Genomic DNA, 113,426 nt, shown 5'->3' on the forward strand with positions numbered 1-113,426 from the left:
TTCCTTGTTTAATGCTCTTAGTTTTTGTGTACCACAACTTTAGCCGGAACTCCCACTAACGAAATTTCATTTTGTTCGAAACTTTTAGTTACTACTGCCCCTGCTCCAATATAAACATTGTCTCCGATTCGAACATTTCCAATGACTACTGAGTTCATCCCCAATTCGCAATGATTCCCTATTGAAGGGCCGTTTCCACCATTTTTACTGCCTAAACATGTTGTTCCAATTATAGTGCAGTATTCTCCTACCGATGAATTTTCATTGACAATAATATTTCCTGTGTGAAATATGTGTAGCCCTTTTCCAAAAACATTCAGTGGAATCTCAAACCCTAGTTGTAGACCTATTTTATTTCTATAATGATTATGGAGTTTAAATAGTAGTTTCGTTATGCCCCCCCCGCACAATTATTATAATATTCACAAATTCTTAATTCGCGCAAATATCGTCGAATTAAACTTTTTCTTGAATATCCTTTTTTTTCAAGCTCAATTACATTTTTCAATTCTTCTCTTGTTGATATCATTCTACCCTTTCTCCCCTATGTAACATCGTTCTTATCTTTTACATTATTTTTCTTTACTCTTAATAATGACTAAAATCCTCGATTTTTCATCACGTGAAAATACAAAAACCAAATGTATTATACACCCTATAACGCCACATAAGATTGCGGTTAAAACAAATGACACCCATGTGTTTGGATTCAATGTTTTTGCAATTAAAGTAAAACTTATTGTCATACAAGTGCAAGAAATTATCGTTCTTAAAAGCGTCGGATAAAATGTAAACCATTCTATTTTTAAGCAGTGTGTCATATAAATCGGGTTCGTCACAAGATTGATAAATAGCATAATGACCGTTGTTGTTAATACAATAGAATATATACCCAACGAACTATATTTTACTAGTATTGCCATTCCTGCCACATTAAGTATTCCACCTACAACTGTAACCAGACAAGGAATTTTATTTTTAACAGTCAATGTGTATATATAATATAGAGGATATACCGGTCCCTCGATAACGGAAGAAAGCATCGTGATAACTGTCAGCACATATATCAAATCAATATCCTGTCCTGGTATCCAAAGGGCATAAAAAACTTTTCCCAAAGAAAAAAAAGCGGCGAAAACGATACTTGAAAACAGGCTCGTTAATTTCATTGAAAGCTTTAATTCCGAAACAAGTTTATTCTTATTTCCATCCGAATAACTCTTCAGAAGTAGCGGTTGAAAAGGTTGTGCTAACAACTGATTAAAACTCATAAAAATACTTGAAATTGTTTTTGTTATTGCAATTTGTCCCATTGCTAAATCAGACAACCACAGGTTTGTCACTATCAAATCCAACCCTGAATTCAGTGTGTTCCCAAGACTATTAATGGAATTCCAAATACCATTCACCACTAACTTTTTTATTGCCTTAAACGAAACGTTTTTCCGTTTTATCTTTAATTCCGGTGTATATTTTTTATAGATGTAGTAATCACCTCCGAATATCACCAACTGAGCTACGCAGATGGCCACTCCCACTTGCCAAACTTTTGGGGTGAAAAAAGTAAATACAATAACGTAAAACAAGACCTCAAAAATATAAGAGAGGCTTCGAAAAATTCCTACAATATCTAATCTGTTTTTTATATAAGCCGCTGCCGTGTAAGATGTACCAACAGTTGTCAAAACGAAACCAAGAAAAACATAAAGAAAAAGCATTTTTACAGAAGTAACTAGTTCTAACGAGATGTTAAGTATTCTATCTAAAAATAAAATAAATCCGCCGGCAACGATCATAATGACTGCTGAAATTGCCACGTCTCCATAATATACAGAAGAAATATATTCTTGAGCCTTTTCCATATCATTATTATGATATGAAACCGTAATATACCTAGCTGCATACGAGTTCAAAGCAATTGTAATAATAGTAGCATACTGAGTGAAGTTCTTTGCTAATGTAACAAATCCGTATGCCTCAACGCCAAGTTTATTTGTAATATACGGAGTTAAGATAAAGCTAATCAAAAAACTCAATATTGTTGCTATCCCTGATGTCAAAATTGTCATTAACAGTCTCTTTACTTTATTCATCTTATCTCCTTACACTCTATGAAACCTCTCGTTCATATACAAATTCATACAAATGATTAATTAATAACAACCAAATCCATGTTGCCCCCGTACCAAGCAACACTTCAAAAATCATATCTATTAGCAATCCTATCCAAACAAATTGAATTCCTGTTCTTTTAGATCTATTCGGAATTTTAGTGATATTAGAAGCTATCGTAATCATTATTAAACTTAAAATAAATACAAGTATAATACCACCTTGCCAAAGACAATCCAGTAACTGATTATGCGGATTTACAAAAGCAATACTTTTCAAAAGTCCCGTTGCCGTTTCACCATCAACTACTCCCCAACCAAATACGGGTTTACTAGCAATTAACAACAATACTCTCTCCCAGGCTATACTACGACCTGTAAATGTCATATCCTTATGTAATACGCCTTCAACAAATGGTTTCAGTAACGAAGTGGACCCCAATAAAATCAAAACCGTTATGCATCCATAAATTACTAGAATACCGTATGAATTCATATTTATATTTGTTTGCTTTTTATATGTTAAATAAAAAAAACCCACGCTAACAAGAATAGCAACAATTGTCGCAGTACTTGATTTGACCAACATCATAGCAACAATAGAAATTCCAGATGTTATCAAAACCATCACTTTACTTTTATTATTAAAGACGTATCTTAGCCATGTGATTATAGATAATACCGCATACCAATAGACCCGATTATTTTTATTTCCGTATATCCATTGTGCTTCTTGTGAAGATGACCACTCATTCCAAATCTGTTCTGTTTGATATAACCCATTCGGAAATAAAACTATTGAAGCAAAGTCAATTATAACAAATGTTATCAATATAAAAAACATTATATTGATTGTGCTATTCGGTGTTCTTTTAAGTAAATACTCAATAACACAAAGCATAAATACAATTTTTAAATTCGAAATAATCAAATGGATATCTGCTGCCTTATTATGATATATAAATGTTATTACGATTAAATATGCAAAATAGCATATTGTTAGTATCATAAAGCGCGACGGCTTGTATTTTACTGAAAAAAGATAAATTGCTACTCCAACCATCATTATATTTGATACCATTTGCATAATTGGGCTTGAAAAATATCCAGGCAAAAACATTGAAAACAAGTACACAGCCAAGAGAATCGATGATTTTTTAACCTTTAAATCTAGCAACAATCTCACCTCGCATTCCACAAATTATAAATGTCAAAAAAATCTATCCTCAAGCATCAGACACAAGCAATGATATATTGGCAAATGTAATTCTTGGATCATATAAGTCTCTGTCTGAGGAGCTTTAATACATACATCACTCAAAGTCTCAAGTTTACTATCTTTAGCACCTGTCAACCCAATTACTTTCATGCCCTTTGCATGTGCAGTAACCGCTGCATACAAGATGTTCTTGCTATTTCCACTTGTGGATATGCCTAAAAACACATCTCCTTCTGTCCCGTAGCCATTAATCTGCTGCGCAAAACAAAGTAATGGTTCACAATCATTCATATATGCTGTTGATAGCGCCGGATGACCATCTAATGCAATAGCTGGAAGTGCACCTTGAAGATTTTCCGCCAAAACACGTCCCAGTTCTTCATCTTTTTCAATTAACTTACTGGCAAACCCCATATCAGGTTTTCTGGGAAGTTTAAATCCCTTCATCAATTCCCCGACAATATGCTCCGCATCTGCTGCCGACCCACCATTTCCGGCTATTAGAACTTTTTTCTTTTCCCTGTAACACTCTTCAAGAACTAAATATGCCTTTTCAATATCTTGCCTTGATTCCTCTAAAACTGGATATCTACTAATTAGTATATCTAGATGCTTCATTAAATCCTTCATGCTTTTACCTCACAGCATCATTTCCGTATGCCTTCGTTCTCGCCAAAATACAATTTATGTTCCACATTTTCACCAATGGTTTTTGCCGGAACACCACCAACTACTTCGTTTTCTCTGACATCTTTTACTACTGCTGCGTTTGCAGCAATAATTGCATTATCGCCAATTGTGATATTTCCAACCACCTTTGCTCCAGCAGAAACACGAACTCCATTCCCAATGATCGGGGGATCTGGTGCAAAGGTATACCCTATGGTAACCTGCTGGTTAATCCAGCAATCACTCCCAATTTGTTTTGCACTAATGTTTGTTGCAAATCCATGCTGAATAAACAATCTGGGGCCAATCTTTGGTGTATTAATATAAAGCGTTTCCATCCCAGGAAACAAAATCTTCAGCAAAAGTTTTGCCCCCCCCCCGATTGAATCGGTATTGCAGCAACGACCGATACTCTTTCCGTTCCAACATCAATCCAGAAAAAATATCAAATCTGGAAACTTCTTTTCTCTTATCACATTTTTTCCAATGATACAGTTCCTCTATCACTACATGCTTCACTTCTACTGGCGCCATACAAATACACATATAGGCTGGTATTAAGCGCCAGAAATTCAATATCTGTAAAATTCTTACTCCTTCGGAATGTATGTCTCCGGCGTATAATGAATCACCCTTGTACCACCGTCTTCAAACGCAAACGGAATATGCATCAAATCACGCATTGCCCAACGCACCGAATCCTGTCGTTCTGGCTGTACATAAAATACCAAGAATCCACCACCACCGGCACCCAGTAACTTTCCACCTAACGCACCAGCCGCCACGCCTTTTGCATAAAGTTCATCAATACTATTTGTAGAAACAGCCGATCCAGTTTGACGTTTAAGTTTCCAAGTGTGATCCAGCATTCTGCCAAAATCATCAAGATCTGCATTCTTATCTGTCAGAACACGTTCAGCATCATCAACTAGAGCAAGCATCTCTTTCAACTGAGCAGTCTTATCTTGTTTTCCTGCTGCATTTGCTTTCTGCACATCAGAAGAAAAACGGGTAAACCCAGTAAAGAACATCATTAAATTCTGATTAAGCTGCTTCTTTCTTTCTGGTGAAATAATAACCGGCAGGACTTCATATCCGTCTGCATTAAAGTTGATACGATTGAACCCACCGAAAGATGCAGCAATTTGATCCTGCCAACCACCAGCTTCCTGGCAAAGATTCCGTTCCAAATAAATTGCTTCATCTGCCAGTTTCTTCTTGTCTGCGTACTTGCCCTTCAAAGCATAAAAAGCATTTAACATTCCAACTGCAAAGGAACTTGAAGTACCTAAACCAGAGCGTGCCGGAAGATCCGCCTCATAGGTAAGACGAATCTCATGCATATCCAACATTTTCATTGCATTGCGAATTGCAGGATGCTGAATGTCATCAATGTTTGTCACACGCTCCGTCTTTGAATATGACAATTCCGTAGAATAGTCAAAAAACCTCGGTAAATGGCGTACGTTTACATAGCAATATTTGTCAAATGTGGTAGATAAAACAGCTCCACCGTTTTCTCTAAAAAAACTTTCCATATCTGTTCCGCCGCCAAAAAAAGACATACGGAATGGTGTTTTTGTGATAATCATAGTTTTACTCCTGTTGTTTTTTCGACAATATCTTTCATGATATTATAAGCTGCATTTTCAGAATAAAGTCGATCATAAAGCGTGATCAGTTCCTCATTTTTCTTACAGATTGGCTTCTCATCTATCTTGTTGAAAGCATTCAGATATTCTTCCGCTGTATCACATTTAAACACAACTTTACCTTTCAAATCATCGGGAATTTCCTCCCAGTATCCATATAGGCTTTCTGAAGACCCTAAAAACATCTTTCCATAGGAGATTGCCTCTGCAGTTTTTATTTTCATACCTCCACCATCTGTTAAGGGTGCTATTACCATATCTGCGTAACTATAGTATTCTGATAAACTGTCAACAAACCCAATCACATGGATATCATCGTCATCAAACTCATCTCGTACTTTTTCTAATCCTTTTCCGATTACCCATATATCATAATTCTCTTTGACATTATCAAATACCGTATCACAAAACCAATGCAGGCCCTGAATGTTTGGCAAATAATATGTGCCAACAAATAGAATGTGTTTTTTATTTCCACAATATGGATTCAAGCCCATTTGTTGCGTGTGATTTTTCGATACGCATACAGGAAAATAAAAGTCCGCATCCACATTATAATATCTTTTTAGTAACTTATTTTCATTTTTGTTTAAGACGATATTGGCGTCTGTATGTGTCGTGCTGATCTTTTCCTGGGTCAATCCAATTCTGAAATCAATTTTGTCGTACCATGGTGCGTTTTTTATCCAAATTCTAAACAACTCTGCCTTGACGTCATGAAAAAAGGTGACAACTGCCACTGCATCGCATTTTTCTTTTATCGTTTTTACTAAATTTCCATAGTAAGAATCATCAACAAAAACAAAAGAAATACTCTCATTTTTTATCAATTGACATATATCACCTATAATCTTATTACTGAATAAATATGTGTTTCCCTCTAAACACCTATTCAGTCGATCTAAAACACCGTGATATTTTCCATATGCAATATACTTTTCTTCTCTGCAGGCAGTCTCAGATACCCCAACATCCACTACATATACATTTTCTTCTCCAACTAATTTTTTCAATACATTCAAATGCATTCTTGAGCCTACTCCTGCCCCTGATACATCATGAATGCTTTTTGATATAAACAAAACCCTCATACGATTGTTCCTCTTTTTTATATTTTCATATCCACACTAGTTACCTTGTTTTTCTAGCAATTCATAATATTGTAGAATCTCTTTTTCATTACCATACTCATGTTTATCCAAGTAACACTGAATGGAGTTATACAATTGAGGATTCTCTCTAAGTTCAATTATTCCTTCTGCTATTGCATTAGGACTTATATCAGTAATCAGTCCCTCTTTCTTATCCTTCAACTGATCCTTAATTGTAGAATAATTAGTTGCCAGTATTGGTTTTGCCAGTATTTTTGCTTCATCCAAAACAACTGATTTTCCTTCCCATCTGGAAGGCTGTACTAACAAATCGCAACTCCTAATATACGGGTATGGATTTGCTCTCAATCCCAGAAATGTAATATACTCCTCTAGTTCATTGTCTTTTACTTGTTTTTTTAGCTGCTCTTCAAGCTCACCTGCTCCTATAATCCACCAATGAATATCTGAATACTTTTCTTTCAAGATTTTCACTGCATCGATTGCAAAATCATAGCCCTTTTGTCTTGTTAAACGGCCTATTGACAAAACATTAAACTGATTTTTTTCAAACTCTGATACTTCGAACTCTTCCGACATTTTTTTCAATAAAGAGCCTGATGTTAAATTGGGCAAACAATAAAATTTATTTACCAGGGCAGGATAATTCTGTTTTAATATCTGCACACATTTATCAGAGATACTTACAACGCTGTCTGCTTTTTGAAAATACTTCTCGTAAATCTTTGCATCTTCATATTTCTTTATTTCGTTGAAATCGTTATGAATCCAAAGTATTTTTTTCTTTGCATTAACCTTGTCAATCACATAATATGATGCATCGCCCTCTAAGAATCCAATAGCAATATCATATTCTTCTTCCAAATTGGACAAGTACCGTTTATAGAATTTTATCCATCTCTGTTGTCTTGCATTTTCCTTGTAAAGACATTTACATATAAATGTACTTGTCCCTCTTAGAATTCCAGCTTTAACACCTGAAACTGAGCTAAACATCCCTCTATCAATTTTATAAGCATATTGCAGTGAATCTGTAGGCTGTAATAATCGTACTTCCTTAGGAATTTGAGACAAAAACAGTCCTTCTCGTTTGAACAGCAGCAAATCCACTGCATACTTTTCATAATCTATAAGATTTAATAAATTCACAAGACTTTTTTCTGCTCCGCCACTACCTAACGATGGCATCACAAACAATATGTTTTTCATAATATTCCTCTTCTACTCTTCGAATCACTATTCCAAATATCTGTTTTGAATATATCTACCCGGATTATTAAAATTCAGCACTTTTGCATAGTTTCCCGCCGCCGTTGCATTTGATGGAATATCCTTGGTAACAACGCTTCCTGCACCAATCGTAGCATTATCTCCAATACATACATCCTCAACTATACAAGTATTAGGGCCAATATAAACATTATCTCCTATTACTGCTGCTTTTCCTTCATTTGAGCCAATCGTTACAAATTGAGAAAGATTGCAATTATTTCCAATAACTGTTGAAGGGTTAACAACAACAGGTCCTCCATGGCTAATATATAGTCCATATCCAATTTTCGTTTTTCGAAGTATCTGAATCTGCTGGTGATTTCTCAGTTTCCATAGGATTGCTCCCAGCAGTTTTCCCCCCCCCAGCATTTACCAACCGAAATGCCACGGAGAAGCGAAAACCAGCTTCTTTAACATATGTCTTAATAAATGCCTTAGATGATGTTGTTCCAGCATAACGAAACAAATCGCTTTTTATTAATTCAATTGCTCCCATACTTCTTCCAACCCACTTTGCAATATTTATTCTATACTGTTTTTAATCAGCGCCTTATAAAATGTGCCTTCTGCTTCAATGTCCGGTGATAATTTATATGTCAGCTTATGAATACCTGTAAGCTTTTTAATCCAATTCCATTTCTCTTCTGAATAATCATCAGCTAAAACCTTAACAAGATACTCACTATAATCACTGTTCATATAGGGAATTGCTTTCTCAACTTCCGGATTACTCTTCACCACCAATGTTATAATCAAATTTGGCAGCAGATACTCAATTACATGTTCGTTTTTGAGCCAATATGCGAAAGCAACATTTCTTATTTCTCGAATTGTTTTGTTTCCCTTTTTTGCATGAAGAAACCATGCAGGATATAGCACAGGGTTATCTATCAGCAGCAGTGAATTTCGTACTGCAAAAAAATCGCTATTTAAAATCATATCTGGAATTGGATCTGTAAGATATACCGTTGAATCAATCCATGTTCCACCATAATGCTCCAGTAATGCAAATCTCATCAAATCCGCATATCCAGCCATCGGAATCTGTCCAGCATCCTTTTTCTTTTCAATGTAATCTGGCAATCGAATGTAATCTGCAAGATTTTGGTCATTCAGCAAAATGATTTTTTGATTGGAATATTCACATACAGATTCATAGCACTTCTGAACAATGATTGGTGCCTGTTCAATTCCCTTGTTCCAATATATCCAGATCGGATTCTCTACATCATTTTCGGGAAAGCTAAGCCCCTCAACATCTGTGTCTTTATACTTTAAATATGGTTTTATCTTGGTAGAAGCTCGTTCCTGCCACAATACCTTCCGCACCTCATAATCCTTGACAAGATGCAATTTGATAAACATAAATGCCCCTCGTTTGACGGCATTCACAATTCCATATCTTTGAATAAAGCCCTTCATGCCAATATTTTGATAGTAGTCATTCAGCATAATAATTTAATTGTCTCCCTTTATCTTGCAGAAACTACTATTCAAAAGGCTCATAGATTCCGCACCAGATAATGGTAAACTGTTTCCTCCTTATCAATAGATGGTTCTAATTTATAGGTTAATTTATGTATCCCAGTAAGCCGCTTAATCCAATTAAACTTTTCCCCTGTAAATTTATCTCCCAATACTCTAACCAGATATTCGCTGTAGTCACTATTCAAATAAGGCATCTTTCTCTCAACCTCTGGTGATGACCTCATTATTTGTGTGATTACAATATTTGAAAACAGATATTCTGGTACATGATTATTTCGTTTCCAGTAGGCAAATAGAACATTACGAATCTCATAAATCGTTCTATTATGTCGCTTAGCGTGGATAAACCAGACCGGATACAATACGGGATTATCAATTTCGCCGAGTGAATTATGAAACACAAAAAAATCACTATTTAATATTTCTTGTGGGATTTCATCTGTTAGCAGTATTGTTGCATCCATCCATGTCCCGCCATAATGCTCCAATAATGCTACACGCATCAAATCTGTATAAATCGCTAATGGAAGGACTCCGCTTTTTAATTTCTCATTCAGATAATCCGGCATATTTATATAGTTCTGCACATTGTTTTCTGTAAGCAAAACAACTTGTCTGCCAGCATATTTTTTTATAGATTGATAGCAAGTCTTCACTATCTCAGGTGCCTGCTCCAACCCTGTATTCCAAAATAACCAAATAGGCTCATCCACTTGGGTTTCTGGAAATGTCAGCTTTTCAGGAATGGTATCTCTGAACTTCAAATATTTTTTGCAGACCTCTGTGCCCCCCCCCGATTGCCAAAGCAGTTTTCTCAGCTCATAATCCTTGACAATATGAAGTGGGTTACGAAGAAATTTGTTCCACATTCTTTTCTCCTCGATAAATTTTCATCAGTTTTATATAGTAGCTCTCTGTCGTTTCATATTTCACCTGACTACAATTCTTTGTATATCTTTCCAATACGTCTTGTGTTTGAAGAACTTTCTTTATCGCCTTCATAAGTTCTTCCACATTACCCGCTTCAAACAACTCTCCGGTTTTACCCGGCTCAATCAATTCGGGGATGCCTCCCATTTTAGATCCAACAACAGGCGTACCCAAAAGTACAGACTCCATAACGGAGTACGGGCAGTTCTCATACCACTCAGACGGGCAAACGCTGATTGCAGCCTCAGCAATAATGCGATAAAGTTCTTCTCCTGTCTTAAATCCCAGATACTTCACATTTGGAATATCCTTCATTTTATCAGTCGACGGACCATAGCCAATAAACACAAATTCGGTATTGGGCATCTTCTTGGCTACTTCAAGCAAAGTATCCGTTCCTTTGTCTCGTGAAAGATGTCCAAACTCTAACACATAACCCCTTTTTTGAATGTTATCCAATCGTGGCATTTCTTTTTTGAAATTATGCAAACCGATAGTTTTATCACGGAATCTTTTCTGCGTGTCCAACTTTGATTTAAGGAAATAACTACAGCAAATATAGGCATCCACATACGAGTATGCCTTACTATATTTCCACATATATCCATCCAACGTTCCGAGTAAACTCTTTGCTCTGGAATTTTTTAGACATTTAGTTTGAAAGCAATGAATATAATGACCATCCAAACATAGTTCACAAGGCTTCATGTTTACATCAAACATCCCATGGCTGGGGCAAACAAGCTGATAGTCATGTGTCGTGTAAACAATCTTACATTCTTTCTTTGTTTCTTTACGCCATTTGTTAATTTCCAGAATAATAGAAGGGGTCAGATGATACTGTATATTATTGAGATGCACTACATCTGGCTGAAAATCATCTAAAACTGCACGAATTTTTTTGCGTGCTTCTCTTGAATAGATAATGCGAAAAGGTGCATTTAAATTTGCCTTTATTCCTTGAGAAAAATCCATATTCGTTACATATGAACCGATTCGATTTCCTACTGTATTTTTTTCATTTTCAAGACCAAAGTACTGGACTTCGTGCCCATGTTCTTCTAACATTTTTCCTACATCGAATGTGTACGTTTCCGCTCCACCCTTGGGAAATATAAATTTATTTACAAGTAAAATCCGCATATTCCAACTTCCTTACTTTCTTTTTCGTACTGTGATTTTATTTGTTTCACTACCTCTGTTCAGATGAAGCACTTCCAATGTATTGTTCATAAACCAGTGTGCTCCATACAAACGCAGGTAGTGATACTGAAAGTTCTTATGATAATTTCATCTGCTGTTGCTGAACCTAGGTAGCGAGATTAAAACTGCTCTTACAGCTCCTAGCATCTCTTGAAAATTACCGTAAATACGCTGTTTTTCAAGCACTTTCATTATGTACATCTCACTACCTGCGTTCACTTAGAGGAGATTATTTATCATTAAAACCTTCATCTTCTACTTTCTCCCATACAATTTCATCGTCTCTTCAACGACCTTATCCCAGTTATATTTCGCGCAGATAAAATCTGATGCCTGTTTTTTCAGTTCCAGCACTTTTTCTGGGTGATCACAGGCATCTTGCAGTTTTTCTCTGAGATCTTTCACATCTGACTTTTTAAAGATCATTGCTTTATCTTCCACAACTTCCACGCACTCCGGGATATCTGAAACCAGGCAGCAGTTGCCGTAACTCATTGCTTCCAGAAGGCTTAATGGCATACCTTCCAGGTCGGAGGGTAACGTATAAATGTACGCGTTGCTGTACAATTCGTCCAGCATCTCTCCCTGCACAAATCCGGTAAAGATAATCCTGTTATCGTCTTTTGACATAGTTTTCAGTTCCTGCATAAAGGAATCTGTATCACTGGAGCCTCCGGCAATGACCAGCTTCTTATCGGTATCGATTTTTTTAAATACTTCCACCAGATACCGGATTCCCTTCTCAGGTACCAGACGTCCAAGGAACAGAATATAGGAATCTTTTGTTAATCCAAATTTCTCTGTGATCAGTTTCGCCTGCCGGATTTCCGGCCTGTTCACTCCATTGGGAATGAAATGTGTTTTTCTGCCGTAAGTGTCTTCGAAATAATCCTGAACTCCTTTGCTCAAAACAATAATCTCATCTGCATATTTCACAGCATTCTTTTCTCCCTGGCGGATAAATTTGGATCCAAATCCGGATTTCCATTTTTCACGCTGCCAGTCGATGCCATGTACTGTAACCACAACTTTTTTACCAAACAGTTTGGGAAGCCATGAGAAAAAAGCTGGTCCTTCGGCGTGGATATGTACTACATCATATTTTCCAAACGCACTGTACAGTGCTGCAAAAGCGGAAGAACTCACAGCAGCCAGACCTTTCTTTTCAATGGTCGGGACATACTTCTGACGGATTCCTTCATATTCGGTTTTCTGATCATACTCTGCACCGCTTACATGGTGACCGGATCTGTTGTAACAGGTAACTGCGCAACCGTCTCTGACCATTCTGGTACAAAGTTCTTTTACAACAATTTCAATTCCGCCTTCTCTGCTCAGTCGCTTTTGGCCAAACATAGAAATTGCTAACTTATTTTTCATACGGTTTCTGTTTTTTCCTTTATTTTTATATCTATCTGCACGTCCACAATTCATGGGCTGTATCATTCTATTTTATATTTATAACTTATCTAATTATATTTCATGTAGCTTATTTTTTGCAAAACAAGCTACATGTCAGGATTATATAGAGCTTTTATAAACACTACTCATCCGTTCCAAATGTCATCAACAACTTCCATCTCTCTTCAAAACCGCCAAAACAGTCTTAAACAAAATCTTTATATCCAGTCCGATATTCCACTGGGAAATATATTCTGTGTCCAGCCGGACAATCTCTTCAAAATCTGTAATATCACTTCGGCCACTAACCTGCCACATACCGGTAATGCCTGGTTTGATGGCTATTCTGGCTCTGTGGTGAAGTTCATACTGTTCCAACTCATCAGGCAAAATCGGTCGGGTTCCAACCAGGCTCATGGATCCGTTAAGTACATTCCAGAACTGTGGAAACTCATCCAGAGATGTTTTTCGGATAAATTCTCCAATGCCGGTTTTCTTTCGTCCATCTGGCAGGATCTTGTTTCCGATCACACGTGGGTCAAAATCCAGTTTGAACATACGGCCATCGCTCATTTTGTTCTGGGACATCAGTTCTGCTTTACGGGCTTCCGCATCCATGTACATGCTTCGGAACTTATACATCTTAAATGGCTTTCCATTTTTTCCGATTCTGGTCTGTGAAAAGAAGATCGGGCCGGGAGAACTGATGTAAATGGCCGGTGCAATGAAAATAAAAATAATACCGGTCAGTACGCAGCCTACAAGTCCGCCGGCTATATCCAGCAATCTTTTCAACATGGCCTGTCTGTCTGTGGAATAATTCATACTTGTGGTGATCACAGTGTAATCTCCAATTCTTTCCACAAACTGTTTCTGTCCTGGAGTTTTATGTATTTTTGAAAGATTTACGTGGACAACGATTCCCATCTCTATCAGTTCTTCGTAAAGTTTCTGTGGATAAAGATGCTCATCTCCAACGTTGATCAGTACCTCGTCAACCCAATGCTGGCAAATGTATCCTGCAGCATCTTCAATCGTTGCCACTACCGGTATTCCTGCAATCTCTTTCCCTACCATGGTACAGTCTGTTATGATAATGCCATTGATATCATAGCGGTTATAATTATGCTGGCGAATAGACTGTATTACAGATTCTGCCACATCTGATGAAGTTACAATATAAAGGGAATGCTCTCCTCTTTCCGCCATCATACGTATAAGATGTTTTTTCCAAAGGAGTCTGACTGCATAAGATAAGATGACGTAAATAACACCTGTAAAATACAGAACCGCTCTTGAAAAGCCTCTGCCGTCATCTACAGTGAACAGATACAGACCTGCCGCAAGTTCTATAATGATGATCTGCTTGATAAGCATATTTAATTCCCGGTAATAGCCTCTTCGAAGGACACCTGTATAGCTTTCAAACAGTATGATCACGATCAAATCTGCAAATAATAGAAAAATTAATGTGTTACAATAGATCTGATTGCTGAAAAAATCAATGTAATTATGATTTCGTATTATGTATGCTAAAATAAACGCACCGAACATGCATATTAAATCAAGCAAAATAAAGTCTTTATGTTTATACCAACCATGTGATTTCTTTTGATACATCTTTTCCTTCTTCACTCCCTGTGGACTTTATGCCGTTTTAGCATTTTATCTGTTGTTTTTGTTGGGATTTACCATTTTTTATCAAAATATAAAATTTCCCATATGTAATATAATATTACCAGTCGTATTTTGTCTTGTCAAGGATATAACTTACCGCTTTTGTGTTGTTTATGCCTGGTAGTTGTCATAGTTCGTTGTTCGGCTGCATTTCCACCATAAAAAACGTCCCAGGTTGATATGTACTCTGAGACGTTTTTCATATTCGCTTTTATTTCGCTATATCCTGTTTCTTACAGGATCGCCCGCACAACTCTGGGTTTGCATCCTGCTTTCTCCAGTGCTGCAACGATCTGATTCTTGTGGTCTGTTCCAAATGCCTCCATGGTGATCCGAAGTTCCACGGCTGCATTTCGGTTGGTGCTTACAAACTGGTTGTGATCCAGTTTGATGACATTTCCCTGGTTCTCGGCGATGACGCTTGCAACACGTACCAGTTCGCCCGGCTTGTCCGGGATGAGGACGGATACTGTGAAGATTCGGTCACGCTGGATGAGGCCGTGCTGTACAACGGAGGACATGGTGATCACGTCCATGTTTCCGCCACTTAAGATAGAAACGATCTTCTTGTTCTTTACGTCAAGGTGACGGAGAGCTGCTACGGTAAGAAGACCGGAGTTCTCCACGATCATCTTGTGGTTCTCTACCATATCCAGGAAAGCTACGATCAGTTCGTCATCATCGATGGTGATGATATCGTCCAGGTTCTCCTGGATATACGGGAAGATATTTTTTCCAGGGGTCTGCACTGCGGTACCGTCTGCGATGGTGTTTACATGAGGAAGGGTTACAACCTCACCTTTCTCCAGAGATGCTTTCATGCAGGCTGCTCCTGCTGGCTCCACGCCGATGACTTTGATATGCGGGTTGAGGAGTTTTGCAAGGGTAGAAACACCGGTTGCAAGTCCGCCGCCGCCGATTGGGACGAGAATGTAATCTACCAGCGGAAGCTCCTGTACGATTTCCATGGCAATGGTTCCCTGGCCGGTTGCTACTGCAGGGTCATCGAATGGATGAATAAATGTATATCCGTTCTCATCTGCAAGCTGAAGTGCATATGCACATGCTTCATCGTAAACATCTCCGTGAAGGATAACCTCTGCGCCATAACTCTTGGTACGTTCTACCTTGATCAGTGGTGTGGTGGTCGGCATAACGATGACTGCTTTTACTTCATATTTATGTGCAGCATAGGCAACACCCTGTGCATGGTTTCCGGCAGATGCGGTAATCAGTCCTTTGTTTCTCTCTTCGTCAGAAAGTGTGCTGATCTTGTAATATGCACCACGTACTTTATATGCACCGGTACGCTGCATGTTCTCCGGTTTCAGGTAAACCTTGTTTCCTGTCATATCAGAGAAATAACTGCTGTATATCAGCTTTGTTTCCTGTGTCACTTCTTTTACTTTTGCTGCCGCTTCTTCAAAGCTTTCTAATGTAAGCATAATTAGCTCCTTTCTTCTACGTCAAAGAGGGCGTTTACAAATGCGTCTGCGTCGAATTTCTGCAAGTCATCGATGCTCTCGCCTACTCCGATGTATTTTACTGGTATATCAAGCTCGGACTGGATCGCTACGGCGATTCCACCCTTGGCTGTACCATCAAGTTTGGTAAGGATAATTCCGGTAACGTTGGCTACCTCGGCAAACTGTCTTGCCTGAGAAAGCGCGTTCTGGCCGGTGGTTCCGTCAAGGACTACCAGAGTTTCCAGATATGCTTCCGGGTACTCACGTTCCAGAATACGGTAAATTTTGCGAAGCTCCTCCATAAGGTTCTTCTTATTGTGAAGTCTTCCTGCTGTGTCGCAGATCAGAACATCCGCATTTCTGGCCTTGGCTGCTGCCACCGCATCATAGACAACCGATGCCGGGTCTGCACCGTCCTGTCCGCCGATGATCTCAACACCTGCACGGTTAGCCCACTGTGTCAGCTGTTCTCCTGCTGCCGCACGGAACGTATCTGCCGCACCAAGGATTACTTTCTTTCCCTGATCCTTCAGTTTACCGGCAAGTTTACCAACGGAGGTAGTCTTACCGACTCCGTTGACACCGATCACCAGGATCACGGATTTCCGGTTCTCGAATTCATATTCTGTGCTCTCCACCTGCATCTGCTTCTTGATACTGTCGATCAGAAGCTGCTTGCACTGGGACGGCTCTTTGATATGCTGTTCAGCCACCTGTTCCTTCAGGTGCTCCAGAATGGAGGTGGTTGCGTTAATGCCGATGTCTCCCATGATCAGGATTTCTTCCAGCTCTTCGTAAAAATCATCATCAATACTGGAAAAACCGCTGAAAATGGAATCAAATCCGGCAACGATATTGTCTCGCGTTTTGGTAAGTCCGCTTACCAGACGTTTAAAAAATCCTTTTTTTTCTTCTGCCATACTGTTTCATCCCCTCTGCTACCGGGTAAGCTGGTTCTCTACCAGGTCTACTGATACCAGCGTTGATACCCCTTTTTCCTGCATGGTAATTCCATAAAGGCGGTCTGCCGCATTCATGGTACCACGTCTATGTGTTATTATAATAAATTGTGTGTTCTTCGTCAACTTCTGTAAATATCCTGCAAAACGGCCTACGTTGGAGTCATCCAGGGCTGCCTCGATCTCATCCAGAAGACAGAACGGTGATGGTTTCAGGTTCTGGATGGCAAAAAGAAGGGCAATGGCTGTCAGAGCCTTCTCTCCACCGGAAAGCTGCATCATGTTCTGAAGTTTTTTTCCGGGCGGCTGGGAAATAATTTTGATTCCGGCCTCCAGAATATCCTCATCTTCCGCAAGCTCCAGAGTTCCCCGGCCTCCGCCGAACAGCTCCTTAAATGCCTTGTCAAATTCTTTCTGGATCTCTCCGAATTTTTCGGTGAACTGTTTCCGCATTCCCTCATCCAGCTCCTGAATGATCTGTTCCAGCGTTTTTTCCGCTTCCAGAAGATCGTTGTACTGGCCGCTTAAGAAGGTATGGCGTTCCAGAAGTTCCTTGTAATCCTCAATGGCATTGACATTGACAGAACCAAGGGCCCGGATCTCATCCTTTAATTTGTGGATCTGCTGTTTCATCACATGGCGATCACCAAGTTCTTCTTTTCGGTACTGCAGCGCATTATTCGGGGTAATCTCGTATTCTTCCCACATATAGGAAATACGGGCTTCCCGGTTTTCCTCGATCTTTTCCGCCTGGGTTTTCAGACGGAAACATTCTTTATCCAGAAGACTGATCTGATTGGACAGCTCATCCCGTTTTTCAAAGAACTCTTTATGACTCTTTGTACTTTCTTCTTTTTCCTGCTGCAGCTTTTCAAGCTGTTTTTCGGATGCTTCTTCTTTTGCGGCAAAGCTCTCGATCTCTACACGGACATTCTCGATGGTTTTTCTTTTCTGTGCCGTTTCCTGGCTGCCTTTTTCCAGGGAATCCAGGATTTCTTCTTTTTCTTTTAAAAGAACATCGATCTCTTCTTTCAGTCGTTTCAGGTTTTCTTTTATGAAGCTTTCTTTCTGCTGGGATGCGGATGCGTCCAGACGGATCTTTTCCAGAGTTTCCAGGGTTTGTGCCTCATCTTTTTTCCAGTCTTCCAGTTCTTTCTGGCGGGTTTCGATGAAGGTTTCCAGCTCTTCCTCGTCCTTTTTGGAAGTTTCCAGTTCCTGTGTGATCTGAGCGTTATCTGCCTGCATTTCTCTTGTCTGACGGCGGATTTCTTCCTGTTCCCGCTCGATCCTTGCATAACCGCCCCGGATTTCTTCTGCTTTTTTCTCCAGCTGCTCGATGTTCATCCTGGCTGTATTCTGCCCGATGGACTGTTCCTGGAATTTCTGCTGCAGGGAATTTACGGTATCCCGCATTTCGTTTCGTTTACTGCGGTTATCCTCCATAGACTGACGGATTTCGTTGTACCTGGCCGCCAGTTCTTTCACTTTCTTTTCCAGTTCTTCGATCTCACGGCGGCGGCCGAGAAGATTGCTGTTGTTCTTAAAAGCTCCACCTGTCATGGAACCACCCGGGCTTAAGGACTCGCCCTCCAGAGTTACCATCCGGATACTGTGGCGGTATTTCCTGGCAATGGCAATGGCGTGGTCAATATTGTCCACAACCAGTACTTTTCCAAGAAGATAGCCGATCAGTCCTGTGTACTCTTTGTCTGCACTTACCAGACCACTTGCAAGACCGATGGCTCCCGGTTCGTTTAAAGCTCCCCGCTGAGTGAACTCGCCTCTCTGGGAAATGCTGTTTAAGGGAAGAAACGTAGCACGTCCGTACCGGTTTTTCTTCAGGAATTCGATCATCTCCTTGGCAGTCTGTTCATTGTCTGTGACAATATTCTGGATGCTTCCGCCAAGTGCCGTCTCAATGGCGATCTCGTAGTTTTTCTCCACATGGATGATATCTGCCACAACGCCACGGATGCCCGGTACATGGTCTTTCTGCTCCATGACGCGGCGGATGCTGTTTCCATAGCCATCGTAGCGTTCCGTAATATTCCTTAAGGATTCCAGACGGGAAGCCTCTCTGTGGTAGGCTCTCTGGCTTTCTTCCAGCTCTGTATTCTGCTGTTTCAGGGTTTCCTGGATGGCTTTGATCTCTTTTGTGAGGTTACTTCCTTCTTCCCTGATGGCCTGAATGGATTCGGTGATTGTATCGTACTCTTTTTTTGCCTGAGTGATGGCCGACTGCTGCTCTTCTTCCTGAGTTTTCAGAGAAAGCATTCTCTGGCTGATTCCGGCCTTCCGGATATCCAGCTGCTCCATCATGGCATCAAAACGCTGCGCTTTACCTTTGGTGTTGGCACGGGAGTTGAGGATTTCGATAATCTCGTTTTTTCCATCTTCTACTGCCTGGGTACATTCTTCGATGTTGCTCTGGATGTTATCCAGTTTTTCCTGTTCATCGGAAAGCTCTCTGCTGACTTCGCGAAGCTTTGCCTGCAGATCTGCCCTCTGCTCTTCCAGTTCCTCTCTGTCTGCGGATTTTTTCTCCGTGTCTTCCTGAATGGCCAAAAGGCGGCTGCGATAATGGCTGTCATTCTGCTCACCTGCAAGGATCTGTTCATGAAGGACATTGATCTCACCGGAAAGCTGCTGCTTGCGGATGGCACGGTCCCGGCTTTCCTCCCTGAGAGCATCCATACGCTGGTTCAGCTCTTCCAGAGATTTTTCCAGGCGTTCATACTCGTCTTTGGTGCGGCTGTGGGCGTCTTTTGCCTCCTGTAACTGATTTTCCGCGATTCTGGTCTTTTCTTCCAGCTCTCTGATCAGCTTGCCGGTGTGTTCATATTCCAGAAGGAACATGTTTACATCCAGTTCTTTTAAGCTTTCTCTTTTTGCCAGATAGATCTTCGCGGTTTCAGACTGGCGTTCCAGAGGTTCCAGCTGTTTGGTCAGCTCGCTTAAAATATCAGTGACACGGACCAGGTTCTGCTGTTCTTCTTCCAGTTTTTTCAAGGTAGTGTTCTTTCGTCTTTTGAACTTGACGATTCCTGCTGCCTCATCAAAAAGCTCACGGCGGTCTTCCGGTTTACCACTTAAGATCTTGTCAATCTGGCCCTGGCCGATGATGGAATAGCCTTCTTTTCCGATACCGGTATCATAAAACATCTCGTTGATGTCTTTCAGACGGCAGGAGCTTCCGTTGATGCGGTACTCACTTTCCCCGGAGCGGTACAGTCTTCTGGTTACGGTCACTTCCTCAAAATCCACCGGAAGCTTATGGTCGCTGTTATCCAGAGTAATGGCTACGGATGCAAAGCTTAAGGGCTTCCTGAGTTCTGTTCCGGAAAAAATAACGTCCTGCATGTTTCCGCCTCGCAGCTGCTTGGCACTCTGCTCGCCCAGAACCCAGCGGACTGCATCGCCGACGTTGCTTTTTCCACTGCCGTTAGGCCCTACAATACCGGTGATCCCGTTATGAAATTCAAAATTGATTTTCTGTGCAAAAGATTTGAATCCCTGCACCTCTATATTTTTCAGATACATTGGACACCTGCTGTTTATTTGATCCTGCGGATCGCCTCAAGGGCTGCGGCCTGCTCTGCCGCTTTCTTGGTATGGCCGGTTCCGGTTCCCATACTCTCTCCGTTGATCAGGGCTTCTACGGTAAAGCTCTTGCTGTGATCCGGTCCTTCTTCTTTCAGAAGACGGTATTCCACCGGATGGTTTCCACCTTCCTGCACCATCTCCTGCAGTACGGTCTTGCTGTCATAAAAAATTCTCTTATCTTCCAGATCATTGAGGATAAATTTCAGAACAAATGTCTGGGCCGGTTCAAAACCACCATCCAGATACATGGCTCCAATAAGGGATTCCAGCGCATCGGATACGATGGAGTCACGTTTCCGGCCACCCATCATTTCCTCGCCTCTTCCAAGAAGAATAAACTCCGGAAGGCCGAATTCTCTTGCGCAGTAGGCAAGGCTCTTTTCGCATACCATGCTGGCACGCTTTTTAGTAAGTTCTCCCTCCTGGTTGTTGCGGAATTTTTTGTACAGAAAGTCACTGCTGATCAGTTCCAGCACTGCGTCACCCAGGAATTCCAGACGCTCGTTGCAGCCAAGTTTTCCAAGATGTTTCTCATTGGCGTAGGAACTGTGCGTCATTGCCTGTTCCAGCAAAGATTTTGCGGTAAACTGATATCCGATGGTCTGTTCCAGTTTTTTTAAATTATTTTCCATTTCTTTTTCCCTTCGTTGCGCGGCGAAGAGTCTCCACTGCATCTCCTATGGTAACGATCTCTTCTGCTTCCTGCTGATCAATATGGATATCATAAGTTTCTTCCAGATCAATGAGGATCTGAAAGAAATCCAGAGAATCAATTCCCAGATCATCTACAAACGTAGTTTTCTCGGTAATGGTACCCATGGTCTTTCCCAGAGTTTTCTCGATGATTATTTTCAGTATTTCCAGTTCCAAGACTGCTCGCCTCCTGTTCTGTCTGTAATACTTTCGGGACTTATCTGTCTGTACCCCGTATTTTGATTTCTGTTTTTTATTTTTCTTCGGTTTTTGCTTCTGCCTGTGCTTTCTGTTCAGCTGCAATAAATTCTTCGATCTTTTCGTTGATCTTTTCTTCCTTAAACTGCTCGCACTGGAAGATAGCATGGCGGATCTCCACACTCTTCGCGCTTCCGTGACTCTTTACTACCAGACCTTTCAGTCCAAGAAGCGGGGCTCCGCCATATTCACTGGCGTCAAAAGCTTTCAGGGTTTCCTTGAGGGCCGGTTTCACCATCAGGGCTCCTACTTTACTTCGGAGGCTTGTCATCATGCCTTTTTTGATCATGGATACCATGGTAGCTCCCACGCCTTCATAAAGCTTGAGGATCACATTTCCCACAAATGCTTCGCAGACAACTACATCTGCGTATCCTGCCGGGATGTCCCTTGCCTCAATGCTTCCGATGAAATTGATATCTTTGCATGCTTTTAAAAGAGGGAATGTGGCTTTAACCAGGGCATTTCCTTTTTCTTCCTCCGCACCGTTATTTACGATGGCTACTCTTGGTTTCTTAACACCAACCACGTTCTCCATATAGATGGAACCCATCTGTGCAAACTGTACCAGATGATTCGGTCTAGCGTCTACGTTGGCTCCGCAGTCGATCAGAAGGGAAACGCCTTTGGCTGTCGGGATCAGCGGGGCAAGAGGCGGTCTCTGGATACCTTTGATCCTGCCTACGATCACCTGGCCGCCTACCAGAACAGCTCCGGTGCTTCCGGAAGATACGAAGGCATCTGCTTCCTGTTTTTTTACAAGATTTAAACCTACTACAATAGAGGAGTCTTTCTTTTTCTGGATCGCCATTACCGGAGGCTCCGCGGTCTCGATCACCTGGGAAGTGTGTACCACACGGATTCTGTCTTTCGGATAATCCGGGTATTTCTGAAGTTCTGCCTTTATCACATCTTCCTGTCCTGTGAGGATGACCTGGATATTCTGTTTCTCTTTTACGGCTTCTACTGCTGCTTTTACCGGCTCTACAGGGGCATTGTCACCGCCCATTGCGTCTACAACGACTTTTACCATTTCTGACATATGTTGTCCTTTCTCTGTCCGAAAACCTTTTCGGAATGCATATGGTACACTGTAGTGAAAATCCTCAGACCCAGCGGTACAAGGATTTTCACTGCAGAGTACCAAAACAAATGTACCGTTACTTATGATACTAAAATTCTGCCCGGGAAGTCAATACGTTTCGCGTAAACCCTGAAAATAAAACAGTTGAAAACAGAGAGCTTATAGCGGTATTCCCCGAAATGCTATAAGCTCTCTGCTGATATATCTTATTCTTTCTGCGCCTCGATCTGTTCCGCAAGGTCGTTTAAGTACACCCAGCGGTCCATTTTTTCATCCAGCTTCTGCTGGGTTTCCTGCTGTTCTTCGGAAAGCTCCCTGAGTTTTCCGGCATTGGTGGCATTGGCTGCCATTTCTTTATCGATCTGTTCCAGACGGTCTTCCAGAGCCGCAATGTCATCATCGATGGTTTCGAATTCTTTCTGTTCTTTATACGTAAATTTCAGCTTCTGTTTCCGGTTCTGTTTCCAGGTATCTGCAGAGGATTTCTTTTTTTCCGGTTCCGGCGTTTCGTTCTGGCTGCTGCCTGCCATATCCGAACGTGTTTCCAGAGTCTGTCCTTTTCTGGCTTTCGCCTCCAGGTAATCGGTGTATCCGCCTTCATACTGTACCAGCTGTCCATCCCCTTCAAATGCCATAATGCGGTTCACTACATTATCAAGGAAATAACGGTCATGAGATACGGTAATCACAATACCGGAAAAAGAATCCAGATAATCTTCCAGGATAGTCATAGTAGGGATATCCAGATCATTTCCTGACTCATCCAGGAGCAGGACGTTCGGTGCCTCCATCAAGACTTTCAGAAGGTACAGTCTTCTCTTCTCTCCTCCGGAAAGTTTTTCTACAGGTGTGTACTGCATGGCCGGGTCAAAAAGAAATCTCTCCAGCATCTGGGAGGCGGTGATTCTTCCTTCTTTCGTCGGAACATATTCTGCCACTTCGCGAATATAATCGATCACTCGCTGTCTTCCATCCATATCCGGAACGTTCTGGGCGAGATATCCGATGCGGATGGTTTCGCCGATCTGAATTTCTCCGGAATCCGGAGCAACCAGTCCTTCTACCATCTTAAGGAGGGTGGATTTTCCACAGCCGTTGGGGCCGATGATTCCAAGGCGCTGATCTCTTAGAACAATATAATCAAAATCATTGATCAGAAGGCGGCCTTCTATGGCTTTACTCACGTGATGGAACTCTACGGTCTTTTTGCCCATACGGGTTTCCACGGAGTCCATCTCTACATTCTGATCTTTTACCGGAGTTTTTCCTGCTTTCAGTGCTTCCAGACGGTCAAGCCTTGCCCTCTGCTTGGTACTTCTGGCCCGGCAGCCTCTCGCCGCCCATTCCAGTTCCATCCGAAGGACACTGCGGCGTTTACGGTCGCTGGCAAGCTCCATCTCTTCTCTCTGGGCTTTCAATTCCAGAAACCTGGAGTAATCTCCTGCGTAGGAATATAATTTCCCGTGACTGATCTCCAGGATACGGTTGGCTACACGATCCAGAAAGTATCGGTCATGTGTAACCATGATCACGGTTCCACGGAAATTCCTGAGGAAATCTTCCAGCCAGGTAACCATCTCCCCGTCCAGGTGGTTGGTGGGCTCATCCAGGATCAGGATGTCTGCCGGGTTTAAAAGCATTCTGGCCAGCGCCACTCTCTTCTTCTCACCGCCGGATAGATTGTCCATATTGCTGTTCTGATCTGTAATTCCGAGAGTGTTCAGCATACGGCGTGCCTCGCTCTCTGTACTCCAGTCTTTCTGCCACTTACCCTCTGCCACATAGTCCAGAATGGTCATATGCTGTGGAAATTCCGGAGTCTGGGGAAGCCAGCTGATACGGATCCCGTTCTGGGTGATCACCTGGCCCTCATCCGGTTCTTCTTCTCCTGCTATTACCCGGAGCAGGGTAGTTTTTCCCGTTCCGTTGACACCGATGATCCCGATCTTTTCTCCCTGGTCAATGCCACAGGAAATATCGTCAAAAATCACCTTGTCTCCAAAAATCTTGTGGATATGTTCTATATTAAGAATGTTCATGTGTGTTTCTCCATTTTCTTTTTTCGTAAGTTCCTGCAGATAAAGATATCCGCATTGGCTTTTTCACTCTACAACGAATAATAACGAATTTCCTGCTTTCCGTCAAGAAGCATGTATTTTGGGAACGGGGAAAACGGCTGCGTTTCATGCTCTGAAATACAGCCGTTGTTGTAAGGTTTTTTTTAAGGATTTTGTCTGGATTTTTGTTGACAGTTTCTCATGTCGCCAGGTTTCTTTTTTACTTTCCGTATATCTACCGCCTTTCTTTTTGGATGACATCATTGTAAAAAATTTCCCGGCAAATGACAACCAACCTGTGACGAAATGACGTTTTCCATGATATCTTACACTCTTTTTCCAGAATTTACTAATGATTTTGAGAGAATATGAGATCTTACGACATTTCTCTACAAAATCTCCCCCGTAAAACTTATGTAAAATCGTAAACTGCCTCTGGACATTCCTAAAAGTTATGCTATACTACCTTTACACTTATTTCTCCGGAGGTTACAGATTTTGAATATTGCTATTATTGATGACATTGCATCGGACGCAGAACAGCTGAAACGTATTATTACTTCTTATTTTGAAAACAGACAGATTCCCACGGAAATCCGGTACTTTTCCAGTGCGGAGGCTTTCTTTGACGATTACCGGCCCGGAAATTTCCAGATCCTGTTTCTGGATATCTATATGGATGGCATTACCGGCATGGAAGCAGCCAGAAGAATCCGAAATCAGTCTGATGACTGCATTCTTGTTTTTGTGACTACCAGCAGTGAATTTGCGGTGGAAAGCTACGACGTAAATGCCGCCTACTATCTTCTGAAACCTTTTCAGCCGGAAAAGCTGTGTCAGATTCTGGATTCTTTTCGTCTGAAAGAGGCTCTTCATGCACGATATATCGAAATTATTTCTGACCGTGTTCCTGTGCGTGTGCCGCTGCACAGCATTCTGTATGCAGATACATTCCGCAATGCCGTCTGCCTGCATACAGATGCCGGCCCGCTGCGTTCTTACCTTACATTCCATAAATTTGAGGAGCAGATCCGTGACTGCCACAATTTTCTCTCCTGTTACCGTGGATGTATGGTAAATATGGACCGCATCCAGGAAGCCACCGACGACGGATTCCTTCTGGATAACGGAGAAACTGTCCAGATCCGGAAACGTGGTTCTGCCGCTATCCGAAAAGCTTATCTTCAGTATCTTTTTTCGTCAGGCGAAGGAAAATCTCTGCCTTAAAAATCCCATTATGGTCCTGAAAGTCTGCAAGACCACCATAACGTGCCGCAATCTCCGAGATGGATGCGGTTCCGATTCCCTGTCCGGAATGTTTTCCGGAGAAAATTCCGTCCCTGCCTCTTCGAAGAGAACCTGTACAACTATTTTCTTCTTCGATCAGCAGTTTATTATTTCTGGCCCGGATCTGTACCCGGATAAATCTCGGGCTGCCATCCGGGCACCTTTCGGCTGCCTCAACTGCGTTTTCCAGCAGATTTCCAAAAAGCCGGCAGAAGTCGGTATCTTCGATTCCTGTATTCTCCGGTGCCTCCACCTGGCACTGAAAAGAGATTCTTTTTTCCCGGCAGATCTCCTCATAATAATGAAGAATTGCATCGGTTACCTGATTTTTACAGTAGGTCTGATATGTAAGCCTCTCCTGAAACTCCCTTGTATACCGGCAAAGATACGTCTGCATTTCCTCATACTGTTTCTGTTCCAGAAGGGCAGCCAGCACCCGGAGATGTTGCCGCATATCATGACGGACACGGCTGGTTTCATCCATCTGCGCTTTCAGTTTTTCGTAATGTTTTTTCTGAGCAAGCAGACGCAGTTCTGTCTGTTTGCTGTATATCTCATAGGTGAGACGGATTTTGTACGCTTCTGAAAGATCTCTCCACAGCACGCAGGCAAACGCAATGGCCAGTACCATCCCTCCAGTCTCCGGAAACCGGCCTCCGATAATAGGTTCGTAAAGAGGCCAGATCCGATCTGCTACAAGGGAACAGGCGTAAACCGTTGTTCCCACCAGAACAATTTTCCCATATCCGCAGTCAGTTTCCCCGAAAGTATTTACCAACATATAAAACGCCGCAACCCATTTGACAGCTTCGCTGATCCAGGATGCTTCATAGAAAATTCCTGCTGAGGGAAGAATATCCACAAAAATTTCCAGAAGAAAAGCTGCCACAATCCAGACATCAATCATAAGAGACAGATATGTCCTGGTGCGGATATGTACTGTAAGCACTCCAAACATGACGCAAATACAAAATGCCATGGCAAATCCGCTCCCAAGTACCCGCAATCCTCTCTGCATATTGATCTGAACCGGGGACCCGAACACCGGAATATACTGAATTCCGGATTTGACATGGTTTTTGTCTGCCACTGCTATGACAATTTCCGCCATTTCAGATCCCTGAAATGTAAAAACACGGTTCATAATCTGCTCTTTATAAGTTTTTTCATCCGGATCTCCCACTTCTCCTGCCAGTTCTCCGTTGATATAAATCCGGTATGCGGAAAAGACCTTCTTAAGAGAAAGGGCCCATGTCTGTTCTTTTTTCGGCAGAATCAGAATCATCCGATAGGTTCCGCAGCCATAGGGAGAGGCATTTTTGTCACCCAGTTCCATTCCTCCGTATTCTCCAATGGAAATATACCGGCTGTAATATCCGGTGTTTTCTTTCAGCATATCTGGAGTAAGAAGTTTCCCCGGAAAATACTGCCATTCTCTGGCCAGATAATGCAGTTTCCCCGCTGCTTTTTCCTCATCCAGACAGAGAATTCCCTGAATGGGCTGCTCTCCTCTGGCCGTATATTCATTGTTCATGCGGTACATCAGAAAAAATGCCGTCATGGATAAAATCACTGTAATTCCGAAAATAAGAGTCCACAGCTTATTTTTCTTCTCTATGGCTGCCACCCCGCTTTCCGGATCGGTTTCGGATTCCCACCGTCAGGGCTGTGATTGCTGCCATTGCCGTTTTTATGGCGTACCTCATGCAGATCCCCATAACAATCACTCCAAGTATTGATAAAATCCCATATCTTATTGTTTTTCGCAGATTGTGCATGTGATTCATCCCCTTTTGTGCTGTTTTAAATATCCATCTATATGCGTCCAGAATACCGCTTTTTCTCTTTTCAGGCAATGAAATCAATTCGTAATAAATCGACATTTTCCGAGAAAAACAAAGGTGCCAATCACTGCTATCACGCAGAATCAGCACCCTTTTTATATGGTTATTTCTTTTTTTGTATACCGGGAAAACGCCGGAAATAGTAAATGACAAACAGCACCGCAGTAATTACCCAGGACACCGGATAGCTGAGCATAATGCTGTTAATTCCGGGATGGGATTTTACAAAGGCAAACAGCCAGATAATCCGGATCATGCAGACGCCTCCGCATGTCAGAATCATGGGGATCAGAACTCTTCCGGCACCACGCAGGGCGCCGGACAGAATTCCGATCACAACATAAAGCGCATACGATGGGATCAGGAACCGGATCATATGGACTCCAATTTTCACCACTGTCTGATCTGTGGTAAATAGGCGGTAAATTGATCCCGCAAACAGAACAATTGCACCACTTACAATAAATGCGGTAATATATGCCATTGCCATACAGACACGGACGCTTTTTCGCATGCGGTGGTATTTTCCGGCACCGTAGTTCTGTCCCACAAAGGTGGTAATTGAGATAGCAAAGGCATTGCAGACCATCCAGAATACCGCGTCAATTTTTCCCAGGGTTCCCCAGGCTGCCACGGTATCCGTTCCCAGCTCATTGACAAAAATCTGAATAGTAAGATTGGCAATGTTGTACATCACAGATTCCAGTCCTGCTGGAAGTCCAATCCTTAAAACTGCTCCAAGAGACCGGAGATCAAAACGGATCTCATGGAATTCCAGACGGTAAATATCTTCTGCCCGCATCAAAAACCAGGTTACAAGAATGGCACTGACTGCCTGGCAGCTGACTGTTGCAAGTGCAACGCCAAGAACTCCCATATGGAAGATTACAACAAACACAACATCCAGAAGAATATTCAAAAGGCAGGTGATGATCAGCACATAAAGGGGTCTTTTGGAGTCTCCTACTGCTCTTAAGATACTGGATACCATGTTGTAAACCAGATTGAAAAAAGTTCCCGCAAAATAGATATGCAGGTACAGTACAGAATCCGGAATTACTTCTGCCGGTGTTTTCATCAGGTGAAGGATCGGCTCTGCCAGGATAAATCCTGCTGTTCCCACAATTATGCTGGCTGCCAGACAAAAAATCATGGATGTGTGAAGCGCTTTTTTGAGATTTTTGTGGTCTTTTGCGCCGTAGAACTGTGAAATCACCACAGCCGCACCAGAACATAGGCCCACAAAAAATCCTACAATCAGATTCACGATCATGCTGGACGAACCACCGACTGCAGCCAGCGCTTCTTTTCCCACAAAACGGCCTACCACAACCGTATCGGCGGTATTATAAATCTGCTGGAACAGAGTTCCAAACAAGATCGGAAAAAAGAAAAACAGAAGCTGTTTCCAGATCACGCCCTCTGTGATCTGGTTTACGGCGGTATTTTTCTGATTTTTGTTCTCTTTCATATTTTTATTTCCCCTCAGAGTATAAAAAAAGCCGGTATACTTATCTCAGCATACCAGACTCTTTTCTGCATCATATATTGACTGACCAATCAAAATTAGTCCTCAACTTTGATGATTTCCTTCTTATTGTAGCTTCCGCAAGCTTTGCAAACTCTGTGTGGCATCATAAGTGCTCCACATTTGCTACATTTAACAAGGTTCATAGCGCTCATTTTCCAGTTCGCTCTTCTCTTGTCACGTCTAGCTTTGGAAGATTTGTTCTTAGGACAAATGGACATAGGTTACACCTCCTTAAATTTACTGAATATATCACTGATAGCTGCCATGCGGGGATCCTTAGGCTCCTCCTTGCATCCGCAGGGACCTTCGTTCAGGTTCTTCCCGCAGCGGCTGCAGATACCTTTACAGTCTTCTTTACATAAGACCTTCAAAGGCCAGCATATCAATACCTCAAGATAGACCAACCGGTCCACATCCAGGTTCATACCTGTGAGATAGCTGCTTTCATCCAGATCATTGACACGTTCTTCATCAGAAAGCTTCATATCAAGCTTCTTCTTAAATTCCAGTGATATCTCTACGGCTACTGTCTCAAGACAGCGATCACATGGAATTCCAACTGTAATCTTACCGGTTCCTGTAAGTTCAAGAACCTTGTCACCGGTATTGGTGATCGTAAGCTCTACCGGTTCTTTCGCAAGTACCGGGAAACTTCCCATCTGAAAATCAATCTTCTCCAGTTCAGGAACAACTGATTCCTGGATCGTCTTGCCATCACAGGAAGAAATGTCTAATAAATGAATCTGCATAAGTCTCTCCTATCCACACTCAATCCATTATACATATGGTCTTGTGATTTGTCAACGCTATTTTCGGGAAAATATTACATTTTTTTAATTTTTTGTTACTGTTGGCTTAATCAGAAATTCTGGGGCAAATTTCGGGGGTGGACTGTTACCTGTCCGCCCCCGAATGTATACTGCTGGTTCGCAGTAATATTCTGCCTGATTTCCGACTATGCCCGAACGGTTTTATACCATCTGTGTCAGTACTGAAGCGGCTGATTATACCAGTGCTACAGTCTCACGGCAGATTGCAAGCTCCTCATTTGTCGGGATAACTGCAACTTTCACTTTGGAATCTGGTGTGGAGATTACGATCTCCTCGCCACGATGTCCGTTTGCATCTTTGTCAAGTGTTACACCAAGGTATCCAAGATAGCTTACAACTTTCTCACGTACCGGGATTGCGTTCTCGCCGATACCTGCTGTGAAGACGATCGCGTCAACACCGTTCATTGCTGCAACATATCCGCCTACGAATTTAGCGATACCGTAGCAGAGAACGTCGATTGCGTTTGCTGCATCTTCGTTTCCACCCTCAGCTGCCTCGTTAAGGTCACGGAAGTCGCTGGAAAGTCCGCCGGAAAGTCCGAGAAGACCGGATTTCTTGTTGAGTACGTTCATAACGCCCTCGATATCAAGGTTCTCTTTCTTGGCGATGAACTCCATGATAGCCGGATCGATGTTACCGGAACGTGTTCCCATAACAACACCTTCAAGTGGTGTAAGACCCATTGTGGTATCTACACATTTACCGTTTACAACAGCGCTGATAGAGGATCCGTTTCCAAGGTGGCAAACGATAACTTTGGAGTTATCTTTGTCAAGGCCAAGGAACTCAACAGCTCTCTTGGATACAAAGCTGTGGGATGTTCCGTGGAAACCGTATCTTCTTACTTTATATTTCTTGTAGAAGTCAAGCGGAAGTCCGTAGAGATAAGCCTTAGCCGGCATTGTCTGATGGAAAGCGGTATCAAATACTGCTACCTGTGGTACACCTGGCATAAGGTCTGCACATACGCGGATACCGATCAGGTTTGCCGGGTTGTGAAGCGGTGCAAGATCGTTGCACTCTTCTACGGCTTTGATCATCTCATCTGTGATCACTGCGGAGGAAGCGAATTTCTCACCGCCGTGTACGACACGGTGTCCGATCGCGTTAACTTCTTTCAGGCTTCCGATTGCGCCTGTCTTGTCATTGGTAAGTGCATCCAGTACCATCTGGATTGCCTCTTTATGTGTTGGCATAGCTGCCTCTGTGATCTCCTTGTCACAGCCGGCTTTCTGGTATACCAGTCTTCCGTCGATACCGATTCTCTCGCAGAGACCTTTTGCAAGGACTGCCTCTGTATCGGAGTTGATTAACTGATATTTTAATGAAGAACTTCCACAGTTGATAACCAATACGTTCATGATATTTACTCTCCTGATTTTTTATAATATAAGGTTAGGGGCAAAAGGTGTTTTGCCCCTAACATGATATGTAAGGATGATAACCGGATTATTTATCCTCTGCCTGGCACTGTACTGCTGTGATCGCTACAACACCTACGATATCATCTGCAGAGCATCCACGGGACAGGTCGTTTACAGGTTTCGCGATACCCTGTGTAACAGGTCCGTATGCTTCTGCTTTACCAAGACGCTGAGCAAGCTTGTATCCGATGTTACCTGCATCAAGGTCTGGGAAGATAAGGACATTTGCTTTACCTGCTACTTCGCTTCCAGGTGCTTTGGATGCGCCTACGCTTGGAACGATAGCAGCGTCAAGCTGGAACTCTCCGTCAAGTTTAAGCTCCGGATGCTCTTCTTTGGCGATTCTGGTAGCCTCTACCATCTTATCTACGTCAGGATGTTTTGCACTTCCCTTGGTGGAGTGGGAAAGCATAGCTACCATCGGCTCCTCCTGAACAAGAAGCTTGAAGGACTCAGCGGAAGATGCTGCGATTGCGGAAAGTTCATCCGGAGTCGGGTTCTGGTTCAGACCGGAATCCGCAAATACGAATGCACCGTTTGCACCATACTCGCAATCCGGAACTACGATCAGGAAGAATGCGGATACAAGCTTGGTTCCCGGTTTTGTCTTCAGGATCTGAAGACATGGACGAAGTGTATCTGCTGTAGAGTGGCATGCACCGGATACCATACCGTCTGCATCACCCATTTTAACCATCATTACGCCATAGTATGGGTACTGAGTATGAAGGATCTCTTTTGCTTTCTCAGGTGTCATTCCTTTCTTGGCTCTCAGCTCTACGAATTTATCAATGTATGCCTGAGTTCTGTCAGATGTCTCCGGATCTACGATCTGTGCGCCGGAAATATCAAAGCCGCCTTCTGCTGCTTTCTTGTTGATCTCTTCCTCGTTACCGATAAGGATGATCTTGGCAACTCCCTCTTTCAGAATCTTGTCAGTTGCCTCAAGAGTTCTCATATCCTCTGTCTCTGGCAGTACAATTGTTTTTACGCTTTCTTTTGCTCTTTTTTTAAGCAGTTCAACAAATCCCATGATTAAATGGCTCCTTTCTTGATGTAACAAAAACGCTAGTGTCTGTTCGGGCACTACACTGTGTTTATTATACCTCCTTACACTTTGTATTTCAAGCTTTTCATTGTCAGAAAATGGATGTGCGGCGTATTTTTTGAGGTGCAATTTACGGGCTGACTGCGAAGTGGATTATGTATGACTTAACTTTTTGCAGTGCTTATGTTAGAATAGCTTCATTACGGAAAAACGCAGTGCCAGGCAGGTATATGCAGTCTGTCTCGTGGTAAGGCTCTGAGTAAAATTTAACTTTTCAGAAATGGCAGGTTTTTTATATGAAAGTTGTTGGAATTATTGCAGAATACAATCCTTTTCACAGGGGGCATGAATATCAGATCCGTTATGTCAGAGAAACTCTTGGTGCTGATTATGTGATCGTCGCCATGAGCGGAGATTTTGTGCAGAGAGGCGCACCTGCGCTTATGGAAAAATATCTCCGGGCGGAGATGGCTCTTCTTGGCGGTGCCGATCTTGTCCTGGAGCTTCCCATCCAGGTTTCCACTGCCAGTGCGGAGGGCTTTGCCGCAGGCGGCGTAAGTCTTCTGGATGGACTTGGGTGCGTAGATGAACTTTGTTTTGGAAGCGAATGCGGCGATACGGAGATCCTTATGGAAACAGCTCGTATTCTTGTTGCGGAACCGCCTGTATACAGAGATTTTCTTCAGAAAAACCTGCGTGACGGAATGAGTTTTCCTCTGGCAAGAAGCCGTGCGCTGACAAGTTATGTTGCAAAATCTGCCATCTCTGATGTGTCTTCCGGTGACGGACATTTTATTTTTCCGGAGCAGATGGATTCTATCCTTTCTTCGCCCAACAATATTCTTGGTATTGAATACTGCAAAGCCCTGCTGCGCCAGAACAGCTCCATCCGTCCCCATGCGCTTCTCCGAAAAGGAAGTGGGTATCACGATGCGGATCTCTCGGATGTTTCCGGAGATTTTTTCCCGTCTGCTTCCGGTATCCGGGAACTTCTTTCCGCCAAAAAGGACGCCATGGATTTTTCCCGTTTTATTCCGGCTGCGGCATTTCCGGTTTTTTCCTCTGCGCTTAAAAAGGGCTGCTGGCTTTCGGAAACAACTCTGGATCTTCCTCTGCACTATAAGCTTCTTCTGGAAACGGAAGAAACGCTACGTCAGTATCCGGATCTTTCCGATGCATTGATCCGCCGGATCTTAAAATACCGGAACCAGTATGAAAGTTTTTCCCAGTTTGCGGATCTTCTGAAAACCAGAGATATCACCCGCTCCGCCATCTGCCGTGGTCTTGTCCGGATCTTTCTTGATCTGAAAGAAAAAGCACCCGGACATATCCCCTATGCCCAGGTACTTGGTTTTTGCAAAAACAGTACGCCACTCCTTGGGCAGATCAAACGAAATGCTTCCATTCCTCTCCTGACCAAATCTGCCGATGCTTCTTCTGTTCTTGATAAAGACGGATTGGATATTTTCCAAAAAACCTGCAAAGCTTCCGGTCTTTATGAGATGCTTCTCTGCCGGAAAACAGGCCAGCCGTTTATCCATGAATTTCAGAAGTCACCGCGGATCATTTTGTAACGGTAATTCCGCTGTTCCCAATCGCTTCCACTGCTTCCCGGATCTTCTCCGGCGGAAGTACCAGAGCGAAACGTACGTAGCCTTCTCCGTGAGGACCGAAGCTTGCTCCCGGTGTTACGATGACGCCGGCTTTTTCCATCAGTTCCATACAAAATGCCATGCTGTCCGTGCGGCCACCCGGGATCTTTGCCCAGACGAACATGGTACCTTTTCCATTTGGAAGTTCCCAGCCAATGTCGCGAAGTCCCTGGCAGAGGGCATCTCTTCTCTCCTCGTACATCTGACACTGTTCTTTTACGCTGTCCAGCGGTCCCTCAAGTGCTGCAACAGCGGCTTTCTGAAGTGGCAGGAACATGCCGAAATCAATCTGGCTTCTCAGCTTGCGAAGTGCTGCGATCACGTCCGGCCGACCTACCAGAAAGCTGAGCCTTGCACCGGTAACATTGAAGGATTTGGAAAGGCTGAAGAACTCCACTCCGATCTCTTTTGCCCCTGGTGTTGCAAGGAAGCTTCCTCCAAATGCTCCGTCAAAGATAATATCGCTGTATGCATTATCATGAATAATGAGAATATCATATTTTTTCGCAAATTCCACGATTTCTTCGTAAAGTCCTGGTGTGGCTATACTTCCTACCGGATTGGACGGAAGGGATACCACCATGTATTTGGCCTTTTTTGCCACTTCTTCCGGGATTCCCTTTACATAGGGGAGAAAGTCATGTTCCGCAACCAGTGGATAGTAGTAAGGAACCGCTCCGGCCATCAGGCTTCCTGCTGCAAATACCGGATAGCACGGGTCCGGAAGAAGGACGGTATCTCCTTCGTCACAGAGGGCCATGCCGAGATGTCCCATTCCTTCCTGGCTTCCATAAACGGTCATTACCATATCCGGTGTCAGTTCCACATCAAAACGTTTTTTATAATAAGTACAGACTGCTTCCAGAAGCTCCGGCAGATCCCGGAGGCTGTACTTCCAGTTGTTGTCATCCATGGCCGCTTCCGCTACGGCTTTTTTGATGTATTCCGGAGTTTTAAAATCCGGGGTTCCCACACTCATGTTATAGATCTTCATGCCCTGGGCTTCCAGCTCCATGCGCCGGTTGTTCAGAGCAGCAAAAATTTCATCCCCAAATCGGTCCAGTCTTTTTGAAAACTGCATATCATTCGTCCCTCTTCCATAATAAAGTTAATCGGATATTCGCAATCCGCTTCGCTACTTGCTCATAAATAAAATCACAAAGCGATTTCATTTATTTTACCACGGTAACGTGATATACTCAAGAATTTTCCACAAAAAAAGAACCACCACCTGTTTCAGATAGTGATGGCTCTTCTACTTATCATTCATTATTCCGACAAAAGAATACGGTCATTATCCAAGGCCTTGCCGGCTCCTGTCTTAAACTTCTCAAGAAGACCGTCCACAGTCATGTTCTTTTTCTCTTCTCCTCCGATATCCAGTACGATATTACCGGAATCCATCATCAAAATACGGTTTCCAAGATCAATTGCTGACTGCATATTGTGTGTGATCATCAGACAGGTCAGCTGATGTTCTTCCACGATCCGTTTTGTGAGATTCAGGACTTTCTCTGCAGTTCCCGGGTCAAGTGCTGCAGTATGCTCATCCAGAAGAAGCAGTTTCGGCGGGTTCATGGTCGCCATCAGAAGTGTCAAGGCCTGTCTCTGCCCACCGGAAAGAAGTCCTACCGGATGACTCATCCGCTCTTCCAGGCCGATGTCCAGTTTCTTCAGTTCCTCACGAAAACGTTCTTTTTCCTGCCGGGTTGTGTGGGAAAGCCATCCGCCCTTCCCGGCTGCAAGCGCAAGATTCTCTTCGATCGTCATACCCGGAGCAGTTCCGCGCATCGGGTCCTGATAAAGACGGCCGATTTCTTTTGCACGTGCGTGCTGCGGCATAAATGTGATATCCCTGCCGTCCAGCTCGATAGAGCCTGCATCTGTAAGGAAATCACCGCAGATTGCGTTGAAAAGTGTTGATTTTCCCGCACCATTGGAACCGATGATCGTAGCAAAGTCGCCTTTTTTCAGTTCCAGGGAAAGATCTTCGATTGCCTTTTTTTCGTTTACGGTTCCCGGATTAAATGTTTTTGAAATATGGCTGATTTTTAACATGGATCATCTGCCTCCTTTTGTATGAGTCATTCTTCTTCGGATCTGCGGCCACTGTTTCTTAAGATATGGACCGGAAATTGCAAGAACAACGATCACAGAAGATACCAGTTTCAGCATAAACGCCGGCATATTGAAACGAAGTGCAATGGTGTACACAAGGCGGAAGATAAAGGAACCAAGCACCATTCCTACCGCCCTTACAAAAATTCCTCCATGACCAAGAAGAGTACCTCCGATCAGCAGAGATGCCAGTGCGATGGTGACCATACCCTGTCCGATGTTGATATCTACGGATTTCTGTGACTGGGACAGAAGGCATCCGGAAAGTGCGGTAAATGCATTTGCCACACAAAGGCCGATCACAGTTGTAAAGACCGGATTGATGGAGGAAGATTTTACCATATCGGAATTATTTCCGGTTGCCCGGATTGCAAGACCAAGTCTTGTTCTCAGGAAAAATACCAGAAATACGATCACAAGGATCACTGCGATGGCTGCAATGATAATATCTTCTCTGCCTTTTAAAGGTGTACCTGCAAGTGCATCCTTCATCATGGTAAATACCGTGGTTGTCCGGTTCATATTAATGAGAGAAGAGCCTCCCATGACCGCAATATTTACGGAATATAAGGCCGTATTTACAATGATACCTGCAAGCAGGCTGTCTACTCCCAGCTTTGTCTGCAAGATGGCAGTTACAAATCCCGACGTAACACCTGCTGCCATAGCTGCCACTATGGACAGAAACGGATGTCCGCTTACAGCTACTACGGCTCCTACAGCGGCTCCAAAAGTAAAGCAGCCATCTGTAGAAAGGTCGCAGACATTCAGCATAGAATAACTAAGAAACAGAGCAAGAACTGTCAGGGAACAGATCAGTCCAAGCTTCAGAGCAGTCTCCCCGAGGGAGAACATAGTTGCAATCGTCACAGTGATTTCCTCCAATTGGATTTATTTCATAACTGTTCTACAAGGTGAACGGTTATTTATTTTGCGTCTACTTCATCGAAGCTCTCTGCGGTTGTGATCTCATTTACCTGTGTGCAGAGCGGCTCAAATGCTTTCTTTACGGTATCAAAATCAAGACCAAGTTCTTTGCAGGTTTCTGTATTAACTGTTGCAGTACCATTATCAAATGTTTCCACAGCGGTTTTGGCCGGATCTGCGTTATCTACCAGGATATCTGCGATCATATCGGCTGTTTTCTGTCCAAGATTTGCATAATCAACACCATATCCTACAAAAGCACCATTTAATGCAAAGGAGTCAGCACCTGTGTAGTGAGGGATTCCTGCGTCAATAAATTTCTCATAAATAGAAAGCTCTGCTGTCATGATGGTATTGTCTGTAGGTGTAAATACGGCATCCACACCATCTGCGATCAGTGCATCTGCCGCAAGCTGGACTTCATCGGTAGTCGTTCCGGTACGTTCTACATATTCGATTCCCTGCTCATCCAGGTAATCTTTTGCTTCCTGGATCGCTGTTGTGGAGGAGTCCTGTCCTACATCATAAAGAAGACCGATTTTCTTTACATCCGGATTCTGTGCCTGGATCAGTTTCATGATAGAAGAAGTATCCAGATAATCACTGGTTCCTGTAATATTTGCTCCAGGAGCATCCAGAGAATCTACAAGGCCGGAGCCAACCGGATCGGATACTGCGGAGAAAACAACCGGTGTATCACTTCCCTCTGTAGCAGACTGCATACGCATTGCCACCGGTGTAGCCACACCTACCATCAGGTCAACGTTATCTGCCTGGAAATCGGAAATGATCTGTTCCATAACACTGGCATCTGCATTGCAGTTATCATAGGATACATCAAATGTGATACCTTTTTCTTTGCCGATCTCTTCCAGACGGGACTGGATATTATCTACAATCTGGTTCAGAGAAGCATCGTCTACATAATTGCAGATACCTACTTTAAAATCCTCTGCCATAACCGGGCTGGCCATCATCATACTTGTTGCTGCTACTGCTGCTGCGATTACTAACATTCTTTTTTTCATAATTTTGTTCTCCCTTCTTATTTCCGCTTATGATTACTTTTTGTACACCCTGCGGTCTGCTTTTCCGGAACAACTTTTATGCAACAGAATTTCTTTTTCCTGTAACACAAAAACCGTCTCAAGCTTATATTATGCTTGAGACGGTAATAAAAGTTCTTTATTATCGCGGTACCACTCAAATTGACGAATCGTCCACTTTCCGGTGTACTAACATACACTCCTCATTGATAACGGGTTCGGTTCCCGTCGGCGCCTACTGTACAGATAAATAGTTCGGGCCGCCCTCGAAAGTCCATTCAACATCTGGTTCCCTGCGGATTCCCACCATCACCGCTCTCTGCGAAGCTTCCTGAAATGTTTACTTCTCTTTCTCACTGGTTTGTTTTTTAAGTTGTGTTTACTTTAGCACATCAACGTGAGTCTGTCAACCCCGAAATGAAATTAATTTCAGAAATTCTGTGCATCGCGAAACGTGTTGCCGGTCATAAAGTAAACAGTACCTTAGTTCTTAAAGCTGTGGATCGGTGCCGGGATTCTTCCACCTCTCTGTACAAACGCATCGCAGGAGAAGGAATTTACCGGCATGATCGGTGCATAGCCAAGAAGTCCGCCAAACTCAACAGTTTCGCCTACGCCTTTGCCAATTACCGGGATCAGACGTACTGCAGTTGTCTTCTGGTTTACCATACCGATGGCAGACTCATCTGCAATGATACCTGCCAGTGTGGTAGCTTTGGTATCTCCCGGAACTGCGATCATATCCAGGCCGACCGAGCATACGCAGGTCATGGCTTCCAGTTTTTCAAGAGTAAGAGCTCCTTCGTTTACCGCATCGATCATTCCCTGATCCTCACTGACCGGAATAAAGGCACCGCTTAAGCCTCCTACAGCTGCTGCTGCCATAACACCGCCTTTTTTCACCTGGTCATTAAGAAGGGCAAGTGCTGCAGTTGTTCCCGGTGCGCCGGCTCTCTCAAGACCGATCTCCTCCAGGATCTCCGCTACGGAATCACCGATGGCCGGTGTCGGTGCAAGAGAAAGATCCACAATACCAAACGGCACATCCAGACGTCTGGATGCCTCACGTGCAACCAGCTGTCCAACTCGTGTTACCTTAAATGCGGTACGTTTGATCATCTCGCAAAGTGTTCCGAAATCCTCTCCACGAACCTGCTCCAGGGCTTTTTTTACAACGCCAGGGCCGCTGACACCTACATTGATGATGCAGTCTGCCTCTGTAACACCGTGGAAAGCGCCTGCCATAAACGGGTTGTCATCCGGTGCGTTGCAGAACACTACAAGTTTGGCACAGCCAAGGGAATCCTGCTCTTTGGTTGCCTCTGCGGTTGCAAGGACGATCTCGCCCATCAGTTTTACGGCATCCATGTTAATACCGGTCTTGGTGGAACCAACGTTTACAGAACTGCAGACACGCTCTGTCTCTGCCATTGCCTGCGGGATGGAGCGGATGAGAAGTTCCTCTGCCGGAGTCATTCCCTTGCTTACCAGTGCGGAATATCCGCCGATAAAGTTCACTCCAACTTCCTTGGCACATTTATCCAGTGTTCTTGCGATGGTCACAAAATCTTCCGGTTTCTTACATGCGGCTCCACCAACCAGAGCGATCGGTGTTACGGAAATTCGTTTATTTACAACCGGGATCCCGTACTCGGTTGCAATCTCATCACCGGTAGCTACCAGGTTTCTGGCTTTTGTGGTGATCTTCTCATATATTTTCTGATTCAGTGCATCCAGGTCAGGATCGATACAGTCTAAAAGGCTGATACCCATGGTAATGGTACGCACATCCAGATTCTCCTGTTCGATCATTTTATTTGTCTCGTTTACCTCAAAAATATTGATCATTTTATTTTCTCCCTGATGATTGATGGTCAAGCGGATATTCGCAATCCGCTTCGCTACTTGCTCATAGCCCATAAACTGCTTCACAGTTTATAGGTTAAATAACGGTATACCGTTATTTTATTATACTCGATGCATCATGTTAAAAATATCTTCATGCTGGCAGTGGATCACAACGCCGATCTCTTTGCCAAGATTTTCCAGCTCTTTTGCAAGTGTGCCGCCATCTTTTTCACATTTTGCTGTGTCTGCGATCATCATCATGTTGAAGTACCCCTGAACGATGGTCTGAGAAATATCCAGAATGTTAACCTGATTCTCTGCAAGGTATGTACAAACCTTTGCGATAATTCCTACTGTGTCATTTCCTACTACTGTGATAATTGTCTTCTTCATCGTTTTTTCCTTTCTACACTGTGATTATTTCTGATATGTGATCCCTCTTCGCTACCTGGATCTTAAAATCCCTGGAACGATACGGGTTGTCACCAAGCGTTACCTCCGAGCAAACAGTCTCATAGGCAAGTTCTTCGTAGTTGTTTTCCCGGCTTAAATGGCCGAGAAAAACAGCTTTCAGATTATCATGGAGAATCCGGCAAAGCAGGCGGCCTGCATTCTCGTTGGAAAGATGGCCTCTGTCTCCCAGGATTCTCTGTTTCAGATAATAAGGGTATTTTCCAACCTGGAGCATACGGATATCATGGTTGGCTTCCAGAAGCACCGCATCCAGATTCTCCAGATTTTTTACAATGTAATCATTATATTTTCCAAGATCTGTGGCAATTCCCACCGAATGTTCTCCGCATTCCAGGCGGTAACCTACCGGCTGTGCCGCATCATGGGAAATGGTAAAAGGATTTACTGTCAGGTCTTTGATCTCAAAAGGTTCGTCTTCCCGGATCTCGTGGATCAGTCCCTCCGGCATTTTTCCAAGGGATTTCATCCGAAGCATGGCATCTGCAGTCCCGCCTGTGGCGTAAATGGGAATTCCGTATTTTCTGGAGATCACTCCCAGGCCCTTGATATGGTCGGAATGTTCATGGGTGATCAGGATTCCGTCCACATCTTTTCCGGTAAGGTCAAGGGTATTCAGGCCTTTCTCGATATTTTTCCCGCTGATTCCCACATCTACCAGGACATGTGCCTCCTCAGAGCCCACATAGATACAGTTGCCACTGCTTCCGCTGGCAATACTACAAAGTCTCATTTCTCTCTATCCCTTCTCTGATCTGTCTCCGGGTATCTGAAAGATCTCCGTTGTTTTCGATCACATAATCCGTGTGTTCTCTGAAAACCTGATCAGATACCTGGTTTCGGATAATGCCAAGAGATTTCTCTCTGGAATAGCCGCGGCTTTCCATCAGGCGCTGGATCCGGATCTCTTCTTCTGTATACACATACCAGACTTCATCACAGAATTCTTGATAATTTTCTTCCAGAAAAAGAGCAGCCTCCACAACGCAGATTCCTCTTCCCGCTTCCTTCTGTTCTCCAAGAAGACGGAGGATTCTCTGTTTTACGGCCGGATGAATGATCCCGTTTAATTTCAAAAGCATATCCTTATCTGTGAATACTACATCAGAAATCCTTCTCCGGTCAATAGTTTTATCTTTTTTTATGATTTCTTTTCCAAACAATGCGATCACCGCATCGTAACATTCTTCTCCCGGTTCCATCAAAATATGGCCAAGCTGGTCTGCCTGAATCACATATGCCTGAAACTCTTCTTCCAGGATTCCAAGTACTGTACTTTTTCCGGCGCCTACTCCGCCGGTTACTCCGATCACTCTCATTTATTTCGCCTCATACCAGCTGTCGCCCTGGTGCATATCCACTTCAAGTTCCACTGCAAGATCTGCGGCTCCCTTCATCTCTTCTTCCAGAATGCGGGAAACGATCTCGATTTCTTCCTTCTTTGTCTCGATCAAAAGCTCATCGTGTACCTGAAGCACCAGTCTTGAGTGCAGGCCTTCTTTTTTCATCCGTTCATAAACATGGTTCATGGCGATTTTGATGATGTCCGCCGCAGTACCCTGGATCGGGGAATTCATGGCCACACGTTCTCCGAAAGAACGCTGCATGAAATTGCTGGATTTCAGTTCCGGCACAGGTCTTCGTCTGCCAAACATGGTAGTCACATAACCATGTTCCCTGCCTTCTTTTACCAGGCCATCCAGAAATCCCTTGATCTTCGGATAGGTTTCAAAATATTTTTCGATGTAGGCAGCTGCCTCTTTTCTGGTAATACTTAAATCCTGGCTCAATCCAAAGGAACTGATGCCGTAAACAATTCCAAAGTTTACCGCCTTGGCATTTCGTCTCTGAAGAGGTGTCACCTCGTCCAGCGGTACATGGAACACCTGGGATGCGGTAAGGCGGTGGATATCCTCTGCCTCACGGTAAGCCTGGATCAGTTTTTCATCGCCGGACATATGGGCCAGTACACGAAGTTCAATCTGAGAATAATCCGCATCCAGAAATACAAATCCTTCCTCCGGCACAAAAACCTTGCGGATCAGCCTTCCCAGTTCCATACGTACCGGAATGTTCTGAAGATTTGGGTCCGTGCTGCTGATACGTCCGGTTGCCGTGATTGTCTGATTGAAAGTGGAGTGAATTCGTCCGTCTTTTCCGATCACATTTCCAAGACCATCTGCATAAGTGGATTTCAGCTTGGTCAGCTGACGGTACTCCAGAATATCTTTTACAATAGCATGATCCGCTGCCAGTTTATCCAGGATATCCGCTGCGGTGGAGTAACCCGTCTTGGTTTTCTTTCCACCGGGAAGTCCCAGTTTTTCAAAAAGAATCACACCCAGCTGTTTCGGGGAATTGATGTTAAATTCCTCCCCTGCTTCCTGCCAGATGGTTTTTTCCAGCTCCTGGATGCGGACTTTCAGCTTTTCGCCATAACTTTTAAGTTCTTCACCTTTAACGGAAATTCCCCATTTTTCCATGGAATCCAGAGTAAAGACAAGAGGAAGCTCGATCTCATCGTAAACTTTACGCATGCCTGTTTCGTCCAGTTTTTCAAGAAGAACGCCACGGGCCATACATGGAACAAAGGCCTGATAACAGGCATAATTTCCAAGGCATTCCATTTCTTCTTCCCAGGCTTTTTTCAGGGAAGTTTTTCCAAGAAGATCTTCTTTTGCCGGGAGCATCATGCCATCCAGATATTCTCTGGCAATATCGTCATAGGTATAGGAAGATTTCAGCGGATTCAGAAGGTACGCCGCAACCCCTGTGTCAAAAACTTTTTCCGGTTCTTCCAGCGGAACATGTTTGAGAACTGCCTTGATGTCCATGGCACAGAGCACTGTACTATCCGCCAGGGCTTTCAGCTTTCCACAAAGGTAATCCCCGGTAAGAAGTCCTCCCACCGGAATCTGATAGATTTCTTTTTCATCCAGGACCAGTCCTACGGCATACACCTGATCCGGGTCTGCAAGAACGGAAATACCCACCTGCTCTTTCCTCGCTGCTTTTTCAAACAGGGCCTCCACCCCGGAAAGATCATTACAGGTAAAAAATTCCAGTTCCATGGAGGAATCTGCTGCCGTAACCGGATCAAAACGGTTCAGCATGTTTTTAAATTCCAGTCGTTTGCACAGTTCATAGGCTTCCGGAGTATAGGGATTCTCCACTTTCGCCTTTTCGTAGGAAAATTCCAGCGGACTGTCTGTATTGATGGTCGCAAGTTCTTTGGAAAGCTGTGCCATATCGTAATGTTCACGGAGAGATTCTTTCGCCTTGTTGGGCTTCACTTCTTCCAGATGCTCATGGGCATTCTCAATGGAACCGAACTGCACGATCATCTTGGTTGCGGTTTTTTCTCCAACGCCTGGAATTCCCGGAATATTATCGGAACTGTCACCCATCAGAGCTTTCAGTTCTATGATCTGCGGCGGCGTTACCTGATATTTTTCGAGCACTTCCGCAGTATGATAATTCTCAATGGTAGTCTTGCCCCGGACGGTCTTCGGAAGTCGAATCAGAACCTTATCCGTGGCAAGCTGAAGAAGATCCCGGTCTCCGGAAAGAATGGTGACATCCATGCCTTTCGCTTCACTTCTTCTTGCAACTGTGCCAAGAAGGTCATCTGCCTCATATCCTTCCAACGACATGATGTTGATCCCCATGGCAGCAAGCATCTCTTTGATCAGCGGAACCTGTTCCCGAAGTTCCTCCGGCATGGGTTTTCGGGTTCCTTTATAAGCTTCGTAACGCTTATGCCGGAACGTAGGTGCACTCAGGTCAAAGGCAACGGTAAGGTACTCCGGCTTCTCTTCTTCCATAATTCTGAACATAATATTCAGAAATCCATATACTGCTCCTGTATGGCGTCCCTCTGCATTGGTAAGATCCGGCAGGCCATAAAATGCCCTGTTTAAAATACTATGTCCATCGATCAGTAATATTTTTTCACTCAAAATTAAATTCCCTCCTTCAGTTCCAGGATCACAAAAAAGAGAAAAACCACCAGTACAGCAATCAATGCACAAAACGCAATCGCCACAACTGCTCTGTGGAATTTCTTTCTGCGGATATATCTTCTTGACTTCCGGATATCTTCTTCCAGAAGTTCTTTAAAATCCAAAACCGTATCCTCCTGTTTCTCATCCAGCTGCTGCATGGCTTTATGCACAATAAAATACGTAGCAAGCTCGTCGTAACAGGAAGAACAATTCTCAATATGCTCCAGAAAATCCTCCAGATCATTCAATGGCAACGTATGATTGATGTATTTATTCACCATTCCCTCTGCAATACGACAATTCATAAATTCCTCTCTTTCAGAACAACGGACATCGATCTTCCGTTTCTCTCAATTACGTAAAGCAGATATTCCTATTCCACTTTACTGCATGTTCATGAACGCAATATTCAGCACTTTGCGTTCAAACGTTTCCCAGAATGTTATCATTATAGCTAATTAAACAGTGAATGACAAGGGCAGTTTCCTGTGATATACTTGAGATATCCCGGTCAGAAAACAAGAACACCGACCGAATATGCAAATCCAGCAAGGAGGACCATCACTATGAAATCTATTGCAATCGTTACAGACAGCAACTGCGGTATATCTCCATCCCAGGCAAAAGACCTTGGCATCTACATGCTTCCAATGCCATTTTTTATAGATGAAAAAGAATATCTTGAAGATATCGACATGAACCAGGCCGAGTTCTTCCAGTATCTTGAGCAGCACCCCGAATGTCACGTATCCACCTCGCAGCCCACTCCTGAATCCGTAACTACACTGTGGGACAGCCTGCTCAAAGACTATGACGAGATCGTACATATTCCCATGTCCAGCGGTCTCTCCAGTTCCATGCAGACCGCCCGCATGCTGGCGGAGGACTATGATGGCCATGTACGCGTTGTAAACAACCAGAGAATCTCCGGAACCTTACGCTATTCCGCCATAGAAGCCATCCAGCAGGCCAAAAACGGCCTCTCTGCCGATGAAATCGGAACCTGGCTGGAAGAAACCCGCTTCGATTCCAGCATCTACATCACCGTGGCAACTCTGAAATACCTGAAACAGGGCGGACGCATCACCCCTGCTGCTGCAGCTATCGGAACCCTGCTCCGCCTGAAACCGGTTCTTCAGATCCAGGGCGAAAAACTGGACGCCTTCTCCAAAGCCCGCACCATGAACCAGGCCAAAAGCACCATGACCAAAGCCATCAAAGATGATATCGCAAACCGCTTCGGAGAAAAGATCAACCTGGATGTCATCCACTCCCACAACCTGGAAGCAGCCCAGGAATTCCGAAAAGAAGTTCTCGCCACCTTCCCGGACATCGGTGAGATCAATATCTTCCCTCTGTCATTAAGCGTCTCCTGCCACATCGGCCCGGGAAGCCTGGCTCTCACCTGTTCTAAGGTACATCCGGAAATCTGGTAAACAATCTGAACAATTTATATTTTTACAGCAAAAGCGGAGCCCCAGGGCCCCGCTTTCTTCTTACTGTCTTGTTTCATTTTCCTGAATTTCTTCAATCTCATCCGGTTTTTCATTCAGAATCTTCATAAACTCCTCACCGGTAATTGTCTCATGCTCATACAGATACTTGGCAATCTCATGAAGCTTTCCTATATTATCCGTCAGGATCTTCGTAGCCTTCTCATGCTCCCGTCTTACAAGCTCCACAACCTTCTTATCCAGAAGTGTCTGCGTCTCAAAAGAACAGGTAAGACTTGCATCTCCGCCAAGATACTGATTGCTCACATTCTCCATGGCAACCATATCAAAATCATCGCTCATACCATATCGGCTGATCATCGCTCTGGCAATCTTGGTCGCCTGCTCAATATCATTGGATGCACCAGTGGTAATGGAATGGAAAATCAACTCCTCTGCTGCACGGCCACCTGTAAAAGTAGCGATCTTATTCTCAAGTTCTTCCTTGGACATCAGGAAATGTTCCTGCTCATCTACCTGCATGGTATAACCCAGCGCACCGGAAGTACGCGGAATGATCGTAATCTTATGGACCGGTGCAGAATCTGTCTGCTTGGCAGCAACCAGTGCATGTCCAACCTCATGATAGGAAACGATCAGTTTCTCCTTGTTGGAAAGCACACGGTTCTTCTTCTGATATCCGGCAATAACAACTTCAATACTTTCTTCAAAATCCGCCTGTGTGGCAAATTTCCGTCCGTCACGGACTGCACGGAGAGCCGCCTCATTGACAATGTTGGCAAGCTCCGCACCGGAAGCACCAACTGCAGCCTTGGCGATCTCGTCAAAACGAACACTGTCTGCAATCTTGATCTTCTTGGCATGAACTTTCAGGATTTCCTCACGTCCCTGCAGATCCGGAAGCTCAACCGGGATTCTTCTGTCAAAACGTCCCGGTCGAAGAAGTGCCGGGTCAAGGGAATCCGGTCTGTTGGTAGCCGCCAGGATCACAACACCCTTGGAGCCGTCAAAACCGTCCATCTCTGTCAGAAGCTGGTTCAGTGTCTGCTCACGCTCATCGTTTCCGCCGCCCATTCCGGAGCCGTCACGTTTCTTACCGATGGTATCAATCTCATCAATAAATACAATACATGGTGCTTTCTCATTGGCCTGTTTAAAAAGATCACGAACCTTGGCAGCACCCATACCAACAAACATCTCCACAAATTCCGAACCGGAAATGGAGAAAAACGGAACCTCTGCCTCACCGGCAACTGCCTTGGCAAGAAGAGTTTTACCGGTTCCAGGAGGGCCTACAAGCAGGGCACCTTTTGGCATGGAAGCACCGATCTCTTTGTATTTCGCCGGGTTATGGAGGAAATCCACAATCTCCGTCAGAAGCTCCTTGGCTTCATCCTCGCCTGCCACGTCTGTAAATTTAATTCCTGTGGAGGACTTTACATAAACCTTGGCATTACTTTTACCAAAGGACATCATGCCTCCAGGGCCACCATTGCCCATGGAACTCATCATCTTCTTGCTGAGCCAGCGTCCCAGCAGAACAAAAATGGCAATCGGAAATACATATCCCAGGATCAGGGACAAAAGCAGGGACTGTCTCTGAGGTGCAGTACCCTCAATGCTTACACCTGCATCATAAAGATGGGATACAAGATCCTGATCATCTACCGATACGGTCTTACAGTAGACATCATTCCCGTCTACTTTCATTGTGTAATAAATATAATCAGAATCAATGGTTGCCTCATATACTTTTCCTCTGTCTACGGCTTTCAGGAAGGTGGTGTAATCGGTTTCCTTTACACTTCTCTCAGAAAGGGCAGGAAGAGCAAAAACATTCAGCAGAATAATAATTACGACCGCGATGATGTAATATACATACAACGGCCGCTTCTCTGGTTTTTTGGAATTCAGATTCATGCAGTCTCCTCCGTTATCTTATAGTATATTGCTATATCCACAGTGCTATATCAGGTGGTACAGCCTTGTAGCACACTCTACCACTTTTTTCAGTCAATTTCAAGGAGCCAGCATCCGATTTCATAAACTTTTTAGAATTGAAAATATTTCCAAATAATCCCTTTATTCTGAAAAAATCCTTGCAAACCAACTGGTGCTGTGCTATTATAATAAACGGTTATGCCGCTGTGGCGGAATTGGCAGACGCACTTGACTCAAAATCAAGCGGAGCAATCCGTGCCGGTTCGAGTCCGGCCAGCGGCATTCGCATAAAAGACCTGACGGAGAGATCTGTCAGGTCTTTATTATATGATACAAAAAAATCACGAAAGGAACAAAAAATGGAAAAAGACAAAAGCTTTTTAGGAACCAAGCCTGTCGGAAAGCTGCTTCTGCAGCTTGCACTTCCCACAGTTGCTGCACAGCTCATCAATATGCTCTACAATATCGTCGATCGTATCTATATTGGTCATATTCCCGGAGAGGGTGCTCTTGCCCTTACCGGTGTAGGTGTCTGTATGCCGCTTATTATGGTCGTATCTGCCTTTGCTGCTCTTGTCGGAAACGGAGGTGCTCCCAGAGCCAGCATCTTTATGGGTAAAAATGACACCTCAAAAGCCGAACAGACTCTCGGAAACTGCTTCACCATGCAGATCATCATCTCCCTGATCTTGACTGTTATCCTGTTTCTCGGAAACCGCAGCTTTCTCCTTGCATTCGGCGCCAGCGCAAACACCATCGACTATGCAGTGGGTTACATGAATATCTATGCAGTAGGAACTATCTTTGTACAGCTGACTCTTGGCATGAATAATTTCATCACAGCCCAGGGATTCGCAAAAACAGGAATGCTCTCCGTACTGATCGGTGCAGTCTCCAATATTATTCTGGATCCAGTTTTTATTTTCGGATTCCACATGGGTGTCCGGGGCGCTGCTCTGGCAACGGTGATCTCCCAGGCATTTTCCTGCATCTGGGTCCTCTCATTCCTCTTTGGAAAAAAGACCTTCCTGAAGCTTCGGAAAAGCACCATGAAACTGAAAGCCGATATCATTCTGCCCTGTATGGCTCTTGGCTCTTCTCTCTTTGTCATGCAGCTCAGTGAAAGCATTATCTCTGTCTGCTACAACTCCTCACTCTTAAAATACGGCGGGGATGTTGCCGTAGGAGCCATGACCATCCTCACCAGCGTCATGCAGTTTGCCATGCTTCCTCTTCAGGGACTTGGTCAGGGTGCACAGCCTATCATCAGCTACAACTATGGTGCACGTAACGAAAAGCGTGTACGTTCTACATTTAAGCTTCTTGTAAAAACAAGTGTTTCTTATTCCGTGATCCTGTGGCTGATCATTATGATCTTCCCGCAGATCTTTGCCGGAATGTTTACTTCGGACAGTACATTACTTGCTTTCACAAAGACAGCTCTCCGGATCTATATGGCAGTTGTGTTTATCTTTGGTATCCAGATTGCCTGCCAGATGACCTTTATCTCCCTTGGCAGAGCCAAGGATTCCATCATTGTGGCTATTGTCCGGAAATTTGTCCTGGTCATCCCGCTGATCTATATCCTGCCCAATATTTTTCGTGCTGATCAAACAAATGCAGTTTATATGGCTGAGCCGGTTGCAGATATCCTGGCTGTTACCTTCACTGCCATCCTGTTTTTCTTTGAGTTTAAAAAAGCTCTGGCAGAAATTTCCGGCAGCCAAAAATAACAAAATCCTGTTGATCAAAAAAGCCTTCCAGCATGATTATCCACATGCATGGAAGGCCTTTTTTCACAGCTTAAGACGGATATTCACAATCCGTATCCGGGTCAAGCGGATATTCGCAATCCGCTTCGCTCCTTACTTGATTTGGTTAATCTATCTTTTATTTCAGTTCGTCTTCATCCTGAAGAAGTTTTTCAAAAACAGGGAAGCAGTCAAATGTTGCAAAATAATCTCTTGGTGTCTCGGCACGGCGGATCATCTCAAAGCTGCCATCCTCATGAAGAAGGATCTCTGCAGATTTCAGTTTACCATTGTAGTTATAGCCCATTGCAAAACCATGAGCGCCTGCATCGTGGATCACAAGGAGATCTCCCATGTCGATCTTCGGAAGCATACGGTCAATGGCAAATTTATCATTGTTCTCACAAAGGGAACCTGTCACATCATATTTATGGTCACATGGCTCGTTCTCTTTTCCCATAACGGTAATGTGATGGTAAGCACCATACATAGCCGGACGCATCAGGTTTACCGCACAGGCATCTACACCGATGTACTCCTTATGTGTATGTTTTTCGTGGATGGCTTTTGTAACAAGACAGCCATACGGTCCCATCATGAAACGGCCAAGCTCTGTGTAGATCGCAACATCACCCATTCCTTCCGGAACAAGAACTTCCTCGTAAACCTTGCGGACACCCTCACCGATCACGCGGATGTCATTTGGCTCCTGATCCGGTTTGTAAGGAATTCCGATACCGCCTGAAAGGTTGATAAATTTAATATGTGCGCCAGTCTCTTTCTGAAGCTTTACGGCAAGCTCAAACATAACTTTTGCAAGCATCGGATAGTAGTCGTTGGTTACGGTGTTGCTGGCAAGGAATGCATGGATTCCAAATTCTTTGGCACCTTTGGATTTCAGGATGCGGAATGCATCAAAAATCTGCTCGGTAGTCATTCCGTATTTTGCATCTCCAGGATTATCCATGATACCGTTGCTGATCTTGAATACTCCGCCTGGATTATAACGGCAGCTGATCACTTCCGGAATTCTTCCGAGAGCTCTCTCTACGCTCTCAATATGTGTGATATCATCAAGATTGATGATTCCACCGATCTCATCTGCATATTTGAACTCTTTCTCCGGTGTATCGTTGGAGGAGAACATGATATCGCCCTTCTTGCAGCCCACTGCTTTTGCCATCATAAGCTCTGTGGCGGAGGAGCAGTCACAGCCGCAGCCATACTCCTGAAGAATGTTGATCAGATAAGGGTTCGGTGTTGCTTTTACTGCAAAAAATTCCTTGAATCCTTTGTTCCAGGCGAAAGCCTCTTTCAGGGCTTTTGCATTCTCACGGATTCCCTTCTCATCATAAAGATGGAAAGGTGTCGGATATTTTTCGGTAATCTCGTTGAGTTTCTCAAGTGTCACAAATGGTACTTTTTTCATAATAACTGTATCTCCTGTTTTCCGACCGCTGTTCCTTAAGAACCCCCGGTCTTATTCTGCCTCGATCACGTGCATCATATTTGTCACTGCACCATGACCGTTTGTCATGTTGGTCGCAGGGTCTCCTGCTGTAAATACAACAAGGTCTCCTTTATGGATCAGATGACGGCTGCGGACAACATTCATAGCCTGAGACATGATATGGTCCGTGGTATCTCTCTGATATCCTTTCAGAGGTGTTACACCCCAGATCAGCTGAAGTTTGTGCTGGATGGTTGAGTTCGGTGTAATGGCATAGATCGGAACCTTCGGGCGGAAATTGGAAATCAGTCTGGCTGTATTTCCACTCATGGTCGGTGTCACGATAGCATTTGCCTTCAGATTCTTCGCAGTGCGGACTGTTGCAAGTGCAACTGCGCTGGAGATCTTCTCTCTTCCATCCATGGAGCGGTGCTCAATAAATACCTTATAATCCAGATGCGGCTCTGTCATCTCTGCGATCTCTGCCATCATCTGAAGGGCATCAACCGGATATTTACCAGCTGCTGTCTCACCGGAAAGCATGATCGCATCGGTTCCATCGTAGATCGCATTGGCAACGTCCGCTACCTCCGCACGTGTCGGACGCGGATTACGGATCATGGAATCCAGCATCTGTGTTGCTGTGATAACCGGTGTATAATGTTCATTGCATTTACGGATGATCTCTTTCTGGATGTGCGGCACCTGGCTTGCAGGAATCTCCACGCCAAGATCTCCTCTGGCAACCATGATACCATCCGATGCTTCAATGATGGAATCAATGTTCTCAACACCTTCTGCATTCTCAATCTTCGCAATAATACCGATGTCCTTTCCACCGTTATCATTCAGAAGTTTACGGATCTCACGGATCACCTCTGCGGAACGGACGAAAGATGCCGCAATGAAATCAAATTTCTGCTCGATACCAAAAAGGATATCGTTCTTATCCTGCTCTGTGATACCCGGAAGATTTACTTTTACGTAAGGAACATTTACGCCTTTTTTCTCTCCCAGCTCACCACCGTTTAAGATATCACAGATGATATCGGTTCCTTTGATCGCCTTAACTTCCAGCTCGATCAGACCATCATCAATAAGAATCTTGTTTCCCGGTTTCACGTCTTTATAAAGTGTCTCATATGTGATGGCAACTTTTTTGTCATCACCTTCAAAATCACCGATTCCAAGTACAAACTGGTTTCCTGACTCCAGTTTTACCTTCTGTCCGTCCTTTAAAAGTCTGGTACGGATCTCCGGTCCCTTTGTATCAAGAAGCATCGCGATCGGCATATCCAGCTCCTCACGAAGCTCTTTGATCATGTCCACACGGCCCTTCTGTTCCTCGTGGTCTCCGTGAGAAAAGTTGAATCTGGCAATATCCATTCCATTCTCCATAAGAGCTTTCAGAGTTTCCCTGTTGTTGCTGGCAGGTCCAAGTGTACAGATAATCTTTGTTCTTTTCATAATTGAATATCCTCCCTCTTTTTTTACGTTTTACTGTACGTGTTTGTGCGTAAATAAATGATCCTGGCAATATTCATAATTTCCCTTGCACTTTGAGCAGAAACGGAACTCCAGATTTGGATCATCCTTTTCGGTACGTCCGCAGATCGCGCATTTATGCTTGGCAATTCCATCTGGTCCATAGCCCGTTCTGGTCGGAGCCATGGCCTTCTTAAACTGCTGTCTCCTGTGAATCTCCTTCGGATTGTAACGGTTCATATCCCGCGTACTGAAATAAAAGATTACAAAATTCAAAAGTGATGCTACAATCGGCACAACGCCTACCCAAAGTCCAACTCTAAGATATGATACGATATCCCACGCAATAAACAGTCCATATACAAATGCCATCCATTTCATCTTGATGGGGATCACAAACATAAGCAGCAGCTGAAGATCCGGATATGTGACTGCATAGGCAAGAAAAATAGAAAGACTGATGTAATATGTGGTAAAAATACTTCCATAAGGAAGCATCATTCCCCCAACGGTCACATAACCGCCGGTAACTGCATACAAAAGCGCCGCTGCAATAACTGTAAACAAAAGTCCCGAAAAAATATACAAAGTATATCGGAAAGTTCCCCAGGTACGTTCCAGAGAGGTACCGATCGGATAATAGAAAAAAGCAATTGCAAGCACGAACATGAGAAGATTACTCATTCCTCCCACGCTGGATGGCGGATAGATCACCCATGTTACGAGTCTCCAGATCTGACCTTTCATGACCATGGACATATCCAGGCTCAGCATGCTCAAAACTCCCGGTGCAGCTGCGGTCAGAATATAACCCAGTACATAACATCCGATAATATAAATGGTCAGATTCGGAATCCCGAATCTTCCAAATTTACGTTCCAGTTTGTCGATAAACTTCATTAAATTCTCCTTTCAGCAAATCAGAAAAACCGCTTCTTGGAAAGAATGATCGCTGCCACAACACTGATCGCCACAGAAAACAGGATAATGATCAGAAAGCCCCATGGACTCTGTGATAACGGCATACCGGAACCAGCCACGTTCATTCCGTAAGCGCTGAACACAATGGTCGGAATACTCATGACAATGGTAATGATCGCCAGTACTTTCATAACAATATTCATATTATTGGAAATAATAGATGCAAAGGCATCCATGGTTCCGTTCAGGATTCCGCTGTACACATTGGCCATTTCGATAGCCTGTTTGTTCTCAGTGATGACATCTTCCAGAAGATCCGTATCCTCCGGATATTTCTTGATACTGTCTATCTTCAGAAGCTTCTCCAGCACAACCTCGTTGGACCGGAGGGATGTGATAAAGTAAGTCAGGGATTTCTGCAGCTCCAGAAGCTCGATCAGCTCCTCGTTTCTTGTGGAAAGATGCAGTTTTTCTTCCACCTGCTCACTTTTCTTGTCAATGATACGCAGATAACGCAGGTACATACTTGCATTTCTGTAAAGGATCTGGAAAATAAAACGGGTCTTCATATAGGTAAAAAAGCTCCGGACTCTTCCTTCCATAAATCTGGTCAGAACCGGTGTGTCCTCCAGACAGATAGTAAAGATCATAGACCCTGTCACAATGATACCAAGCGGTATGGTTCCATACCAGTCCTTGTCATTACGCTCCTCGATCATAGGAACGTCAACCAGGATCAGTGTATAATTATCCTCAACTTCGATACGTGACCGTTCTTCCTCATCCAAAGGGGATCGTAAATCGTCAACCTCTATATCAAACTTCTCGGAAAATTCAAAAATCTCTGTTGCCGTCGGATTCGTCAGCGCAATCCAGCAGCCTTCCTCCGGTTCCTGTATCTGGTGGATGGCTCCGTCTATTGTCTTGTAAATCCTTACCACGATTCCCACTTCCCTTCTTTTGCTTTTCTTTTGCCAGGGCAAAATTCATTTTTATTATAAATAGTCAAAATAGCTTTGTCAATTCATACATTTTCTTTTTAAAAAAGCTTTTAAATGATTTCACATGCTCTTTACATAAAAATTCATTCTGTTTTCCACGTTCTTTACATTTTTTCCGGCTTCCTATATAATGATTCCAGAATTCCAACGAAAGGAAGTTATACAAATGAGTCAGTCATCATTCGGAAAAAAATTCGTAGTTACTACCTGGGGAGAATCTCATGGCAAGGCTATCGGTGCAGTTCTCGACGGCTGCCCCGCAGGTCTTTCTCTCTGCGAGGAAGATATCCAGGTTTTTCTTGACCGGAGGAAACCCGGCCAGAGCCGCTACACAACTGCCCGTAAAGAAGGGGATCTGGTTGAAATCCTTTCCGGAGTTTTTGAAGGAAAAACTACCGGCACACCGATTTCTCTTCTGATCCGCAATACCGACCAGCGTTCCCGGGATTACGGAAATATTGCATACTCCTACCGCCCCGGTCATGCAGACTTTACCTTTGACCAGAAATACGGTTTCCGCGATTACCGTGGAGGCGGACGTTCTTCCGGAAGGGAAACCGCCGGCCGTGTGGCAGCCGGTGCCATTGCCATCAAGCTGTTAAATGAACTTGGTATTACTTTTACCACCTATGCGAAATCCATCGGTCCTGTGGAAATCCAGTCTTTCTCAGAAGAAGAGATCCGGAACAATTCCCTCTGTATGCCAGACGCCGATGCGGCAGAAAAAGCATCCGCCTATCTCGAGCAGTGTCTCAATAACCAGGACAGTGCAGGCGGTGTGATCGAATGCCGGATCAAAAATGTTCCTGCTGGTCTGGGTGATACGGTTTTTGACAAGCTGGATGCCACTCTTGCTCATGCGATCATGTCCATCGGTGCTGTAAAAGCTGTTGAGATCGGTGACGGTATTAATGTGACACGTCTTACCGGTTCCGAAGACAACGACGGTTTTGTCCAGAAAGACGGCATCATTTCTAAGACCTCCAACCATGCAGGCGGTATCATGGGCGGTATGAGTGACGGCAGTGACATTATCCTCCGTGCCCATATCAAACCAACACCATCGATCAGCCAGCCCCAGTTCACCGTAACCAGCTCCGGCGAAAATCTGGAGCTTGAGATCAAAGGACGCCATGATCCTGTTATTGTTCCACGTGCCGTAGTTGTTGTGGAAGCCATGGCAGCTCTCACCATCACCGATGCACTTTTTGCCAATATGAGCGCACGCATGGACCGCATCCACGAATTCTATCGCAGATAAAACCGCCCTCATTCCCGGCAGATCCGTGGATTCATCCGTAATGCCAAATGCTTTTCCAGCAAAAAACAGACTCAGGGAATCTTATTGCTTATCCCTGAGTCTGTTTTTGTATCCGGATATCTGGCCGTTGCAGTCATTTACCGAAAAGAATTATTTGCAGATGCCATCCACATCTCCCGGCACCGGCCAGATATGGATGCTGTTCGGTGTTTCGATCTTTCTTGGCTTCTCATTCATCATAATAATATTTTTTTCGTAATCTACTGTAAAAACAGTAATACTGTTACTTCCATGATTTGCAATGGCAATATGTTTGTTATCCGGGAAGATCATAAGATCTTTCGGATAATCACCACTGATCGGAAGGGTAAATTTCTTGGTCAGAAGGCCGGTTTCCTGGTCTACCGCATACATGGTTACTGTGTTCTCACCTGCAGTTGTGCAGAAAAGATATTTGCCATCCGCAGAAAGAGACATGCCTGATGCTGCGTTGTGAATCGCATCATTGGCGTCTTCTTTTCCAAGAGTGGTAATACTCTGGAGCAGCTGGAACTCCGGGTTCTTGCCGCTTCCGTCATAGCTGTATACCTTAACCTCATTGCTGAGCTCAAAAAGAAGATATGCAAATCTTCCATCATCACTGAAACGGATAATACGAGGGCCACTCTCTCTCGGGCAGCGGAGGATGTCAACAAGCTCCAGTTTATCTTTCTTCTTGTTGATCCTGTAGATCTTAACCTGATCAATGCCATTATCTACCGCACAGAGATATTTGTTATCCGGTGTGGGGCGGACACAATTTACATGTGGACGGAAGTTACGTTCTGCCACACTTCCAAGTCCTTTATGGAAAACACCGTCCATAACACTTCCCAGACGTCCGTCTTTATGTGTATGTACAACCGTTACCTTACCATCATGATAACCTGCTACATAAAGATATCTTCCGTCTACATCTGTTGCAAGATAACAGCCTCGCATTCCGTTAATATCTACGCTGTTAATACGGGAAAGATCTCCATTTTCATCTCTCTCGAATACAGCCACACCTTCATCCTCGATGGAGTACAGATATTTACCGTTTTTGGAAACTGCCAGATGAGATGCATTGCTGACCTCTACCTCACTGCGCTCTGTCAGTGTTCCGTTCTCTACATCTACATCGTATACCTGAATTCCCTTACTGGTTCCATGGGTATATGTTCCCACGTAAGCCACGTACTTCTTTTTTCCCATAAGCTCTGGCCTCCTGCTTTCACATTCATTACGTATTTTTGTGTTTATTTTATCACAAAGTTTTTTGAAGAACAAGTTACCATCCTACTATCTTTGTGTAAATTCCTGTGCAAAATCATTTTTTTGCGGAAATTACAGATCTCCCAGGGCGCTTCTCATTGCTTCCAGAGTTTCGTCGATCACTTCATCTGTGTGTGCTGTGGAAAGGAACATTGCCTCAAACTGGGACGGCGCAAGATGGATGCCACGTTTCAGCATTCCCTTGAAATATTTTGCAAAAAGATCCAGGTTGGAAGTTTTTGCGGAAACATAATCTTTTACTTCCTGATCTGTAAAGAAGATACTTGCCAGGGAAGAATCATAATTCACCTGATATGGAAGGCCTTTTTCCTCCACGATCTTTTTCAGACCTCCGTAAAGTTTCTCTCCTTTTACTGCCAGCTCTTTATAGATCTCCTGATGCTCATAGAGATATTTCAGCTGTGTGAATCCTGCTGCCATGGCAACCGGATTTCCACTTAAGGTACCTGCCTGGTATACAGGACCACACGGTGAGATCAGATCCATGATCTCTTTGCGGCCGCCATATGCACCTACCGGCATTCCTGCGCCGATGATTTTTCCATAGGTGACAAGATCCGGGCGAATGCCAAAATACTCTGCGGCTCCGCCAAAGGCAAGACGGAATCCTGTGATTACCTCATCAAAGATCAGCAGACAGTTATGCTCATCACAAAGCTGGCGAAGTCTCTTTAAGAAACCTGGTTTCGGAGGAACTACGCCCATGTTTGCTCCTATTGCCTCCACGATCACTGCCGCCACATTTCCCTCTTCCTGTTTGAGAAGCGCTTCCACGCTGGCCGCATCATTGTAGGTTGCAGTCATGGTATCCTGTGTGCAGCCCTTGGGAACACCGGCGCTGTCCGGAATACCGCTTGCCATGACACCGGAACCGGCACTTACCAGAAGGCAGTCACTGTGTCCGTGGTAGCAGCCTGCAAATTTGATGATCTTGTCTTTTCCGGTGAAACCTCTTGCCGCACGGATGGCACTCATAACAGCCTCTGTTCCGGAGTTTACCATACGAATCATATCTACATGCGGAATATGCTCACAGATAAATTCTGCAATCTCCACTTCAATTTCCGTAGCGCATCCAAAGCTCAGGCCATTTTCGCAGGCCTTGATCACGCTCTCACGGATTTCCGGGAAATTATGCCCCAGGATCATCGGGCCCCAGGAATCAATGTAATCCACATAACGGTTTCCGTCCACATCATAGATGTAACATTTATCAGCTTTTTCAATAAAACGAGGTGCCTCACCGATGGCTCCGTAAGATCTTACCGGGCTGTTTACACCTCCCGGAATTCTTTTTACCGCACGCTCAAATAACTGTTCTGATTTTGTCATCAGCCGATTCTCCCTTCATCCATAAGTCTTGCCAGAAGTTCTGCATAGTAGGTAAGATAGATCTGTGCGCCGGAACGGAATGCTCCGGTAGCCATCTCGCCTACGATTCTTTCCTCATCAATCCAGCCATTTGCGGCTGCAGCTTTTACCATGGCATATTCACCACTGACACTGTATGCCGCAACTGGTACATTGGTGGCTTCCTTTACCTGCCAGATCATATCCTGATATGCAAGAGCCGGTTTTACCATGATGATGTCTGCGCCTTCCTCAACATCTGTAAGGGCTTCTTTCAGGCCTTCTCTGCTGTTGTGCGGGTCCATCTGGTAACTCTTTCTGTCACCAAAAGACGGAGCAGAATCAGCCGCTTCACGGAACGGGCCATAAAATGCGGAAGCATATTTTACCGCATAGGACATAATCGGAGTTGTATAATGTCCGGCTTTATCCAGGCACTCCCTGATTGCTGCAACACGGCCATCCATCATATCGGAAGGTGCTACCATATCCGCTCCTGCCTCTACGTGGGAAAGTGCTGTTTTTGCAAGAAGATCCAGTGTTTTGTCATTGTCCACATCATGGCCGCAGAGAACGCCGCAGTGTCCATGGGAAGTGTACTCACACATGCATACGTCTGTTACATAATAAAGTTCCGGGAATTTCTCTTTTGCAATGCGAAGAGCTCTCTGAACAATTCCCTCCGGATCATAGGCGCCGCTGCCCACTTCATCCTTATGGTCAGGAATACCAAAAAACATTACACTGCCAACACCTGCTTTGGAAAGCTGCTCCAGTTTATAGGGAAGACGATCCAGGCTATAGCGGTACTGTCCGGTCATGGACGGAATTTCTTCTTCCTTGTTTTCTCCCTCCATCACAAACATGGGATACATAAGAGAAGATTTATCCATTCTTGTCTCACGTACCATCTTACGAAGGTTTTCACTGCCTCTTAATCTTCTTGGTCTTTTTGTCAGTTCCATGATCATTCGCTCCTTTTCATATCCTCCACCAGTTTGACAAGACTGTCAATGGTGGCTTTTTCTGCCATATATGCTTTCATTCCAAAGCTCTCGGCTGCCGCTTTCGTCTGTCTGCCGATGCAAGCTGCCCTGACCTTTGAATAATCCAGTCCTTTTGTTCCCTCCACAAATCCTTTCACAGTGGAAGCACTTGTAAATACCGCACAGCTGATCTGTCCTGTCTCAAATTCCTTCTTTTCATCAATAAGCTGACTCTTTTCGTAAAGAGTCTGATAGGTTGGAATATCCTCAACCTCAGCCCCTGCCTGTGTCAGAAATTCAGTAAGCTTTTCGTTGCCTTTTTCCGCCCGCGGGATGAGAATTTTTTCTCCGCCGGAAAGGATCTCTGAAAGTTCCTTTCCAAGGGTATCCCCGTCATATACAGACGGCACAAAGTCTGCCAGAAGGCCCCTTTCTTTCAAAGCCTTTTTGGTTCCCTCACCGATCACTGCCAGACGGACCTTTCCCATGGCACGGATATCTTTTCCATGGCGGACGAGTTCCTCAAAGAATACCCTCACCCCTGTAGGGCTGGTAAATACAAGCCACTGATAATTTTCCAGGTGATCCATTGCTTCATACAAACGGCTCTGATCTTCCATGGGTACCGTACGGATTGCCGGAAGTTCCAGAACCTCTGCGCCTTTTTCCCGGAGTTTGTCCGCAGTTCTGGAAACTAGTTCTTTTGGCCTTGTGACAAGAACTTTCCAGCCTGCAAGAGGCAGTTCTTCATACCAGCCAAACTTCTCTGCCAACGTACATACCTTACCTACTACAATGATCGCCGGTGTCTCAATTCCCTGGCGTTTTACCTCTTCTTCCAGGGTGGAAACGGTAGCCACGATCCGTTTCTGTCCTGCTGTAGTGCCTTTTTGAAGGATTGCCGCAGGCATATCTTTTTCCATGCCTGCATTTATAAGACCGGCACAGATATCCGGAAGTGCCGACACACCCATCAGAAATACAAGAGTTCCCTTTGTATCAACAAGCGCACGGAAATCAATGTCATATTCTTTTCCGGCTCTTTTATGCCCTGTGATGATGTGGACCGAAGAGCAGAAATCTCTGTGCGTTACCGGAACCCCGTTATATGCCGGTACTGCAATGGAAGAAGTAACTCCCGGAACGACTTCGTAAGGGATCCCATTCTCCCGAAGAAGTTCCAGTTCCTCTCCGCCTCTTCCGAAAAGAAATGGATCTCCTCCTTTCAGACGCACCACGCGAAGACCTTTTTGCGCCTCCTCAAGAAGTACCTGATTGATATTTTCCTGACGCATGATGTGGTGACTGGCACGTTTTCCTACATTAATAAGCTTCACACCTTCCGGAATCCGTGACAAAACGCCCTGGCCTACCAGACTGTCATAGACAACCACATCTGCCTGTTCCAGAACTTTAAGACCTTTTAATGTAAAAAGGCCGATATCACCAGGGCCTGCGCCTACCAGCCATACTTTTCCTGTTTTCATCTGTTTTCTCCTTTTTTCCGAAGAGTTTCCGCAAGTTCCCTGCCCAGGCTTTCCGCATCGGCCTTGTCGCCACGCAATGTTCCCGTAACATAGGAACCGTCTTTTTCATTATAATAAAGTCCTCTGAGATAAAGCTCATCTCCGGAAATTTCTGCATGGGCAGCTACCGGAGAAGAACATCCTCCATCCAGAAGTTTTACAAAGGCACGCTCTGCTCTTCCTGCGGCCCAGGCCTCTTCATCACAGTAACCGTTCAGGAAACTGTAATCCTCACCTTTTCGTCCCTGTACCGCAAGGATTCCCTGGCCTGCTGCCGGAATGATCTCATCGGCTGTAAAATACCGGTTGATCCTGGATTCCAGTCCAAGTCTCTTAAGCCCGGCTGCAGCCAGGATCAGTGCACTGTACTGCCCTTCATCCAGTTTCCGGAGTCTTGTCTGAAGATTTCCACGGATGCTTTTGACCTCCATATCCGGATACAGCTTCTTAAGCTGAAGTGTACGTCTCAGGCTGGAACATCCGAGAGGCTTACTTTTATCCAGCTCGGAAACTCCCTCCGGAAGTACCAGTACATCTCTTGGATCTTCTCTTCTGGAAAAGGCCAGAAGGGGCAGTTCTTCCGGAACTTCCATAGGCATATCTTTCAGGCTGTGCACAGAAAGGATACTTCTTCCATCCATCAGTGCTTTATCCAGTTCCTTTACAAAAAGTCCCTTTCCGCCAACCTTGTCCAGGGTGCGGTCCAGAATGATATCTCCGGTGGTTTTCATGGTAAGGATTTCCACTTCCATTTCCGGATTTTTTTCTTTTATATAATCACGGACCATTTCACTCTGGAGTACCGCAAGTTTACTCTCCCTGCTGCCAATTATAATCTTACTTTTCTTCGTCTTCATCATCCTGCTCCTTCAGTACCTTTTCCAGCGCTTTCTGAATTTCTTCCCTGACACGCTTTGCCTTTTTGTGGTCAAGACCGCTGGCTGTAACTCCTACTACCATTTCATCTCTCATATAGATACCCGGGAAATAAAAATCACAGGATTCACGGTCGGAGGCTACATTTACATAAATGCCCTCCTCCCTACAGACACGGTGGATCTCATCATTTAATTTCCAGTCATTGGTGGCCGCAATCACCATGTAGGCACTGGCAAAATCAGAACGCTTTACAGGGCGGATATGTAAATTTACGGTCCCGGCTTTTCCAAGATCCATAAGTTCCTGTGTAACTTTTGTTGCCACGACTGTGATATTCCTTGTAAATTTCAGAAGTGTTTTTACCCGTCTGGTGGCGATATTACCGCCGCCTGCCACAACAATATTCTTGTCTGACAGATCAATAAACATGGGGAAATACGGTTTATTCTTCATAAAGTTTCTCCAGTCCTTCCACACATTCCAGAAAAACATCCTGGTTCAGGCTGTCACGAAGTCCGAAGATCAGCTTGTTCACAACCTTTCCGGCTGCCGTATCCACTGCTTTTTTCAGCTTCTCCCTGTCTGAATCTTCCATAGGAGTTTTCCGGAATATTTTTTCGATTCTTAAGTTCAGATCTTCCACAGCATCAGCCTTGATTTCCTGAATACGGGGAATAATATCACGGCCATCCAGCCACTGGAAGAATTCTTCCATCTGTTCTTTTACAATTTTTCCTGCTGCTTCCAGGTTATCTGCAAGTTCCTTTGGTGTTTCGCTGGTACGGAAGCTGTCCATATCATAAAGTGTGATATTTTCTTTCTTTCGGATCTCCGGATCAATATCTCTCGGGACTGCCAGATCAATAAGAATCATTGGCCGTTCCACCCGTACATCCTCAAACAGTTCTTCCGTCAGTGTATAGTTGGGACTTGCCGTCGCACTGACAACCAGATCACATTCCGGCAGATAGTCCATTCTTTCCCCATAGTTGATTCTGCTGCATCCAACCGGAATGTTTACCACTCCGCTTCTGTACTGACGGATTGTAACCGTCACATCCGCACCGGCCTCCCTGAGTGTCTGTGCTGCCATTTTTCCCATTTCACCGTTTCCGATTACCATACAGACTTTATTTCTTACATGGTATCCGCCCTCCTCAAGAAAGCGGATTGCCTGATGGATCACAGAAGGATTTCCGTGGGAAAAAGGAACCTCTGTCTTGATCTTCTTTCCTGCAGTTACAGCCATCCGGAACAGCACCTCCAGAACGCTGTCTGTAGTAAACTCTTCCCTTGCAAAACTCAACGCGTCTTTTACCTGGGTAAGGATCTGGTCCTCTCCCAGAATCTGAGATTTCAGTCCGCTTGTGAGATAAAAAAGATGCTCTACAGCCTCCTCATTTTCTCGGCTGATAAAGTATTTTCGGTATTCTTCCCCTTCAATTCCCTTCAGCCTGCAAAGCCACTGATAGAGTTCCGGTTTTTCATTTTCTTCCGTGCTTACCCAGAGTTCCAGCCGGTTGCAGGTTGACAGAATAATACACCCACAGATCCCCGGCTCTTTTTTCAGCTTAAGCAGTGCCTCACCGGTATTCTTCCTGGTGAAGGCAAAAAGAGCTCTGATATCCACAGGTGCCATATTATGGTCAATTCCAAGCATGAATATACTCATGTCTTTCGTTCTCCTTTGTTTCCAGGTGGTTTCATCCACCAACGATATGTCAAGCGAATATTCGCAATTATATAACTGTATTCCCGTACATTTCTCATATGTCCGCAGTCTTTTATAATGATAAACATTTCCGCCCGGAAAGTCAACTACGATTGACAATCCTGTACCCTCCTTTTATAATAACTTCAGGTAGAAAATGCGGAAAATATATTTCAGGATGGAGGAAATCCCTGTATGAATGCAGCTTCAAAAAAAGCAATCCTCATAGTCAGTTTTGGTACAAGCTATGAGAACACCCGTAAACGGACCATCGACGCCATCGAACGTGATATCGCCGATGCGTTTCCTGTCTGTCCGGTCTATCGTGCCTGGACAAGCAAGATGATTATTGCCAAATTAAAAAAACGTGACGGAATCATCATACACACCGTAAAAGAAGCCATGGAACAGATGCTTCTCGATGGAATTACTGATGTGATCGTACAGCCTACTCATGTAATCAACGGAATTGAAAACGACCAGATGAAAGCAGACGCCCTTTCTTTCCGTGACCGTTTTTCAAGTATTGTTTTCGGAAATCCCCTTCTTACCACAGAAGAAGATAACCAGGCTGTTGTCCAGGCTGTTGCTGGTGAGTTTCAGGATATGGACCAGGAAACAGCCCTTGTTCTCATGGGACACGGAACCGAGCATTATGCAAATTCTGTTTATGCTGCCCTGGATTATCGTTTTAAAGATATGGGCCATAAAAATATCTTTCTCGGAACTGTTGAGGCTTATCCTGCCCTGGATTCTCTTCTCCGGGCTGCGGACAGCTTTCAGCCAAAAAAGATTGTCCTTGCTCCTTTTATGATCGTAGCAGGCGATCATGCACAGAACGATCTGGCCGGTGAAGATCCGGATTCCTGGATGAACCGCCTTTCCTCGGAAGGGTATGAGGTAACTCCCGTACTGAAGGGTCTTGGCGAATATCCGAAAATCCGCCAGATTCTCGTAGATCATGTACAGCAGGCCATGGACGCTTCGATCTGATTCTAAACAGGGTATATTTTTTATATCCACCATAAAAAACTGCACCGGAATCCATCTTAGGATCTTCCGGTGCAGCTTTTTTATTTTTATGAAATTACTGAAAATTTTGAAAATTTCTGTTATTTATGCCATTAACTCATCCAGTCTTGCTTTGACAGCAAGGATAAATTCTTTACTGTTCAGTACCTGTACATCTTTCAGGGAAGTGATCAGTGCAAGGTCTTTTGTCATCTTTCCGCTCTCGATGGTATCCAGTGTTGCTTTTTCCAGTTTTCCCGCAAAATCAGCAAGTGCTTCATTTCCGTCCAGCTCTCCTCTCTTGCGGAGTGCTCCTGTCCATGCAAAGATTGTTGCCACAGAGTTTGTGGAGGTTTCTTTTCCCTCAAGATGACGGTAATAATGTCTCTGAACTGTTCCGTGAGCAGCCTCATACTCAAAATATCCTTTCGGAGATACCAGCACGGAAGTCATCATTGCAAGAGAACCGAATGCGGAAGAAACCATATCACTCATAACATCTCCATCATAGTTCTTGCAGGCCCAGATAAATCCACCTTCTGCCTTCATAACACGGGCTACGATATCATCGATCAGACTGTAGAAGTAAGTCAGGCCGGCTTCTTCAAATTTATCTTTAAACTCTGCCTCAAAGATCTGCTGGAAAATCTCTTTAAATCTTCCATCGTATGTCTTGGAAATGGTATCCTTGCTTCCGAACCATACATCCTGTTTGGTATCCAGTGCATAATTAAAGCAGCTTCTTGCAAAGCTCTTTACGGAATCATCCAGGTTGTGCATGCCGCGGAGAACACCTGCTCCGTCAAAATGCTGGATCAGTTCTTTACGCTCTTCTCCGTCCTCGCCCTCAAATACGAGATATGCATCTCCCGGTTTGTCAATATAAAATTCTGTATTTTTATAGATGTCACCATATGCATGACGTGCAAGTGTGATCGGTTTCACCCAGTTCTTTACACATGGCTCAATTCCTTTTACTACAATCGGAGCGCGGAATACGGTTCCATCAAGAATAGCACGGATCGTTCCATTAGGACTCTTGTACATTTTTTTCAGATCATACTCTTCCATTCTGGCTGCATTCGGTGTGATGGTAGCACATTTTACTGCAACTCCGTATTTCTTGGTTGCTTCTGCCGCATCAATCGTCACCTGATCATCTGTCTCGTTTCTGTGTTCAAGGCCAAGATCATAATACTCTGTATTCAGTTCCAGATATGGTGTGAGAAGTTCGTCTTTGATGATCTGCCACAGAATACGTGTCATCTCGTCTCCATCCATCTCAACTAAAGGTGTCTGCATTTTGATTTTTTCCATATTATTTTCTCCTTTTGAGGTTTATTCTCCTGTCCGGATTCCAGGTGCTCTTTCCTTTAGAATCTTTCTTTGGCACTTTTACTGTACATTGTACTCATATTTTTCATTTCCGTCAACGCTTTTATGCTTTACCACACTATGTTTATAAGAATTGTATAATAATTTAGTTTTTTATTAATTTTTCACAGTTAAATTTTCCCCACCCCTGCTGATTTCTGGGAAGTCCCATATCATCCGTGCTTTCTCTTAACAACATCTTTATTTCCACGTTGGAAAGCTGCGGCTCTTTTTCCAGAAGACAGGCAATTCCTCCGGATACCAGCGGCGTTGACATGGAAGTTCCACTCTTGATCCGGTACGTGTAGGGAATCCCCGGCGCACAGGAAGTTACACGATTCCCCGGTGCAACCAGATCAGGCTTGCACACACACTCAAACGTAGGTCCTCTTCCGGAAACTGCCTTATTTCCCTGCAGCATATCACTGGATCCTACGGTAATAATCTTCCGGCTGCTTCCCGGTGCTGTCACTGTGCCATCCCCAGGCCCTTGGTTCCCGGCAGCTGCCACTACCGTAAAACCTTTATCCCACAGCTGTTCCACGCCTGCAAGAAGATCCGTCTGTTCATTCATACTGCGCGAAGTTGTTCCTACCGAAATATTTACAATGCGGATATTATAAATTTTTCCAAAATCTTCAATCCACTGAAAAGCCTGAAGTACATCTTCACGGCTGCCATTCCCGAAACGATCCAGCACTTTAAGCGCAACAATGCCACATCCGGGAGCAGCCCCCTTATATCTGCCCTGGGATGCCGTGCCGTCTCCGCCCAGAATGCCGCTGACATGGGTTCCATGTCCGTTATCATCATAGGGACCTGATTTTCCTTCTGTAAAATCACAGAATGCCAAAATACGCCTGCCAAAATCTATATGCGGAAAAATTCCTGTATCCAGTACGGCTACACCGATTCCTTTTCCGGTATATTTTCTTTTATACATAAACAAAAAATCTCCTGCCGGACAGATGATTTCTCTTTAATTTATTCAGAAAACAGCTATCCCGGAACCTTTTCCGTAAAAAGATCCCGGGATAAATCCCAGGATCTTTTTTATTAATTATTTAATTCCCACTACCTGTACGGAAGTTTACTTTCTTCTGGATCTGATTATCCATTCCATAGCCATAGCTTCCATAAACGCCAGTATGCCAGCCCTTTGCCTGACCTTCCGGATCATAATGAAGTCCGTTGATGATCACCCAGCTGTGTCTGGTATAACCATCACCTGCACCATCTCTAGAACCCGGGACACGTCCGCATATCACATATGGATCATATCCTATTTCTCTGGCCAGAGCAGCAAACGCACAGGCATATCCATAACAGTTACCTCTTCCAGTTGCCAGTGTTCTCCTTGCAGTTGCCCTCCACCAGTTATTCTGGTTTAAATTCGGATAATATGCAGAGGAATAGTAAGTTCTGCTTACTACATAATTCCAGCATGCTCTCAGTTTCTGACTCTGTGACATTTTACTGTTTGTAATATTTTTAACTACACCCATACATTCCAGTTTCAGACTACGCATATCATTTTTTACTGCCTGTCCTTTGCTGTTAAAGGAAATTCCCTCCAATGTACGGTTTTTATAGAAACGTCCCCAGGAATCCGCATAATACAGATTTTTGTCCGGAAGACAAAGCCAGCCTCTTGACGGGTTTCCATATTTATTTACGTAATAAGAATATTGCCCCACACTGACGATCCGTGATCCACTTCCTGTCAGAAGTCTTCCCGCCGTATCAAACACATAAAGTTTTCCGCCAATTTTATTGTGATAAGTCACCGCATGATATTTTGATCCAAAATAATAACGCTTTCCATTTATGGTTTTCCACTGTGTTTTTATCTTTTTTCCGTTTACATAGTAGTAATATCTTCCGGCCTCTTTATAAAGTCCTGTTTTCTTTTTGGCTGTAGTTGTAGTTGTTGCAGCCTGTGCATCACAGGTTACGGAAACTGAAACAATCTGTACTGCAAGGATCATAACAACTGCCATAAAAAATACTTTTAATCTTTTCATACATATCCCCTTATGATTAATACTCTTCGTATCTTACGCTTCCATCAGAATAGGTAATCTCATAATAGCCATGTCCGCTTCCATCACAGTCATCATAGGCCTGACGTCCTACTTCTGTGGGTTCTGATGCTGCATCTGCCGCTGCCTGCGCATCTGCTGCTGCCTGTGCGTCTGCCGCTGCCTGCGCGTCTGCCGCTGCCTGCGCGTCTGCTGCTGCCTGTGCGTCTGCTGCTGCCTGTGCATCTGCTGCTGCCTGCGCGTCTGCTGCTGCCTGCGCGTCTGCCGCTTTCTTTTCTTCCGCAGCTTTCTGCTCTGCCAGCATTTTGTCGATTTCCTCTTTATTAGCTGTAAAGTATGTATGGGATGCATATCCTTTTACACCGTCCCCTTCAACCTTCAGCCAACCCGGGCATACTGCTGTTACTTTAAATTCAGTTCCAAGAGAAGTCACTTTCAGAGACTTTGATTTTGCATCTGCTTTCTCACGGATGTTTACATTCGATTTCGCATAAACCGTCACAGCTTCTTCCAGTTTTCTTTCTTCTGCATCCTCTGCAGCTTCCTGTGTTTTTCCTTTTTCATCTGTATAACTGATATAAAGGATCTCGTACTCATTATAAAACACAGGATCTGTCCATTTATCTGGTGTTACATTTTTGAATGTACGTTCTGTTCCATCTTTCAGTGTGATCACAAGATCCTGTCCGCTTTCTTCGGTACTGTCTTTTTCAGCTGTGGAGTCGCTGGAATCTTTCTCTTTGCTGTCATCTTCTTTTGCTTCCTGAAGTTCTGCTGATTTTACAACAAGCCCGCTCTGGTTCTTTACCGTAAGATCCCCGATCTGAAAATCTTTTGCTTCTTCTTTTTCTTCTGTGGAATCCTTCGCTTCTGTCTTATCCGTACTTTCTTCCTTGGCTGTTGTTTCACCGGCAAATGCCATTGCAGGTGCACCAAAGCACATTGCGGCTGTTAATGTTAAGCTTAAGACTATCTGTACTGCTTTTCTTTTCATTTATGTTTCCTCCTTTATAACGTCAGCTCACCGATCACATGAGCTGAATCATCCTTTCCTGTAAGAATTTCAATTTGATTCCCGTCTGTCCCAAGAAGCGTGCCATCCAGGTACAAACAGAATCCATTGTTGTTTTCTTTCCCGTCTTCTGTTGAAATATCCATTGGAAAAGCTTCATAAATCTTATCCTGATTCACTCTCACATAAATTCTGCTTTCTGTATCCAGATATTTCTTTTCGATACGACCGGTAATCTTCCGGAATGTTCCCTGCATCTCACTTTCCACGGCATAAACTCCATCCGATGCAGATTCCTCTTCAGAAACGGTTACCTGCCGTTTTGGACTTTCCATGACCGGTGGAGACTGTGCCATTTCCGGAAGGAATCTCTCTGCCCGTTCCACAATGACCGTATCCGCATTTTTCTGATCCACTTCACTCATCTGATAAGGAACACCTCTGGAAAAATACGCATTTGCGTATGCATCTGCCATAAAAGGAAGCAGTGCGTTTCCAAAAGAATCACGGAACATGACAAGACTTCCTGATTTTACCGGATTTACTGTTGTGATCCTGGGATCAAAGTTACTTCCAACTTCACCCACATAGGCAAATGTTGTCTGTTTGTCATAATAGATCTCTTCTTCCGGAGTTACTGCAAGTGGATAAAGCATTTCATCCAGATCACCTGTGAAATCCGTCTTAACGGTATAAGGCTCATCCTGATAGGAAATATGCTCCTTTTTCAGAGATGAAAGCAAAGTTTCCGCTGCCATGGACGCACCTTTATTATTCCAGTGAGAATCTCTTTTATGATAAAGGATCTCCTGTTGCTCTGAAAGCATTCCATAAAGATCTGCATAGGCAACATTTTCTTTTTTCAGATACTCCTGAAGATTTATGAGATTTTTTTCCTGCGATGCTTTCAGGCTGTCATAATAAGGCATATTTTCTCCATACAGAGAATTTTTGTTCGGTGCTACAGTAAAAAGAAACTGCACACCTTTTTTCTCCAGAGCTTCCTGCATCATAGACAACGTATGTGCAATATTAAAAAGACTTCTTTCTGAAAGAAGCTCCTCTCCCAGATAATCCTGCAGGGAGTCTTTATAATAAAGCCATCCATCCGTACCCTGGATCACACCATCGGCTGTGGACACTCCGAAGAGCTTTCCGTTCAGAAGTGCATTCGCCGTTACGAGCTCATTTCGAAACGCAAAATGCTCCTGAAAATATTCACCCGCTTCCGGCAGCCACTGTGTGTTGATTCCTTCTTCTGTTTTTATCTTCGGAAACTCTGCCAGCCTGCGGTTTTCTGAAGATGTTTCCTGCTTTGTCACTGCCATTCCCAGAGACGGCACAAGACAAGCGGCGAAAAAAGCAGTAATATAAATAATCTGCAGTTTTTTCATGTTTTCTGCCTCCTCCTAGAATCGAAAATAAATAAACGGATTATAAGTTCCTCCGGCAAGACTCAGGATACAAAGGCAAAAGCCTGCAAGACTGAGCACGTAGGTAAATCCATTATACCATTTATACTTTTTCAATACCTGATTTACCGGAACTGCCGCAACAAGTGCCGCTGCCAGCGTTATAAAATATACTGGCGTCAGCTGCTGAAGAGTAAGACTCATAGCGGAAGTTTTCCAGCTGAAATCCGTAAACATTTCACGTATCCAGAAACATCCCTGTTTCATGGTATCTGCACGGAAAAACACAAATCCGATACAGACCGTCAGCAATGCATAGATATGTTGAAAAACGCTTTTGACCTTTCCGCCTTTTTTCCCAATGAACGGAACATATTCTTCCAGCATCAGAAAAAATCCATGATATGCTCCCCAGAACAAGAAGTTAAACGAAGCTCCATGCCAGATTCCTGTACACAAAAATACGATCATCTTATTGATCACTGTGCGGAATTTTCCTTTACGGTTTCCTCCAAGAGGAATGTACAGATATTCTTTAAACCATCCGGAAAGTGACATATGCCATCTTCTCCAGAACTCTTTAATACTTCCGGAAACATATGGATAGTTAAAATTCTCCCGGAAATGGAACCCAAACATCATTCCAAGTCCAAGCGCCATATCACTGTATCCGCTGAAATCAAAATAGATCTGCAGCATATAGGAAAGTGCGCCAAGCCAGGCGCCAGGCGCAGTGATCTGCGAAGCCGCTGCTCCAAAGAGATTGTCTGCTACCAGTCCCATGGTATTGGCGATCAGAACTTTTTTACTTAAGCCGGCAATAAAACAGCGCACACCTTTTCCCGTTTCTTCCAGACTTTGCCTGCGGTTATTTATTTCTAACTCCACATCATGATATTTTACGATCGGTCCTGCGATCAGCTGTGGAAAAAAAGAAATATAAAGCAGCACTTTTCCAAAGTTTTTCTGGACTGAAGCATTTCCTCTGTAAACATCAATCACATACGACAATGCCTGAAATGTAAAAAATGAGATTCCGATAGGCATCCGGATCTCTGGCACCGGAATTCCTGCATTCGTTACAGAATTAAAGGTCTCCACCAGAAAGCCTGAATATTTAAACAGGACAAGAAGACCTAAATTTACGATCACTGCCAGGGCCATCGAAATTCGCTTAAATTTCGGATGTTCTCCTACCAGGCGTGCAAAAATATAGTTACCAATTGAAGAACCAATCAGTAAAATTACATAAACCGGTTCCCCGTATGCATAAAAAAGAAGGCTTGCGATAACAAGCAGGCAGTTTTTGGCCCGCATCCCCGGCAAAAGAAGATGCAGACCAAAAACGACCGGAAGAAATACACACAGGAACACCATTGAGCTGAAAACCATAGTTGTATCTGTCCGTCTGGAAAAATCTTATTTACTGATCACATCCAGAACGATTTCCTTCCCTTTTTTATCTTTATATGTGTTGACCCAGAAAGATGTATACTCCAACATGTATTCCTGTCCATCACCATAGCATCCGCTAACTTTCTTTGTTCTTCTCGGACTTCCCAAAAGTTTTCGAAGTGCCGCAGAACTCTTTTCACGGACAAACGCTCTGCGCAGGCTTGCAGTTTTTTTACTGTCCAGCACTCCCGCATTGGTAAATGCATAAAATCCTGCCTTTGATGGCCCATATGCAGAATATCGGATTCCCTTTACCATCTGAGAATACTTGTTAAAACCGTAATAATTGTTACCAATCTTCTTTACTGTAATGTAATTTTCCCCGAAAAAAGTTCCTCCTCTGTAGGCCTTTCCGGTACCTGTAAAATAATGACGATAGCTTATTTTCTTACCTGTTGTTTTGTCTGTAACTGTCACATTCTTCCAAGCATTTTTTACTTTCTGTCCATTTACATAGTAATAATATTCACCATTTTCTCTTTTGAAACCGTTTTTTACTGTTGTTTTTGAAGCAGCAGCCTGTACTGTCTGTGCAGAAAAAAATGGTTCGAGTACAGGTATCTGTATCAACATGAGGCAGAGCACTGCTGCCACAATCTTTTTCCAGTTTTTCATATTTTACTCCTGTTTTATCAGAGAAGAATCTCTTCGTATGCTGTTTTTTTGTAGACTTTTTTCATGGTTGCAGAAGAGGAATTCTGCATATACCATTTTACATCTTTTCTTGTGGAATACTTTGCTGCGTTGGTATCAAAAATATACCATCTATTTCCAATCTTGATCTCTGTCCAGCCATGAGCCTGAGATCTGTTTTTATCAAATGCCGTGCTTGTTCCCCAGCAGACACGAACCGGCAATCCTGTGGCACGTTTTGCCAGAACTGCAAAAGAAGATGCAAATCCGTAACAGTTTCCTGTTTTATTTATCATGGTCTTCTGTGCGTAGCTGAGGCTTTTTCCTCTGCCAAACTGCTCCATAACACGTCTGTATGTGTAATTTTTCTTTGCATATGTATAAAGCTTATACAATGCATCTTTTTTTTGTGCATCTGTTGTAAGACATGTGGATATTTTCTGACTGGCAATTACGGCATCGGCTTTTTTCATCATATTGGCATTTACCGCTTTGGACTTTCCTGTATACTTTCCATCGTAAGCAAACTGCATGGACTTATAACTATTTCCGGATCTTACCGTATACCATCCTGTTTTTCTTGCTCCATTTGCACCAAGATAATAGGTTGCACCGTTAATCTTCCTCAACTGGCTGACGATTTTTTTGCCTTTTACATAGTAGCACCAGCCTGCACTCTCTTTTATCCAGCCATTTTTGACCGTTGCTCTGGTCACTGTGGATGTTGTCTGTGTTGTTGCCGCCTGCACAGATCCTGCTCCCAGTGTCAGGCAGATCAGCATTGCAATTGTAAGAAACAATCTGCTGACTCTTCTTTTTTTCATCTTCCTCTTCCTCCTTTTTAAAATAATTCATACCCGGTATTGATTATAACATTGCAAATATTGGGTTGCAATATCTCCTTCAACCTTTGTGCCTTATATGAAAAATTCTGTCACATAAAACCATTTTCAATACATATTTGGTATTTTCCCGAAAATGCATTTTTCTCAGTTTCTGTCATATAATGTATAAAATCCCTTATTTCCTCCAATACTTAACACATCTGAAAAAATAAAGGAGGTTTTCTTTATGCTTCTGTTTATTCTTGTATTCTTTGGACTCCAGATCTTTATCCTTTTCTGCTGTGCCGCAGCAGGTAACGATGCCGCTTCCCAGGAACTTTCCGACCAGGAACAGCTTCAGTTTATTGCAGAATGGAAAAAACAGCATCAGAAAAAGGACGTCTGCTGAAGAACGTCCTTTTTACTATTTTATATGATAATACAAACCAGGCCGCCTTTGCTGTCGTTTACGATCTTCTGCATGGTATCCTGGAGTTTTACCTGGCTTTCTTCACTGATCATGGCCAGTTTGTTTTTGATTCCGTCTTCTACCAGCTGCTGGATGGATTTTCCGAAAATGTTGGTCTCCCAGATGCTTTCTCCCCGGTCCGGGCTTTCCTTGATATATTTTATCAGATCTTCTGCCTGCTGCTCTGTGCCGACAATGGGGGCGATCTCCGTTTCGATTCCTGCCCGTATCATATGAATGGAAGGGCTTTTTGACCGGATCTTTACTCCGAATTTATTTCCCTGGCGAATTACTTCCGGTTCTTCAATGGTGATCTCAGAAAGTTCCGGCACTACCACCCCATAGCCGGTTTCCTTTACCGCCTCCAGGGCGGCCTGGACCTTTACAAACTGCTCCTTCATTCCGGCAAGTTCTTTCATGGTCTGGATCAGTTCATATTCACTTTCCATGGAAATTCCGCTCATTTCGCTGAGCATCTGATAATAATAAATATCTTTTACTGCAATCCGGACACGGACGGTTCCATCGGAAAGACTGATCTGCTCAAGCAGTGTATCTTCTACATAGGGACTCTCCAGACGTATCGATTCTCTGTTTACATCCCGCACATGGGTAAGTCTGGTCATTTTTTCCCGGATTTCATTTAACAGTGCCGCTTTTACTTCATGTTCCGGAGAAAGCATCTCCACCCATTTCGGAACAAACAGTTCAATCTCGCTGACTGGAAATTCATAAAGGATTTTTTCCAGGATTCTGGTCACATCTTCTTTTCTGAGCTGTTCACAGTTCACTGCCAGAACGGATACTCCGTATTTCTCTTCCAGATTTTTTACGATTTTTCCGGTTTCCTCACCGTACGGAGTCTGGGAGTTTACCAGGAGCAGAAATGGTTTTCCCTGGGCTTTCAGCTCTTTTACTGTCTGTTCTTCTGCCGGAATAAAATTTTCTCTGGGAATTTCCCCGAAGCTTCCGTCTGTTGTGACTACAATTCCGATGGTGGAATGCTGGCTGATCACTTTTTCCGTTCCGATGCGGGCCGCATCATGAAATGGGATTGCTTTTTCCTGCCAGGGCGTTTTGACCATCCGTTCCCTGCCTTCTTCCACATTTCCGGACGCATCTTTTACCAGAAATCCCACACAGTCGATAAGCTTTACCCGGATTTTCTGGTTTTCCCCTATGGATACTTCCACCGCTTCTTTTGGAATAAATTTGGGTTCTACAGTCGTGATCATTTTCCCGGCACCGCTTAAGGGCAGTTCATCCTGAAGTTCTGCTTTTTTTCCTTCACTGATCGCAGGCAGTGCCACCAGCTCCATAAATCTCCGGATAAATGTGGATTTTCCTGTACGGACCGGGCCCACAACCCCTATGTAGATATCCCCGCCCGTCCGCGCCTGGATATCACGGTAAACCTGAAAGTTTTCCATATAAAAAAGCCTCCCTGCATATACTGTCCTGTAAGTTCCGGGAACTATCGTCAAGCGGATATTCGCAATCCGCTTCGCTACTTGCTCATAACCAAATAACTGCTCCGCAGTTGATTTGGTTAAAAGACCAGTTCCCGCATACCACAGTATATGCCCGGGAAGCTTCTTATATGCTGCTGTTCACCGGGAACAGCAGCTCTTTATATTTCTTACATCAGTCTTTGATATAGAACTCATTGTGAAGCAGATGATGCTCTTTGCCTTTGAGGAGTCCCTCATAAAGCTCCAGAACCAGCGGGTTCTCATCAGATTTCTTGATGATCATGGTGTTGTCCGCATTGTAAAGGCCTCTTGCTCTTGCTGCCTTGGTCCTGTCACCGGATCTGGTCGGCTGACCGCCACCCATAATACATCCACGGCGGCATGCCATAACCTCGATCAGGTGATAGTTTGCTTCGCCGTTCTTTACACGTTCCATAACGGTTCTTGCATTTGCAAGGCCGCTGGCTACGCATACATTGATATCCATGCCTTTATACGGAACGGTAAATTCCTTGATTCCCTCTTCACCACGAACACCGCACTCTGCGATCTCATGCATGGCTTCCTTGCTGTGATCCGGACTCAGTCTTCGAAGAACGGCCTCGGTAACACCACCGGTAACACCAAAGATAACACCACCGCCGGAACCAAATCCAAATGGCATATCACATGCTTCCGGATCCAGTGTTGCAAAATCAAGACCAAAGTTGTCGATCATGCGGAGAAGCTCTGTGGTTGTGATAACGATATCGGTATCCTGCTCGCCTTCTGTAAAGCTATTTGGCCGGATCGCCTCTGCCTTCTTGGCTGTACATGGCATAATGGAAACCATAACTGTTTTCTTGCCTGCTGCATGCTCCGGATCACGGAAGTATTCCTTGATAACTGCAGACATCATTCCCTGTGGGGAACGGCAGGTGGAGATATTTGGAACGTATTCCTTATACTGATCGGTGATAAATTTCACCCATGCCGGACAGCAGGAAGTCAGGAGTGGAAGGTTCTCGCCTTTTTCCACTCTGTTTAAGAACTCCTTGGTCTCTTCCATAATAGTAAGGTCAGCACTGAAGGTTGTATCATAGACTTCATCAAAGCCCATCTTATGAAGAGCATTTACGATCTTGCCCATTACACTTCTGCCTTTGGCAAGGCCATAATGATCACCAACTGCAACACGGACTGCCGGCGCAATCTGTGCAACCACACGGGTATCCTTATCAGCCAGAGCATCCCATACCTCGTCCATATGTGTACGGATGGAAATAGCTCCTGTCGGGCAGTAAACACGACACTGTCCACAGTTTACACACTGTGTTTCTGTGATCTTCTTGTTAAATGCAGGCATAACCATAGCCTCAGTTCCACGGAACGCAAAACCAAGAGCTCCGATTCCCTGAAGTTCCTCACAGGCACGTACACAGTTACCGCAGAGGATACATTTATTCGGATCACGGATAATGGACGGTGAGCTTTCATCGATCTCATGCTGCTCTCTCGTATTTTCAAAACGGATGTTACGTACACCAAGGCGGTGTGCCAGCTCCTGAAGAATACATTCACCGCTCTTTACACAGGTTGTACAGTCACGGCAATGTGCTGCAAGCAGAAGCTCTACGATCAGTTTACGATATTTCTTGATACGGCCGGAGTTGGTATAGATCACCATTCCATCTCTCGGCTGCTCGGAACAGGATGCAAAAGTCCTGCCTCTGTCATCCTCAACTGTGCAGAGACGACAGGCTCCAAATGTGGAAAGCTCTGAATGGTAGCACAGTGTGGGGATATTGATACCGGCATTCCTGATGACTGTCAGGACATTTTTTTCGTCGGTAAATTCTACTTTTCTTCCGTCAATTGTCATTGTACCCATAAGATATCCTCCCTTCTATGCTTCCACATAAACCGCATCAAAGTTACAGTTATCCTTACAGGAACCGCATTTGATACATACGTCGTTGTTGATTACATGTGGATGCTTGATCTTTCCTGAAATCGCACCTGCCGGACAGTTCTTCGCACACTTGCCACAGCCGATACAGAACTCAGGATTGATATGGAATTGACGGAGCGCCGTGCAGACCTTCGCGCGGCATTTCTTATCTACGATATGCTCTACATATTCGTCACGGAAACGCTTCAGAGTACTGATGACCGGAAGCGGCGCACTCTTACCAAGACCGCACAGAGCCATACTCTGAACCATGTTTGCAAGTTCTTCCAGCTCATCCAGATCGGAAAGCTCACCTTTACCTGCAACGATCTTCTCCAGGATCTCAAGCATACGTTTGGTACCCTCACGGCAAGGAACACATTTACCGCAGCTCTCACGCTGTGTAAAGCTCATGAAGAAACGTGCAACCTCTACCATACAGGTATTCTCATCCATAACAACAAGTCCGCCGGAGCCCATGATGGCATCCAGTTTTTTAACAGAATCAAAATCAAGAGGATGATCGATCTGATCATCGATCAGACATCCGCCGGAAGGACCGCCGATCTGTACACCCTTAAATGCAGCACCACTCTTAAGGCCACCACCGATATCATAAATGATATGACGGAGGCTTGTTCCCATTGGAACCTCGATAAGACCGGTGTTCTCAATGGAACCGGTAAGTGAGAAGGTCTTGGTTCCAGGGCTTCCCTCTGTACCGATGGTGTGGAACCAGTCAGCACCCTGAAGGATGATCTTCGGTACGTTGGCATAAGTCTCTACGTTATTAAGAACCGTAGGTTTGCCCCACAGACCCTGCTCAACAGTTCTCGGAGGTTTTACTCGAGGCATACCTCTGTTACCCTCGATGGATGCAGTCAGGGCAGAACCTTCACCACATACGAACGCTCCGGCACCACGGTTGATATGTAAGTGGAAATTAATACCGGAACCAAGGATATTATCACCAAGAAGGCCATAAGACTCTGCCTGCTCAATGGCCATTCGAAGTCTCTGTACAGAAAGAGGATACTCGGCACGTACATAAATGTAACCGTCTTCTGCGCCTACTGCATAAGCGGCGATCACCATACCCTCGATCATCTTATACGGATCACCTTCCATTACGGAACCATCCATGAAAGCTCCCGGGTCACCCTCATCACCATTACATACTACATAGCGTACTTTCTCCGGCTGGCGTGCTACCTGTGACCATTTCTTGCCAGCAGGGAAACCTGCACCACCACGGCCACGGAGACCGGATTTTGTGATCTCATCAATAACGCCCTGCGGGGTCATCTCAAAGAAAGCCTTCGCCATAGCGGAAAATCCACCTACGGAAATATATTCATCAATAGACTCTGCATCGATCTTACCACAGTTCTCAAGAACGATCCTTGTCTGCTGGTTCAGGAACGGAATATCGCTTGGATGTGGACAGGCCTCATCATTATGACGATAGAACAGACGGTCAACCGGCAGTCCGCAGATCACGGTTTTCTCTACGATCTCGCGGCAGTCATCTACCTGAACATGAACATACTGATAATCATATGGCTCAATTCTCATAAGAGGTCCAAGTTCACATAATCCCTGGCATCCGGTCTTAACGATACCTACATGAGGAACATCCTTCTGCATCTCAACCGCAACACCCTCGATACCTTCACAGAGTCTTGACATTTCTTCGTAAATCTTCTGAGCACCGGAAGCGATACATCCGGTACCGGAACAGACGAGAACACGGCAGGTATAGCCATCAAGATTCTTCTTAACCTCAGCCTGTTTGTTTTTCAGATCTTCCATACTGGTTATACTCATACGCTCTCACCTCTCAATTCATTTAAAAGCTCAACAGCCTTCTCAGGAGTCATTTTCGGGTGAACTTCATCATTTACAGTCAGTGTCGGTGCCAGTCCACATGCACCCAGACAGGAAACAGTCTCAACTGTAAAAAGCATATCATCCGTTGTATGTTTCTTATGGGTCAGTCCAAGCTCTTTCAGCATGGCTTCCTTAACAGGCATGGACTTACGTACATGACAGGCAGTACCATCACATACCTTAATAATGTACTTGCCTTTCGGTTCAAAGGAAAAATTCTCATAGAAAGTGGCTACGCTGTACGCCTTCGCTTCTTTTACACCAATCTGTTCCGCAACATAAGTAAGAAGCTCTCCCGGGAGATAACGATACTCAGCCTGGATATCCTGCATGATCGGAATCAGTGATGCAGCTTTCCGACCGTAGTGCTCGATGATCTCATCCGTTTTCTTGTAATACGTCTGGTCTAACATTCGGTTCCCTCCTTGTTTCTCATAGATTTTCCACTTGATCAGCCTGCTCCCATTACAGGTTGATACTCTAACACTTTGTCAGTGCCGCGCGTTTATGCAAACCATTATTTTGCACTATTTTTGTGCTTTTAATTATAACTTATATCGTCATTTTCCACAAGTGCTTTTTTCGGTTTTTTCAGAATATATTGAAAAGTTTACAATGGCTTACTGGTTTTGTGTCTATTTTCTCCAAAAAATGTTCAATTTTTAACAGTTATGATAATAAAGGAACAAATTTACTTTATGTTCCCGGTAAAAAACATTCCTGTTATTGATTTTATTTCTCATTTACTTTAATATGAAAGAAAAGTGCGTGGAAAACATTTTATTAATCTTATTTTGAAAAGGAGAAACTCTATGCGAAATCTCGACACACCAGTTAAACAGATCCGAAGAAAGATTTTTACAGAAATTGCGAAGATCGGATTTGAATCCACGGACGAATCCCTGATCCACGATATTGAATCCATTCCCTACAACATCGTAGAAGAACGTGCGAAATACCGTGAAAGTATCTACCGTGAAAGAGCTGTTGCAAGCGAACGTGTCCGCCTGGCCATGGGCCTTTCTCTCCGTCCGGAGAACCGCTCTGTCCATCTGACTGACGGCGTAAAAGCCAGCAACATTGATGAGAAATATTACGAGCCACCTCTTATGCAGGTGATCCCATCCGCATGTTCCGCATGCGAATCCAACAAATATGAAGTCAGCAACATGTGCCGTGGCTGTGTTGCCCATCCCTGTATGCTCACCTGCCCCAAAGGCGCCATCTCCATGGTAGACGGCAAATCCTTTATCGACCAGGATAAATGCATCCACTGCGGAAGATGCAAAGCAGTCTGTCCTTACGATGCCATCGCCCATAAAGAACGTCCATGTGAACGCGCCTGCGGTGTAAAAGCCATCGAAAGTGATGAACAGGGAAGAGCTTCCATCAACCAGGACAAATGCGTATCCTGTGGTATGTGTATGGTCAGCTGCCCATTCGGAGCCATCTCCGATAAATCCCAGATCTTCCAGCTCTCCCACGCCCTCCGTGAAGGAACTGAGATCATTGCAGAAGTTGCACCTGCTTATATCAATCAGTTCGGCGAAGACGTCACCCCAGGCAAATTCCGCTCCGCCCTTAAACAGCTGGGCTTCTCAAACATTTATGAGGTAGCACTGGGCGCAGACATCGGCTGCATCTCTGAAGCACACCACTATGCCAAAGAAGTAGCCACCGGCAACCTCCCGTTCCTCCTCACCTCCTGCTGTCCGTCCTGGTCCGTCATGGCAAAGAAATACTTCCCGGCCATGATCGACAACATCTCCCAGGAGCTGACCCCGATGGTAGCAACCGCCCGCATTGTAAAAAAAGAACACCCTAACGCCAAAGTAGTCTTCATCGGACCATGCGCCTCCAAAAAACTGGAAGCTATGCGCCATTCCGTGAGAAGTGACGTAGACTTCGTAATCACCTTCGAAGAACTCTGGGGTCTCTTTGATGCCAAAAATATCACCCCATCCACCTGCGAAGAACTCCCGGAAGAAACCCAGGCCGCAACCGCCGCAGGAAGAGGATATGCCATCGCAGGCGGTGTAGCCGGAGCCATCGAAAACTGCCTGAAAGAATACTACCCCGACGTACCCGTACACATCGAACACGCAGAAAGCCTTGCCGAATGCAAAAAAGTCCTCACCCTCGCCAAAGCCGGCAAAATCAAAAACTGCATGATCGAAGGCATGGCCTGCCCAGGAGGCTGCATCGGCGGCGCCGGAACCAACGCCGGCTTCGCCAAAACCTCCAAAGCCCTCAAAAAATACGTAGACACCTCAGAACCCAAGCTTCCCTCACAGGAACTTGAAAACCTGGAACTGAACTAATATATCGAAATATTTTTCCAGATAATTCCCAGAAATATTTTATACGAAACCAAAAACGGAGATGCAACCTTAATTAAACCTCAAGGTTACATCTCCATTTTTATCAACCAGGACAGGGCAAAGCCCGCCTCCGTCCCTCATCCACATCCTACCGTATAGCCAGACAGCCTACCACGGCCAACCCCTCCGCCACTACTGTCCGCCACTACCTCTCCACCGTCTCCGTGCTCTCCGGCCAGGCATACTCCTCACCTTTCAGACCCGCCAGAAGGCTCCGAAGCTTATATCCATAACTCCTCCCGGCAGCCCAGCCACCTCCATAAGGATTCTCCTGAATCCCCAGCCATTCCACATAAGGAGCACTCTCCCGGGCAACATATTGAAAGCGGTTATCCACACAGGCCTGGTTCAGATCCTCTGATGAGGCATAAGCCTTCAGATGCTGCACCTGCGCCCGGATCCCGGTCCTTACATCCGGAAAAGAATTTCCGGCAACGCCTCCACCTGTAGTTCCAAGCCCGGAAAAATTAAACTGCCCCGCGCTGGCATCCCCGCCAAACTGGAGCCATCCGGTCTCAAGCATGGCCTGCTCATAAACAACTTCCCCACGGACACCCTCTGCATCCGCTTCCTCTATCACAATCGTGCAAAACGTATCAATATCCGGTGCACCACCCTCTGTCAGGACATCCGAAGGATACTCCACATTCTGCGCCTCATACTGCGCCACCATATCCTCCACATCCACTGTGGTACACCCCATGATCGTATAATATCCATAAGTATTATCTGTGGAATCATCCACAAAACTATCTGTATCACTCTCTCCGGATGACTGCGGCTTCGAAATCTGCCCTTCCATGGAATGATCCACATCCTCTGCCAAAACACCTGCAGGCGTTCCGAACACCAGAACGCCTGCAAGCACCATCATCCGTAAACAAAAACAATTTCGGAATCTGTACATATATAAATAATCAATCCTTTATTACTGCTATTACTGCGCTTTTCTCATTGCAGCTTCAACTACATGACCTACAAGAACAGAAGTTGTAACACTTCCAACTCCGCCAGGAACCGGTGTAATCGCATCAACGATCGGCTCAACTGCCGCATAATCAACATCACCGCAAAGTTTACCCTCAGCGTTTACATTGATACCAACATCGATGATTGTCTGTCCCTCTCTGACATAGTCAGCCCCAACAACACCAGCACGGCCAGCTGCAACGATAACAATATCAGCCTCTTTTGCAACGGATGGCATATCAACGGTTCTTGTGTGGCAGATGGTAACTGTCGCATTTTTCTTAACAAGCATCATTGCAGCTGGTTTACCAACTACAAGGCTTCTTCCGATCACAACAGCTTTTTTGCCTGTGCAGTCGATTCCGTAATGATCCAGGATCTCCATGCATGCCTGTGGTGTACATGGCGGGAATCCGATCTTTTTGCCTGTGAATACACCGGACATGGAAAGATCTGTCATACAGTCAACGTCTTTTTCTGCTGCAAGAGCATTCTCGATCACTGCCTGATCCAGATGTTTCGGAAGCGGACGGAACAGAAGAACGCCGTGGATCTTGTCATCTTTGTTTACTTTATCGATAGTTGCAAGAAGCTCATCCTGGGAAACGTCCTCCGGAAGAAGAATCTTCTCACATGCAACCCCAAGAGTCTCGCAACGTTTGGTTGCTCCTCTCTCATAGGAAATATCGCTTGGATTCTCACCAACACGGATAATGCAAAGTGTAGGATTTACACCTTTTGCCTGAAGCTCTGCAACGTTAGCTTTGATCTTCTCGTTAAGAGCTGCTGTTACTTCTTTACCTAATAACTGCTTTGCCATTTGTCTGGTTCCTCCTATTTCAGTCTTCCGAGAACACTGTCAAATGTCTCGTCTGCGATCTTTGTATATTTCTCAAGCATAGCGTCTGCTTTTTTGTTTAATTCCTCTGCATACGCACGATCTGCCATAGACTTTGTATTGATGTATACATTCAGGCTTGCTCCCTTAAGAGCAGCTTTGCAGAATGCAGCACCTACGCCAGCATCACTGATCGCAAGCTTGGAACCTTTTGCACCGAACTCAACGATAAGTTCAATGGCCTCACAGCATTTCTCCATGATCTCCATCGGAACAGAGCAGGCTTCTTTCAGAGCAGCCTCCATAACGCGGGCTTTCTCTGCTTTTTCTTCCTCTGTCTCTCTTGGCATTCCGTAAGCTTTGGAAAGAGGCTCAAATACTTCTGCGTCTCTCTCGATCAGATGAAGGAAATCTTTCTGAAGCTGATCACATTTCTTTTTCAGCTCCCACATCTCGTCCTCAACATCTGCATATTTTTTCTTGCCAACAGTAAGGCTTCCAACCATGTTTCCAAGAGCTGTACCAACCGCACCTACAAGAGCAGAAGCGCCGCCGCCGCCAGGAACCGGTGCCTTGGAGCTTAATACCTCAACAAATTCAGTACATGTACTGGTAGAAAATCCCATAGGACTCTCCTCCTTATATTCTTATTTTAGCACTCTTTAGAGCCCATTGGGGGCTTTTATAAAAAGCCCCCTCCGGTAGTTTTTGATCTTATGTTCCGATTAGAAGAGGCCTGTGATCTTACCTGTCTCATCTACATCGATCTTGGTTGCTGCCGGAACTTTCGGGAGACCTGGCATAGTCATGATCTCACCTGTCAGGGCAACGATAAATCCTGCACCTGCGGAAATCTTCAGGTTACGTACTGTTACCTCAAAGTCTGTCGGTGCGCCAAGTTTTGTCTGATCATCTGTCAGACTGTACTGTGTCTTAGCTACACAGATCGGGCAGTTGCCAAATCCAAGAGCTTCCAGCTGTTTTGCCTGTTTCTGAGCATTTGCTGTAAGAACAACTTTCTTACCACCGTAAACTTTCTGTACGATGTTATTCAGTTTATCCTCGATAGATCCCTCAAGCTCATAAGCATATGTGAAGTCATTCGGCTCCTCAACAAGACGGATCACTTCCTCAGCAAGCTTCATGCCGCCTTCGCCGCCTTTTGCCCATACCTCGGAAAGTGCAACGTTAACGCCAAGCTCTTTACATTTTGCCTCAACCAGGTCAAGCTCTGCCTTGGTATCGGTCGGGAATGCATTGATAGCAACTACACATGGAAGTTTGTATACATTCTTGATATTGCTTACATGTTTCAGAAGATTTGGAAGACCTTTCTCAAGAGCCTCAAGGTTCTCGTTGTTCAGATCTGCCTTCGGAACACCACCGTTGTATTTCAGTGCACGAACAGTAGCTACGATAACAACTGCGCTTGGATGAAGGCCTGCCATACGGCACTTGATGTCAAGGAATTTCTCAGCACCAAGGTCTGCACCGAATCCAGCCTCTGTGATAGCATAATCTGCAAGTTTCATAGCCATCTTGGTAGCTGTTACGGAGTTACATCCATGAGCGATGTTTGCGAATGGTCCGCCGTGAACGATTGCCGGAACATGCTCCAGTGTCTGTACAAGGTTTGGTTTCAGGGCATCTTTCAGAAGTGCTGTCATAGCACCCTCTGCATGAAGATCACCAGCTGTTACCGGTTTCTGCTCGGAAACTTTACCATAGGTATATCCGATGATAATTCTGGAAAGTCTCTCTTTCAGGTCTTTGATGTCGCTTGCAAGACAGAGAACTGCCATGATCTCAGATGCAACTGTAATGTCGTATCCGTCTTCACGTGGCATACCGTTTGTTCTTCCGCCAAGACCATCTACTACATTACGAAGCTGACGGTCGTTCATGTCCACGCAACGTCTCCATGTGATCTTTCTCGGGTCAATGTTCAGGTCATTACCCTGGAAGATATGGTTGTCGATCATTGCTGCAAGAAGGTTGTTTGCCGCACCGATCGCATGGAAGTCACCGGTAAAGTGAAGGTTGATATCCTCCATCGGAACTACCTGTGCGTAACCGCCGCCTGCTGCACCACCTTTTACACCGAATACCGGTCCGAGGGATGGTTCACGAAGAGCTACCATTACTTTTTTGCCCATTTTCTGCATTGCATCTGCAAGACCAACGGTTGTTGTTGTTTTTCCCTCTCCTGCTGGTGTCGGGTTGATAGCTGTTACGAGGATCAGCTTACCATCTTTCTTGTCACTCTCTTTTAACAGATTGTAATCAATTTTTGCTTTGTACTTTCCGTACTGCTCCAGATATTTGTCATCAATACCTGCCTTCTCTGCAATCTGTGTGATTGGAAGCATTTCGCACTCCTGTGCAATTTCGATGTCACTTTTAAATCCCATAATGTTACCTCCCTTTAGGTATTTTTACAGTTTTTAATCCCTTAAAACTGCATTTCTATAAAAACAGGTCCCATCCTGTTCTTAACTTTTTTAAAGACATTTCAAAAACGCCTTCAGAGATCCGATGATAACGTCTCCCATCACAGCCATGTCCTCAGCTGCAAAGGAAACCGGAAAATTATCGGAAAACAATATCTGTGAAGAAGGTGGAAATTCCTCATCACCCTCCCACAGGATCATCTGGATCAGATATCCGGGGAATATCTCCACCTGATAGGCAATATCGCCATGATCTACAGGAGCTGCATGGATGTGCTCCATGATCCCCTTAAAATCCTTCAGTCTGTTTCCATAGGTAAAGGCCAGACGCTTGATACATCTGCCATCAAACTGACGGAGATATACCTCCCCCCAGGGCATTTCCCTGTAGGTCTTAAATCTTCCGCTTCCCTGGGAATTATTTCCATTCAGCAGGAAACGTATGGTAAGGATCTTCGCATAGATCATTTCTTCCAACGGATAAAATCCCATATCATCTTTCTCATGAGTTACCTGAAAATCCGGCCAGGAAATATGATACACCGTTCCCAGAAATTTCAGAGTCAGCTGTTTTGTCTCTTCATCATAGGGAATAGAAAGCCTCCCGGCAATCTCTGCCGGGTCTGCTTTCTGGAACTCTTCTGTATAATGTTCCCAGGGCATCCTTTCCTTGCTGTCTTTTTCATAATTCAGGTCATTTATACTAAAAGCCATGTTTTACCTCTGCCATTTTAGTCTGTATTATCTCTTCTGCTGTTCTTCCATAACAGACGGAAACAGATGTGTATCCGTATGCGGAATAAAGCATGCACCTACAAACTCGTCCATATAAGTCGGAACTGTAGAAAGCTCCAGATAAGTCATATTGGATGCAAGTTCGTATGTCTTTTTCTCTGCCGGTGTGGAATGAAGCATCAGATAAGCACCTGTAAGAGAAGAGTTACCAATATAGTGGAATTTCTCAAGAGGAATATCCGGGAACATTCCGATATGCACCGCATTTGCCATATTGATTCCACTTCCGATTCCACCGGCAACATATACATCGTCAATCATGGAAACGTCAAAATCAAGAGAATTCAGCATGGTACGGATGGCCGAGAAAATAGCACCTTTGGCACGGATAAAGTTGTCAATATCAACTTCTGTGATCTCCACATCCTTAACAGAACCGGCTTCCTCTTCAAATGCGATCACATAGCTTCCCATGCCATAGTGATCGTGACGGACTCTCTTGCCCTCGCGGACGAATTTACCCTTCGGATTGATGATTCCTGTCATAAAGAGTTCACTGATCACATCAATGATACCGGAACCACAAAGTCCTACCGGCTTGGTTCCAGGATCCCCTACAACCTTGTATGTCGGCTCCATGGTCTCTTTATCAATGGTACATGCCTCAATGGCACCATCAGTGGCACGCATACCGCAGCTGATGTCTCCACCCTCAAAGGCAGGACCAGCGGAACATGCACAGCTCATCATGAAATCGGAATTACCGAATACCAGCTCTCCGTTAGTACCAAGGTCAATAAACAGAGAGAACTCCGGTCTGTTCCAGATCATACTTACCAGTGTACCTGCAGTGATATCTCCACCTACATAGCTTCCGATATTCGGCGCCATGATAATATGTGCGTCAGGGTTGATCTCAATTCCCACATCTGACGCAAACAGAGAATTTGTTTTGAAAAATGCCGGAATATACGGTTCCATACGAAGGGGATCCGCATTAATTCCTGCAAACAGATGATTCATGGTTGTATTGGAAGCAACACACATCCGGTAGATCTGCTGTTCCGGGAAGTGAATGCTTCTGCACATCTCGTGGATCATCGGATTGATGGTCTCTTTGATCACTGCATCCTGAAGCTTCTTTTTTCCCCCAGGTTTCTGAGATTCAATAATACGGTTGATAACATCCGCACCAAAACGGATCTGTCCGTTTCCGGAAGAGCTTTTGGCCAGGATCTCTCCGCTTTCCATATTGATCAGAACTGCAGAAACTGTTGTGGTACCGATATCTACGGCAAGACCACCGATCACAACATCTTCTTTACTGTCAAAAATATCGTATACAAACATGTCGTTCGGTGTTGTACGAACCACACATTTCACTGAAAATTTACTGTTTCGAAGTACATCCGGAAGTTTTTTCAGCACGGAATAGGGAATTCTGATATGTTTGAGATTCATATATTTCCGCAGTGCCCGTGTCAGTCTCTCATTATCCGGCATGGTATCATCCAGAGATGGTTCCTCCATGTGTACTTCTATAACATCAAGACTGTTTGTAAGTTCTATGCCAGCTGATTCTACTTCATGCTTGGCTTTTTCAAAAATAGCAATTTCTTCTTTTGAACTTAAGTCGGCGACCTTCATCCGGCTCTTATATGCGGACGCAATGTCCGGAACAAGAACTTCTACATCAGCCGTGATCTTGCTCATGCAGGCCAGACGCCAGCCAGCATTGTATTCTTCATCAGAAATATGAAGAGTTTTCTTTGAGTCCAGTTCTCCGCCTTTTAACTGTACCCGACATTTTCCACAGGCTCCGTTTCCGGAACATGGTGCATCGATAGCCACATTGGCACCACGAGCAACCTCCAGTAAATTATCCCCCGCATTGGCAAATGCTTCTACCGTACTGCCATTTTCAAAAGCAAACGTTACTTTAAACATTCAGTAACCACCTTTCTCGCCTCGTGAATGTTTTTGTCTTCCACCTGTGGCGCTGGGAGTTAGACTAAACTATATTAGTAAAAAAGAGGCTGAAGGCCGAAGCCCCCAGCCTCTGAAATAGCGCTCCTGTTTTGTTCACACGCCAAATTAGATCTCAAGGTAAGAATCTGCGTAAAGTGTGTTACCCTTGAATACGTCACAGGATTTGATTGTTTCCATAAGACGAAGGTCATTCGGGTTAACGATTGCAGATGTAAGACCATTCATCATAGCCATAGCTACAAGAGCAGAGTCCATGATCGGACGGATATGTTTTGGCATACCATTACTGTTGTTGGAAAGACCACCTGTGGAGTTCAGTCCCATCTCGGAGAACATCTTGATTGCCTCAAGAACTTCCATCTGTTTGTCCTGCATTCCCTTTACAACAAGGAAAAGCGGATCGAACCAGAGATCCTCTGCTTCCATACCAAGGCCAAGACCTCTCTCAAGCATGTTCTGGCAGTGCATCATACGCTCGTCATTATCTGCTGCAACCATACCGGAAGAGCAAAGTGCGATACAGATCGCATCGTTAGCTGCTGCAAGGTCGATGTTGGAGATTCTGTCGCCAGCATCTGCAGAGTTTACGATCGGTTTTCCCTTGCTTCTGTTGTATACAGAAATACCAGCCTCGATTGCTTTCTGGTTTGTGGTATCCAGAGCAAGCGGAACATTGTCAAACTCAGACTGAAGGAGCTGTACTGCCCATTTCATAAGATCCTCGCCATCGTTCTCAGCCGGTCCGATGTTTACATCAAGATATGTAGCGCCTGCATCAAGCTGCTGTTTTGCTCTTTTGATGATCGGCTCAGGATCTCTCTCTGTAAACGCTTTGTTTACTGCCGGTGCTGTTGTTGAAAGTCTCTCTCCAATTGTTACGAATTTTGCCATACTCGTGTTCTCCTTTACATATTAGTAGGATATGGCTGTGCAGAAAGCCTGCACAGCCTCTCATAACTGTCAGCGGCATTGCTGAGCAGCTGATTTCTTAAACCTTAAGGATTATGCATCCAGGTCTTTTAAGAATTTCACAAGCTGTACTGCTTCTCTTGGTCCTACGATGATCTCCCATCCAGGAAGCTTAGCCTCAAGGTCGCCCTTAAGAACAGCTACTTTACCAGGAATAACCAGTCTTCTGCATTTTACCTTCGGCTCAACATTCTCTTTGATGTACTCGGAGATGCTGTTTCCGGAGAATTTACCTGCTGCCCAGGATGTCAGAACGGAAAGTCCGCCTGCATCATTGATCACCAGGTTAAGCGGAACACCGGAACGCTCCAGCTCGCCAGATACTACGAAATATGTAAGAGCAAAGTCTACTGTTGTTACAACGAGAGAATTCTCGTCTGCTCCGTTCAGAGGATAAATGCCCGGTTCTACCTTCATTGGCTTCTGCGGGTCTGTAAATACGTTCTGACGAAGACCGAACAGCGGAAGTGCCTCTGCATATGTCATCTGCTCCATAACGATGATAGAACCATATTTCATAGTAAACATGGAAGCAAGTGCTGCCTGTAAATGTTTGTCACCCTTCGCAAGTTTAACAAGGTTAACGATAGAAGGATAACCAAATGTTCTGTCCTGATTCTTAAGAGCTGCACGACGAACCTGTACAGTATTTGCAAAGGTCTCTTTGATGTCAGCTCCTGTTGTATCAAGTACGAGATTCTTGTTGCCAAGTTTCTCAATAGCTGCTGTAGTATCATATAATTCATTGATGTCCTTACCGGATACACCGAGAACTACGCCTGCATCTGTAGCAACCTTGCTCATTGCCTCGTAGTTGGAAGCGTTTGCTCCGTTAAGAACCGGTTTGCCGTCCTTACATACTTCAAGGGCAGCTTTTGCGATCTCAGGATCTGTACAGCCAAGGATCAGTGTTCTTCCAAGACCTTTAGCCTTCTCTACAAGTGCTGTAAATTTTGCAGCATCTGCATTCTCATCGCAGTTTACATACACAAGCTCTACATGCATTCTCTCACCGATACGATCATAGTCAACGTGTGGGATCTCTGCAAGTTTTGCTTCTACTTCTTCATCACTCATGCATGTGCAAAGTGATACGGCATATCTTGTTTTGCTTACAAATGTCTTCTCATGTCTGAAAAGAACAGTCTCTCCACCAAGTGTAAACTCTCCATCGCCTGTTCCGATCTTGATAGTTTTCATTGGCGGTGCAGTTGCCTCAGAAAGAGATGCTAATGCATCCTCGGACATATGAGGACACTGCTCAATTTTCATAGCGCCCTGTGCAACTTTCATAGAGAAAGCCATACATGTAGGGCATCCACATTCCTTACAGTTTTTCTTTGGTGTTAATTTAAAGATCTGAATACCATTCAGTGCCATAGCTCTTTATCCTCCTATTTATTACGCAAGTGCTTTGATCAGCTTGGAAATTGTCTTAACAGATTCCGGATGTCTTAAGATAACTGCATCAGAACCAGCTGCAAGATCAGCTGCTGCTGTCTCAACTTCCATGTCGATTCCACGCTCGTCCTGTGGTCCCCATGCCGGCATGTCTGCTTCAGAAGCCATTGCCTCTTTAACATTCCATGTCTCAGCGGATACAGGTGTAATAATAGGCATCTGCAGCATGTTATCATTCTGGCCTAAAGCGGCACCTTTGATACGGTCCATAGTAGATACTACGTACTCATATCCATAACCAACTGCTGCACTACCGATATTCATAACGATCTTCTTTGCATCTACACCAAGCTGTGTAGTAACAACGTTAAGCTGTTTAGCAAGGTTGATATCAACGGCAGACTCAGCGCCTACGATCTGATTGTAAGCAAGACCTGCTGCTGCACCGATTGCTTTGTAGTTCTCCTCTTTCTCGGAAAGGATCAGTGCATTTCTGCCCTGAAGAGCCTCTGCAACCTTCGGAAGGAGCTCTGCATCCTTCTCAACATTCTTGCAGCCCTCTACAACCAGTGGACAGTCAACTGCATCTGCAACTTCTTTAACAACTGCGATCAGCTCATCGATAGATTTGTTAACACCGTTCGGGTCGCCGCCCTCAAGAATAAGTGCAACAAAGTCAGCACCCTCCATAGCTGCAGCTTTCTTAGCAATGTCAGCCATTGTAGTAGCGCCTTCATAGTAAGCTTTGATACCTTCAGATACGCCCTCAAGACCCATATCAGAGATCTCTACACCGATCTTCGGGCAGTTCTCTGACTCTGCGTCAAAGGAATAAAATGGGAATGTACAATCCCCACCAATTGTCACAGTCTTATCTCCGCTTCCGATTGTGACAGCATTAATCTTTGCATTGAACTTTTGTGGTTTCTGATTAAACGGCATTTTTCGTTAGCCTCCTTAAAAATAATAATTAAAAACTACAGAGCTTCTTATATTATACTACATAGCACCAGTTATTGGCAAGATGCAGCACTATATTTCTGTTAAAAAATCAACAAACTTTTTAACAGTTTACAGGAGAAAGGATGTCCGCACATCCTTTCTCCCGGATAAATTACATCATCGGATCAAGTCCGAGAGCCGGATGTCCTTTTTCTGTAAGGAATGCAACCAGTGTCTCCGGATCTTCTGCGATCGTCTCATCACCGATCATGTCTGTAAAGTTATCGATTCCGTAAAGCTCTTTTGCAGTCTTATTAAGTCTGTCAGCTACGAATTCTTTCAGCTCTTTCGGCATCCATACGATACGCTCGATACCGCCCTCAGCCTTCATGAACTTCTTGGAGGAAATGAAATGTTTACCATGTCCCATGAATCCAGGTGTCTGAACTCCACCACCTGTCATGGATGCCATCTCAGGGAATGTCATTCCAAGTGGTGTCATGCCTGCATACTCACGGTTAGCAATAACAACACCGTTGGAGAATGGCTCGATACCACAGATACACTCGAAGCATCCGCAGGAAGTCATCGGATCCTGCATGATAGAGTACAGTGTAACGTGCTCCAGAGCACCCTGGGAGAATTTCTGAACTGCCTCATCAACGTCCTCATAAGAACCAAGATTCTCATCGATCGGACGCTCTTTTGTGATGATCTGGCAAGGGCCAGCTGGGTCAAGCTGATGTGTAGCTTTTGCATCCAGCCATGAAACCGCACCGCAAAGACCAAGTCTCTCAGGTGTTACTACACATACGTGGCTTGGTGCGAATGCCTGGCAAAGGATACAGCTATAATATACGTCAACAGACTCATCTGTCAGAGTATCAAGACGCTCATCACGTTTGTCAAAGATCGGAATTGCAACCTCATGACGGATTCTTGTACACTCAGCAGGATCTGTATAGATAACAACCTCACATTTATCAACAACTGCATCGAACTCATTTTTAACAGATGCATAAAGAACTTCACCGATATGTTTGATTCTGAATCCTGCATTAAATGCGTCAATGCTGATACGGATACGCTGCATATCACGCTGTCCTGTATGGTATACACCCTCGATACAGTTGATGTAGTTGTGGAATTTACGCTCGATAACCGGCTCAAAGTCAGGCTGCATATTCTTACCTGCAACTTTAACAACATATGCAATGCTGTTCTTGCTGCCGAATTCCATCTCATCTACTTCAGGTCCGATTACTGTGATCTTGTGATCCTCGATCTCAGAAGCATCGCAGGTATGTACAAGCTCTGCACAGTCTACACGGGAGCCATCGAACTCAACCTGCATATCTTTACGACGGATGATCTCACCCTCGAATGCAGATGCGAAAGCAACCGGAATATCAATATTTGTGATCTTGATCTTAATATCACGCGCCTCAAGAGAAGTAGCGTTAAATTTGCTTACGTCCTCCTGAACGATAAGGCTCTTCGGTACGCGGAAGATATTCTCTGTCTCATTAGTAACAACCGGGAATCCAAGTGCGATAGCGCCTGCACCACATGCTACGATCACATCATCCAGAGGTTTGAATGCGTTAACGAATGCCGGTACACGATCCATTGTGTATTTCATAAGTGTTCCTGCATCTCCAGGTGTTACATTACCGAAGATCAGCGCTGCACGGATCGCAACGGAAACTACATGAACAACAGATGTAACATCTTTTCCAAGAGGAATAACACGAACGTTGGCACCTGTCTTCATTCCGGCTTCTGCAACCTGATCAATGATTCCGCCAACAAGTGTTACCAGGATACCCTGTGCCTGATAGCTCTTTACAAGAGCAACACCCTCTTCTGTAGTAGGAGCAGCACCAAGGATAACAGCAACGCCTGGGATATCGCCTGTTACAAGCGGTACACCGAGCTCACGGATAACAGCATCACCAAGATGTCCATAGCATGGCTCTTCGTAAGGAGTTGCTCCGTCGATATATTTCAGAACCTCGATGAACTCTGCGCAGAGTGCTGTAGCAACACCGGACATGAATGCATCGTTCAGTCTTTTCTCTCTTGTCATAAGTGTTTTTACAACGCCAAGAGCTTCTTTTAATTCTTTTAATGTTGTAACTTTTGTTCCTGTTACAGCATAGTAGCAAGGAAGGCTGTAAGCGGTATTCGGGAAGCTGACAGCTTTGTCTTCGCCATACTGAGCGATCGCGCCGTCAATAGCACCCTCTGTTAAACCATATACAGCATCGTTTCCGCCGAATACTCTATCAAATAAAGTCACTGTAATACCTCCTATTTTTACAGAATTGAATTCTGATCAATTTTGCCTTTGATTTTTCTGATCTCAGCAGTTACAGTCTCACTGAAATCGTAGGGAGATTTTCCCTGACGGTCAGCGTCCATAACTTCTGTATTGTAGTGGATCATTCCAAGCAGATCTTCTGCCGGGATCTTGTTCCGGATAAATTCTTCATCTTCCGGATTTCGTACCTTGTTGGCTACGACCTTAACCTGGGAAACTCCCAGATCCTTTGCAAGACGTTTGACATTCTTGTAAGTCTGAACGCTTCTTGCCCCTGGTTCGATCACTACAATAAATTCATCCATGCTCTCCGTGGTGCCCCGGCCCAGATGTTCCAGGCCGGCCTCCATATCCATGATCACCACATCATCTCTGTGGATCACAAGGTTATTGATCACTCTTTTAAGCATCACATGTTCAGGACAGACGCATCCGCCTCCACCTGTTTCCACAGTTCCAAGGACAAGCAGCTTTACGCCATTACAGGTTTTTCCATAAGTATCCGGAATATCGTCTACCTTTGGGTTCAGTTTATAAAACTGATTTTGGCTGTTGGCTCCGGTGCGTTCTTCTATGAGCTTACGCATTTTTGAGATTGGAACAATAGAATCCAAGGTTTCCTCGTCAAATCCAAGGGCAAGACCCAGGTTCGCATCCGGATCCACATCCGCCGCAAGGACTTTTTTTCCCTCATCTGCGTATAGTCTTGCAAGTGTTGCTGCGAAAGTTGTCTTTCCTACTCCGCCTTTACCGGTTACTGCTATTTTCATTTTACGTCTTCCACCTTTTATAACATTTTAAAGATCGCAACGGATTAGATTCCTAATGCTGTTCTCTTCTCTTCAATTCTCTCGATCATAAGATCAACTAATTTCTCGATGTCTGTCTCTACTGTGTAAGCAGCACCTGTCCATTTTCTTGTTCCCTCTGTAAGAAGCTCGCACATTTCTGAAGAACCGGAAACATATGGATCAACACCAAGGAATGTATCAATACCAGTACCAACTACGTAGTTACCGATGGATACAGCTTTTTCAGACATCCACTCAGGAGCACATCCTACTACAGGAAGCTGATTGATCTGAAGTCCTGCATCTTTTGCAAGTTCAGCAGCCAGGATCATCATACGGGAGATATCTACGCAGGATCCCATATGAAGTACTGGTGGGATATCAGCCAGCTCACAGACACGTTTCAGACCTGCACCGCAGAGATCTCTTGCGGATTTGTCCATCAGACCAGCTTTAGCAGCTGCCTGTGCGGAACATCCGGAAGCGATGATAATGATATCATTTGCGATACACTTCTTCATCAGTTCGATATGTGCATAGTCAGGACGGATCTTAGGATTGTTACATCCAACCATAGCAACAGCACCACGGATAACACCGGAAGTGATGCACTCAAGTAATGGTTTGGTTGTTCCTGTTACGTCAACCTGAGAGTTTGTAACACCATCAAGAACTTTGACGATTGCTTCTACTGAGTAACCAACAGTAGCTTTCTGTTTCAGCTGCGGGATATGTACAAGCTCAGGTTTTCTGTTCTTGAAGTTATCGATAGCCATCTTAACGATTGCTTTTGCATTTTCTCCTGCTGTCTCAGCGTTGAATCTGATAAATTCAGAATCCGGCATCTGAGCGATCGGAGAAGTTGTAACAAATTTAGTATGGAAACATTTGCTCAGAGGTCCTAATGCAGGGAAGATACACTGAACATCAACTACGATCGCCTCGCAAGCACCTGTCAGTACTACGTTCTCCTGCTGCAGGAAGTTACCAGCCATCGGAACACCACGACGCATAGCTACCTCGTTAGAAGTACAGCACACACCGGAAACGGTGATTCCTTTTGCTCCTACAGATTTTGCATAATCGATCATTTCTTTGCTGTCTGCATACTCACAGATCATCTCAGAAAGACTCGGATCATGTCCGTGTACAACAATGTTTACGTTCTCTTCAACCATTACTCCAAGGTTAGCCTCTGTATCAAGTGGCTTCGGAGTTCCGAATAATACATCAGAGAACTCTGTTCCCATCATGGAACCGCCCCATCCATCAGCCATACCGCAGCGAATAGACTGTTTTACAAGTGCCTCCGGAAGAGATGAACATCCCATATGAGACATATGCAGGGAGCTTGCAACCTCACGGTCGATAGCACGTGGTGCGATTTCGTTCTCGATCAGTTTTTCTTTCTGTCCTGCAGGCATTCTGTCAAGGAATCTCTGATATCCGAACGGTTTACCATATTCCATAAGACCGATCTCAGCCATCTCATGAGCCAGATCATAGATATCCTTGCCTTCTGTTTCCACGCCCCACTCTTTAGCGATGCGAAGCAGTTTCTCAGGATCTTTTACCTGATAATTTCCGCCCTCTTTTGCACAGTACAGTGTATGGCAGATCTCACGACCATGATCGGAGTGAGTAGCTGCACCACCGGCTGTAAATTTAAGGAAGTTTCTTCCTACGATACCATGAGCATCACATCCGCAGATTCCTCTTGGAGCCTTCGGTGTAATACGACACGGTCCCATTGCACAGATACGGCAGCAGATACCCTGCTCACCGAATTTACAGTGCGGAGTCTGGTTCTTTGCACGGATCTGCCATGCATCTGCTCCTACCTTTGCACCTGTCTCGAGAAGACGGGCTGTAGCGGCTTCAAATTCCTCCACTGTAGTTAATTTGAATTCACTCATTATAGACCTCCTTTAATAGCACATCTATTTTTATTTTTCTTTTTATAATAAGCCCAGGGCAGGAACCCATCCCCACCCATGGGTTATTTTCTTTTTTAAAAAAAGGTTTATATTTCGTTATAAACCTAATTTATCAAAAATTTCAAAAGCTGCTTTTCTCATCGGATTATCCTCAGGAAGAGTAACGGTTGGTTTACCATCGCAGTCATATTCATAAACTGCCTCATCCTGTGGCACCACACCGATCAGATCGAGTCCCTGATTCCGGATTTCCTCAAGGATTCCTGAATTCAGTTCTGCTTTTGGCGCGCGATTGATAATAAGGCCTACTCTGGAAGGCTTCATATCGCATTCCTTAATAAGTTCTGCGATCCTGCCAACTGCCTGAACGCCTCTTCTGGAGCAGTCACTTACAAGAATTGCTGTCTCCATGCTCGGAAGGATTCCTCTGCTGATATGTTCCATTCCAGCTTCGTTATCCACAACAATATACGGATAATTTTTCTGGTATTTGGCAAGCTGTGCCTGAAGCAGACCATTTACAAAGCAATAGCAGCCTTTTCCCTGGGTTCTTCCCATTACAAGAAGATCATAATCATCTTCCTCTGCAAGAGCATCCTCAAAACGTACCTCCGCATAATCTGCCTTGGACATTCCTTTGGGGATCGGGCTTTTCTCTGCCATCTCAGCATGTGCGATCTCCTCGCGGACATCGCCAAGAGTCGTATCTACTTCTACGCCAAGAACCTCATTCAGATTTGAATTGGCATCTGCATCTACAGCCAGTACAGGTCCTTTTTTCTTTTCGCAGAGATACTGGATCAGCATTCCGCATAATGTAGTTTTTCCAACGCCGCCTTTTCCGGCGACTGCAATAACATGTGCCATAAAACGGGCACCTCCTGATTTTATATCTGTTATGCCGGCGCATAAGGGAGGTGCCTGATACTGTTCTGACACCTCCGCATCGTGCCGGAATTCTTATTTATTTCGTTGATGATTAGATAAGTGTACGAAGTCCGGATCTGTCAATGATCTCGGATACATCTTTCCATTTGTTTAATGCATAAAGATGGATACCGTCAACACCAAGAGCGCGATACTCATCGATCTGTCTGATGGTGTATTCGATTCCTTCTTCTTTGAATCGTTTAACCTTGTCCTCATAGAACATGTCAAATGGTTTACCATCAGCATCTTTAGCGTTAAACGGATTCGGGAACAGCCAGTTTCTGGAGATCAGCCTGCAAAGCTCACTGTCCATTACACAGCCATTACGTGAAAGAGCCATATTAATGGTAGCTGCCTGATCCAGGATTGGCATTACACCAACATCTACAGGCATTGTCACTCCAGCCTCGCGGATAGCGTCCAACCAGTATTTAAACTGTTCCATATCCCAGCAGAGCTGGGTCATGATATAATCAGCACCATTGTCCTGTTTCTGTCTCAAAACAGCAATATCAGCATCCAAGCTTCTGCATGCGATATGGCCTTCCGGTGAACCGGCTACTGCGATCTCGAACTTATCGCCAAATTCATCACGGACAAATTTAACAAGGTCTGTCGCATAATTGAAGTCTCCACAGGTTGTTGTCTCACCAAGTGGAATATCTCCGCGAAGTGCCAGCATATGGTCAACGCCATCTGCCAGATACTGTTCCAACTGCTGTCTGATTCCTTCTTTTGTGTTCTTGATCACTGTGAAGTGTGTTACAGGAACAGTTCCTGCATTCCTGATCATCTGGCATACTTCCCTGTTGGCACCGACATTTCCGCCGCCGGCACCGTATGTACAGGAAATATACTCCGGTCTATACTTCATGAGATGTTCAATGGTTTCCGGCAGGTTTGCCATACCTTTTTCTGTCTTTGGCGGAAAAAGTTCAAAGGAAAGCAGCATTTTTTCTCTCATTGCTTCAGATAATTTCATTGATCGTCCTCCACGTCTTAGTGTTATTATATTTTTATAGGAATGATCTCTGTCATTCCCTCAGCTCACATTTCCATAAAACTGCTGTAATATCAGTCACACTGCAGTTTCACGATACTGTTCGCCAGATCTACCATGAGAATACTGCCCTCTACCACGCGCTCATCTCCCATGATATCACGAAGGATCAATTTATTTCCGTCCACATCAATGCGGCTTACATTTTTAAAAATTACTGAATTATCTTCTTCTTTATATACAGTTGCAAGACACATAATCAATTCCTCCAAATAAGCGGTTTTCTGTTCTTCCGCTCTGCTGTCAAAATCATTCTGTCAGTTTATTTCAGTTCTTCCTTAACAAGGGTAAGGGCAAGTCCTAGTCTCATATTACCCTTCTGGAAATCGGATACTGCTTCCTTGATTGTCTTGGCAGCTGCATCCATGTTAAGTTTCTTAAGGTTGTCAGCCATCTGGTCAAGTTCTGCCGCATGATGCTCATTATGCTGCAGCATATAGGTAAGAAGTGCTACAGTCTCATTCTTGCAGTCACCGGACTCGCAGGAACCGCAGTGGCCATCGCCGTGTGTATGGCAGTGGCTGTCTCCTTCTGCATGGCTGTGTGTATGGCTGTGAGTCACTCCATCCTCGTGAGTGTGCTCATGTGTATGTTCGTGGCTGTCCGCATGTCCATGCTGAACAAGGTTGCCATTCTCATCTTTGATTAAATGCATAAATACCCCTTTCCTGTATCCGCAGGGCGGACACGCTCATGACAAGAATTTATCAATTAAATTCATTATACATCTTTTTGTCTCTATTATCAAGAAAATTATTATAAAAAATATCCAAAATTATACGCCATTTTTCCTGATTTTTCAAAAACTTTGACAGTTAATTAACTCGATTGTCTCGATTTTAACGAAGTTAGCTTCTTCAAACCATATAATATTTCCTATAGCCGCTTTAAAATTCGGACCAAGCTTTATCACTTTTGTAATATATTTGATGTGATTCTTTCATATTTTTGTGCTATAATGGCAAAAGCATGGGAAACAGAACAAACAAGGAGGAATTATTTTGAGAGAGACTGTTTTTCTGAATAACGACAGAGAAATGCCCCTCCTGGGGCTTGGTGTGTATAAGTTGCCCGACGACGTACAAGCTGAGGCTGCCATCACTTCTGCAATCTCTGCCGGCTACCGCATGATCGATACCGCATCCGTTTACAAAAACGAAGAAAGTGTGGGACGTGCCATCGCCAGATGTGGTGTTCCCCGGAAGGATCTTTTTATCACCAGCAAGATCTGGAACACAGCCCAGCGGCTGGGTGATGTTCAGGGTGCTTTTTCCCGCAGTCTTGACCGTTTGAAGCTCAGCTATGTTGATCTCTACCTGATTCACTGGCCAGTTCCTGGCTGCTACCTGAGCACCTGGAAAGAACTGGAAAAAATCCTGGAATCCGGGCGTGCTTTGAGTATCGGCGTCAGCAATTTTGACATCCGGCATCTGGAAGAGCTCCGTAAAATTTCCGGAATTATCCCGGCTGTAAATCAGATTGAATGTCATCCCCTGTGTTATCCATCCGAACTGATCGAATACTGTAAAGCTTTTGGTATTCAGGTACAGGCTTATGCCCCTCTGGCAAGAGGCGCCTATTTTGACAACGATGTCATGTGTGTTCTGGGAACCAAATACGCAAGAACTCCTGCACAGATAGGTCTTCGCTGGGCTGTTCAGAAGGGGATTTCCGTTATTCCAAAATCCAGCAATCCGGAACGTATCCGAAGTAACGGAAATATTTTTGATTTTAATATCGAAGATGAGGACATGGCAATCATTGATACGCTTAATGAAAATCTGCATACTTCTCATGTTCCGGAAGATCTCCGTGACATTCAGTTTTAGTTTTTTCATAATAACATAAAAAAGATATCTGCCTGATCCTAAAAAAATCTTCTGGCAGATATCTTTTTTATTTTTTTAACTGAATTTCATATGTTTGAAGCGGGCGAATGTTTCTGGCTCATACATTTTCCCAAGGGAAGCATCGGCGTTTCCACCTTTTTGTCGCGCAGCATCAGGTCCATTACTGCTTCTGCCGCAGATTTTCCCTCAAAAAGTACTCGGTTTACTTCTGTTATGATAGGCATCTCCACCTCATATTTCTCGGCAAGTTCTCTTGCGGCTCTTGCGGAATAAACACCTTCCACAACCATCTGTACCTTATCCATAGCCTGTTCCATTGTACATCCCTGACCGATCAGATATCCGGCTTTTCGATTACGGCTGTGTACGCTCGCACAGGTTACGATCAGATCACCAATTCCGGAAAGTCCGTAAAACGTTTCCATCTGTGCTCCCATTTTCTTTCCAAGCCTTGCAATCTCCGTGATTCCCCTGGTGATCAGAGCTGCTTTTGTATTGTCTCCATATCCCAATCCGTCAGCGGTACCTGCTGCCAGTGCAATCACATTCTTAAGTGCTCCCCCAAGTTCTACTCCCAGAATATCCGGCGTTGTATACACGCGGAATACAGGACTCATAAAAATACTCTGAAGATATTCTGCAGTCGCCCTTGTACGTGCGCTGACCACGCAGGTCGTAGGAATTCCTTTTCCAACTTCTTCCGCATGACTTGGACCTGAAAGAACTGCCACATCTCCCTCAGGAATTTCTTCCTCAATTACGTCACTGAGTGTTTTCAGTGTTTTTTCTTCGATACCTTTTGCAACATTGACAATCTTCTGACCCTTCCTGATAAATGGTGCCATTTTATGAGCCGTACTTCGAATGTACGGAGAAGCCACTGCCAGCACTGTTACATCAGCACTTTTAATCGCCCGTTCCAGATCTGTCAGAATTTCAATGTCTTCCGGAATCTGTACACCTGGAAGCCGGTCAGGATTTTCTCTTTTTTCCCGGAGTTTTCGGGCATCCTCCGGTCTTGCCGACCAGAGGAGAACTTCATGGCCGTTATTATACAGCAGGAGCGCCAGAGCCATACCCCAGCTTCCTGAACCCAGTACGCTGATTTTCGCCATAAATCTTACCTCTTATTTTTTATTCTTACTGCTTAAAAACACCTTATTTTCTGTTCCGTGAAGCAGCCTTACAATGTTTGCCCTGTGCCTGTAGAAGGCCATTGCCGTAAGAACTGCCATCACAATATAAAGTTCCATTGTATGTGGCTGATCCATCCCGTATTTTCCCATATGTCCAAAAACAAGGACCAGAATAAAAGCCACCGCATATGCACTAAGAGAGCAAAGCGATACATAATGCGTCGTAAAAAACAATGCAAAAAAGACAACTGCACAGGCAATAAAGATCCGCCAGTCAAAAGCAATGATCATGCCCACAGAAGCTGCAATCCCCTTTCCGCCGCGAAATTCCATGGAAATCGGAAAATTATGTCCGAGGATGCATCCCAGCGCCGCATAAAGAGTAAGAAGCGGAAGGATCGTATTCATGGAATTTCCGTAAACCATTCTCACGATCACAATGGCGAGTACGCACTTCAGGCAGTCTCCCAGTAAAGTAAGCACTCCTGCTTTTTTTCCAAAGGTACGGAATGCATTCGTAGTTCCAGCATTCCCGCTACCATGCTCTCTGATATCTGTCTTGTGGACTTTTCCTATAATATAACCAGTTTGAAAAAGCCCGCATACATAACCGATAACAAGACAAATAATTCGTTCCATATTTTTATTCCTTTTCCCCGCGCTCGCGGATGATGAATTTCAGGGAAGTTCCGGAGAATCCAAAGGCATCCCTGATCTTGTTCTCCAGATATCTTACATAGGAGAAATGCATCAGTTCCTTATCGTTGACAAAAATTACAAATGTGGGCGGTTTTACCGCAACCTGTGTCATGTAGAAGATCTTCAGTCTTCTACCACGGTCGGACGGCGGCTGCTGGAGAGCAACTGCCTCGGAAAGGATCTCATTGAGGACACCCGTCTGGATACGAAGTGTCTGATTCTCAATAACTGTATCAATATTCTCAAAAAGTTTTGGAAGTCTCTGTCCTGTTTTTGCAGAGATAAAAATAATCTGTGCATATGGCATAAAGGAAAGGATCTGACGGATCTTCTCTGTATGCTTGTAGATGGTCTTGTCATTTTTCTCAATGGCATCCCATTTGTTTACAGCTACAATGATACCTTTTCCTCTGTCATGGGCGATTCCCGCGATCTTTGCATCCTGCTCGGTAACTCCCTCGGAAGCATCGATCACAACTACGACCACATCTGCACGCTCTACAGCTGTTACTGTACGGATAACACTGTAGCGCTCGATCTCTTCTTTTACTTTTCCTTTACGGCGAAGTCCTGCAGTATCAATAAATACATAATCCTTATTGTTCCAGGTAACCTTGGTATCAATGGCATCACGTGTAGTTCCCGCAATGTTGGATACGATCACACGCTCCTCACCAAGAAGTTTGTTGATCAGAGAAGATTTTCCAACGTTTGGCTTTCCTACGATGGCGATCTTCGGGATATCGTCCTGATCTTCCTCCTCGCTCTTATCTGGGAACTCTTTGATCACCTCATCCAGCATATCTCCAAGACCCTGTCTGTTGGCTGCGGAAATTGGGATCGGTTCTCCGATTCCAAGATTATAAAATTCATATACATCCATCATGTACTTCTGATGGCTGTCCACTTTGTTGACTACAAGGCGTACCGGCTTGCCACTGCGGCGGAGCATATCTGCCACCTTGGCGTCAGAATCCACAAGCCCCTGGCGGACATCTGTAATAAAAATGATCACATCTGCCGTATCAATGGCGATCTGTGCCTGCTCTCTCATTCTGGAAAGAATAATGTCGCTGCTGTCCGGCTCAATTCCGCCTGTATCGATCAGGGTAAATGTCCGGTCAAGCCATGTGACATCTGCATAAATTCTGTCACGGGTTACTCCTGGTGTATCCTTTACTATGGAAATATTATCACCTGCCAGAGCGTTAAACAGAGTGGATTTGCCTACATTAGGCCTTCCCACTATCGCTACTACTGGTTTGCTCATAAATTTGTCTCCTTCTTGTTGGTTTATGTTTCGGAGGATTGATCACAGCCTCTACCAGATCACGTCCTCCTGTGTCTACAATTACAATTTCTGTTTTCAGTGCCTCAGAAAGTTCTTTAAGTGTCATATCATCCAGAAAAATCTCTTCATCACCTTTCAGCATGCTGCATGGGATCAGAAGCTTTTCTCCCAGGTCAAGGTCGGAAAGCTGTTCTTTCAGATCCTGCCCTGTGATCAGTCCGGACACCGTGATCTTTTCACCGAAAAAGCGATTCTCGATGGTCGTGACCGGAATCTGCACATTGGGAAATTTTTTCTTGATTTCTTCTATATAGCGGGCAATAAAAGGCGCCGCCAGTTTTCCTGTGGCGATCCTTCCTGTCACTTTACGGTCGTCACCGGTAAGTTTCTTAAGTGTTTCCTTTACTTCGGTTTCCAGAAGTCTTAACATGCCCACGCCATTTTCAAGCTGCAGATATCCGTCGTATTCCTCTTCACAGGGAAGCTCCCTGTCAGACAGAATATACCACTCATCCGAAGCATGGATAAAATGAATCCCGTACTTCTCCATCATAATCTTCTGCCAGCGTTCAATCTGATTCAGAACTTTTTCTGCATCTTCTTTATTAAAAGGCTCCAGAGGATAGAGACCTTTTCTGTATTTGGTAAGTCCTACCGGCACAACAGAAACACTCTGAAGAACCGGAGCATAGGCGGAAAGTTTCTCAAGGCTGTATTCCAGCTCATCCCCGTCATTAACACCTTTGCACAGTACGATCTGTCCGTTCATGGTGATCCCTGCGTTATACAGCATATCCACCTTCTCTAGGGCCTTTCCCGCAAAGCGGTTATGCAGCATTTTGCACCGGAGCTCCGGATTCATTGCCTGGAATGAAATATTGATCGGTTCCAGATGATAGCGGATCACTCGCTCAATATCCTTCTCGCTCATATTGGTAAGCGTCACATAATTTCCCTGAAGAAAGGAAAGCCTGGAATCGTCATCCTTAAAATACAGCGTCTCACGCATATCCGGCGGCATCTGATCAATAAAACAGAACATGCACTTATTTGAACAGGAACGATAGTCATCCATCAGTCCCCCGTTCTCAAATTCTATTCCAAGGTCTTCCTCATATTCCTTCTCTACCTCCAGCTCCCACTCTTCGCCATCTGGCTTCTCTACCAGAAGCACCACAAGCTCTTCATTCATGAGATACCGGTAATCGAAGACATCCTCCACAGGCTGACCGTTTACAGACACAAGTCTGTCCCCCGGTTCCAGCCGCAGCTCCTCGGCAATACTGTCGGGCAGCACCCTGGAAATCATATGCTTTCTTAATTTCATCATTATCTCCCTTTTCTATCCCGTATATAATAACAACTTTGCTCTTAAAAATCAACACTTTGAGAAAACACCTTGACTGACACGTGGGTCTGATGTTATAAATAGACTGAGAATTTTTAATGACATACACTTAGGAGGAATATTATGCCAAACATAGAATTGCTGGAAAAGTCTATGCCTGTTGCCCCGATCCGAATCGCCGCACTTGCCGGATGCCGCGAACTGGCCGAGGAGGTTGACAAAAAGCTGGTTAAATTCCGTAAAGAACTTGTAGCAGCCAAGAAATCCACCATTATCCCACAGGGCTATGCAGAGAAATCTTTCCTTGTAGACTGCGAATGCCCGCGTTTCGGAACCGGTGAAGGTAAAGGTTACATCAAAGAATCCGTTCGTGGTACAGACCTTTACATTATGGTAGATGTGACCAATTACAGCCTTACTTACAGCGTATGCGGCCACGAGAACCACATGTCTCCGGACGACCATTACCAGGATCTGAAGAGAATTATCTCCGCAGCCACCGGTAAAGCACACCGTATCAACGTTATTATGCCATTCCTTTACGAGGGACGTCAGCACAGACGTACCAAGAGAGAATCTCTCGACTGTGCACTTGCACTTCGCGAGTTAAGCGCAATGGGTGTTTCCAACATCATTACTTTTGATGCTCATGATCCACGTGTGCAGAACTCTATTCCGCTGAAAGGCTTTGATAACTTTTTCCCGACATACCAGTTCCTGAAAGCACTGGTCAAAAATGTCCCGGATTTCAAACTCGACAATGATCACCTCATGATCATCAGCCCGGATGAAGGCGCTATGTCACGTGCTGTATATTTCTCCAATATCCTTGGAGTTGATATGGGTATGTTCTACAAACGCCGTGATTACTCCACTGTTGTCAATGGCAAGAACCCGATCGTTGCTCATGAATTCCTTGGAGATTCCGTAGAAGGTAAAGATGTTGTCATCATCGACGATATGATCTCTTCCGGAGAGAGTATGCTGGATGTTGCCCGTCAGCTGAAAGAGCGTAAAGCCGGACGTGTATTCGTCTGCACAACCTACGGTCTGTTTACAGACGGCGTAGCTAAATTTGACGAATATTACGAAAAAGGCTGGCTGGACAGAGTCATCACAACCAACCTTAACTACCGTATTCCGGAACTTCTCGACCGTCCATACTATATCGAAGCAAATATGAGCAAATATCTTGCAAGTATCATCGATATCATCAACCATGATGTATCTGTCGAGAAGGTTCGTTCCAGCAACGAAAAGATCATGGATCTCATGAAAAAAGTCAACGAACAGTAAGAAATGCTCCCAGGTTTCCACGTTTCCCGTGAGAAGCCCTGTGCGAATAAAGAAAGAGCGGATTACAGCAGGTGCAGATGCCCGGCATGGAAATCCGCTCTTCTTTTATGCCTGCATCCAGAAAGATTCTTCGGTTTGCCTCCCAGAGATTCAGCTGATATTTTCCATCTGGTTTCTCATAAAAAAGTACATCCCAGTATTTTTCTTCAAATGCTTCTTTAAACTGATCGATCACATCTTCACTGACTTCATAACAGTTCTGACAGATAGACGGACCGATGGCTGCGTAAAGTTCTGAAGGGTCTGTCTGAAATTCCTCAGCCATTTTTTCCACTGTCACTTTACCGATCTTTCCTACCGTACCTCTCCATCCGGAATGTGAGAGTCCTATCGCTTTATGTACCGGATCCACAAAGAAAAGTGGTACACAGTCCGCATAAAAGGTCGCCAGAACCAGTCCAGGAACATTGGTGATCATTCCATCCACATCTGTATAAGGTCTCGGTTTCGTGATTCCGTTTCCCCTATCTTCTTCCGTGACCACACGTACGTTGGTGGTATGTGTCTGATCAGAAGTTACGATATCTTCCATGGAAAATCCCATAGCATCCGAAAGTCTGCGGTAATTTTCCCGCACTGCATCCTCGTTATCTCCTCTTGTAAAGCTTAAATTCATGGATTCATAAATCCCCTGACTCACTCCGCCCAGACGGGTACTGAAACCATGTACGATCCCGGGAATTTTCTCAAAAGCAGGATACGTCAGCCACGTAACTCCGCTTTTCTGATTTACATTCATTAACTGCTTATCTTTATACCATTTTATTTCCATCTTATGTAACCAGCCCTTTCATCTGCAAAAATCAAAAGCATTTTTTATCCAGTGGATCTCTTCCCCGTCAATACCCACCACGTCAAAACGGCAGGGAGGCAACTCCCGGTATCCATGTGCAATCAGGTAAAACATTGCCACTCTGCTGATGATCCGTTGTTTTTCTCTCCCTACCGCCGAAAAAGAACTTCCACTTTTTCCATTCTTTCTGTATTTCACTTCAATAAATACCAGATATCTTCCATCCCGTCCAATGAGATCGATCTCACCACTTCGGCAGCGGAAATTTCTTTCCTTGATCTGCAATCCCTTTTCTTCCAGGAATGCTGCAGCAATTCCCTCATAATAGCTGCCCTTCTGTCTTCTATTTTCTTTCAGAAAAACAAAACCTTTCTGTTTTTGATGTCGGTATCTTTCGTATCTTATTTTTTATACAAAATGTGTGATAAACGTTTTTCTGTGTATCGGACTTGGCCCGTATTTCTTCAATGCTTCAATATGTGCCGCAGATCCGTAACCTTTGTTGGAGGCAAACCCATACTCCGGAAGAACCTTATCATATTCTTCCATCATCCGATCTCTGGTCACTTTCGCCACAATGCTTGCCGCTGCAATAGAGACACTTTTTGCGTCACCTTTGATAATGGGTACCTGCGGAATCTGGATCCCCGGTATGGTAACCGCATCGTTTAAAAGCAGCTGCGGCTGCACAGAAAGTTTACTTACCGCCTGACGCATTGCCTCATATGTTGCCTGCAGGATATTGATCTCATCAATTATCTCCGGACTTGCCATTCCGATTCCAACAGCAACTGCCCCTTCCAGGATCACATCGTAGAGCTCTTCTCTCTTTTTTGCTGTAAGCTTCTTGGAATCATTGAGCCATAAAATATCGCAGTCTTTCGGAAGGATCACCGCACAGGCTACTACCGGGCCGGCAAGGGGGCCTCTTCCCACCTCATCGATCCCGCAGAGATATCCTAAGTGTTCATACTTATGTTCATATTCCTTCATGATCTCTGTGCGCGCACGCTCATTTTCCAATGCCTGGAGTTTTTTGCGGTACTGCTGAATCAGCTTCTGTACACCGCTTCTCTCATCGTTTTCATAATGCTGAAAAAGGGCGTTGTATTCGCCCTCCTTCGCTGACGCAAACTGCGCCTTGATATCTTTCATTGTTTCCATTATGCTTCCTCTGTTTCTTTCGGAAATTCCAATGTCACCTTTCCAAGTTTTCCGGAACGGAATTCTTCCAGTAAAAGACGGGATGCCTTCTCATAATCAAGCTCTTCACCCTTTTTCAGGCAGCCTCTTGCCTTTGCAACTGCAGTGAGGATATCCAGAGGTTTCTGCCCTTCTTCTACGTTATATCTCTCTCTCAGTGCTGCCGGGTAAAACTCCTGCAGATATCCGATGAGACCAAGAGCAAGTTCTTCGATATTCAAAATGTCATCTTTGATAGAACCGATATAGGCAAGACGCATTCCCACTTCCTGATCTTCAAACTTTGGCCAGAGAATTCCTGGTGTATCCAGAAGTTCTACACTTTTATTCAGGCGAATCCACTGTTTGCCTTTTGTAACTCCCGGTTTATTGCCGGTCTTGGCGCAGGCTTTTCCTGCAAAGGTATTGATAAATGTTGATTTTCCAACATTCGGGATTCCTGCTACCATGGCGCGTACCGGACGGTTTTTGATTCCTCGTCTCCGGTCTCTCTCTGTCTTTTCCTTACAGGCTTCCGTGATTGCCGCAGAAACAGCCTTCATGGAGCCCTTATTACGGGAATCAATACTTACTGCATAGATTCCTTTTTCTTTAAAATATTCCATCCAGGCACGGTTCTGTCTCTCATCGGCAAGGTCTGCCTTGTTGAGAAGGATCATACGTGCCTTGTTTTTTCCAAGTTCATCAATATCCGGATTACGGCTAGAAAGCGGAACTCTTGCATCTACAAGTTCAATGATCAGATCGATCAGCTTGATATCTTCCTGCATCTGGCGTTTCGCCTTCGTCATATGGCCTGGATACCACTGTACGTTCATAATTCACCTCATTTTTTATCTGATAAAACCTATTTTACTTTTGGGAGAAACTGTAAACCATATCTTCCCTACAATATATTTCTTGCTGATATTTCCAATATCGCTGAAACGGCTGTCCTCGCTGTTATTCCGATTATCTCCCAGAACAAAATACTCTCCACTTTCCAGTGTGATAGCACTGTCTGCAAGTCCGCCATCTGCGATTTCCTGATAAGCACCATTCTCTTCGTAAACATTTCCATTAATGTAGATCTGGCCTTCTTTTATCTGAACTGTTTCGCCTGGAAGGCCGATCACACGTCGGATATGCAAAGCCGCATCATCACTGGCACTTGTTTTAAAAACAATTACATCCCCACGTTTCGGAGATTTTATCTTATACAATGCTCTGTTTACAAAGAATTTCTGGCCTACCGAATACGTAGGTTCCATAGCACTCTCCTGCAATGTCACAGTCTGAAATGCAGAAATCGCAACCAGCACAGCAAATACCAGCGTTACGATAATCTCAAATACCCACTTGACGATCCCTCTTGTGCGGTCATCCCGAAGTCTTTCCCTTGCTTCGGAAACAGCTCGGCTTTCTTTCAGATCTTCAATTTTTCTCTTCTTATTTAATCCCATATTCTATCCCCTGTATGCATCATTATTTTGCATACCTCTTGATGTAAAAAGAGGGACAATAGCAAATGTTATTGTCCCTGCCTCTTTACTTATGAAATTATTTTACAAGCTCTTTAACCTTAGCTGCTTTACCTACGCGATCTCTCAGGTAGTTCAGTTTCGCACGGCGTACTTTACCATGACGGATAACTTCAACCTTAACTACGTGTGGGGAATGAAGCGGCCATGTTTTCTCAACACCTACACCGTTGGAGCTCTTTCTTACTGTGAAAGTCTCTCTTGTACTTCCACCCTGTCTCTTAAGTACTGTACCCTCGAAGATCTGAACACGCTCACGTGTTCCCTCTTTGATCAGTGCGTGTACTCTTACTGTGTCTCCTACGCGGAACTGCGGTACTTCAGCTTTCAGCTGAGCGGACTCAATGTTCTTAATAATTTCGTTCATGTCTTTCTCTCCTTAATTATACTGGATGTTCTTAATACGCATGTGGTAACAGAGGACCATCTTTTTTCACAACATAAGTGATTATACACTAGATAATATTCTATTGCAAGAACTTTTTTCCTGAATTTTCGAGTTTGTTTACCAGCAAAGTACCTCATGTCCTGTCTCTGTGACAAGCACCATGATCTCCCATTGCGCAGACGGCAGGCCATCTTCTGTCCGCACTGTCCAGTCGTCAATCTCATCTGTATAAATTTCGTCAGATCCCATATTAACCATTGGTTCAATGGTAAAGATCATTCCCGGTACCATGAGTACACCTGTATCTTCTTTGGAAGTGTAACTTACCCACGGATCTTCGTGAAACTCAAGACCTACCCCATGTCCGCCTATTTCTCTGACAACTGTGTATCCATTCTCCACTGCGTGCTTGTGCACAGCACTTCCCATATTTCCGATCGGTGTCCATGGTTTTACCTGCTCAAGGCCAAGCTCTACACATTCTTTTGTCACACGGACAAGTTTTTCCTTCTCCGGGCTTACCTCTCCGATACAGAACATACGGGAGGAATCAGAAAAATATCCCTGATAGATGGTAGATACATCTACATTGACAATATCTCCTTCTTTTAAAACGATCTCTTCATCCGGGATTCCATGGCATACTACCTCGTTGATCGATGTGCATACGCTCTTTGGAAAACCTTCATAATTAAGTGGTGCCGGAATTCCACCATGACGTACCGTTTCTTCATGTACCCAGTCATCAATCTGCTGTGTGGTCACACCCGGTCCGATATGCTCTGCAACATAATCAAGAACTGCGATATTGATCTTACAGCTCTCTTTGATCTTTTCAATCTGTGCAGGTGTTTTAATCAGATCATGGTCAAGAACTGCATATCCTTTCTTTTTCATAAGTTCCATTTTTTCATCAAATGCTTCATGGCATTTTTTATATTTCTTTCCGCTTCCGCACCAGCACGGATCGTTTCTTTCGATTTTCTTTGCCATTTCTTTTCTCTCCTTTTGCAGTCTGACTCTCTGCTTTTTCTTTTGTATTTTACACAGGACATGAAGTGCTTTCTATTCAGCTGCATAACATCTGCCTGTTATATTCCTGCAGATCAATTTCTGCCTGATTTATCATAGCACAACTTTCATTTATAGAAAAGTACTCTTTGTGTTTTTGGTTTGTTTTATTTAACTTTTATGTTACTAATAATGTCGATTTTTTTCGAATTATATGAAGTTTATTGTTTTTTCAAAAACTTCGATTATAATAAAGTTATAAAATTTGTCTGTGGAAGGAGATTTACAAATGAAAAAGCTGAAACAATTATTACTTATCTTAGTATTGTCTCTGTCTTTAACTTCACCTGCTGTCATCCCGGCTATGGGAACAACTACCGTTTCTGCCGCCACTGTCAGGAAACCATCTCTCAGTAATTCAAAACTTACCATTTATACAGGAAAGTCTGTACTCTTAAAGGTAAATGGAACTTCTGGCAAAGTTAAATGGATTAGTCAGAATAAACGTATTGTGACCGTAGATTCCAAAGGTAAAGTCACTGCCAGGGGTGTCGGAAAGACCATCATTTTTGCCAAAACCGGGAACTATACATTACGCTGTCAGATTACTGTAAAAAAGAAAGTCGCTTCCAGGCCTCAGGTTCAGTCTTCCGTGTGGATTCCAGCTACAGGAAAAAAATATCATCGAATTCCAAACTGTGGAAATATGAATCCAAATCGAGCGCATAAGGTTACTCTTAGTCAGGCAAAACAGCGTGGCTATACTGCATGCAAAAACTGTTACCGATAAATAAACATAAAAAAGACCGCTGATTTATCTTTATCATGTATCTCTTATAAAGATAGGTCCGCGATCTTTTTATTATGTCCTATTATATGTAAATTATTTCTCTACTGCCGGCTGACGGTTACCCCCGGTAGCCATTACCCTCATTCTTCCAAGTGCACTGGATACTGCTGGTATGGAAATCACTGCAATTGTGAGTACTCCTTCCAGAAGAATATAGCTGTAATTGTAAATGATCGGATATAATGCTGTCAGAGACTTCGGAAAATTATCCGGCATATAATCCATCCAGTATAGATATCCGCCGAGCGCATGGAACGCACCCCTTGCCAGGATTGCTACAATGTAGGCTTTCAGAAGACCATATTTTTTTTGATTTTGTAAATAATCCGGAAAATCCCATTGTCTCTCCTCCTTATGCCTAAATCGAGTTCAATGGTTAATGTTCAGGCTTCTTTGGTCTTACCCATTGTAGCATATGGAGAGATGAATGTAAATGAGGGGTGTGGGAAAACTTTTTTGTATGTGACGGTATGCATGTGACAAAAACGGGAGAGAAATCTGTGTGTTGATTTCTCTCCCGTTTTACTCTTTCCTTTGTAGCTTGAAAACTACATACATGTGTTTGTTGATGGTTAATCATTTTTGTTGAATCAATTTTTAACCTGCGTGCCGATTTGCCTTTTTTCACGGGCTCGCAGCTTGCGCTGCATCGCCTGTTCTTTTAGGCTACTCCAGCAGGGGTCATCTCACGACTCCGTCGTTCGATGTCATTTGCTTCGCAAATGTTCAAGTCAGCTAATGCTCATACGTCCACAAGCAAGCTTGCTCCCGTATGACCCTTACCTGCCTTGCCCGCTTCCTCGGCTGGTTGGTCAAGCCCT

At 44.3% G+C, this 113,426-nt stretch carries 100 protein-coding genes, 1 tRNA gene, 1 pseudogene and 1 other annotated feature; of the genes and pseudogenes, 12 read left to right on the plus strand and 90 right to left on the minus strand.

The window, feature by feature from the left end:
• Nucleotides 1-17: 17 nt before the first annotated feature.
• The 22 genes from GPK81_RS18700 to GPK81_RS10370 form a co-directional block, all read right to left on the minus strand.
• Nucleotides 18-410: a DapH/DapD/GlmU-related protein gene (locus tag GPK81_RS18700; RefSeq protein WP_215706989.1), complete on the minus strand. Its 393-nt coding sequence runs from the start codon at nucleotides 408-410 to the stop codon at nucleotides 18-20.
• Nucleotides 392-529 (minus strand): hypothetical protein, encoded by a 138-nt coding sequence (locus GPK81_RS10270; RefSeq protein ID WP_215706990.1) that lies wholly within the window; start codon nucleotides 527-529, stop codon nucleotides 392-394. The genes GPK81_RS18700 and GPK81_RS10270 overlap by 19 nt, the downstream gene beginning before the upstream one ends.
• Before the next feature lie 43 nt (nucleotides 530-572).
• Nucleotides 573-2,093, minus strand: a complete 1,521-nt coding sequence (locus GPK81_RS10275; protein WP_215706991.1) for a lipopolysaccharide biosynthesis protein — start codon at nucleotides 2,091-2,093, stop codon at nucleotides 573-575.
• 16 nt (nucleotides 2,094-2,109) lie between these two features.
• On the minus strand, nucleotides 2,110-3,288 hold the full coding sequence (locus GPK81_RS10280; protein WP_215706992.1) for an O-antigen ligase family protein: 1,179 nt from the start codon (nucleotides 3,286-3,288) through the stop codon (nucleotides 2,110-2,112).
• 33 nt (nucleotides 3,289-3,321) lie between these two features.
• Nucleotides 3,322-3,960 (minus strand): D-sedoheptulose-7-phosphate isomerase, encoded by a 639-nt coding sequence (locus GPK81_RS10285; RefSeq protein WP_207664692.1) that lies wholly within the window; start codon nucleotides 3,958-3,960, stop codon nucleotides 3,322-3,324.
• Between the two features lie 17 nt (nucleotides 3,961-3,977).
• Nucleotides 3,978-4,361 carry a hypothetical protein gene (locus GPK81_RS10290; RefSeq protein ID WP_215706993.1) on the minus strand — a complete coding sequence of 128 codons (384 nt, stop codon included), beginning with the start codon at nucleotides 4,359-4,361 and terminating at the stop codon, nucleotides 3,978-3,980.
• 228 nt (nucleotides 4,362-4,589) lie between these two features.
• Entirely contained in the window at nucleotides 4,590-5,591 is a 1,002-nt protein-coding gene (locus GPK81_RS10295) for a GHMP family kinase ATP-binding protein (protein ID WP_215706994.1), read from the minus strand.
• On the minus strand, nucleotides 5,588-6,742 hold the full coding sequence (locus GPK81_RS10300; protein WP_215706995.1) for a glycosyltransferase family 4 protein: 1,155 nt from the start codon (nucleotides 6,740-6,742) through the stop codon (nucleotides 5,588-5,590). Before GPK81_RS10300 ends, GPK81_RS10295 begins: the two co-directional genes overlap by 4 nt.
• Nucleotides 6,743-6,778: 36 nt before the next feature.
• Nucleotides 6,779-7,972 (minus strand): glycosyltransferase, encoded by a 1,194-nt coding sequence (locus tag GPK81_RS10305; RefSeq protein ID WP_215706996.1) that lies wholly within the window; start codon nucleotides 7,970-7,972, stop codon nucleotides 6,779-6,781.
• Nucleotides 7,973-7,999: 27 nt separating this feature from the next.
• On the minus strand, nucleotides 8,000-8,404 hold the full coding sequence (locus tag GPK81_RS10310) for a serine acetyltransferase (RefSeq protein WP_252196639.1): 405 nt from the start codon (nucleotides 8,402-8,404) through the stop codon (nucleotides 8,000-8,002).
• Nucleotides 8,405-8,557: 153 nt separating this feature from the next.
• Nucleotides 8,558-9,487 carry a capsular polysaccharide synthesis protein gene (locus GPK81_RS10315; RefSeq protein ID WP_215706997.1) on the minus strand — a complete coding sequence of 310 codons (930 nt, stop codon included), beginning with the start codon at nucleotides 9,485-9,487 and terminating at the stop codon, nucleotides 8,558-8,560.
• 50 nt (nucleotides 9,488-9,537) lie between these two features.
• Nucleotides 9,538-10,392: a capsular polysaccharide synthesis protein gene (locus GPK81_RS10320; protein WP_215706998.1), complete on the minus strand. Its 855-nt coding sequence runs from the start codon at nucleotides 10,390-10,392 to the stop codon at nucleotides 9,538-9,540.
• Nucleotides 10,370-11,596: a glycosyltransferase gene (locus GPK81_RS10325; RefSeq protein ID WP_215706999.1), complete on the minus strand. Its 1,227-nt coding sequence runs from the start codon at nucleotides 11,594-11,596 to the stop codon at nucleotides 10,370-10,372. Before GPK81_RS10325 ends, GPK81_RS10320 begins: the two co-directional genes overlap by 23 nt.
• A gap of 315 nt (nucleotides 11,597-11,911) precedes the next feature.
• Nucleotides 11,912-13,036, minus strand: a complete 1,125-nt coding sequence (locus tag GPK81_RS10330) for a glycosyltransferase family 4 protein (RefSeq protein WP_215707000.1) — start codon at nucleotides 13,034-13,036, stop codon at nucleotides 11,912-11,914.
• Between the two features lie 186 nt (nucleotides 13,037-13,222).
• A complete protein-coding gene (locus tag GPK81_RS10335) occupies nucleotides 13,223-14,677 on the minus strand; it encodes a sugar transferase (protein ID WP_215707001.1) in 1,455 nt (484 codons plus the stop codon).
• A gap of 290 nt (nucleotides 14,678-14,967) precedes the next feature.
• Nucleotides 14,968-16,179, minus strand: a complete 1,212-nt coding sequence (ilvA, locus tag GPK81_RS10340; RefSeq protein ID WP_215707002.1) for a threonine ammonia-lyase — start codon at nucleotides 16,177-16,179, stop codon at nucleotides 14,968-14,970.
• A gap of 2 nt (nucleotides 16,180-16,181) precedes the next feature.
• A complete protein-coding gene (gene ftsY / locus GPK81_RS10345) occupies nucleotides 16,182-17,120 on the minus strand; it encodes a signal recognition particle-docking protein FtsY (protein WP_118062468.1) in 939 nt (312 codons plus the stop codon).
• 18 nt (nucleotides 17,121-17,138) lie between these two features.
• Nucleotides 17,139-20,699 carry a chromosome segregation protein SMC gene (smc, locus tag GPK81_RS10350; protein WP_215707003.1) on the minus strand — a complete coding sequence of 1,187 codons (3,561 nt, stop codon included), beginning with the start codon at nucleotides 20,697-20,699 and terminating at the stop codon, nucleotides 17,139-17,141.
• Between the two features lie 14 nt (nucleotides 20,700-20,713).
• A complete protein-coding gene (gene rnc / locus GPK81_RS10355; RefSeq protein WP_021977667.1) occupies nucleotides 20,714-21,394 on the minus strand; it encodes a ribonuclease III in 681 nt (226 codons plus the stop codon).
• Nucleotides 21,384-21,632, minus strand: a complete 249-nt coding sequence (locus GPK81_RS18025; RefSeq protein WP_252196640.1) for an acyl carrier protein — start codon at nucleotides 21,630-21,632, stop codon at nucleotides 21,384-21,386. Before GPK81_RS18025 ends, rnc begins: the two co-directional genes overlap by 11 nt.
• 76 nt (nucleotides 21,633-21,708) lie before the next feature.
• Nucleotides 21,709-22,755, minus strand: coding sequence for a phosphate acyltransferase PlsX (gene plsX, locus GPK81_RS10365; protein WP_215707005.1), 1,047 nt, complete (start codon nucleotides 22,753-22,755; stop codon nucleotides 21,709-21,711).
• Nucleotides 22,756-23,003: 248 nt separating this feature from the next.
• Nucleotides 23,004-24,836 (minus strand): ABC-F family ATP-binding cassette domain-containing protein, encoded by a 1,833-nt coding sequence (locus tag GPK81_RS10370; protein WP_215707006.1) that lies wholly within the window; start codon nucleotides 24,834-24,836, stop codon nucleotides 23,004-23,006.
• A 516-nt stretch (nucleotides 24,837-25,352) separates the two neighbouring features.
• On the opposite strand from GPK81_RS10370, the gene GPK81_RS10375 reads away from it, so the two are divergent.
• Nucleotides 25,353-26,081: a LytR/AlgR family response regulator transcription factor gene (locus tag GPK81_RS10375; protein WP_021977671.1), complete on the plus strand. Its 729-nt coding sequence runs from the start codon at nucleotides 25,353-25,355 to the stop codon at nucleotides 26,079-26,081.
• Here GPK81_RS10375 and GPK81_RS18345 read toward each other — a convergent pair.
• The 6 genes from GPK81_RS18345 to pta form a co-directional block, all read right to left on the minus strand.
• Nucleotides 26,020-27,768 (minus strand): sensor histidine kinase, encoded by a 1,749-nt coding sequence (locus GPK81_RS18345; RefSeq protein WP_215707007.1) that lies wholly within the window; start codon nucleotides 27,766-27,768, stop codon nucleotides 26,020-26,022. The two genes, GPK81_RS10375 and GPK81_RS18345, sit on opposite strands and share 62 nt — an antisense overlap.
• 320 nt (nucleotides 27,769-28,088) lie before the next feature.
• Complete coding sequence (locus GPK81_RS10385; RefSeq protein ID WP_021977673.1) at nucleotides 28,089-29,456, minus strand: MATE family efflux transporter; 1,368 nt, start codon at nucleotides 29,454-29,456, stop codon at nucleotides 28,089-28,091.
• Nucleotides 29,457-29,551: 95 nt separating this feature from the next.
• On the minus strand, nucleotides 29,552-29,734 hold the full coding sequence (gene rpmF / locus GPK81_RS10390; protein ID WP_015525241.1) for a 50S ribosomal protein L32: 183 nt from the start codon (nucleotides 29,732-29,734) through the stop codon (nucleotides 29,552-29,554).
• Nucleotides 29,735-29,737: 3 nt separating this feature from the next.
• Nucleotides 29,738-30,265, minus strand: a complete 528-nt coding sequence (locus GPK81_RS10395; protein ID WP_118062474.1) for a YceD family protein — start codon at nucleotides 30,263-30,265, stop codon at nucleotides 29,738-29,740.
• 255 nt (nucleotides 30,266-30,520) lie between these two features.
• A complete protein-coding gene (locus tag GPK81_RS10400) occupies nucleotides 30,521-31,711 on the minus strand; it encodes an acetate/propionate family kinase (RefSeq protein WP_021977675.1) in 1,191 nt (396 codons plus the stop codon).
• Between the two features lie 88 nt (nucleotides 31,712-31,799).
• Complete coding sequence (pta, locus tag GPK81_RS10405; protein WP_021977676.1) at nucleotides 31,800-32,807, minus strand: phosphate acetyltransferase; 1,008 nt, start codon at nucleotides 32,805-32,807, stop codon at nucleotides 31,800-31,802.
• Nucleotides 32,808-33,118: 311 nt separating this feature from the next.
• Between pta and GPK81_RS10410 the strand changes: the two genes are divergently transcribed.
• Entirely contained in the window at nucleotides 33,119-34,396 is a 1,278-nt protein-coding gene (locus GPK81_RS10410; protein ID WP_118071645.1) for a tRNA(Met) cytidine acetate ligase, read from the plus strand.
• Here GPK81_RS10410 and GPK81_RS10415 read toward each other — a convergent pair.
• The 10 genes from GPK81_RS10415 to GPK81_RS10460 form a co-directional block, all read right to left on the minus strand.
• Nucleotides 34,386-35,555 (minus strand): pyridoxal phosphate-dependent aminotransferase, encoded by a 1,170-nt coding sequence (locus tag GPK81_RS10415; protein ID WP_021977678.1) that lies wholly within the window; start codon nucleotides 35,553-35,555, stop codon nucleotides 34,386-34,388. The two genes, GPK81_RS10410 and GPK81_RS10415, sit on opposite strands and share 11 nt — an antisense overlap.
• A gap of 188 nt (nucleotides 35,556-35,743) precedes the next feature.
• Entirely contained in the window at nucleotides 35,744-36,532 is a 789-nt protein-coding gene (locus tag GPK81_RS10420) for an ABC transporter ATP-binding protein (RefSeq protein ID WP_021977679.1), read from the minus strand.
• A 3-nt stretch (nucleotides 36,533-36,535) separates the two neighbouring features.
• Nucleotides 36,536-37,447 (minus strand): ABC transporter permease, encoded by a 912-nt coding sequence (locus tag GPK81_RS10425; RefSeq protein ID WP_118062515.1) that lies wholly within the window; start codon nucleotides 37,445-37,447, stop codon nucleotides 36,536-36,538.
• A gap of 71 nt (nucleotides 37,448-37,518) precedes the next feature.
• Nucleotides 37,519-38,547, minus strand: coding sequence for an ABC transporter substrate-binding protein (locus GPK81_RS10430; RefSeq protein ID WP_021977681.1), 1,029 nt, complete (start codon nucleotides 38,545-38,547; stop codon nucleotides 37,519-37,521).
• Between the two features lie 133 nt (nucleotides 38,548-38,680).
• Nucleotides 38,681-38,931 (minus strand) — a binding site (T-box leader).
• 117 nt (nucleotides 38,932-39,048) lie between these two features.
• Nucleotides 39,049-40,413, minus strand: a complete 1,365-nt coding sequence (locus tag GPK81_RS10435) for a PFL family protein (protein WP_118062476.1) — start codon at nucleotides 40,411-40,413, stop codon at nucleotides 39,049-39,051.
• A 120-nt stretch (nucleotides 40,414-40,533) separates the two neighbouring features.
• Nucleotides 40,534-40,806, minus strand: coding sequence for an ACT domain-containing protein (locus GPK81_RS10440; protein ID WP_021977683.1), 273 nt, complete (start codon nucleotides 40,804-40,806; stop codon nucleotides 40,534-40,536).
• A gap of 13 nt (nucleotides 40,807-40,819) precedes the next feature.
• Complete coding sequence (locus GPK81_RS10445; RefSeq protein WP_021977684.1) at nucleotides 40,820-41,617, minus strand: MBL fold metallo-hydrolase; 798 nt, start codon at nucleotides 41,615-41,617, stop codon at nucleotides 40,820-40,822.
• Entirely contained in the window at nucleotides 41,604-42,203 is a 600-nt protein-coding gene (coaE, locus tag GPK81_RS10450) for a dephospho-CoA kinase (RefSeq protein WP_021977685.1), read from the minus strand. Before coaE ends, GPK81_RS10445 begins: the two co-directional genes overlap by 14 nt.
• Complete coding sequence (gene polA, locus GPK81_RS10455; protein WP_021977686.1) at nucleotides 42,204-44,843, minus strand: DNA polymerase I; 2,640 nt, start codon at nucleotides 44,841-44,843, stop codon at nucleotides 42,204-42,206.
• A 2-nt stretch (nucleotides 44,844-44,845) separates the two neighbouring features.
• Nucleotides 44,846-45,193, minus strand: coding sequence for an anti-sigma factor family protein (locus GPK81_RS10460; RefSeq protein WP_021977687.1), 348 nt, complete (start codon nucleotides 45,191-45,193; stop codon nucleotides 44,846-44,848).
• Between the two features lie 261 nt (nucleotides 45,194-45,454).
• Between GPK81_RS10460 and GPK81_RS10465 the strand changes: the two genes are divergently transcribed.
• Complete coding sequence (locus GPK81_RS10465; protein ID WP_215707008.1) at nucleotides 45,455-46,324, plus strand: DegV family protein; 870 nt, start codon at nucleotides 45,455-45,457, stop codon at nucleotides 46,322-46,324.
• A 60-nt stretch (nucleotides 46,325-46,384) separates the two neighbouring features.
• Here GPK81_RS10465 and ftsH read toward each other — a convergent pair whose 3' ends face one another.
• Nucleotides 46,385-48,262 (minus strand): ATP-dependent zinc metalloprotease FtsH, encoded by a 1,878-nt coding sequence (gene ftsH / locus GPK81_RS10470; RefSeq protein WP_119248039.1) that lies wholly within the window; start codon nucleotides 48,260-48,262, stop codon nucleotides 46,385-46,387.
• A 221-nt stretch (nucleotides 48,263-48,483) separates the two neighbouring features.
• On the opposite strand from ftsH, the gene GPK81_RS10475 reads away from it, so the two are divergent.
• Nucleotides 48,484-48,565: transfer RNA gene (locus tag GPK81_RS10475), tRNA-Leu, on the plus strand.
• A gap of 77 nt (nucleotides 48,566-48,642) precedes the next feature.
• A complete protein-coding gene (locus tag GPK81_RS10480) occupies nucleotides 48,643-50,016 on the plus strand; it encodes an MATE family efflux transporter (protein ID WP_215707009.1) in 1,374 nt (457 codons plus the stop codon).
• 157 nt (nucleotides 50,017-50,173) lie between these two features.
• Here GPK81_RS10480 and GPK81_RS10485 read toward each other — a convergent pair whose 3' ends face one another.
• The 4 genes from GPK81_RS10485 to GPK81_RS10500 are packed head-to-tail and all read right to left on the minus strand — an operon-like array spanning nucleotide 50,174 to nucleotide 54,831.
• Nucleotides 50,174-51,463 carry a diaminopimelate decarboxylase gene (locus GPK81_RS10485; protein ID WP_021977691.1) on the minus strand — a complete coding sequence of 430 codons (1,290 nt, stop codon included), beginning with the start codon at nucleotides 51,461-51,463 and terminating at the stop codon, nucleotides 50,174-50,176.
• A gap of 51 nt (nucleotides 51,464-51,514) precedes the next feature.
• Complete coding sequence (gene pyk, locus GPK81_RS10490) at nucleotides 51,515-52,951, minus strand: pyruvate kinase (RefSeq protein ID WP_021977692.1); 1,437 nt, start codon at nucleotides 52,949-52,951, stop codon at nucleotides 51,515-51,517.
• A 30-nt stretch (nucleotides 52,952-52,981) separates the two neighbouring features.
• Nucleotides 52,982-53,869, minus strand: a complete 888-nt coding sequence (locus GPK81_RS10495) for a hypothetical protein (RefSeq protein WP_021977693.1) — start codon at nucleotides 53,867-53,869, stop codon at nucleotides 52,982-52,984.
• Nucleotides 53,870-53,889: 20 nt separating this feature from the next.
• On the minus strand, nucleotides 53,890-54,831 hold the full coding sequence (locus tag GPK81_RS10500; protein ID WP_021977694.1) for a magnesium transporter CorA family protein: 942 nt from the start codon (nucleotides 54,829-54,831) through the stop codon (nucleotides 53,890-53,892).
• Between the two features lie 226 nt (nucleotides 54,832-55,057).
• Between GPK81_RS10500 and aroC the strand changes: the two genes are divergently transcribed.
• Nucleotides 55,058-56,152: a chorismate synthase gene (gene aroC / locus GPK81_RS10505; RefSeq protein ID WP_215707010.1), complete on the plus strand. Its 1,095-nt coding sequence runs from the start codon at nucleotides 55,058-55,060 to the stop codon at nucleotides 56,150-56,152.
• Nucleotides 56,153-56,302: 150 nt separating this feature from the next.
• On the opposite strand, the gene GPK81_RS10510 is transcribed toward aroC, so the two are convergent.
• From GPK81_RS10510 to hemA, 7 genes are all read right to left on the minus strand, one after another.
• Nucleotides 56,303-57,388, minus strand: coding sequence for a lactonase family protein (locus GPK81_RS10510; protein ID WP_021977696.1), 1,086 nt, complete (start codon nucleotides 57,386-57,388; stop codon nucleotides 56,303-56,305).
• A gap of 132 nt (nucleotides 57,389-57,520) precedes the next feature.
• Nucleotides 57,521-58,801: a glutamate-1-semialdehyde 2,1-aminomutase gene (hemL, locus tag GPK81_RS10515; RefSeq protein ID WP_118062483.1), complete on the minus strand. Its 1,281-nt coding sequence runs from the start codon at nucleotides 58,799-58,801 to the stop codon at nucleotides 57,521-57,523.
• The gene (gene hemB / locus GPK81_RS10520) at nucleotides 58,801-59,784 is read right to left on the minus strand and encodes a porphobilinogen synthase (RefSeq protein ID WP_021977698.1); all 984 of its coding nucleotides are present in this window, start codon (nucleotides 59,782-59,784) and stop codon (nucleotides 58,801-58,803) included. The genes hemL and hemB overlap by 1 nt, the downstream gene beginning before the upstream one ends.
• A gap of 2 nt (nucleotides 59,785-59,786) precedes the next feature.
• Nucleotides 59,787-61,292, minus strand: coding sequence for a uroporphyrinogen-III C-methyltransferase (gene cobA / locus GPK81_RS10525; protein WP_215707011.1), 1,506 nt, complete (start codon nucleotides 61,290-61,292; stop codon nucleotides 59,787-59,789).
• Nucleotides 61,289-62,191, minus strand: coding sequence for a hydroxymethylbilane synthase (gene hemC / locus GPK81_RS10530; protein WP_118062485.1), 903 nt, complete (start codon nucleotides 62,189-62,191; stop codon nucleotides 61,289-61,291). The genes cobA and hemC overlap by 4 nt, the downstream gene beginning before the upstream one ends.
• The gene (locus tag GPK81_RS10535; protein WP_118071637.1) at nucleotides 62,169-62,663 is read right to left on the minus strand and encodes a precorrin-2 dehydrogenase/sirohydrochlorin ferrochelatase family protein; all 495 of its coding nucleotides are present in this window, start codon (nucleotides 62,661-62,663) and stop codon (nucleotides 62,169-62,171) included. Before GPK81_RS10535 ends, hemC begins: the two co-directional genes overlap by 23 nt.
• The gene (hemA, locus tag GPK81_RS10540) at nucleotides 62,653-63,882 is read right to left on the minus strand and encodes a glutamyl-tRNA reductase (protein WP_118062486.1); all 1,230 of its coding nucleotides are present in this window, start codon (nucleotides 63,880-63,882) and stop codon (nucleotides 62,653-62,655) included. The genes GPK81_RS10535 and hemA overlap by 11 nt, the downstream gene beginning before the upstream one ends.
• 234 nt (nucleotides 63,883-64,116) lie before the next feature.
• Between hemA and GPK81_RS10545 the strand changes: the two genes are divergently transcribed.
• Complete coding sequence (locus GPK81_RS10545) at nucleotides 64,117-64,914, plus strand: sirohydrochlorin cobaltochelatase (RefSeq protein ID WP_148447201.1); 798 nt, start codon at nucleotides 64,117-64,119, stop codon at nucleotides 64,912-64,914.
• A gap of 123 nt (nucleotides 64,915-65,037) precedes the next feature.
• On the opposite strand, the gene GPK81_RS10550 is transcribed toward GPK81_RS10545, so the two are convergent.
• The 8 genes from GPK81_RS10550 to GPK81_RS10585 all read right to left on the minus strand — a co-directional run bounded on the left by GPK81_RS10550 (nucleotide 65,038) and on the right by GPK81_RS10585 (nucleotide 73,684).
• Entirely contained in the window at nucleotides 65,038-66,249 is a 1,212-nt protein-coding gene (locus GPK81_RS10550; RefSeq protein ID WP_174088011.1) for an NADP-dependent isocitrate dehydrogenase, read from the minus strand.
• A gap of 163 nt (nucleotides 66,250-66,412) precedes the next feature.
• Entirely contained in the window at nucleotides 66,413-67,249 is an 837-nt protein-coding gene (locus GPK81_RS10555) for a S8 family peptidase (RefSeq protein ID WP_118071634.1), read from the minus strand.
• A gap of 121 nt (nucleotides 67,250-67,370) precedes the next feature.
• Nucleotides 67,371-68,330 carry a transglutaminase-like domain-containing protein gene (locus GPK81_RS10560; RefSeq protein WP_215707012.1) on the minus strand — a complete coding sequence of 320 codons (960 nt, stop codon included), beginning with the start codon at nucleotides 68,328-68,330 and terminating at the stop codon, nucleotides 67,371-67,373.
• A gap of 16 nt (nucleotides 68,331-68,346) precedes the next feature.
• Nucleotides 68,347-69,342, minus strand: coding sequence for an SH3 domain-containing protein (locus tag GPK81_RS10565; protein WP_118071632.1), 996 nt, complete (start codon nucleotides 69,340-69,342; stop codon nucleotides 68,347-68,349).
• A gap of 14 nt (nucleotides 69,343-69,356) precedes the next feature.
• Nucleotides 69,357-70,754: an alginate O-acetyltransferase AlgX-related protein gene (locus GPK81_RS10570; protein WP_215707013.1), complete on the minus strand. Its 1,398-nt coding sequence runs from the start codon at nucleotides 70,752-70,754 to the stop codon at nucleotides 69,357-69,359.
• A 15-nt stretch (nucleotides 70,755-70,769) separates the two neighbouring features.
• The gene (locus tag GPK81_RS10575) at nucleotides 70,770-72,164 is read right to left on the minus strand and encodes an MBOAT family O-acyltransferase (RefSeq protein WP_215707014.1); all 1,395 of its coding nucleotides are present in this window, start codon (nucleotides 72,162-72,164) and stop codon (nucleotides 70,770-70,772) included.
• A gap of 27 nt (nucleotides 72,165-72,191) precedes the next feature.
• Entirely contained in the window at nucleotides 72,192-72,842 is a 651-nt protein-coding gene (locus GPK81_RS10580; protein ID WP_118071630.1) for a hypothetical protein, read from the minus strand.
• A 17-nt stretch (nucleotides 72,843-72,859) separates the two neighbouring features.
• Nucleotides 72,860-73,684, minus strand: coding sequence for a transglutaminase-like domain-containing protein (locus GPK81_RS10585; protein ID WP_118071629.1), 825 nt, complete (start codon nucleotides 73,682-73,684; stop codon nucleotides 72,860-72,862).
• Nucleotides 73,685-73,931: 247 nt separating this feature from the next.
• Between GPK81_RS10585 and GPK81_RS10590 the strand changes: the two genes are divergently transcribed.
• Nucleotides 73,932-74,093 (plus strand): hypothetical protein, encoded by a 162-nt coding sequence (locus GPK81_RS10590; RefSeq protein ID WP_215707015.1) that lies wholly within the window; start codon nucleotides 73,932-73,934, stop codon nucleotides 74,091-74,093.
• A 20-nt stretch (nucleotides 74,094-74,113) separates the two neighbouring features.
• On the opposite strand, the gene spoIVA is transcribed toward GPK81_RS10590, so the two are convergent.
• From spoIVA to GPK81_RS10610, 4 genes are all read right to left on the minus strand, one after another.
• Nucleotides 74,114-75,583 carry a stage IV sporulation protein A gene (gene spoIVA, locus GPK81_RS10595; protein WP_215707016.1) on the minus strand — a complete coding sequence of 490 codons (1,470 nt, stop codon included), beginning with the start codon at nucleotides 75,581-75,583 and terminating at the stop codon, nucleotides 74,114-74,116.
• Between the two features lie 214 nt (nucleotides 75,584-75,797).
• A complete protein-coding gene (locus GPK81_RS10600; RefSeq protein WP_118062491.1) occupies nucleotides 75,798-77,495 on the minus strand; it encodes a [FeFe] hydrogenase, group A in 1,698 nt (565 codons plus the stop codon).
• A 15-nt stretch (nucleotides 77,496-77,510) separates the two neighbouring features.
• Nucleotides 77,511-79,382 (minus strand): NADH-quinone oxidoreductase subunit NuoF, encoded by a 1,872-nt coding sequence (locus tag GPK81_RS10605; RefSeq protein WP_021977709.1) that lies wholly within the window; start codon nucleotides 79,380-79,382, stop codon nucleotides 77,511-77,513.
• The gene (locus GPK81_RS10610) at nucleotides 79,379-79,858 is read right to left on the minus strand and encodes a complex I 24 kDa subunit family protein (protein WP_021977710.1); all 480 of its coding nucleotides are present in this window, start codon (nucleotides 79,856-79,858) and stop codon (nucleotides 79,379-79,381) included. The genes GPK81_RS10605 and GPK81_RS10610 overlap by 4 nt, the downstream gene beginning before the upstream one ends.
• 399 nt (nucleotides 79,859-80,257) lie before the next feature.
• Between GPK81_RS10610 and GPK81_RS10615 the strand changes: the two genes are divergently transcribed.
• Nucleotides 80,258-81,766, plus strand: coding sequence for a 4Fe-4S dicluster domain-containing protein (locus tag GPK81_RS10615; RefSeq protein WP_173739426.1), 1,509 nt, complete (start codon nucleotides 80,258-80,260; stop codon nucleotides 81,764-81,766).
• A gap of 205 nt (nucleotides 81,767-81,971) precedes the next feature.
• On the opposite strand, the gene GPK81_RS10620 is transcribed toward GPK81_RS10615, so the two are convergent.
• The 16 genes from GPK81_RS10620 to GPK81_RS10695 form a co-directional block, all read right to left on the minus strand.
• Nucleotides 81,972-82,733, minus strand: coding sequence for a glucosaminidase domain-containing protein (locus GPK81_RS10620; protein WP_330426543.1), 762 nt, complete (start codon nucleotides 82,731-82,733; stop codon nucleotides 81,972-81,974).
• A 30-nt stretch (nucleotides 82,734-82,763) separates the two neighbouring features.
• Nucleotides 82,764-83,615, minus strand: coding sequence for a bifunctional 5,10-methylenetetrahydrofolate dehydrogenase/5,10-methenyltetrahydrofolate cyclohydrolase (locus tag GPK81_RS10625; protein WP_118062494.1), 852 nt, complete (start codon nucleotides 83,613-83,615; stop codon nucleotides 82,764-82,766).
• A 14-nt stretch (nucleotides 83,616-83,629) separates the two neighbouring features.
• A complete protein-coding gene (locus GPK81_RS10630) occupies nucleotides 83,630-84,259 on the minus strand; it encodes a cyclodeaminase/cyclohydrolase family protein (protein WP_021977714.1) in 630 nt (209 codons plus the stop codon).
• Nucleotides 84,260-84,358: 99 nt separating this feature from the next.
• Nucleotides 84,359-86,044, minus strand: coding sequence for a formate--tetrahydrofolate ligase (locus GPK81_RS10635; protein WP_015525292.1), 1,686 nt, complete (start codon nucleotides 86,042-86,044; stop codon nucleotides 84,359-84,361).
• Between the two features lie 90 nt (nucleotides 86,045-86,134).
• Nucleotides 86,135-86,797 carry a DUF3786 domain-containing protein gene (locus GPK81_RS10640; protein WP_118062495.1) on the minus strand — a complete coding sequence of 221 codons (663 nt, stop codon included), beginning with the start codon at nucleotides 86,795-86,797 and terminating at the stop codon, nucleotides 86,135-86,137.
• Between the two features lie 27 nt (nucleotides 86,798-86,824).
• Nucleotides 86,825-88,765 carry a corrinoid activation/regeneration protein AcsV gene (acsV, locus tag GPK81_RS10645; protein ID WP_178744336.1) on the minus strand — a complete coding sequence of 647 codons (1,941 nt, stop codon included), beginning with the start codon at nucleotides 88,763-88,765 and terminating at the stop codon, nucleotides 86,825-86,827.
• A 147-nt stretch (nucleotides 88,766-88,912) separates the two neighbouring features.
• On the minus strand, nucleotides 88,913-89,698 hold the full coding sequence (gene acsE / locus GPK81_RS10650) for a carbon monoxide dehydrogenase/acetyl-CoA synthase methytransferase subunit (protein WP_118062497.1): 786 nt from the start codon (nucleotides 89,696-89,698) through the stop codon (nucleotides 88,913-88,915).
• 111 nt (nucleotides 89,699-89,809) lie between these two features.
• The gene (acsC, locus tag GPK81_RS10655) at nucleotides 89,810-91,156 is read right to left on the minus strand and encodes an acetyl-CoA decarbonylase/synthase complex subunit gamma (protein WP_015525296.1); all 1,347 of its coding nucleotides are present in this window, start codon (nucleotides 91,154-91,156) and stop codon (nucleotides 89,810-89,812) included.
• Between the two features lie 21 nt (nucleotides 91,157-91,177).
• Nucleotides 91,178-92,119 (minus strand): acetyl-CoA decarbonylase/synthase complex subunit delta, encoded by a 942-nt coding sequence (acsD, locus tag GPK81_RS10660; protein WP_015525297.1) that lies wholly within the window; start codon nucleotides 92,117-92,119, stop codon nucleotides 91,178-91,180.
• Nucleotides 92,120-92,291: 172 nt separating this feature from the next.
• Nucleotides 92,292-94,421, minus strand: a complete 2,130-nt coding sequence (acsB, locus tag GPK81_RS10665) for an acetyl-CoA decarbonylase/synthase complex subunit alpha/beta (RefSeq protein WP_021650184.1) — start codon at nucleotides 94,419-94,421, stop codon at nucleotides 92,292-92,294.
• Between the two features lie 17 nt (nucleotides 94,422-94,438).
• Complete coding sequence (locus GPK81_RS10670; protein WP_215707017.1) at nucleotides 94,439-95,212, minus strand: ATP-binding protein; 774 nt, start codon at nucleotides 95,210-95,212, stop codon at nucleotides 94,439-94,441.
• Between the two features lie 44 nt (nucleotides 95,213-95,256).
• Nucleotides 95,257-97,149: an anaerobic carbon-monoxide dehydrogenase catalytic subunit gene (gene cooS, locus GPK81_RS10675; RefSeq protein WP_021975846.1), complete on the minus strand. Its 1,893-nt coding sequence runs from the start codon at nucleotides 97,147-97,149 to the stop codon at nucleotides 95,257-95,259.
• Nucleotides 97,150-97,266: 117 nt separating this feature from the next.
• Entirely contained in the window at nucleotides 97,267-98,037 is a 771-nt protein-coding gene (locus tag GPK81_RS10680) for an ATP-binding protein (protein WP_215707018.1), read from the minus strand.
• Nucleotides 98,038-98,149: 112 nt separating this feature from the next.
• Entirely contained in the window at nucleotides 98,150-99,082 is a 933-nt protein-coding gene (locus tag GPK81_RS10685) for a methylenetetrahydrofolate reductase (protein ID WP_215707019.1), read from the minus strand.
• 92 nt (nucleotides 99,083-99,174) lie between these two features.
• The gene (locus GPK81_RS10690; protein WP_021975843.1) at nucleotides 99,175-99,357 is read right to left on the minus strand and encodes a CooT family nickel-binding protein; all 183 of its coding nucleotides are present in this window, start codon (nucleotides 99,355-99,357) and stop codon (nucleotides 99,175-99,177) included.
• Nucleotides 99,358-99,422: 65 nt separating this feature from the next.
• Nucleotides 99,423-99,815: a hypothetical protein gene (locus tag GPK81_RS10695; protein WP_021975842.1), complete on the minus strand. Its 393-nt coding sequence runs from the start codon at nucleotides 99,813-99,815 to the stop codon at nucleotides 99,423-99,425.
• Between the two features lie 346 nt (nucleotides 99,816-100,161).
• On the opposite strand from GPK81_RS10695, the gene GPK81_RS10700 reads away from it, so the two are divergent.
• Entirely contained in the window at nucleotides 100,162-100,989 is an 828-nt protein-coding gene (locus tag GPK81_RS10700; protein ID WP_174088004.1) for an aldo/keto reductase, read from the plus strand.
• Between the two features lie 86 nt (nucleotides 100,990-101,075).
• Here GPK81_RS10700 and GPK81_RS10705 read toward each other — a convergent pair whose 3' ends face one another.
• From GPK81_RS10705 to GPK81_RS10720, 4 genes are read right to left on the minus strand one after another with little or no spacing between them, the layout of a single operon-like run.
• On the minus strand, nucleotides 101,076-102,125 hold the full coding sequence (locus GPK81_RS10705) for an NAD(P)H-dependent glycerol-3-phosphate dehydrogenase (protein ID WP_215707020.1): 1,050 nt from the start codon (nucleotides 102,123-102,125) through the stop codon (nucleotides 101,076-101,078).
• A 12-nt stretch (nucleotides 102,126-102,137) separates the two neighbouring features.
• Nucleotides 102,138-102,785, minus strand: coding sequence for a glycerol-3-phosphate 1-O-acyltransferase PlsY (plsY, locus tag GPK81_RS10710; protein WP_021975839.1), 648 nt, complete (start codon nucleotides 102,783-102,785; stop codon nucleotides 102,138-102,140).
• Between the two features lie 4 nt (nucleotides 102,786-102,789).
• Entirely contained in the window at nucleotides 102,790-104,115 is a 1,326-nt protein-coding gene (der, locus tag GPK81_RS10715) for a ribosome biogenesis GTPase Der (RefSeq protein ID WP_021975838.1), read from the minus strand.
• Nucleotides 104,078-105,463, minus strand: coding sequence for a DUF512 domain-containing protein (locus GPK81_RS10720; protein WP_215707021.1), 1,386 nt, complete (start codon nucleotides 105,461-105,463; stop codon nucleotides 104,078-104,080). Before GPK81_RS10720 ends, der begins: the two co-directional genes overlap by 38 nt.
• A 144-nt stretch (nucleotides 105,464-105,607) precedes the next feature.
• Between GPK81_RS10720 and GPK81_RS10725 the strand changes: the two genes are divergently transcribed.
• The gene (locus GPK81_RS10725) at nucleotides 105,608-106,780 is read left to right on the plus strand and encodes a ribose-phosphate pyrophosphokinase (RefSeq protein ID WP_015525311.1); all 1,173 of its coding nucleotides are present in this window, start codon (nucleotides 105,608-105,610) and stop codon (nucleotides 106,778-106,780) included.
• On the opposite strand, the gene pgeF is transcribed toward GPK81_RS10725, so the two are convergent.
• From pgeF to GPK81_RS10760, 7 genes are all read right to left on the minus strand, one after another.
• Nucleotides 106,767-107,612 (minus strand): peptidoglycan editing factor PgeF, encoded by an 846-nt coding sequence (gene pgeF / locus GPK81_RS10730; protein WP_215707022.1) that lies wholly within the window; start codon nucleotides 107,610-107,612, stop codon nucleotides 106,767-106,769. The two genes, GPK81_RS10725 and pgeF, sit on opposite strands and share 14 nt — an antisense overlap.
• Nucleotides 107,613-107,630: 18 nt before the next feature.
• Nucleotides 107,631-107,990, minus strand: a complete 360-nt coding sequence (locus GPK81_RS10735) for a YraN family protein (RefSeq protein WP_195567645.1) — start codon at nucleotides 107,988-107,990, stop codon at nucleotides 107,631-107,633.
• A 51-nt stretch (nucleotides 107,991-108,041) separates the two neighbouring features.
• On the minus strand, nucleotides 108,042-108,797 hold the full coding sequence (locus GPK81_RS10740; protein WP_215707023.1) for a ribonuclease HII: 756 nt from the start codon (nucleotides 108,795-108,797) through the stop codon (nucleotides 108,042-108,044).
• Entirely contained in the window at nucleotides 108,797-109,654 is an 858-nt protein-coding gene (ylqF, locus tag GPK81_RS10745; RefSeq protein ID WP_215707024.1) for a ribosome biogenesis GTPase YlqF, read from the minus strand. Before ylqF ends, GPK81_RS10740 begins: the two co-directional genes overlap by 1 nt.
• A 15-nt stretch (nucleotides 109,655-109,669) precedes the next feature.
• A complete protein-coding gene (gene lepB, locus GPK81_RS10750) occupies nucleotides 109,670-110,278 on the minus strand; it encodes a signal peptidase I (protein WP_021975832.1) in 609 nt (202 codons plus the stop codon).
• Between the two features lie 97 nt (nucleotides 110,279-110,375).
• Nucleotides 110,376-110,723, minus strand: a complete 348-nt coding sequence (gene rplS, locus GPK81_RS10755; RefSeq protein WP_015525316.1) for a 50S ribosomal protein L19 — start codon at nucleotides 110,721-110,723, stop codon at nucleotides 110,376-110,378.
• A 138-nt stretch (nucleotides 110,724-110,861) separates the two neighbouring features.
• Nucleotides 110,862-111,737, minus strand: a complete 876-nt coding sequence (locus GPK81_RS10760; RefSeq protein ID WP_021975831.1) for a methionyl aminopeptidase — start codon at nucleotides 111,735-111,737, stop codon at nucleotides 110,862-110,864.
• A gap of 307 nt (nucleotides 111,738-112,044) precedes the next feature.
• On the opposite strand from GPK81_RS10760, the gene GPK81_RS10765 reads away from it, so the two are divergent.
• A complete protein-coding gene (locus tag GPK81_RS10765; protein WP_021975830.1) occupies nucleotides 112,045-112,545 on the plus strand; it encodes an Ig-like domain-containing protein in 501 nt (166 codons plus the stop codon).
• Nucleotides 112,546-112,638: 93 nt separating this feature from the next.
• Here GPK81_RS10765 and GPK81_RS10770 read toward each other — a convergent pair.
• A pseudogene (locus GPK81_RS10770) lies at nucleotides 112,639-112,917 on the minus strand (energy-coupled thiamine transporter ThiT); the annotation flags it as partial.
• Between the last annotated feature and the right edge of the window lie 509 nt (nucleotides 112,918-113,426).

The organism is Blautia sp. MCC283 (assembly GCF_018785565.1).
Classification (GTDB): Bacteria; Bacillota; Clostridia; order Lachnospirales; family Lachnospiraceae; genus Blautia_A.

Excerpts from the sequence above, each read along its gene's own strand:
- GPK81_RS10270 (WP_215706990.1), bottom strand. The coding sequence starts at position 529 with ATGATATCAACAAGAGAAGAATTGAAAAATGTAATTGAGCTTGAAAAA.
- GPK81_RS10275 (WP_215706991.1), bottom strand. The coding sequence starts at position 2,093 with ATGAATAAAGTAAAGAGACTGTTAATGACAATTTTGACATCAGGGATA.
- GPK81_RS10285 (WP_207664692.1), bottom strand. The coding sequence starts at position 3,960 with ATGAAGGATTTAATGAAGCATCTAGATATACTAATTAGTAGATATCCA.
- GPK81_RS10295 (WP_215706994.1), bottom strand. The coding sequence starts at position 5,591 with ATGATTATCACAAAAACACCATTCCGTATGTCTTTTTTTGGCGGCGGA.
- GPK81_RS10300 (WP_215706995.1), bottom strand. The coding sequence starts at position 6,742 with ATGAGGGTTTTGTTTATATCAAAAAGCATTCATGATGTATCAGGGGCA.
- GPK81_RS10305 (WP_215706996.1), bottom strand. The coding sequence starts at position 7,972 with ATGAAAAACATATTGTTTGTGATGCCATCGTTAGGTAGTGGCGGAGCA.
- GPK81_RS10310 (WP_252196639.1), bottom strand. The coding sequence starts at position 8,404 with ATGCTGGGGGGGGGAAAACTGCTGGGAGCAATCCTATGGAAACTGAGA.
- GPK81_RS10315 (WP_215706997.1), bottom strand. The coding sequence starts at position 9,487 with ATGCTGAATGACTACTATCAAAATATTGGCATGAAGGGCTTTATTCAA.
- GPK81_RS10320 (WP_215706998.1), bottom strand. The coding sequence starts at position 10,392 with ATGTGGAACAAATTTCTTCGTAACCCACTTCATATTGTCAAGGATTAT.
- GPK81_RS10325 (WP_215706999.1), bottom strand. The coding sequence starts at position 11,596 with ATGCGGATTTTACTTGTAAATAAATTTATATTTCCCAAGGGTGGAGCG.
- GPK81_RS10330 (WP_215707000.1), bottom strand. The coding sequence starts at position 13,036 with ATGAAAAATAAGTTAGCAATTTCTATGTTTGGCCAAAAGCGACTGAGC.
- GPK81_RS10335 (WP_215707001.1), bottom strand. The coding sequence starts at position 14,677 with ATGTATCAAAAGAAATCACATGGTTGGTATAAACATAAAGACTTTATT.
- ilvA (WP_215707002.1), bottom strand. The coding sequence starts at position 16,179 with ATGCTTACATTAGAAAGCTTTGAAGAAGCGGCAGCAAAAGTAAAAGAA.
- ftsY (WP_118062468.1), bottom strand. The coding sequence starts at position 17,120 with ATGGCAGAAGAAAAAAAAGGATTTTTTAAACGTCTGGTAAGCGGACTT.
- smc (WP_215707003.1), bottom strand. The coding sequence starts at position 20,699 with ATGTATCTGAAAAATATAGAGGTGCAGGGATTCAAATCTTTTGCACAG.
- rnc (WP_021977667.1), bottom strand. The coding sequence starts at position 21,394 with ATGGAAAATAATTTAAAAAAACTGGAACAGACCATCGGATATCAGTTT.
- plsX (WP_215707005.1), bottom strand. The coding sequence starts at position 22,755 with ATGTCAGAAATGGTAAAAGTCGTTGTAGACGCAATGGGCGGTGACAAT.
- GPK81_RS10370 (WP_215707006.1), bottom strand. The coding sequence starts at position 24,836 with ATGAACATTCTTAATATAGAACATATCCACAAGATTTTTGGAGACAAG.
- GPK81_RS10385 (WP_021977673.1), bottom strand. The coding sequence starts at position 29,456 with ATGAAAGAGAACAAAAATCAGAAAAATACCGCCGTAAACCAGATCACA.
- rpmF (WP_015525241.1), bottom strand. The coding sequence starts at position 29,734 with ATGTCCATTTGTCCTAAGAACAAATCTTCCAAAGCTAGACGTGACAAG.
- GPK81_RS10395 (WP_118062474.1), bottom strand. The coding sequence starts at position 30,265 with ATGCAGATTCATTTATTAGACATTTCTTCCTGTGATGGCAAGACGATC.
- GPK81_RS10400 (WP_021977675.1), bottom strand. The coding sequence starts at position 31,711 with ATGAACGTATTGGTTATCAACTGTGGAAGTTCTTCATTAAAATATCAG.
- pta (WP_021977676.1), bottom strand. The coding sequence starts at position 32,807 with ATGGGATTTGTTGAACTGCTTAAAAAAAGAGCAAAAGAAAGCGTAAAA.
- GPK81_RS10410 (WP_118071645.1), top strand. The coding sequence starts at position 33,119 with ATGAAAGTTGTTGGAATTATTGCAGAATACAATCCTTTTCACAGGGGG.
- GPK81_RS10415 (WP_021977678.1), bottom strand. The coding sequence starts at position 35,555 with ATGCAGTTTTCAAAAAGACTGGACCGATTTGGGGATGAAATTTTTGCT.
- GPK81_RS10420 (WP_021977679.1), bottom strand. The coding sequence starts at position 36,532 with ATGTTAAAAATCAGCCATATTTCAAAAACATTTAATCCGGGAACCGTA.
- GPK81_RS10425 (WP_118062515.1), bottom strand. The coding sequence starts at position 37,447 with ATGTTCTCCCTCGGGGAGACTGCTCTGAAGCTTGGACTGATCTGTTCC.
- GPK81_RS10430 (WP_021977681.1), bottom strand. The coding sequence starts at position 38,547 with ATGAAAAAAAGAATGTTAGTAATCGCAGCAGCAGTAGCAGCAACAAGT.
- GPK81_RS10435 (WP_118062476.1), bottom strand. The coding sequence starts at position 40,413 with ATGATCAATATTTTTGAGGTAAACGAGACAAATAAAATGATCGAACAG.
- GPK81_RS10440 (WP_021977683.1), bottom strand. The coding sequence starts at position 40,806 with ATGAAGAAGACAATTATCACAGTAGTAGGAAATGACACAGTAGGAATT.
- GPK81_RS10445 (WP_021977684.1), bottom strand. The coding sequence starts at position 41,617 with ATGAGACTTTGTAGTATTGCCAGCGGAAGCAGTGGCAACTGTATCTAT.
- coaE (WP_021977685.1), bottom strand. The coding sequence starts at position 42,203 with ATGAGAGTGATCGGAGTAACCGGCGGAGTAGGCGCCGGAAAAAGTACA.
- GPK81_RS10460 (WP_021977687.1), bottom strand. The coding sequence starts at position 45,193 with ATGAATTGTCGTATTGCAGAGGGAATGGTGAATAAATACATCAATCAT.
- GPK81_RS10465 (WP_215707008.1), top strand. The coding sequence starts at position 45,455 with ATGAAATCTATTGCAATCGTTACAGACAGCAACTGCGGTATATCTCCA.
- ftsH (WP_119248039.1), bottom strand. The coding sequence starts at position 48,262 with ATGAATCTGAATTCCAAAAAACCAGAGAAGCGGCCGTTGTATGTATAT.
- GPK81_RS10480 (WP_215707009.1), top strand. The coding sequence starts at position 48,643 with ATGGAAAAAGACAAAAGCTTTTTAGGAACCAAGCCTGTCGGAAAGCTG.
- GPK81_RS10485 (WP_021977691.1), bottom strand. The coding sequence starts at position 51,463 with ATGAAAAAAGTACCATTTGTGACACTTGAGAAACTCAACGAGATTACC.
- pyk (WP_021977692.1), bottom strand. The coding sequence starts at position 52,951 with ATGAAAAGAACAAAGATTATCTGTACACTTGGACCTGCCAGCAACAAC.
- GPK81_RS10495 (WP_021977693.1), bottom strand. The coding sequence starts at position 53,869 with ATGAAGTTTATCGACAAACTGGAACGTAAATTTGGAAGATTCGGGATT.
- aroC (WP_215707010.1), top strand. The coding sequence starts at position 55,058 with ATGAGTCAGTCATCATTCGGAAAAAAATTCGTAGTTACTACCTGGGGA.
- GPK81_RS10510 (WP_021977696.1), bottom strand. The coding sequence starts at position 57,388 with ATGGGAAAAAAGAAGTACGTGGCTTACGTGGGAACATATACCCATGGA.
- hemL (WP_118062483.1), bottom strand. The coding sequence starts at position 58,801 with ATGACAAAATCAGAACAGTTATTTGAGCGTGCGGTAAAAAGAATTCCG.
- hemB (WP_021977698.1), bottom strand. The coding sequence starts at position 59,784 with ATGGAACTGACAAAAAGACCAAGAAGATTAAGAGGCAGTGAAAACCTT.
- cobA (WP_215707011.1), bottom strand. The coding sequence starts at position 61,292 with ATGAAAACAGGAAAAGTATGGCTGGTAGGCGCAGGCCCTGGTGATATC.
- hemC (WP_118062485.1), bottom strand. The coding sequence starts at position 62,191 with ATGATGAAGACGAAGAAAAGTAAGATTATAATTGGCAGCAGGGAGAGT.
- GPK81_RS10535 (WP_118071637.1), bottom strand. The coding sequence starts at position 62,663 with ATGAAGAATAAACCGTATTTCCCCATGTTTATTGATCTGTCAGACAAG.
- hemA (WP_118062486.1), bottom strand. The coding sequence starts at position 63,882 with ATGAGTATATTCATGCTTGGAATTGACCATAATATGGCACCTGTGGAT.
- GPK81_RS10545 (WP_148447201.1), top strand. The coding sequence starts at position 64,117 with ATGAATGCAGCTTCAAAAAAAGCAATCCTCATAGTCAGTTTTGGTACA.
- GPK81_RS10550 (WP_174088011.1), bottom strand. The coding sequence starts at position 66,249 with ATGGAAAAAATCAAAATGCAGACACCTTTAGTTGAGATGGATGGAGAC.
- GPK81_RS10555 (WP_118071634.1), bottom strand. The coding sequence starts at position 67,249 with ATGTATAAAAGAAAATATACCGGAAAAGGAATCGGTGTAGCCGTACTG.
- GPK81_RS10560 (WP_215707012.1), bottom strand. The coding sequence starts at position 68,330 with ATGAAAAGATTAAAAGTATTTTTTATGGCAGTTGTTATGATCCTTGCA.
- GPK81_RS10565 (WP_118071632.1), bottom strand. The coding sequence starts at position 69,342 with ATGAAAAGAAAAGCAGTACAGATAGTCTTAAGCTTAACATTAACAGCC.
- GPK81_RS10570 (WP_215707013.1), bottom strand. The coding sequence starts at position 70,754 with ATGAAAAAACTGCAGATTATTTATATTACTGCTTTTTTCGCCGCTTGT.
- GPK81_RS10575 (WP_215707014.1), bottom strand. The coding sequence starts at position 72,164 with ATGGTTTTCAGCTCAATGGTGTTCCTGTGTGTATTTCTTCCGGTCGTT.
- GPK81_RS10580 (WP_118071630.1), bottom strand. The coding sequence starts at position 72,842 with ATGAAAAACTGGAAAAAGATTGTGGCAGCAGTGCTCTGCCTCATGTTG.
- GPK81_RS10585 (WP_118071629.1), bottom strand. The coding sequence starts at position 73,684 with ATGAAAAAAAGAAGAGTCAGCAGATTGTTTCTTACAATTGCAATGCTG.
- GPK81_RS10590 (WP_215707015.1), top strand. The coding sequence starts at position 73,932 with ATGCTTCTGTTTATTCTTGTATTCTTTGGACTCCAGATCTTTATCCTT.
- spoIVA (WP_215707016.1), bottom strand. The coding sequence starts at position 75,583 with ATGGAAAACTTTCAGGTTTACCGTGATATCCAGGCGCGGACGGGCGGG.
- GPK81_RS10600 (WP_118062491.1), bottom strand. The coding sequence starts at position 77,495 with ATGGGTACAATGACAATTGACGGAAGAAAAGTAGAATTTACCGACGAA.
- GPK81_RS10605 (WP_021977709.1), bottom strand. The coding sequence starts at position 79,382 with ATGAGTATAACCAGTATGGAAGATCTGAAAAACAAACAGGCTGAGGTT.
- GPK81_RS10610 (WP_021977710.1), bottom strand. The coding sequence starts at position 79,858 with ATGTTAGACCAGACGTATTACAAGAAAACGGATGAGATCATCGAGCAC.
- GPK81_RS10615 (WP_173739426.1), top strand. The coding sequence starts at position 80,258 with ATGCGAAATCTCGACACACCAGTTAAACAGATCCGAAGAAAGATTTTT.
- GPK81_RS10620 (WP_330426543.1), bottom strand. The coding sequence starts at position 82,733 with ATGTACAGATTCCGAAATTGTTTTTGTTTACGGATGATGGTGCTTGCA.
- GPK81_RS10625 (WP_118062494.1), bottom strand. The coding sequence starts at position 83,615 with ATGGCAAAGCAGTTATTAGGTAAAGAAGTAACAGCAGCTCTTAACGAG.
- GPK81_RS10630 (WP_021977714.1), bottom strand. The coding sequence starts at position 84,259 with ATGGGATTTTCTACCAGTACATGTACTGAATTTGTTGAGGTATTAAGC.
- GPK81_RS10635 (WP_015525292.1), bottom strand. The coding sequence starts at position 86,044 with ATGGGATTTAAAAGTGACATCGAAATTGCACAGGAGTGCGAAATGCTT.
- GPK81_RS10640 (WP_118062495.1), bottom strand. The coding sequence starts at position 86,797 with ATGGCTTTTAGTATAAATGACCTGAATTATGAAAAAGACAGCAAGGAA.
- acsV (WP_178744336.1), bottom strand. The coding sequence starts at position 88,765 with ATGTTTAAAGTAACGTTTGCTTTTGAAAATGGCAGTACGGTAGAAGCA.
- acsE (WP_118062497.1), bottom strand. The coding sequence starts at position 89,698 with ATGGCAAAATTCGTAACAATTGGAGAGAGACTTTCAACAACAGCACCG.
- acsC (WP_015525296.1), bottom strand. The coding sequence starts at position 91,156 with ATGGCACTGAATGGTATTCAGATCTTTAAATTAACACCAAAGAAAAAC.
- acsD (WP_015525297.1), bottom strand. The coding sequence starts at position 92,119 with ATGCCGTTTAATCAGAAACCACAAAAGTTCAATGCAAAGATTAATGCT.
- GPK81_RS10670 (WP_215707017.1), bottom strand. The coding sequence starts at position 95,212 with ATGAAAATAGCAGTAACCGGTAAAGGCGGAGTAGGAAAGACAACTTTC.
- cooS (WP_021975846.1), bottom strand. The coding sequence starts at position 97,149 with ATGAGTGAATTCAAATTAACTACAGTGGAGGAATTTGAAGCCGCTACA.
- GPK81_RS10680 (WP_215707018.1), bottom strand. The coding sequence starts at position 98,037 with ATGGCACATGTTATTGCAGTCGCCGGAAAAGGCGGCGTTGGAAAAACT.
- GPK81_RS10685 (WP_215707019.1), bottom strand. The coding sequence starts at position 99,082 with ATGAAATTATCTGAAGCAATGAGAGAAAAAATGCTGCTTTCCTTTGAA.
- GPK81_RS10690 (WP_021975843.1), bottom strand. The coding sequence starts at position 99,357 with ATGTGTCTTGCAACTGTATATAAAGAAGAAGATAATTCAGTAATTTTT.
- GPK81_RS10695 (WP_021975842.1), bottom strand. The coding sequence starts at position 99,815 with ATGCATTTAATCAAAGATGAGAATGGCAACCTTGTTCAGCATGGACAT.
- GPK81_RS10705 (WP_215707020.1), bottom strand. The coding sequence starts at position 102,125 with ATGGCGAAAATCAGCGTACTGGGTTCAGGAAGCTGGGGTATGGCTCTG.
- plsY (WP_021975839.1), bottom strand. The coding sequence starts at position 102,785 with ATGGAACGAATTATTTGTCTTGTTATCGGTTATGTATGCGGGCTTTTT.
- der (WP_021975838.1), bottom strand. The coding sequence starts at position 104,115 with ATGAGCAAACCAGTAGTAGCGATAGTGGGAAGGCCTAATGTAGGCAAA.
- GPK81_RS10720 (WP_215707021.1), bottom strand. The coding sequence starts at position 105,463 with ATGAAATTAAGAAAGCATATGATTTCCAGGGTGCTGCCCGACAGTATT.
- GPK81_RS10725 (WP_015525311.1), top strand. The coding sequence starts at position 105,608 with ATGCCAAACATAGAATTGCTGGAAAAGTCTATGCCTGTTGCCCCGATC.
- pgeF (WP_215707022.1), bottom strand. The coding sequence starts at position 107,612 with ATGGAAATAAAATGGTATAAAGATAAGCAGTTAATGAATGTAAATCAG.
- GPK81_RS10740 (WP_215707023.1), bottom strand. The coding sequence starts at position 108,797 with ATGGAAACAATGAAAGATATCAAGGCGCAGTTTGCGTCAGCGAAGGAG.
- ylqF (WP_215707024.1), bottom strand. The coding sequence starts at position 109,654 with ATGAACGTACAGTGGTATCCAGGCCATATGACGAAGGCGAAACGCCAG.
- lepB (WP_021975832.1), bottom strand. The coding sequence starts at position 110,278 with ATGGGATTAAATAAGAAGAGAAAAATTGAAGATCTGAAAGAAAGCCGA.
- rplS (WP_015525316.1), bottom strand. The coding sequence starts at position 110,723 with ATGAACGAAATTATTAAGAACATTGAGTCCGCTCAGCTGAAAGCTGAA.
- GPK81_RS10760 (WP_021975831.1), bottom strand. The coding sequence starts at position 111,737 with ATGGCAAAGAAAATCGAAAGAAACGATCCGTGCTGGTGCGGAAGCGGA.
- GPK81_RS10765 (WP_021975830.1), top strand. The coding sequence starts at position 112,045 with ATGAAAAAGCTGAAACAATTATTACTTATCTTAGTATTGTCTCTGTCT.